The sequence below is a fragment of the Pseudoalteromonas sp. J2K-J599 genome (genome assembly GCF_059295115.2).
Genome location: NZ_CM200271.1, coordinates 230686 through 346028, shown reverse-complemented (window position 1 = coordinate 346028; position 115343 = coordinate 230686). Strand labels below are relative to the sequence as shown.

Genomic DNA, 115343 nt, shown 5'->3' with positions numbered 1-115343 from the left:
CATGGAAAAGCGGTGACATGGACACACTAACCGATTACTACAACATGAGTTTTGATGACAGTAATTACGGTGAAATTAGCGAGCAAGTAATGCTAACTAACCGCAATAATAATTGGGTTAAACAACTCACACCGCGTTTAGCAAACGAGCAGCTATTTATTGCTGTAGGCGCTTTGCATTTACCTGAAAAACACGGGTTACTTAAACAACTTCGAGATAAAGGCTTTAGCGTTACTCGTCTTTAAAATAAAAATGGGTTGAGTGAATTCTCGCTCAACCTTTCTGTGAGTTTTTAATGAAAGTCTTCCATTTTTAAGTAATTCTCTATTCCTTTAATTTTGTCTGCCGCATGATGATTTACATAAATCACAGTACTTGTATTGGCAGCACAAATTTTCTCTATTAGTAGCAGTACACGCTGCCTGTTTGCTTCATCTAAGCCCAAGCAAGGTTCATCTAAAATAAGTAACGTTGGATGTTTTACCATAGCTCGCACAATTAATAACATACGCTGATCGCCGTACGATAGCTGGGTGAATGAGGTATTTTGTTTATCACTTAAACCAATAAATGCCAGCCACTGTTGAGCAATATTAATTTGTGCGTCGCTCGGTTTTTGATATAAACCTATGCTGTCGTAAAATCCTGAAACAACAGTATTTAAAGCCGATATACTTACGCGGTAATCCATATGTAGCGCGTTAGATATAAAACCAATATGCTGTTTTATATCCCAAATACTCTCCCCTGTGCCACGTTTAAAACCGAACACTTCAATGTCATTGTTATAACACTGTGGGTTATCACCTGTTATTAAATTTAATAAGCATGTTTTGCCTGAACCGTTCGCTCCACTAAGCTGCCAATGCTGATGCTTTTTTATAGTCCAATTGAGATTTTTGAATATGCTTACATCACTGTAACTAACTTTAGCATTACTCAATTTAACTAAGGTATTACCGGTGAATGCCTTTTGCTCTTGCTCGGTATCAGGAGATGGCACATCCAATGAAGTATGCTCTAAATGAAGTAATTTTAGTAAGTCACTTAATTGCTCACTACTTGGCTTTGCTAAAGTATGTAACAAGCAGCCTTGGTTTACATAACCATAGTGAGTAATGAATGAAGGGATTTCGTCTAGGCGGTTTAGCACAAAAACAAAAGTAATCGTGTGGCTAAGCTCTATAAGTATTTTATTAAGCTGCTGGCACGATTGTACGTCGAGCCCATCAAAAGGCTCGTCAAGCACGACTAACTCACTATGGGAGCTGAGTGCTTTTATAAGTAGGAGTTTACGAGTTTCACCCGTTGAAAGGTCTCTAAAATGCCTATTTAGTAATGAGCTAAATTTAAATAATTCTATTAGCTGCGCTAATAATTCATCATTATTACTATGCCCTGTAAAAATAAGGTCTTTAACGAGGGTGTGCTTTTCATGCTCTAATTCTTGAGCTAGTAACTGTTTATGTGAATCTGAAGACACGAGCATAAGCTTATTAATACTACTTATACGCTTACCACTTTCGCACTTAGCTTCACCAACTAACGCAGCTGTCAGTGCAGATTTACCGGCTCCATTAGCACCTAGAAGCAGCCAATGTTCTCCTAGATTAACTTGCCAATCTAGGTTGCATATGTCGTAACGACTTTTGCCTTGTCCTTGTAAGTAACCATTAAATTGCTCAAGCGTAATTGACTGCACTAACTTTTCCTAATAAACCTTAAAACAGCAAGTTAACGTATATTAAAAGTGCTTAGCAAGCTTGTTACCTGCAAAATTAATTTATTTCACTAGGGCGTGTTGATCTTTGTGGATTGAAATTTGTTCAATCTAGGGACGATTAAATCGCGGCGCGAGGTTTGTAACCTAGTGGGCTAAGTCAAAACCGAGTAAAGCTTCCGCGTCCTGCTCACGCCCCTTACCTACATCCATGTAGGCAACAAAGAGTTAATCGTCCCTAGAAAGAACCCGATGGGCAGCGCATGTTTGGTATTTATACTGCGTTATCGCCTATTTATGGGGAATAACCACACTACATAGGCTCTGCCTTGCCTAAAAACCAAACATACTGCTGCAAATTCAACTACCAAAGATCAACACGCCCTAGCAACGCTAATACTATTTAATGCGTCTTTAATTGCTTGCTGACTTATTGGTTTATGCATATGAAGGTTAGCCCCGTATTTATAAGCTCGCTCTATATCATTTTGTGAAGTATTTGCTGTTATAACAATAATTGGCATTACTTTATTAAGATCAGAGCGTATTTTTTTAATCGCCTCAAACCCATCCATTACAGGCATATTTAAGTCCATAAAAACAATATCGTACTGATTTTCACTCACCATATCACACGCAACTTTACCATTTTCTGCGCAATCATAGCTTAAACCTAATAGACTAAGTATGCGGGTTAATAACATGGTGTTTAATGGATTATCTTCAACGACTAAACACGTTAGCTTGTCGTTTACTTTAAGAGGTGTTGGGAGGTCTTTACTTATTGTCACTGGTAAACACAAAGACACCAAAGCACCATGAGTTTTATTATTTGTAAAAGTAATTTCACCATGCAGTGCTTTTACAACGTATTGAACCCGGGTTAGGCCTGTTCTTAACCCTTGAAAGTGATTAGTTTGTTTAAAAGAGTCAAATTCAAGACTGGTAATCTTCTTTGAAAAGCCACTGCCAGTGTCACTCACCGTTAAATGAAATTCATCATTTAAAAGCTTAGCTGAAACAGTAATTCCACCTTTTTGTGTAAACTTAATAGCGTTACTAATTAACTCTGTAAGTGTGTGCTGCAAACGTTGATGATCCAATTTACATACACAATTTAACGATTCATCTAAACAACTAACTAGTTTTAGGCCTTTTTGCTTACACGCATGCTTGTAAGCTATTACTACTTTATTACATGACTCTAGAAGGTTTTCATCATTTAAATGCGGTACCCATTTACCTGCACTTAAAGCCTGCAAGTCTTGTAATTCATCTAATATGGCTATTAACCTAAGCGCGCAATAGTTAGCTTGGGTTTTAACGCTTTGCTGTTTATCAGAAACCTCTAGCTCCTCAATAGACGTAATTAGTCCCTGCAAAGGTGTTCTAAATTCGTGACTAGCCCTGGCAATAAAATGTTCTTTATTTTGGCTTGTTTGATGAACAAAATCTTTTTGTTTTTTTAGCTCTAAAAGCGTGTCTGAAACCTCTTTTTCCATTGGCATAAAAACAAATCTTAACTCAACAAGTAATAATGTCATTGCCAATAACCAGCATAGTATCTCTAGGTTGGCGACCCAATTTACTTTTTTAACTGCTTGAGATTCAAACAAGCTCACTGCCTTATCAAGCTTTGTTAATAACGTTTCAACATGCTTAATAGAAAATACTGAGTAGTTTATCTCTCCTTGCTGATACAAAAGCCGCTCTGTTTGTTCTATATAGTCAAATACCGCTTTATCTAGCCCAATCGTTTCACCAAAATATAAGTCTACTAACGCTGGATTTAAGTAAATGTATTCGTCATCAGAGTTTTTAGTTAATAATATTTGATGGGAATTTTTAAATGTATTTAGGGACTGCTCAAGTAACTCAGAATGAGCTGGCGAGTAATTACTGATGTTAAGCATAGCGTTACTGTGCCAAGCAATTTTCTGTGAGAGCATACGCTGGCTACCAGCGATGTTAATAATTTTTGCATCAAACTTTTGAACAGAAAAACTATGCTGCATTAATAAAGCAGAGCCACTTATTAATAGCGCTATTGCAATTAAAGCCCATCGGTAACGTGTTCTCACGCTTTTAATAATATTGAACATGTATAAACCAGTTTTTTATATAAGTGTAGACTAATTATTTAAAACGAAGAATCAGTCAAAATAATTAAGCAAATTATTAATACCCAATAAAAAAGCCCAGCATCAAGCTGGGCCATAGTCGTAAAATTATATTAGCGATTCTCTAATCGATTATAATCGAACATTCCATATTCTATCCCACGATACTTTTTAGCTGTATCGTGCAATATATCGCTATATTGCCAAAACTGTGGATGAGTACGTCGAATGCCGAACTTAGATTTCAGTGCACCATAATCAGCTTCTATTTGCATCATAGGCAATTGCTCGGCAAAAGCATTTACTTGCTGCTCGTTATTTAAATACCAAATAGCTGCTGGATAATCTCCGATAAACCCAGGAACAATAGTCGCGGTATCTTCATCATAAGCACGTTGGCCATCTTCGTTTAATAAACTAGAAATATTGTAGTGCGCATTATGATGAATAATAGTGTAGCCCTTATGGCTATCATCTTTTTGCTTTACAAGTACAAAAGAAAGCTGAGGTAATAAGTTTACCGCTTTTGCTGGCATGTTACTTACAACATTTAACGGCTTTGGCACTTCAGTGTAGTTGTATTTTTCACTTAAAACTGGCGCTAAGGCTTCTTTCATCAAGGTATATAGCTCATGCTGTGGATCATCAGTTTTATAGCTAATACCACTTGGCTGGCTAAATTCTCGGTTATTTTTAAAGAACTTAGATAAATCTGGTGGTGAATTACGATACCACTGCTTTTTGATTTGATTACGTTTAGCCTCAGGTAACAATGCTAAAAAGTTTTGCTCTCCCTCTAAACGTAAAAAATCCATATATAGGCGTGTCACTAATTGATGGCCTATATTTCCGTACACATCAAAGCCTGCTACAAGCAAATAGTGAATACGCTCAAACAAAGCATAATCTAATATCCAGGTGGTTTTAGGCTCTTGACCAATAAAACCTTTAACTACAGTTGCACTATCAAAATGGCGGAAAATAGTTAGTGCCGCATTTTTATTATGCCCATCACCTTTCCAAAGTAAGTCTGTTGTAAGGTGCTCACCACCTTTGAACATTTTGTTAGCCAACTCTACTTTCGCCTGTAAATACTTTTTCTCGCGAACTGAATATTTAACCCAGCTAGAAATGGGTAAGGCATTACTTTCCTCAGCGGCAGGAAGCTCTAATGCCTCTTCATGTTGCATTAGCATTTCCCCTACAGCCGGAGTCGCTACTTTATTAGGATCAGCAAAAGCCACCCAAAAATGATCGTTTATAACATTTAAAGCAATCTGACCACGACAAACAGGCCCTTTTATAAAGCCCATAATAATTAACTCTGCCTCATCAAGCATAAATTGATACTTAGAATTAATTGGAATAACTTCGAAAGTTTTAAAAGGGTTAGATGCTGCCTTAGCCTCATAACTCGGCATTTGCGTAACCGTATAATCTGGTGCAATAAACTGCTCATATAAACGCAGTAATTTAGCTTCATTAAGCTCAAGAGGTAAATGTGTTTTAGAAAGTATGGTTGTACGCTCTTGCATAAAACGATAATAAACACGGCTAACTTTAGGGTCATCGTATGGGCGACGCGTGTTAATTAACTTTATTTCCTCACCAGGAGGCGTACTTGAGCGAACTAGTTTGAAAAAGCTTTGTGGGTTTTCTGAAGTAAAATAAATATGTGCTAAAAACCAATGCTCATAAATATACCGTGCTGATAACTGATACTTTAAGCTATCTTGATTTAAAAATGCTTCCCAGCCCGCTATTTTATTCTGATCATATTTACTCGGTGGCTGAATATGTGACATTTTACCGCCACCTTTAAGCCAGTTCTGTAGGTGATTAAACTCTTCACGCGAAACACCAGGTAAACCATAGGGCATGCCGCCATGAGGTTGATCACTTGCCAATCGGTCAAACTCCCCCATTGTTGCACAGGTTTGCGAACGCGCTAACGAAAAGTCAAACTCATCACCTAACACTTCGTTTACTGGCAATTCATGGCTTTGCTTTAACACTAAGCTATTAAATAACACACTGCCCGCTAAGTTAGCTTCTTCACTTTGTATGCGCTCATTTAGCACTGGCGTAAAGTTTTTTTCTCGCCATTGCTGAGTATTAGTTGCATCAAATAATAAACGGCTTGGGGTCGTTGCCAATAAACGAGTTCCATCGTAAACAAGCTCTTTACTCAACCCCCGGTCAATACCTTCAGGGGATGAGAGCTTCAGTTGACATGGTGCATCGTAACAACCATGACAAACTACGCAGCGGGTATCGAGTACAGGTTTTACATTTTGTAAAAAATCAGCACCAGCACCTGTTGTATGAGGCACCATTCTCTCTTGTGTTTGTTCAGGTCCAAAAAGATCATCGTAGTGAGCATTTCCCAAATATGCACAACCACTTAAAATAATGAGTACTATCGTACTTATTAGTATTTTTCTCATTCGTCGTCCTCATCACCTAAATCAAAGGTGGGCATCATATCCATTTGAGGAGAAACGAATGTATTCTGACCTTCAGTATTCAAAACAATACTTAAAAGAGGGCCATGCGTTAATGTTATCTGCGCATCGTGCTCTTGATCTAATATAGCTAAGTACAGAGGATTAGTTATAAGCAACTCATAACCGCTAACAGTAATAGCGACACTGCTATCTTCACTTGGGTTCTGGCAAATTTGAGCAAGTAACTCATCATCAAGTCCAATTGATATTTCAAAATCAGGCTGCTCTAAGTCTCTATTACTTAATGATTCATCTAATAGAAATAAAGGGAGGGTTAAATTACTATCTTGTTCAAATTCCATTGCGTTCTCTGCACTTTCTGACGATTTAATTGACGAGTATTATATCAAACTAGCGAGCAAATTAACGCTAAAGCTAATGTAACTGTGTTTAAACGTCATCCATAACAGATTCGATCACCGAAAATACAGCACCTTGAGGGTCGCATATAACACTAAAACGACCAACATCTGGGATATCTGTTGCAGGAACACATACTTGTCCACCTAAGCTAGCGGCTTTACTAACAATTACATCGCAACTCTCTACTGCAAAATAAATCATCCAATGAGCAGGGGTATCATCAGGCCATTCACTTGTCATTTCAAGCATACCGGCAATTGGTTGTCCATCGACTAAAAATAAAATGTAGTCCATCCCTTCCATAGGCTTTATTTCGCTTTCCCAGCCTAGTAAAGCACAGTAAAAGTCTCGACTTACTTTACTATCTCTTGTTGCTAACTCATGCCAATAAGGCGTATTTAATTCACCTAAGTGCTTACAACCTTTATGCTCATTTCCCTGCCATAGTGCAACAGTTGCGCCTACTGGATCTTTTAGCATAAGCATGCGACCTGCATTCATAACATCATGAGGGCCGGCAATAACTTCAGCACCCAGTTCTTTTGCTTTTAGCGCACAATCATCAACATTATCGACGGCAATGTAAGCCAACCAATGACTTGGGATACCTGCACTAATTTGCTCTTTAGGCATTTCGTACATTGCAGCGATATCATCACCTTGCTTTTGTAGCATGGTGTAGTATATGTTCTCTCCAATGGGTTGATCGTCATACCCCCAATCAAATAAAGATGTATAAAACGCCTTACCGTCTTTCCAATTGTGCGTACAAAGCTCTGACCAACAAAAAATACCATGCGGATGGTTTTCAACTTTACTCATGATTAAGCCCTTATTATTCTAATTTTACCTAAACGAACTCTGTCACATTTTATAAACGAGATAATGGAACAGACCATAAATTGAGATTAGAGCAATAGCTAAGCGGAGTCGATAAAAGAAGGGCAAAAATTCGTTATTCAGTTGTTTCATATTTGAGGTTTTTAACGCAGTTAGGGTCAGATTTAACCTCTCAAATGGATTAAATATTATTGCTGACTGATATAAATGATTTACTAAGAAGTCCTTCGATCTAGAGGAATCCCTGAATCACTTTTCTGCAGACGTAAAAAAGCCCGACTATTTCTAGTCGGGCTCTCTACAATTTGAAGCCTGGTACTGTCGTAGTGCCCACAGCGGTGGAGAGTCACATAACAAATGCTACACTATCGTTGGTCGGGGCTCGCCTTCGAGCTGTTTTGTTTGACTACCGAGTTCGGCATGCAAGTTCTATATAGCCTATAGGCTTTTTCTAAACCTCAGAAAGCAAAAAACCCGTCACATTGCTGTAACGGGTTTCTTTAATTTGAAGCCTGGTAATGTCCTACTTTCACATAGCAAATGCTACACTATCATCGGCGCTGTTTCGTTTCACTACTGAGTTCGGCATGGGATCAGGTGGGTCCAAAACGCTATTGTCACCAAGCAAATTAGGGCGTTAATCGTATCTCTACGCATTAACTGAATTTGGAAAATATCTGATAATATTTTTTAAGTCTTTCTAAGTAATTTCTACTTTAGTTATATTAACTTCTGTCTAAACTGTCGCATAAAACGCGTTTGGCGTTGTATGGTTAAGCCTCACGGGTAATTAGTACAAGTTAGCTTAATGGCTCACACCACTTCCACATCTTGCCTATCAACGTTGTAGTCTTCAACGGCCCTTCAGAGACTTTAAAAGTCTAGTGAGAACTCATCTCGAGGCCTGCTTCGCGCTTAGATGCTTTCAGCGCTTATCAGTTCCGAACGTAGCTACCGGGCAATGCCATTGGCATGACAACCCGAACACCAGCGGTTCGTTCACTCCGGTCCTCTCGTACTAGGAGCAACCCCTCTCAATTCTCAAACGCCCACGGCAGATAGGGACCGAACTGTCTCACGACGTTCTAAACCCAGCTCGCGTACCACTTTAAATGGCGAACAGCCATACCCTTGGGACCGACTTCAGCCCCAGGATGTGATGAGCCGACATCGAGGTGCCAAACACCGCCGTCGATATGAACTCTTGGGCGGTATCAGCCTGTTATCCCCGGAGTACCTTTTATCCGTTGAGCGATGGCCCTTCCATTCAGAACCACCGGATCACTATGACCTACTTTCGTACCTGCTCGACGTGTCTGTCTCGCAGTTAAGCTGGCTTCTACCATTACACTAACCGTACGATGTCCGACCGTACTTAGCCAACCTTCGTGCTCCTCCGTTACTCTTTAGGAGGAGACCGCCCCAGTCAAACTACCCACCAGGCACTGTCCGTAACCCCGATTCAGGGGCCAACGTTAGAACATCAAAACTACAAGGGTGGTATTTCAAGGACGACTCCACAACAACTAGCGTCGCTGCTTCAAAGTCTCCCACCTATCCTACACATGTAGGTTCAATGTTCAGTGCCAAGCTGTAGTAAAGGTTCACGGGGTCTTTCCGTCTAGCCGCGGGTACACAGCATCTTCACTGCGATTTCAATTTCACTGAGTCTCGGGTGGAGACAGCGTGGCCATGGTTACACCATTCGTGCAGGTCGGAACTTACCCGACAAGGAATTTCGCTACCTTAGGACCGTTATAGTTACGGCCGCCGTTTACCGGGGCTTCGATCAAGAGCTTCTCCCTAAGGATAACCCCATCAATTAACCTTCCGGCACCGGGCAGGTGTCACACCGTATACGTCATCTTGCGATTTTGCACAGTGCTGTGTTTTTAATAAACAGTCCCAGCCACCTGGTCACTGCGGCTCCCGTCCGCTTAGAGAGCAAGTCTCATCACAGATAGGAGCGTACCTTCTCCCGAAGTTACGGTACGATTTTGCCTAGTTCCTTCACCCGAGTTCTCTCAAGCGCCTTAGTATTCTCTACCTGACCACCTGTGTCGGTTTGGGGTACGATTCCATATAATCTGAAGCTTAGAGGCTTTTCCTGGAAGTATGGCATCAACAACTTCATCACCGTAGTGACTCGTCTCGTGTCTCAGTCTTAATAGCAACCCGGATTTACCTAAGTCGCCAACCTACTCACTTTCACATGGACTACCAACGCCATGCTTGTTTAGCCTGCTCCGTCCCCCCATCGCAATTATATCGAGTACAGAAATATTAATCTGTTTCCCATCGACTACGCCTTTCGGCCTCGCCTTAGGGGTCGACTTACCCTACCCTGATTAACATGGGATAGGAACCCTTGGTCTTCCGGCGTGGGAGTTTTTCACTCCCATTATCGTTACTCATGTCAGCATTCGCACTTCTGATACGTCCAGCATACCTCCCGGTACACCTTCAACCGCTTACAGAACGCTCCCCTACCACTCAGAATAAATTCTGAATCCGCAGCTTCGGTGCATAGTTTAGCCCCGTTACATCTTCCGCGCAGACCGACTCGACCAGTGAGCTATTACGCTTTCTTTAAAGGATGGCTGCTTCTAAGCCAACCTCCTGGCTGTCTGGGCCTTTCCACATCGTTTCCCACTTAACTATGACTTTGGGACCTTAGCTGGCGGTCTGGGTTGTTTCCCTCTTCACGACGGACGTTAGCACCCGCCGTGTGTCTCCCGGATATTACTTTACGGTATTCGGAGTTTGCAAAGGGTTGGTAAGTCGGGATGACCCCCTAGCCTTAACAGTGCTCTACCCCCGTAAGTATTCGTCCGAGGCTCTACCTAAATAGATTTCGGGGAGAACCAGCTATCTCCCGGTTTGATTAGCCTTTCACTCCTAGCCACAGGTCATCCCCTAACTTTTCAACGTTAGTGGGTTCGGTCCTCCAGTTGATGTTACTCAACCTTCAACCTGCCCATGGCTAGATCACCGGGTTTCGGGTCTATACCTTGCAACTAGTCGCCCAGTTAAGACTCGGTTTCCCTACGGCTACCCTATTCGGTTAACCTCGCTACAAAATATAAGTCGCTGACCCATTATACAAAAGGTACGCAGTCACCCAACAAGTGGGCTCCTACTGCTTGTACGTACACGGTTTCAGGTTCTATTTCACTCCCCTCACAGGGGTTCTTTTCGCCTTTCCCTCACGGTACTGGTTCACTATCGGTCAGTTGGGAGTATTTAGCCTTAGATGATGGTCCACCTATATTCAGTCAAAGTTTCACGTGCTCCGACCTACTCGATTTCACTTAAAATGTCTTTTCATGTACGGGACTATCACCCTGTATCGTGGCACTTTCCAGAGCCTTCCATTAACACATAATAAGCTTAAGGGCTGTTCCGATTTCGCTCGCCGCTACTTTCGGAATCTCGGTTGATTTCTTTTCCTACGGGTACTTAGATGTTTCAGTTCTCCGCGTTCGCCTCGTTAACCTATGTATTCAGTTAACGATACCTGCAAGCAGGTGGGTTTCCCCATTCGGAAATCCTAGTCTCAAGCGCTTTTTACTAGCTTGACTAGGCTTATCGCAAGTTAATACGTCCTTCATCGCCTCCAACTGCCAAGGCATCCACCGTGTACGCTTAGTCACTTAACCATACAACCCAAACGGGTCTTTGTTTTGTGACAGTTTAACTTCGCCAGAAGTTAATATTGAATACTAAAGTAGATACCAATCAATCAACGTAAAACGTTAATCAAATGGCACTGAATGGTACTGCTACCATTCTTTTTTACTTTTGAAAACTCTTGATAAATACAATGTATCTATCAGAATTTTATTATCAGCTTTTCCAAATTTTTAAAGAGCAAGAGATACAAAAACCTCTCAAAATTAAACACACTCTATTCTCAGGCAGTTAATGGCCCGATAAAGAATATTTATTTTTAAGAAGTAAGAGTGGTGGAGCTAAGCAGGATCGAACTGCTGACCTCCTGCGTGCAAGGCAGGCGCTCTCCCAGCTGAGCTATAGCCCCACATATGCTGGTACTTACTGTTTTAACCATCTTCTTGATTAGACAAGAAGTGGTGGGTCTGAGTAGATTTGAACTACCGACCTCACCCTTATCAGGGGTGCGCTCTAACCAGCTGAGCTACAGACCCAAAACAATAAGTGTTGTTCTCTTTACAATAACAATCATCTGTGTGGACACTACGAACAAATAAGTTCTAAATCGTATAAGGAGGTGATCCAGCCCCAGGTTCCCCTAGGGCTACCTTGTTACGACTTCACCCCAGTCATGAATCACTCCGTGGTAAACGTCCTCCCGAGGGTTAGACTATCTACTTCTGGAGCAACCCACTCCCATGGTGTGACGGGCGGTGTGTACAAGGCCCGGGAACGTATTCACCGCGTCATTCTGATACGCGATTACTAGCGATTCCGACTTCATGGAGTCGAGTTGCAGACTCCAATCCGGACTACGACGCACTTTAAGTGATTCGCTTACTCTCGCGAGTTCGCAGCACTCTGTATGCGCCATTGTAGCACGTGTGTAGCCCTACACGTAAGGGCCATGATGACTTGACGTCGTCCCCACCTTCCTCCGGTTTATCACCGGCAGTCTCCTTAGAGTTCTCAGCATTACCTGCTAGCAACTAAGGATAGGGGTTGCGCTCGTTGCGGGACTTAACCCAACATCTCACAACACGAGCTGACGACAGCCATGCAGCACCTGTAGCAGAGTTCCCGAAGGCACCAAACCATCTCTGGTAAGTTCTCTGTATGTCAAGTGTAGGTAAGGTTCTTCGCGTTGCATCGAATTAAACCACATGCTCCACCGCTTGTGCGGGCCCCCGTCAATTCATTTGAGTTTTAACCTTGCGGCCGTACTCCCCAGGCGGTCTACTTAATGCGTTAGCTTTGAAAAACAGAACCGAGGCTCCGAGCTTCTAGTAGACATCGTTTACGGCGTGGACTACCGGGGTATCTAATCCCGTTTGCTCCCCACGCTTTCGTACATGAGCGTCAGTGTTGACCCAGGTGGCTGCCTTCGCCATCGGTATTCCTTCAGATCTCTACGCATTTCACCGCTACACCTGAAATTCTACCACCCTCTATCACACTCTAGTTTGCCAGTTCGAAATGCAGTTCCCAGGTTGAGCCCGGGGCTTTCACATCTCGCTTAACAAACCGCCTGCGTACGCTTTACGCCCAGTAATTCCGATTAACGCTCGCACCCTCCGTATTACCGCGGCTGCTGGCACGGAGTTAGCCGGTGCTTCTTCTGTCAGTAACGTCACAGCTAGCAGGTATTAACTACTAACCTTTCCTCCTGACTGAAAGTGCTTTACAACCCGAAGGCCTTCTTCACACACGCGGCATGGCTGCATCAGGCTTGCGCCCATTGTGCAATATTCCCCACTGCTGCCTCCCGTAGGAGTCTGGGCCGTGTCTCAGTCCCAGTGTGGCTGATCATCCTCTCAAACCAGCTAGGGATCGTCGCCTTGGTGAGCCATTACCTCACCAACTAGCTAATCCCACTTGGGCCAATCTAAAGGCGAGAGCCGAAGCCCCCTTTGGTCCGTAGACATTATGCGGTATTAGCAGTCGTTTCCAACTGTTGTCCCCCACCTCAAGGCATGTTCCCAAGCATTACTCACCCGTCCGCCGCTCGTCAGCAAAGTAGCAAGCTACTTTCTGTTACCGCTCGACTTGCATGTGTTAGGCCTGCCGCCAGCGTTCAATCTGAGCCATGATCAAACTCTTCAATTAAAAAGTTTTATGTCTTTCGACAGCTCAATGAATTCTGAATTTTTTAATATCTTTCGATATTGAATTGACTGTGCCGAATAATTACCGAAATAACTATTCTGTTGGTCACTCAGTTTTCAATTGAGACTCTAATTTGTTTGCCTCGCTACTTAAGTAGCTTGGCTGTTAGAACTCAATCTGTACGAGTGCCCACACAGATGATTGCTTTATATTGTTAAAGAACGTTTTGAGTCGCTTTAGCGTCTCAAGGGATGCGAATAATACACCCTTTATTTTTCGAGTCAATACTTTGTTTTAAATTTTCTTTTGGAAGATTTAAAACCGAAGTTTTATTTAACTCTCTAAGCAGTTCGTGCCTTGCTATGCTTCGGCGTTTCCCGTCTCAGTGGGGTCGCATTATAGGGAGATCCAAAAACAGATCAACCCTTTTTTTAGATCTTTTTACTGTTCGAACAAAAATAGAACAAAACCACGTAAAACCACATGAAAACCCCTCTAAGATGATGCTTTTTTATGCTCTTATTTATTATTTAATACAAATATCATTGCTATGTTTGATTTAGGCGTTAAGATAGCAAGTTCACAATGTTAAATTAATGTTTATTTCCTGTTTATTGGTAGATCTAAAATGAAATTACCCGATCAAAAATCTTTTATCTTCTCTGTTATTCTTGCTGTAGTTGGTTTTGTTGTTGTTGAGTTTGCTTTAGGCGGCTTAGCTTTAAACCCTGCATTACTATTTGGTGCTGGTTTATTAATAGGTGCGATTGCTATTGCTGCAATATCATCTGATGTGACTGAAGAAGCTGAAGTTAAAACAAAAACGCTTTATGTTGGTAACCTTCCTTATCGTGCAAACGAAGGTGTGGTTCGTGCATTATTTGAAGAACAAGGCAAAGTATTCAATGTTCGTTTATTAAAGGATAAGAATACTGGCAAACGTCGTGGCTTTGGTTTTGTTGAAATGGCGCAAGCTGATGCAGACAATGCAATTGCTAACTTGAACGATAGCGAGTTCCAACAACGTACTTTAAAGGTACGTGAAGCAAAACAAAAACAAGAAGATGATTCTAATGCTCTACGTACTGAGACGGATCAGTCAGTGTAACTAGCTTTACCGCTAGCTTATTGCTAAACACATCAGCCGTTGCATAATATTGCAGCGGCTTTTTTATGTCTGTTTGTTTATCCACACATAAGTTAAGTTGGTTAAGTAGGAAGTTGACTCTATTTGCTATCGCTACACCTGAATCAAGTAATTTTACATTCCCTTCAAAATACTGACTAATCGGCTCTGCTAATATCGGAAAGTGCGTACACCCTAGTACAAGTACATCTATTGTTTTATCTATATGTAGTTCATCAAGTACTTGATACAACTTATTTGTATCTAAAGAGCCTGTAAAAAAGCATTCCTCAGCTAACGTTACTAATTCAACACTGCTATACAGATTAACGATCACATTACGTGCATGTTCAGCAATTAATGTTTTTGTGTATGAACTGGCGACCGTTGCCGGTGTGGCTAACAAGCCAATATGATTTGAGCGTGTTAATTCTGCCGCAGGCTTTATTGCTGGCACAACACCTACAATAGGAATATCCGTAATTTGGCGAACAGCGCTGAGTGCAGATGTAGAAGCTGTATTACACGCTATTACAATTAAATCGACGTTAAGCGTGTTGGCTTTGATGAAATGAATAAGTGAACATAATCGGTTAATTATAGTTTGTTGGGACTGAGCACCATAAGGTAGTAATGCATTATCCATAAAATAGCTGTACTGAGCATTGGGGATACTTTGCTTGATATGTTCAAGTACAGTAGTTCCACCAATACCTGAATCAAAGACCATTATATGCGCTGACAAACTACCGTTCCTACTTTACTTTAAGATCGGCAGTTTGCCATGAGGTTTTTATAAAAGAAAGTAGTTTAACTTTGCGCGGTTTCTAAATCAGTAAGCCTGTCGGCTGCTGAATTTAACTGATTAAGGTTTTCGAACATAGACTTTGTATAATCTACTAACTTATCTATTTGTTCCTGATCTTGATTTAACCATTGGAGAATGCCAGCTAGCTGATTTTGTAATCCAAGCTCACCCGCTTTTTCAAAAGCATTTTTAAGGTCGTCATTAAAAGGGGCTAAACCCTCTGCTACTTGTTTTTCTGGTGCTGGTTTATATTCTTCATAGCTTTTAACTGTTGCTATTGTTTTTGTTTGGCGTAAATCCATAGAAAAAGCCACCAGCTGATCGCTGTCTAAACTCAGCTCTTGCGCTTGTTCAAATGCTTCATCTAAATCACCACCAAAAAAGGTTTTACTTAAATCTTGTAAGTTTTCCATCATCGCATTAATAGCTTCTTGCTCTTGCTCGTTTAAGTCACCATTTACCGACATCGAAAATGATACCTGTCGAGATTGCGATGATGAGCTTGCAAACGACTCACTGTTACTATTTTGCTGATAGCCACTTGCCGATTGAGATTCAAATGCATCAGCAAAGCTAATACTTACCTCATCGCCTTCTGCGGTAGTAAATTTATATTCGGCATTACTCGTCATACTGACGTATTGAGCCTGGCTTATATTTACGCTGGCAGGTTGTGGGTTAAATAACGACTCTTCAAACTTATCCAGCCCATTGTAAATTCCCTCTTTGGACTTATTAATGCCCTCTTCCATGTCATCATTAAATACGCCTGTACCTTTGAGTTCATCAACAGCGTCATCAATCCCTATTTGGACTCCTTTGCGCGCATCGCCTAGCATATCTTTGAGCTTTTCGTCATCAGCGCCGTTAGCTTTTGCTTTATTTACAGCACTACTTACAAAATCGAGTACGTTTTTTACTATTTCATCAAAATCAAATAGTGGTTTATCTGCTTTTTTTTCTGCGATAGGTAATCCAAGCTGCTCAGCCATTTTATCGCCAAGCACCTTTGCGGCCAACTCTCGGCCTCGTTGTTGATAGCTATCTTGAGGAGACGTAATTGTAGGTTGCTGTATATCAGCTTTATTATTGAATTTATTGATGTTGTTGTTTGGCGTAAAGCCATAATTACCTATTTTCATGATTCGTCTCCTAAGCGTGCGTAGTTTATTATCGGCTATAACAACAAAAACTAAAGTACAATGTTCAATAAAACAGCATAAATGCTAGCCAAAACTAGACAAATACGCAGCGCTCCCTACAATAGCGCCGATAAACAGATCTTAGATAAGGTAGTAGCGTTAATGGCAGTTATTAAAATAGATACCACACAGTACCAAGCGCAGTTAAGTGAAAAAGAGCAGCGCATTAGTACGCAGTTTCAACGTTTTGGTGTGGAGCAACTAGAAGTATTTAGCTCAGAGCCAACTAACTACCGCCAACGTGCTGAATTTAGAGTATGGCACGACGGTGACGATCTGTTTCACATTATGTTTGATCAACAAACAAAAGAAAAAATCCGTGTTGATACATTTGACCCAGCAGCGCCTCTAGTAGGTGAAATAATGCAGGTGATGATTGAAAATCTTAAGCCTTGTGAAATATTACGCCGTAAGTTATTTCAAATCGATTACCTATCAACGCTAAGCGGTGAAATTTTAGTAAGCTTGCTTTATCACAAACCACTGGATGATGAATGGTTAAGTGAAATTAAAGCACTGAAAGAAAAGCTTAGCAGTAAATACAAAATTGACTTTATAGGCCGTGCTCGTAAACAAAAAGAAGTACTAGGTGATGACTTTGTAACTGAACGTTTAACAGTTAATGGTCAAGAGCTTATATACCAACAAGTAGAAAATAGCTTTACTCAGCCTAATGCAAAAGTAAATATTCATATGCTGGAGTGGGCACAAGATTTATGTAAACCACTTAAAAATGATTTACTAGAACTGTATTGCGGTAACGGTAACTTTTCAATTGCATTAGCGGGTTCTTTTAATAAAGTATTAGCGACAGAAATATCAAAATCATCTGTTCATTCTGCTCAATACAACATTGCTAAAAACAACGTAGAAAACTTAGATATTATTCGTATGTCGAGTGAAGAGTTTACTCAAGCAATGAATGGCGAGCGTACTTTTTCGCGTTTAGAAGGGATTGATTTAAAAAGCTATGACTGCCAAACCATATTAGTTGATCCACCACGCGCGGGCATGGATGAATTAACGTGTGACTTAGTGACTAATTACGAAAGCATAATTTATATATCGTGCAACCCTGAAACCCTAGAGCGCGACCTTGATCACTTAACACGGACACATAACATTAAGCGCTTTGCTATATTTGATCAGTTCCCTTATACGCATCACATTGAGTCGGGCGTTTTCTTACAGCGCAAATAAATACGCTCAGTAAACGTTAACCATAAAAAAAGCTCCTTAAGGAGCTTTTTTTGTTTTAGCTAAACTTACTTGTTAGCTAAGTAATTTATTAATTTGCTAATGTCTTCAGGTTTAGTAATACCCGACTCACGACCTAGGTTTAATTTGTACTTACCATTTACAATAAAGGTAGGTACGCCACGTAGTGCGCCTTTTTCTTTAAAGTAGTCTTGATCGCGTTTCATTTTAGAGCTCAGCGTACGTACCGAGAAGCTTTTAAACAGCTTATCAAACTTATCACCATCAACGCCCTGCGCTACAAATATATCTTTTACATCTGCAAGCTCATTAAATTTAGCGCGCTTTGTATGGATATGATTAAAGATTGCAGAAATAATCTGATCTTTTTGTGGAAGCACTTCAGCTGTCGCCAGTGCTTGGCTCATCATCTGTTGGTTTTCTGGGTCACGTACACCTACAAAATCAACATGGCTCTTTTTAAATTTAACGTTTTTATCAAGCTTAGGCTTAAACTCACCAATTAGTGCTTCCATGTTATTACATGCAGGGCAGTAAAATGAGAAGAACTCTTTAACCTCTGGCTTTTTAGTTGCACGCTCAGAAACTACGTCGTAATGCACGCCTTCTTCATACGTTGCTGCAAAGCTTGTTGCTGCCATAGGAAGTAATATTGCAAGCAAACCTGCTTTAACTAATTTAATCATTATTATACTCCGAAATTTATAGTGCTAATAAAAACGCTACTAACTCATCAAGTTCTTTTTGATTTTTGATGGTGTTGAGGTTTATTTTATATTTATCGTTAACAATAAAAGTAGGTACACCTGTAAGTGCGCCTAATTTTGAATATTTATTCTGTTTGTTTTGCATTGCTTGCTCAGCTGAAATAACAGGCATGCTTGCAATCTCTTGATCAAACGTTGCGCTATCAATACCATTTACTTCAAGTAATTTTTTAACGTCTTTCATTTCAGTTAATGGTGCACGTTGAACATGGATACTTTTAAAAATTTGATCGCTAATGCTTTGCGCCTGACCATGCTGCTTAGCAATTAAGTAGGCAAAGCTTAAATTACTTTGTGCTTGTGGCGACACGCCACCTAAAAAGTTAACGTGGTTTTTAATAAACTCAGCGCCTTCTGGCAAGCCTTTTTCAATTGCTTTTGCTACTGGTTCAAACTTAAAGCAATGTGGACAGTAAAATGAGAAAAACTCGGTTACTTGCGGTGACTTGCTTTTGTCTACATCTATAACAGTGTATTGATTATCAACTTCAAACTGTGCAGCAAGTGCTGCAAATGGTAAACATAAAAGTAATAAACTCAGTTTTAATTTTTTAAGCATTTGTATCTCGTTGTACTTGTCTTTAAATAAAATATTACGGCAATAACTTTAACGGTGCTTCTTGCAATGCTGCAAGCTGCTCTTTCAGTGCTAAAATTTGTTGCTCCCAGTATTTGTCATCAGCAAACCATGTAAAGTTCCGCACAAAAGCAGGATCACTCCATCGTTTAGCTACCCATCCCATATAATGAATAATACGCATTGCTCGCAGCGGTTCAATTAATTTGAGTTGAGAGTGATCAAAATCACAAAACTCTTCATACGCATTTACAAGGGTGTCTAACTGTAACAGTTGCGTCGCTCTATCGCCACTGAGCATCATCCATAAATCTTGGATTGCAGGACCTTGGCGGCTGTCATCTAAATCAACAAACATTAGCGCATCACCTGCCCATAAAATATTACCAACGTGGCAGTCACCATGTAAGCGAATACTTTGCACATCTTTATACTGTTTTTGCGCCTGCTCTATCACTAAATCTAAAATAGTATAAAAGGCAGTATTTATTCCCATGGGCACTAAGTTACTTTTTTGAAGATGAACTTTGGCTGTATGCAAATACTCCTCGCAGGTAACTGTTGGCCTATAAGTAAAAGGTTTTGTTTTAGCTACTTGGTGCATTCGGCCAATTAATCGCCCCATTACATCAAGCTGATCTAAATTATCAACCTCAAATAAACGCCCGCCTACACTTGGAAACAACACAAACAAATACCCTTCGTGTTCAAACAAGCTTTGCCCATTATATAAAATAGGGGCAACAACGGGTACTTCTGCATCCGCTAGTTCAAATGCAAAGTCATGCTCTTCTTGAATTTGCTCTTTACTCCAGCGCTCTGGGCGATAAAACTTCACTACGTAACGCAGGCCATCATCCGCTTTAAATTGGTACACTCTGTTTTCATAGCTATTGAGCGCTAATAAACCAGATTCGGCGTACACACCTACGCTTTCTATTGCATCGAGTATTAGATCAGGTGTTAAGTCAATAAAACTAAATTTACTCATACTCTTCTTATATAAAATAAAAGCGGGTTATATACCCGCTTTTGTTAATTGCTATATCAACTTACCTAATTAAGGTAAGTTGCGATTATCGCGCTTTAAAAAAGTTACTCGACTGCGATATTGTCTCATCCGGCTCATCTACCGGTGAAAGCACAAAGTTAAACTCAGTCATCGGCGCCTTCAAATCATAAGGGTCCATTACAAGTGACAATGGTACGTTATGAGATTCCCCTGCCTGCACAGTAAATGACTGCTTACCAATATACTTAAAGTTATCTAACCCTTGTACTTTAATATTAAAGGTTTGCTCGTACTGCGCTTTATTAATTACCTTTAATGTATAGGTGTTCTCTACTAAACCATCAAAATCGACACGATATAATTGGTTTCGGTCACGAATAATATCAAAGTCCATTGTTTTACGCAGTGCTATATTAGCGACAAGCGCTCCCGTAAGCACAACAAGTATGACCGTGTAACCAATAATTTTAGCTCGCAGTGGATTTGTTTTATTTTCTGGGGTTTCGAGATTTCGCTCTGTCGTATATGAAATAAGCCCACGCGGGTATTCCATTTTATCCATTACGCCATCACACGCATCAATACATGCACCACAGTTGATACACTCAGCTTGTAGCCCATTTCTAATATCAATACCTGTTGGGCACACTTGAACGCACAAGTTACAGTCTATACAGTCGCCTAGTTCTAAATCTTTATGGTCTACTTTACGTGAACGAGGACCACGGCTTTCACCTCGGCTTTCGTCGTACGTTACGGTGTATGTGTCTTTATCAAACATAGCTGATTGAAAACGAGAGTAAGGACAGATGTGTAAACACATAATTTCTCGCATCCAACCGGCATTACCATAAGTACACGCTGCAAAGAAAATAATACTGACTAGTGCATAACCGCCTACATCAAACGTTACAAAGTCAGGGAGTAACTCCCTTATTGGCGTAAAATAACCCACAAAAGAAATTGCGGTATACAACGAAAACAATACCCAACTAGTATGCTTTGCCGTCTTACGCCAAAACTTATCAAAATTCATGGGTCGTTGATCGAGTTTTTTACGTTGATTAGCCGTGCCTTCAAGCTTTTCTTCGAACCAAATAAAAATAAAAGTCCAAACAGTTTGCGGACATGTATAGCCACACCACACCCGTCCATAGAAGGTGGTCACTAAAAACAACGCAAATGCTGCCAACATAAAGATAAACGCTAATATAGTAAAATCTTGAGGCCATAGCGTTAAACCAAAAATATTGTATTTTTGACCAATTAGATCAAACAGCACAGCTTGCTGGCCATTAAAATTAATCCAAGGTAGTAACATAAACGCAAGCAGGCCTAAAAAGCCAATGCGCTGTCTAAGTAATTGATGTAGGCCTTTTACAGCACGCACATAAATACGATTCCGGGGATTGAACCTATCATCTTGACGGCTTAAATCCGGTTTTTGGATTTTCACCTCTACAGGGATATTCTTTACTTTAATTTGCTTGTCCATCGAAGTTCCTCAACGCCGCTTGGAAATAAAAATCCAGCAATACTCAAGTACTCTATACTTAAAGTTAGCAAGTTACTTGCTAGGCATATTTACTTTAATAAATTGCCTTCTCGAATACTTTCAGATATTTCAGAAATATCTGACTGCTGTTAACCATTATAACAATGTTGGTTAAAATTACTGGCATAGATTGCTAATAATTTATTCATCCCAGTTACTTGCTTTTAAAATGCAGTTTATTACACTGCATGGTAATTCAACCCTACTTAGATCAAGGTTTACGTATCCATGAAAAAATTTATTATTTTGGTAGTTGTGATCCTTGCCTTTTTTACAATCGATCACCCACTTATAAAAGAACCTCGCGAAAGGTTACTAGGTGAAGGCATTGGCTTTTTAAGTGATGCAAGCAAGGTCAACAGAAGCCCCGCTGCAAATATGGCGAAAAATAGGATCAGCAGTCAACTTAAACTATCTGAATCTGAAGGTGAGTATGTAGAAAAAACGTTTACAACAGATGACTCTGTTCAGTTATTTCACCTACGCTATTGTCGTGAGCGTGACTTAAACCTTTATTTTTATGACGACCGTTTAAATACGGTATGTAAAATAGTGACTGAAGCATTAGAACAAAAGCGAGCAAAGTAGTGGATTTTTCAGGATTAAATAAAAAAGCAAGCGACTCATTTCATAAGCAGCGCAATATGCTCAAGCAATTAGCGCAAGGCAAAACATTAAAGTGTGAGAAGTGTAATGGGGTTTTAACACTTGATTTAGCCACCAGCGAGCCTGGTAAAGGCATAGTAAAGTGTAAACAAGGCTGTACGGATATTATATTAGAGCTAGGCACTTAGATTAAACTAAGCGCCTAGTATTAATAATTACTCTTCCCAACTCTCGTCGGTTATCAAGCCGCTATTAATTGCGACCACTTCAATTAGTTCAGCAAAACCTAATGCAAAGTCACCCATAGATTCATACTGATACTGACACAAAGCTTCTATTGTCATGTTATTTTGTTTGGCAATCTGAGCTATTGCTAGCTGGTCGAGTGCAAAAAAGCTTAGTGTGCTTAACGCACTTTCTAGTGCTTGTTTAAAATCAACGTCTAATTGCGGTGCATTTAACAAAGGTTCTGCATAAGCTTTCGTTGCAACCAAGAAGCCTTTACTCCACGACTTACAAAATTCAGCATCAAATGTGTCTGGTAATTTATATCCAGTTTCGAACACCTGCTCACTAATTTTGTGATAAAGCGCCATAAACAAAAAGAGCATTTCTTCATCTAAATCATTAGCTGTGTTTGGCAATATCTGCTCAAGCCACTCATGTACATCTAATGGGTTGGGCGAACAAATTACACCAAATAAATAGCCTTGGCTTTGTACAAGGGTCATTGCTTGAGATTGGGTATTTAAAAATGAGCTGAGCTGCTTTGCGTGCAACTCAGTAAATTGGGGTATTTGCATTAAAACTCTTTATATTAAAACATTAAAAGTTGAGCGGGTAGCGACCTTGGTTATCTGGTCGGCCTAAAAACTTAACCGCATCATGTACATCTTTAGGTAAGCTGGCATCTGGTTTTACATAACCTGCCACTCTAAAGTCGAAATTAGCTTTAAGTGTAGCATCTGCCTCAAGGCCAAGCGTATTATCTGGGTCAATTAATATAGCAACATCACCCGACTTACAGCTTAACTTACCAGCTAGAGGTCCAATATTAAACCATCCATTTAAACCTTGAACATCAATATTAGGGCTCGCTATTTCACCTTTTAGTGAATCACAATAAGGTGCGCCTGAGCTGTATTCATCAAGTTCTAAAATCACACGCCCTTTAGCGGTAACAGGCAGAGGAAGTTGCACACGTTGCATTGCACGCTCTACGGTGGAGCGTACTAGGGCGTCAGTCACTATTACTTTTTTATTAAAAAACCCATAACTTACATCTGCGTAACCCGAAATATCACTGCGTTCTCGTGGATTACCAAATTTTATGTTCGCATTTAGTTTGCCTGTAAATAATTTCCAGCCTGCAATATCCCAACGCACATTATTTAACTGCTCACCATCAAAACGAACTTGCATCATTTGACCTTGCCAAACAGTACCTACAGTTTGCCCAACTTCTAATTGCTTTGGAAAATACGGCTTAGCTATATCAAGCGCGATACTGGCTGGTAATTTAATAATACAAAACACAATAAAACTAATTAAAAAGACAGCCGATAACGTTATTATTTTTTTCATTAATTAATTCTCTAATACTAAACGGCTTACGCGCACATAGCCTGATTTATCATCGCGACTTAAATCTAAATTTTCAATTTTTAAACCATGCTGATTTACTAGCTCATCTAGCCATTCTATTAACTGATTAAACTCTACTGAGTCGAGCGTTAAACGAAGAGAATCACTACTGGGCTGCATTTTACTAATATTGATTTTATAGCGTCCACGAGTAGAGTTTACCACTTGGCTTAAGTTTGTATTGCTAGCAACACTGGTGTTGCCTGCAGCCTTTAGCTTAACAATACTGTCATCAACCCAAGCTAATAGCTCTTGTTGTTTAATTTGAGATTGCTGTGCTTTTTCTATCGCGTTATTTAATGGCCTAAATATTCCCATTACTAAAACAAAAATAATAAACACGCCACCAGCAACCATTACCAATTGTTGTTCTTGCTCTTTAAGCGAACGCCACTGTTTCATTAACTGCTTTTTCATACTGCACCTCGCAGTTTAATTTCGCCTACGACATAATCACCGTCATTATTTAAAGACCCTTGCTCAACAGTTAAACCTTGCTTTTCAAGTATGATTTTTACTTTACCAAAAGTTTGGAAGTCTTTAGCCCGTGCACGAATTCGCAGCTCATTGCGACGTTTATCATAACGAAGTGTTTCAGGTGTAAATTCGCTGACTTGCGAAAACACATCAACCAAATTAGTCGTTAAGTCTAAAAAGCCGGATTCACTTGAGCCTTGTATTTTATCTAACGCGCCTTTGATTTGGCTTTTAATTAGATTAGGGCGAACTTTAGTTCCCGGAAATGCTTTTTGATATCTGTCGACTACTTGAGCTTTAGCTACTTCTACTTGTGTATTAAGTTGGTGTAACTCAATAGCTTTTATTGTAATTGTAGAAACCAATGCAACACTTGCTATAATTGCGGCGCCTTTCCAGTAACCCCACCACAAAGCGCTTTGTTTTTTAAGCTGATACATACCTTGGCGTAAGTTAAAATTAACGCTATCTAACTGTTTTGCAAATAATGCTAGAGGTAAATCGTAATCGCTTGTTTGGGCTTGTAAGTTAACGCTTTCAGGAAACTGATTAGCAGGGCTAAAATGTTTAATGTCGGGGTTACCCATGGCTGATAAATAGCCATTCAACCAACTAGATTCAACCGCACTAATATGCCATTGCCCTTGCTTAAACAACCATTGGTTGTTGAGCTCAATAGCAGTTACGGCACCATCATCTGCAAGCGGTAACAACAAAGCATCGGGTAATATTCTGTATACTGATAGATTATGCTCAGCAAATAATGCGAGCCATTGTTCAAACCATTCACGGTCTGTCATTGCTACACGAATTGCATGTTGCTCACCAAGCATTGTCGGCTGCGCTACAGCTATAAACAGTTCATCTACGTCACATGCTATATCTTCTTCAAGCATGTATGGCAATGCTTGCTCAAGCTTGCGATTCCATTTTGTTGGCAAAGCGACCGTTTTTAATTGCACTTGGTCACTGGGTAATAACACGACAACTTCTCGGGTAAGTGCTTTTTCGCTTAGCTCACTTAAATGCTCTGCATTTGGTAACTCGCCACTGGCTATTATTTCTTGTTCTTGTGGTGAGTAAATTAACCAGTTAAGTAATTCTTGTTCGGTTTGACCCGTGCGGATCAACAGTATTTCTGTCACTGTACGCCTCCAAATTTTCGCGCCAGTATCGTTACGTCGCCGTCTTTAGCGTGCAGTAATGTGGTCATCGAAAAACGCAGGTCGACAAAGTTTGCCTGCGTTTGTAATTTAAAATATTCGCTTTTAATACTAAATAGACTTTTTATTGAGTCAGTATTAGTACCGCCTTGCTGCTTCACCTGTTCAAAAAATTCATCGATGGTGTCAAAGCCAGTTTGCGGTCTTGCGCCTAACACCGCTTCTGCGCCAGATAAGCTTAAGCTTTCTATCAAGGCACTGAGTATGAGCGCTTGCTCTGGCAATAATGTATTTACGTTAATAGATAAAAGCGTACTGCCTGGTATTACACATACATATGGCAATACTTTTTCCATCACTAAAGGGTTAAAGCCCTTAACTAAACGCAGCTCCGATGTTGATGCAAATAAACTATTGGCTGTCATATACGGAAAATCTCGTGATAAGTACTCGTCTTCTTCTGCACCTGAGCGATACGTAATACTGTTCTCATCAAGCCAATCAAATACACTATCTGCCATCGTCTCCTCTGATTCGTCAGCAGGTAAATCTTCAATGTTTTCAAGTAATGCAAAGAGTGCTTTGTGTGCAGGGTTTGTTTTACTTGCGCTATTTTCTTCTGGCGCTATGGCTAAAGCATTTAAATTTAAACATGCTTGTAAATCTGTAATTTTGCCACTTAACGTGCCGTTATCAACAGGGTATGAAGCATCTCCTTGAGTTGCCCACACTTGATCGAGTGTTGTTTTATCTGCATCATCTTTTTTACTTTGTATTAGCCCTTTAATAGCAAGCTCTTCTGCACCGTAGGCGTACCATTTAGCTTGTTGGTGACCTTGCAAGTTTGTACTTTTTTGCACTTGAACCATTAAATTAGCACTCATTTCTACTGCTAAAATAGCCGCTAATGCCACAATAAACAAAACAATAACAAGTGCTGCGCCGCGCGATGATTGCTGCTTAATCATTATTCACATCCGTAGTTTGTGTAGCAACAACTTTGCCTTGCCCAGGAACTAAAAATACACGACGAATTGGCTCTGCTTCTATTTGTTGCAACGTAACAGCAACCGCTTTAGGGAGGGCTTTAATTTCCCACTGTTCTTGCCATTCGTTTTTATCATCTAAAAACTCAAACTTAAGTTCTTCAACATTCTCTAGCACACGTTGAACTCGCGGTTCCATATTATCAAGCTGATCAACATAAACCCGATAAACACGCTCAAGGTTATCGTCAATCACTCTATAACCAACAGCTTGTAGTTCTGAACGTGGCAATAAGTTAATTGGATTTATCCAGCCATCTCGTACAAACGCGATACCATCGTATTGGCTTTCTAAAACGTAACGACCAGCAAGTAAATATTGCTGCTGAACATCACCCGACTCATTGCGAACTGCGCGTTTGGTCATTTGGCTAAAATCTTGATCCATTAATCTAAATGTTGTTTGCAATCCATTTAGCTCAGCAATCTTTTCATCGGAGGCATCTTTTGCTCTTGTTGTCGTCTCGAGTATTTGATGCGTAGCAATAATAACAAAAGCTAAAATACCCAGTGCAACCATAACTTCAAGTAATGTAAACCCGCGCTGCTTCACTTACTTTTTGCCTTTATTTAAATACGTTGATAACTCATATGCTGAATGCTCATATTTTTCATCCGTAAAAACATTTATGGTTAGTTTTACAAAGCTTTTGTCAGCAGTCGCTGTAACTTCTTGCTGCCAAAACCATTCAACACCGCCCATTACTTCGCTGCCTTTAAGGTTATTTTTACCTTGCCATTGTTCGCCTTTAGTACGCTGTTCAATAATAACGTTTTCGGCGACCCAAGATGCATAGGTTTGCTCTTCAATAGTCGTTAAATGGTGTATATGCTCGCTTGTTGCTTGCATTGCAGCTATACCCGCCATGGCACAAATACTTAATGCCACTAACACCTCTAATAAGGTAAACCCTTTAGTGCGCTTCATTATTCTGGCTCTCGGCGAAAGTTTACTGGTGCAGTAAATTCACCTTCAATGTAATACACAGGCTCGCTTTGCTCTTTTAACTCTAATATAAGTTGAAACGCGCTTACCTCACCTGATGACAAAATAAGTACTTGTGGGATTTTTAACTTTTTTAGCTCAAGCAAGCTGTCTTCATCGCCGCCACTCATAAGCTCGCGCCAGTTAGATTGCTCTAAGAGGTTATCTTGCGCCCACGCTAAATCTTCTAAGTTAAGAGTGAGCTTTAATCTTTCATCTAATTCTATTGGTTTAAAAAGATCTTCACGGTCAAAAGTAATCCACTTTTCACCATCGAAAACTAAATACTCTAATGTATTTTCTTCTACTAATAAGCCCAATTCAACTTGGTTTAAAATGGCAAATTCCGATGCCATATTAATGGTGGTATGCAGCCTTAGTGCTTGAGTATCTAACTCCTCCTCAGCACCGCCTTCTAAGCTATATACCACCATTTTGGTGGCAAAAGCGATGATCACTAATACCACTAAAATTTCTATTAAACTAAAGCCTCTGCTTTTTGCATGGCGCTGCTTAAGGCTTGCTTTCATAGCAAGCCTCTAGCATTAACATGTTCATACAGAACGGTGTACTTAGGCATTATTGTTTTTCTTCGTCCCAGTTACCGATATCGTCATCAGTACCTGCTTCACCGTCTGGGCCCATAGAAAAAATATCAAACTTGCCAATTTCACCTGGGCTAATTAACTGATAAGTATTACCCCAAGGATCTTCTGGTAATTCATTAATAAAGCCACCATCAGGGAAACGTTTTGGAACCGGTTCAATGCTTGTTTGGGTAACTAGCGCTTCAAGACCTTGCTCTGTGCTTGGGTAGCTCTTATTTTTAAGCTTGTATAAGCTCATTGCATCTTCTAATTGCTGGATATCTAGATGTGCTTTATCAATAGCAGCCTCTTCTTGCTGACCCATAATGTTAGGTGCAACAATTGACATAATCATCCCGATGATAACCAGTACCACCATCACTTCTAGTAAAGAAAAACCTGATTGTTTATTCACGTAATTACCTCATTATTCTAAAAACATTAAGTAAAAATGGTTTAGGTAAAACCACTAATATATTTAAAAATTTATTCTAACTTAAAGTCCAACAGCTTTATTCATCGCCATTATTGGCTGCAATATTGCCATTACTATAAATAATACAATAACCGCCATTGAGGCGATCATCGCAGGCTCTAGTAGTTTAAGCGATACATTAACCATGCTCTCAAATTCGCGATCTTGGTTATTTGCAGCACGCTCTAACATTTGCTCTAGTTCACCTGATTTTTCACCACTTGCTATCATATGCAGCATCATTGGTGGAAACAACTTAGTTTGCTGAAGTGCAGCTCTTAAGCTTGCACCCTCACTCACTCTATCGGATGCATCTGCAACCGCTTTTTTAATTTTTTCGTTAATTAATACGCCACCAGAGATACGCATTCCCTCAAGTAATGGTACCGAGCTTGACGATAAAATACTTAAAGTACGCGCAAAACGTGCGGTGTTAATACCACGAGCCACTTTACCTATACCTGGCATATGTAGCACTCGGTCATCCCACCAAAAACGTATTTTAGGCTGCTTAAGTGCATGCTTAATACCAATGGCTATAGCTGTAATAGCTATTAAACTAATAAACCAATAATTTTGCACAAAATGGCTGCCTGCCATAACCCATTCGGTTGTCCAAGGAAGTACTTGTTTCGTTTTTTCAAACGTTTTTAATATTTTTGGTACTACGGTGCCCAGTAATACCGACACAATACCAATTGCAAATACCACTAATATAATAGGGTAAACCATAGCCTGAGTTATTTGGCTACGCATATGTTGGCGCTGCTCGGTATAGTCGGCTAAACGATTAAGTACTTGGTCAAGGTGACCCGACTTTTCGCCTGCGGCTACCATTGCACGATATAAATCGTCAAAAACATGAGGAAACTCACTAAGACCATCGGCAAGGGTGTAACCTTCAACTACTTTTGAGCGTACCGACATAAGCATCCGCTTTAAACGCGGCTTTTCGCATTGCTCAGCAACCGCCATAACAGCGCCTTCAACAGGAAGTGCCGATTGAATAAGTGTTGCTAATTGCCTTGTAATTAATGCTAGGTCTGAGGTTGAAATTGTCGGCTTAAAAAAGCCACCGAGTAAAGGGGCTTTTTCGCCTTTGACCTGTTTATCACTTTGCGCCGCAGGAACAACTTCAAGCGGCGTTAGTTTTTGATCACGTAAAGTTTGGCGGATTTGTTTAGCTGTATCGGCTTCTAAAATGCCTTTTTTTTCTTTACCTCGGCCATCTAAGGCACGATATTCAAACGCCGCCATAGTTAACCTTCCTCACGGGTAACACGCAATACTTCTTCAAGCGTTGTTTTGCCTGCCAGTACACGGCTACACCCATCTTGGCGAATACTTGGGCTGCGCTTACGAATGTATTTTTCTACGCTTTGCTCGCCTTTACCGTTGTGAATCATTTCGCGTATGGTTTCATCAACTACAAGTAACTCATGAATACCTGTACGACCACGGTAACCATTAAAGTTACACTCTTCACACCCCACCGCTCGATAGATTGTCGGTTGGCTTTCAAAAGGAACCCCTAACAGCTGGCATTCATGCTCATCAGCCGTGTGACCTTCTTTACAGGTATTACATAACGTACGTACTAAGCGTTGCGATAACACACCGAGTAACGACGATGAAAGTAAAAAGGGTTCAACACCCATATCTTCCATACGTGTAATTGCACCCGATGCGGTATTTGTATGCAAAGTAGACATAACAAGGTGACCGGTAAGTGACGCTTGAACACCAATTTGCGCAGTTTCAAGGTCGCGTATTTCACCCACCATTACTACATCAGGATCTTGACGTAATATTGCACGTAAACCACGTGCAAATGTCATATCAACTTTTGCATTAACTTGTGTTTGCCCAATGCCTGGAATTTCGTACTCTATCGGATCTTCAACGGTAAGAATATTACGATCGCGTGAGTTAATTTGGCTCATACCAGCGTATAAAGTGGTACTTTTACCAGAACCCGTTGGCCCTGTTACCAAAATAATGCCGTGGGGTTTACTAATTAAATCTGAAAACAAAGCGCGATTTTCTGCGGTCATACCTAAATCTTCAAGGTTTAAGCGCGCGTTATTTTTGTCAAGTAAACGCAGTACTACGCGCTCACCAAAGCTCGATGGCATTGTAGATACACGCACATCAACTGCACGCCCTGCAATACGTAAGCTAATACGACCATCTTGTGGAATACGTTTTTCAGCTATATCAAGCTTAGCCATTACTTTAATTCGAGATACAAGTAACGATGCAAGTTTACGATTAGGCTTAAGTACTTCTTTAAGCACGCCATCGACCCTAAAGCGAATAACAAGCTCTTGCTCGAAGGTTTCGATATGAATATCAGAAGCCCCTTCTTTAATCGCTTCACTTAGCATGGCATTAATAAGCTTGATGATTGGCGCATCATCGTCACCAGCAAGTAAATCTTCAGTTTGCGGGAGCTCATCAGCAAGTGAGAATAAATCAACCTCGTTGCCAATATCTTCCATCATTTGTTGCGTTTCAGAGCTATCACGTTGGTATGACGCTTCAAGCAATAGCTCAAATTTATCATCATCCAATTGCTCAAGTGTAAAACCATGGCCTGCGATACGGCGTACTTCTAATAGTACTTCCACATCTAGCTCACCACGGTAGTAAACTATACGATGATCTTTGTTTTTACCCAGTAACACACCTGCGCGTCTTGCATAGGAAAACGGCAAACGCTTTGCTGGTAACTCAACTAACACATCACTGGTTAATAGCTCATCCTGATTATGCGTTTGAGGATGAACCACATCTTGGTTTATCTCTTGAATCGCATTAGTCATCTTTACGCTCTTGTGCATTTTGTTTACGTAGAGACTCTTCATACGTAGGTGGAAGTACTAGTTCGTCATTCCACTCAGGTAAAATAGGCGTATCCGTCATTGGCATTAACTCAATACCATCTTCTTTTTGTTTAAACTGCTCACCGCGAATAAAGTTATATTTATTAAAGCTTAACTTATTCATGCTTACACCATCACGAATAATGGTTGGGCGAATAAATACAATAAGATTACGCTTACGGCGCGTTGTATTTGTTGATCTAAACAGGTGGCCTAAAATAGGGATATCGCCTAATAACGGTACCTTAGAAACACTTTCTTGTACGTCTTCGTCAATTAAACCACCAAGTACAACCATACCGCCATCATCGGCCATAACCGTTGTTTTAATTGCACGTTTATTAACTGAAATATCAACAGCAGTTGCACCACTTACGCTCGATACTTCTTGCTCAATAGTAAGTTGTACTGCAGAGCCATCGTTAATCTGTGGCGTAACTATCAGTTTAATACCGACTTCTTGACGCTCAACTGTTTGAAATGGGTTAGCATTATTACTGCCCGTTTGTGAGCCTGTAATTATAGGCACTTCTTGACCGACTAAAATAGAAGCTTCTTCGTTATCCATTGTAGTAATAGAAGGGGTAGCCAAAATATTTGAATTTGTATCAGTGGCAACAGCCTGAATAATTGCGCCCCAGTCATTTTTAACAACGCCCAGCGCTAAACCATTAATGCCACTTAGCAATGAAGCAAGCGCATCATAGTCACCCTCAGTCGTTTCGTCATAACTAGTAACGGTTCCAGTTTCTGTACCAATGATAGTTTTAGTTACGGTTGTATCTTGTGCTTGCTCTGCAGCAACAGCTAATGAACCCACGGGAACCGTAGTGCCGTTGTTAAACTGCAGCATACCGCCCTGCTCAGAAATCCACTGCAGGCCTAAGTTAACCCCGTCGCCTTCCATTACTTCAATAATAATGGCTTCAACTAGTACTTGGGCACGGCGAATATCAAGACGTTCAATTACAGATTCAAGTGATCGCATTGTGTCTGGCTGTGCGGTAATAATTAATGAGTTTGAGTCAGGGTGAGACTCTATACTGCTTTCATTATTGCTTCTGCTACGAGTTTTAGTAGTACCGCCTTGTGCATCTTCAACAAGGGACTTACTAACACCCTGTAATACTTTGACTAAATCTTCAGCTTTAGCATAATTTAAGTAAAACACCTTGGTGTTACCTTGGCTTTCTAGCTCACCATCTAAGCGCTTAATGAGCTCAATAGCACGTGTACGTGCTTGGCCTTCACCACTTACAATAACGCTATTAGTTCGGCCATCAGCCACAACTTTTGGAATTAAGAATTCAGGTACACTGCCTTTACCGCTGTCTTTATAAATATTATCTACCACAGAGACAACATCATCTGCCGTCGCATATTTAAGCTTAACGATGTCTACACGCTTGTCACCCGCCTGATCAACAGAGCGAATGATCTCAACTAAGCGATTAACCGATGCTGCATGACCCGTTAGCATCATAACGTTAGCCGCATTAAAGTTGGCAACGTGACCACCATCTTTTTGATCGCTAAATTGACGAACCAAAGGGCCAAGCTCTTGTACACTTACATTTTTAACACGTACAACACGTGTAATCATCATGTCGCCGCTAGCTTCACTACCTTCGTCAATAAGTGGTACATTTGATTTTTTGGCGTCTGAACTTTTTTCTATCTTAATTATGCCATTGTCCATTTCAACAGCTGAGTAGCCATAAACTTCCAATACATTCAAGAAGAACTGATAATAAAGTGCTTCGTCCATTAACTCATAGCTGCGAACATTTACTTTGCCGCGCACGTTAGGGTCAATAATCACTGTTTTATTAAGGTTTTTACCAACAATATTAATAAACTCGTTGATATCAGTTCCTTTAAAGTTAGCAGCATATTCAACAGCAGAAACAGACAAAGAAATACTTGCCGCCAAAAAAAGTGCTGCGTACTTAGCTAACCCTTTTTTAATTTTTTTGAGGTGTAGCACCTGAACCATTATATTAAAACTCCAAAGCTAAATTATTGCAGACTAAATTGCACATCGATTTGTTCACCATCACGTTCTATAGTGATATTGGCATCTGTACTATTACGCAGCTCGTTGATAGCTGACATAGCCTGTTTTAAATCTGTTAATTGATAGCCATTTATAGAAATAGCCAAATCGTTATTTTTTAATCCCATTTGTTTAAACAGTTCAGGCTCTTTACCTGGACTTAAACGATATCCGATTAGTTCGCCATCATTCATGGCTTGTGAAACACGTATATAGTCAAATAATTTGCCTGGCTCTTCGAGCAGTTCTTCACGTGTTTCTATAATTGCTTCTTTAACGTCTGGATCTGCAGTAGCATCTATTTGTAGTTCACTTAGCTCTAATTTTTGCGGACCCATTTCAGCATCATCACGGGCAGCGAGTACTGGCATAGATACCGTTTTATTAAAATCGAGTCCATCAAGCATCAAAGTCTCAAAACGCCCATTAACATTCAAAATAACACGATCAGGTAATATTTGTGCTACTTCAGCGCGCGTGCCTAATACAACTTCTTCAACAAGATAGCTTACTTGCTTACCTTGTGATTCAATAATTGCGATACCTGCTTTATCATCGTTATTAACCGCTACAATACCGGTTAAATTTATACTTAAGCGTGTTTCTGGCGCATTGTTTATAACCTGCGATTGCTTTGCAGTATTATTGTTGTTTGTTACAGTTTTTTTACCAAATAAGAATTGCTCAACAATATGCTGCGCAGAGTTATTACTTGCACCAGATGACTGATTAGCATGATGGCTAGGGGTAAGCAGAGTTATTGGTGGTTTTGGCCACAAAAGCCAAACAAGTTTTGATAATAAAAATGCAAGATAAACAACAACTAAGAGTGTCACTAATGCACTTAACTTAGCATGCGGTAAACGAGTTAAAAATTGTTTTAGTTGTTGGATTTGCTGTTCCATAAATAGTGTTCTTATTTTAATTTACTGCGTTAGCGCGTACCCATAGTACCCTTTCATTTTTCTTTCAACAAGCACACTAATATTAAACTTTGTAAACAGATTCAATTAACTTTACATAACCGTATAAAAAATAAACGGCTGTTGTAATACCTTCATCCTACGATGATTTCATGATAAATTTTAAGCTATAAAAACGTGGGGAAATGCCTTATGAGTAAAAAAAGTAATGCTAATACCAGCTCAGACCCTGTAGATGGGTTAAAAGTTCGATTAGATAAATGGTTATGGGCTGCGCGATTTTATAAAACTCGTGCTATTGCACGTGAAATGGTACAAGGCGGCAAAGTACATTATAATGGCCAACGTACAAAAGCGAGTAAAATAGTAGACGTTGGCGCAAAAGTAAAACTGGCTCAGGGCGTAGATGAAAAGCTGATAACCATTCTCTCAGTGCTTGAAAAACGCCAAAGCGCCCCCATTGCACAGACCATGTATCAAGAATCTGATGCCAGTATTGCTAAACGCGAAGAGAACAGCATCGCACGCAAAAATAACAGCTTTTTTGCCCCCCATCCGGATAAAAAACCGGATAAAAAGCAAAGACGCGAACTTTTAAAAATGAAATCAAGTTAGGTATAGCCGCTCATGCAACAAGATTTACTTCACCGTTATTTATTCAACGAACTAGATGTTCGTGGCGAACTCGTACAAATCGAGAGTGCTTATAATGAAATGATTGCCGACCATAATTACCCAGACCCTGTTAAAGCATTACTTGGTGAGTTACTCGTTGCAACCTGTTTACTTACTGCCACCTTAAAGTTTGAAGGTGAAATTGCTGTACAGCTTCAAGGTGATGGCCCAGTTAAATATGCTGTTATAAATGGTGATGACAAACAAAATATGCGTGGCATTGCACGCCTGCAAAGCGAAATTACGGGCACAACTGTAAAAGAGCTTATTGGCCAAGGCTATATGGTAATCACTATTACCCCTGAAAAAGGTGAGCGCTACCAGGGTATAGTGCCGCTAGAGCATGATACTCTTAGTGAATGTATCGAAAGTTACTTTGAGCAATCTGAGCAGCTAAAAACACGCCTTTGGTTTGCAACTGACACTACTGAAGGTAGCGCAAAAGCATGTGGTCTATTTTTACAAGTGCTCCCAGTTGATAAACAAAAATCAATTGAAGACTTTGCACACCTAGAAGCATTAAGTAATACAATTAAAGATGAAGAACTATTACACCTTGATGCTAATACTGTCCTTACACGCCTTTATCACGAAGATAATCCTCGCGTATTTGAACCTCAAGCTATTAAATTCAAATGTGGTTGTAGTCGTGATAAGACAATAACTGCGCTTGTTAATATTGGACAAGAAGAACTACTTAAAGACGTAGCTGAGAAAGGGTCTGTTAATATTAACTGTCATTACTGTTTAAAAGAGTATGTTTTTAACGAACAAGATATAAAAAGCATTTTCAACTAAATGTTCAGCTTCATCTATATATAGTAATTAAAGCCGCAAAATATGCGGTTTTATATTATAAAAAGATGATACCGGTGTCATGAATTTTGTTAATTTACTGACACCGGTATCATTGAAATTATTCATGTTTTTTAGCAAATATATGTGTTTTTAGAGGCTTTACGGGCTCGAATATCTCAAAACCTTCTGTTACTATAATTTCAGCTTAAGGGCACTGATAACCCCAGAGCTATCCCGTTCAAACTCTCACACATTATAGTTAGGTATAAACATGACTACAGGCGCTACACGTTTTGTCGATTTAACCGCAGCTGAACTTGTCGAGCATGCGATCCGCCGTGGCGAAGGTACTTTAGCCGCAAATGGTGCTTTTGTTGCAATTACAGGAAAACGAACTGGCCGTTCACCAAAAGATCGTTTTATTGTTCAAGAAGCGACAACTCAAGATGACATTCAATGGGGCAACGTTAACCGCCCATTTGATGCAGAAAAATTTGACGCATTATGGGCTCGCGTAGAAGCACATGTTCAAAGTAATGACCACTTCACCTCTCACCTAGAAGTTGGCGCTGACCCTGAGCATTATCTACCTGTAGTCGTAACTACAGAAACAGCGTGGCACCATATTTTTGCCAAAAACATGTTTATCGAACCACAAAACTATAACGCCTCAAACTTACCACAATGGCAAGTAATGAACGTTCCTTCGTTTGTATGCGAGCCGGAACGTGATGGCACAAATAGCGATGGCACCGTTATTATTAACTTTGCACAGCGTAAAGTATTACTAGCAGGTATGCGCTACGCCGGTGAAATGAAAAAATCGATGTTTTCTGTACAAAACTTCCTACTACCAGCAAAAGGTGTATTACCAATGCACTGTTCTGCTAACGTTGGTGAAGCAGGCGATACAGCATTATTCTTCGGTTTATCTGGTACGGGCAAAACAACTCTTTCAGCAGATCCTACTCGCTTTTTAATTGGTGATGACGAACACGGCTGGGCACCTGGAAGCGTGTTTAATATTGAAGGCGGTTGTTATGCAAAATGTATCGACCTGTCACAAAAGAATGAACCTGTAATTTGGAATGCTATCCGCTTTGGCACTATTTTAGAAAATGTAGTGTTAGATGAAAAAGGCGTTCCAGATTTTAACGACACTAGCCTGACTCAAAATAGCCGTGCAGCATATCCACTTGAACATGTTGAAAAACGTAAAGTTGAAAATCGCGCAGGCGAACCAAAAGCTGTTGTATTTTTAACTTGTGATGTAAGCGGTGTATTACCACCGGTATCTGTTCTTAGCGAAGAAGCTGCTGCTTTTCACTTTTTAAGTGGATACACAGCAAAAGTTGGTTCTACTGAGATTGGTTCAACTAGCGATATTGAATCAACATTTTCGACATGTTTTGGCGCACCATTCTTCCCACGCCCTGCTGGTGTTTACGCTGAGCTTCTTATGAAGCGTGTACGCGAGTTTGGCGCTAAGGTGTACCTTGTGAATACAGGTTGGACTGGCGGCCCTTACGGCACAGGTAAACGTTTTGATATTCCGACTACTCGTGCAGTAATTGATGCAATCGTATCGGGTAAATTAGCGGGTGTTGAAACTCAGCACATTGATGTTTTAAACCTAGATGTACCGGTAGCAGTTCCAGGTGTAGATACTAACTTACTTAATCCTATTAACACGTGGGAAGATAAAGCTAAGTACAATGAATATGCAGCAAAACTTGCCGCAGACTTCACTGAAAACTTTGCTAAGTATGACGTATCAGACGATATAAAAAATGCAGGACCTAAAGCTTAAATAAGCTTCAAGCTTGTATTTTAACGCCAGCCAAGGGCTGGCGTTTTACTTTCTAAATACCTAATTTAATAAGTGCGACAAAATGCCGCACAACTCATATCAAAAACCATATAATATACCGCGTAATTAATCATTCCTTAATGCCCAATAAACCTGCATTACTCATTACGGCTATTTAATTAATGACACTAAAGCTTTCATGGCGAAAAACATTCAGGCGGTTACATTTATACTTAGGCCTATCAGTAGGTGTTTTACTTACTATTATTAGCCTTTCTGGCTCCGTATTAGTTTACTATCCGCAAATAGACTTACTGCTAAATCCAACAAATGACGCTACTACAAACATAAAAACGCCTAATTGGGAGCAAGCGTATAATACGCTAAGAGCCAATTTCCCTTCAAAGCAAGGGCCATGGCGATTAGAAAACACAGGTATAAACTCAGTAATTCCCGCGCGATACTACAATCCAATAGAAACAAAAGAGCAAGGCTTTGCCCCATTAATGGTATGGCTATCTAGCAGTAGTGATAAAGTAATACGTAAAAACTATTGGGGAAAATACTTAGTAACTTGGATGTACAACTTACATTTTTCATTACTAACAGGAGCAACGGGCACTCTCGTTGTTGGCTATATAGGCATAGCCTCAATAGTTCTTCTTATCTCTGGATTCTTTGCTTGGTTTCCAAAGCCTGGGCAGTGGGTAAAGGCACTAAAATTTAAATCTCGTAGCTCTAAAATAGGTTTGCTATACGACTGGCATAAACTAATTGGTTTAACCTTCTGCATACCGCTACTAGCTTTAACTGTTACAGGTGTTATGCTCGCTATTCCAAAACAAACAGATCCTATATTAACCGCTCTAGTTAGCGATATAAACTCCCCACCAAAAACACAAATTCAACCGAGCAAACAAACCGATATTCCTTTATCACAAGCGGTATTAATAGCTGAAAAAGCATTACCGAATGCGCGTTTAGCTTGGATTGAAACACCATCAAACTTAAATGCTATTTACAGATTAAGATTTCAAACTGTAAACGATCCTTCATATCGCTTTCCACATAGCTATATAGAGGTTAATGCACTTACAGGAAAGTTAGAGAGCGTGTTTAATATAGATAAGCAAAGTACGGCTAGTAAAATAAAAAACTGGATGCACCCTCTACATGACGGCAGTATTGGCGGTAACATTTTAAAAGTCATTTGGGTGTTAAGTGGCTTCGGATCTGCTGCATTGTTCTTTATTGGCGTATATAGGTGGTTAGTTAGAACCAAGAGAATACAAAATAAACTTTAGTTGAAGGAGTACATGAATTGCTTTTCAGTAAGTCTTGTCGATAGTTTTCTAATATAAAGTATATGGCCTCCGTTAATCTTAGGATTAAAAATTAATAACGCTCAGTACATATGAAATTAAAGCAGCCCCTAACCGCTTATCTGGCTATAAAACAATTAATGAAGGGTAGTTAATACTGCAAGTTTAGATAGGCACTCCATGAACACAATTATTTAAAAACCTCATGCCCATTAGATTTAAGTTCTATGCGTAAACCTCTGTATCAACCTCTGCCTAACTATTTTTACTCTCTTCAGTAACCTACCCAAAGCGTATATAAAGGCTTAAAGGTCATGTTCAATACTTACCACAAGACCAGATAATTAACGCTTTATATTAGGTCAGATGTTAAACCAATTGGTATTATTTACCCACAGTACAAATGCTACCACTCATTGTCGAGCGAAGGTTTTTAATGCTTTTGACGTCGGGAGTCGCTACGCTCGCCCGACCTACGTGATGAAGCTGCTATGAGTGTGTTAATTGCGCACATTTTACTTTTCTGCAGACGTAAAAAAGCCGACTATTTCTAGTCGGGCTCTCTACAATTTGAAGCCTTGTGATGTCGTAGTGCCCACAGCGGTAGAAAGTCACATAGCAAATGCTACACTATCGTTGGCCGGAGCTCGCCTTCGAGCTGTTTTGTTTCACTACTTAGTTCGGCATGGGCTATTTACTAAATCCCAGACAGCAAAAAACCCGTCACATTGCTGTAACGGGTTTCTTTAATTTGAAGCCTGGTAATGTCCTACTTTCACATAGCAAATGCTACACTATCATCGGCGCTGTTTCGTTTCACTACTGAGTTCGGCATGGAGTCAGGTGGGTCCAAAACGCTATTGTCACCAAGCAAATTTGGGCGTTAATTCGTATCGCTACGCACTAACTGAATTTGGAAAATATCTGATAATATTTTTTAAGTCTTTCTAAGTAATATCTACTTTAGTTATATTAACTTCTTCGCTTGTTTCACTATCACATAAAACGCGTTTGGCGTTGTATGGTTAAGCCTCACGGGTAATTAGTACAAGTTAGCTTAATGGCTCACACCACTTCCACATCTTGCCTATCAACGTTGTAGTCTTCAACGGCCCTTCAGAGACTTTAAAAGTCTAGTGAGAACTCATCTCGAGGCCTGCTTCGCGCTTAGATGCTTTCAGCGCTTATCAGTTCCGAACGTAGCTACCGGGCAATGCCATTGGCATGACAACCCGAACACCAGCGGTTCGTTCACTCCGGTCCTCTCGTACTAGGAGCAACCCCTCTCAATTCTCAAACGCCCACGGCAGATAGGGACCGAACTGTCTCACGACGTTCTAAACCCAGCTCGCGTACCACTTTAAATGGCGAACAGCCATACCCTTGGGACCGACTTCAGCCCCAGGATGTGATGAGCCGACATCGAGGTGCCAAACACCGCCGTCGATATGAACTCTTGGGCGGTATCAGCCTGTTATCCCCGGAGTACCTTTTATCCGTTGAGCGATGGCCCTTCCATTCAGAACCACCGGATCACTATGACCTACTTTCGTACCTGCTCGACGTGTCTGTCTCGCAGTTAAGCTGGCTTCTACCATTACACTAACCGTACGATGTCCGACCGTACTTAGCCAACCTTCGTGCTCCTCCGTTACTCTTTAGGAGGAGACCGCCCCAGTCAAACTACCCACCAGGCACTGTCCGTAACCCCGATTCAGGGGCCAACGTTAGAACATCAAAACTACAAGGGTGGTATTTCAAGGACGACTCCACAACAACTAGCGTCGCTGCTTCAAAGTCTCCCACCTATCCTACACATGTAGGTTCAATGTTCAGTGCCAAGCTGTAGTAAAGGTTCACGGGGTCTTTCCGTCTAGCCGCGGGTACACAGCATCTTCACTGCGATTTCAATTTCACTGAGTCTCGGGTGGAGACAGCGTGGCCATGGTTACACCATTCGTGCAGGTCGGAACTTACCCGACAAGGAATTTCGCTACCTTAGGACCGTTATAGTTACGGCCGCCGTTTACCGGGGCTTCGATCAAGAGCTTCTCCCTAAGGATAACCCCATCAATTAACCTTCCGGCACCGGGCAGGTGTCACACCGTATACGTCATCTTGCGATTTTGCACAGTGCTGTGTTTTTAATAAACAGTCCCAGCCACCTGGTCACTGCGGCTCCCGTCCGCTTAGAGAGCAAGTCTCATCACAGATAGGAGCGTACCTTCTCCCGAAGTTACGGTACGATTTTGCCTAGTTCCTTCACCCGAGTTCTCTCAAGCGCCTTAGTATTCTCTACCTGACCACCTGTGTCGGTTTGGGGTACGATTCCATATAATCTGAAGCTTAGAGGCTTTTCCTGGAAGTATGGCATCAACAACTTCATCACCGTAGTGACTCGTCTCGTGTCTCAGTCTTAACAGCAACCCGGATTTACCTAAGTCACCAACCTACTCACTTTCACATGGACTACCAACGCCATGCTTGTTTAGCCTGCTCCGTCCCCCCATCGCAATTATATCGAGTACAGAAATATTAATCTGTTTCCCATCGACTACGCCTTTCGGCCTCGCCTTAGGGGTCGACTTACCCTACCCTGATTAACATGGGATAGGAACCCTTGGTCTTCCGGCGTGGGAGTTTTTCACTCCCATTATCGTTACTCATGTCAGCATTCGCACTTCTGATACGTCCAGCATACCTCCCGGTACACCTTCAACCGCTTACAGAACGCTCCCCTACCACTCAGAATAAATTCTGAATCCGCAGCTTCGGTGCATAGTTTAGCCCCGTTACATCTTCCGCGCAGACCGACTCGACCAGTGAGCTATTACGCTTTCTTTAAAGGATGGCTGCTTCTAAGCCAACCTCCTGGCTGTCTGGGCCTTTCCACATCGTTTCCCACTTAACTATGACTTTGGGACCTTAGCTGGCGGTCTGGGTTGTTTCCCTCTTCACGACGGACGTTAGCACCCGCCGTGTGTCTCCCGGATATTACTTTACGGTATTCGGAGTTTGCAAAGGGTTGGTAAGTCGGGATGACCCCCTAGCCTTAACAGTGCTCTACCCCCGTAAGTATTCGTCCGAGGCTCTACCTAAATAGATTTCGGGGAGAACCAGCTATCTCCCGGTTTGATTAGCCTTTCACTCCTAGCCACAGGTCATCCCCTAACTTTTCAACGTTAGTGGGTTCGGTCCTCCAGTTGATGTTACTCAACCTTCAACCTGCCCATGGCTAGATCACCGGGTTTCGGGTCTATACCTTGCAACTAGTCGCCCAGTTAAGACTCGGTTTCCCTACGGCTACCCTATTCGGTTAACCTCGCTACAAAATATAAGTCGCTGACCCATTATACAAAAGGTACGCAGTCACCCAACAAGTGGGCTCCTACTGCTTGTACGTACACGGTTTCAGGTTCTATTTCACTCCCCTCACAGGGGTTCTTTTCGCCTTTCCCTCACGGTACTGGTTCACTATCGGTCAGTTGGGAGTATTTAGCCTTAGATGATGGTCCACCTATATTCAGTCAAAGTTTCACGTGCTCCGACCTACTCGATTTCACTTAAAATGTCTTTTCATGTACGGGACTATCACCCTGTATCGTGGCACTTTCCAGAGCCTTCCATTAACACATAATAAGCTTAAGGGCTGTTCCGATTTCGCTCGCCGCTACTTTCGGAATCTCGGTTGATTTCTTTTCCTACGGGTACTTAGATGTTTCAGTTCTCCGCGTTCGCCTCGTTAACCTATGTATTCAGTTAACGATACCTGCAAGCAGGTGGGTTTCCCCATTCGGAAATCCTAGTCTCAAGCGCTTTTTACTAGCTTGACTAGGCTTATCGCAAGTTAATACGTCCTTCATCGCCTCCAACTGCCAAGGCATCCACCGTGTACGCTTAGTCACTTAACCATACAACCCAAACGGGTCTTTGTTTTGTGACAGTTTAACTTCGCCAGAAGTTAATATTGAATACTAAAGTAGATACCAATCAATCAACGTAAAACGTTAATCAAATGGCACTGAATGGTACTGCTACCATTCTTTTTTACTTTTGAAAACTCTTGATAAATACAATGTATCTATCAGAATTTTATTATCAGCTTTTCCAAATTTTTAAAGAGCATATTAATTAGTTATCCCAAAGGGACAAGCACTAATTAACAATCATCTGTGTGGACACTACGAACAAATAAGTTCTAAATCGTATAAGGAGGTGATCCAGCCCCAGGTTCCCCTAGGGCTACCTTGTTACGACTTCACCCCAGTCATGAATCACTCCGTGGTAAACGTCCTCCCGAGGGTTAGACTATCTACTTCTGGAGCAACCCACTCCCATGGTGTGACGGGCGGTGTGTACAAGGCCCGGGAACGTATTCACCGCGTCATTCTGATACGCGATTACTAGCGATTCCGACTTCATGGAGTCGAGTTGCAGACTCCAATCCGGACTACGACGCACTTTAAGTGATTCGCTTACTCTCGCGAGTTCGCAGCACTCTGTATGCGCCATTGTAGCACGTGTGTAGCCCTACACGTAAGGGCCATGATGACTTGACGTCGTCCCCACCTTCCTCCGGTTTATCACCGGCAGTCTCCTTAGAGTTCTCAGCATTACCTGCTAGCAACTAAGGATAGGGGTTGCGCTCGTTGCGGGACTTAACCCAACATCTCACAACACGAGCTGACGACAGCCATGCAGCACCTGTATCAGAGTTCCCGAAGGCACCAAACCATCTCTGGTAAGTTCTCTGTATGTCAAGTGTAGGTAAGGTTCTTCGCGTTGCATCGAATTAAACCACATGCTCCACCGCTTGTGCGGGCCCCCGTCAATTCATTTGAGTTTTAACCTTGCGGCCGTACTCCCCAGGCGGTCTACTTAATGCGTTAGCTTTGAAAAACAGAACCGAGGCTCCGAGCTTCTAGTAGACATCGTTTACGGCGTGGACTACCGGGGTATCTAATCCCGTTTGCTCCCCACGCTTTCGTACATGAGCGTCAGTGTTGACCCAGGTGGCTGCCTTCGCCATCGGTATTCCTTCAGATCTCTACGCATTTCACCGCTACACCTGAAATTCTACCACCCTCTATCACACTCTAGTTTGCCAGTTCGAAATGCAGTTCCCAGGTTGAGCCCGGGGCTTTCACATCTCGCTTAACAAACCGCCTGCGTACGCTTTACGCCCAGTAATTCCGATTAACGCTCGCACCCTCCGTATTACCGCGGCTGCTGGCACGGAGTTAGCCGGTGCTTCTTCTGTCAGTAACGTCACAGCTAGCAGGTATTAACTACTAACCTTTCCTCCTGACTGAAAGTGCTTTACAACCCGAAGGCCTTCTTCACACACGCGGCATGGCTGCATCAGGCTTGCGCCCATTGTGCAATATTCCCCACTGCTGCCTCCCGTAGGAGTCTGGGCCGTGTCTCAGTCCCAGTGTGGCTGATCATCCTCTCAAACCAGCTAGGGATCGTCGCCTTGGTGAGCCATTACCTCACCAACTAGCTAATCCCACTTGGGCCAATCTAAAGGCGAGAGCCGAAGCCCCCTTTGGTCCGTAGACATTATGCGGTATTAGCAGTCGTTTCCAACTGTTGTCCCCCACCTCAAGGCATGTTCCCAAGCATTACTCACCCGTCCGCCGCTCGTCAGCAAAGTAGCAAGCTACTCTCTGTTACCGCTCGACTTGCATGTGTTAGGCCTGCCGCCAGCGTTCAATCTGAGCCATGATCAAACTCTTCAATTAAAAAGTTTTATGTCTTTCGACAGCTCAATGAATTCTGAATTTTTTAATATCTTTCGATATTGAATTGACTGTGCCGAAGCAACTTATAAATAAGTTACTTCTGTTGGTCACTCAGTTTTCAATTGAGACTCTAATTTGTTTGCCTCGTTACTTGCTCAATAAAGAACGAAGTAGCTTGGCTGTTAGAACTCAATCTGTACGAGTGCCCACACAGATGATTGCTTTATATTGTTAAAGAACGTTGCGATTATAAAGTTGAACTTTATCTCGCTAGGGCTGCGCATATTACGCTTTCCTATTTTTTTGTCAATACTTAAATTTAAACTTTCTAAAAAGATTCAATCTAAGTTTTACTTAACACCCTGAGTTGTTCGTGCCTCGCTATGCGTTGCTGTTTCCCGTCTCAGTGGGGTCGCATTATAGGGAGATCCGAAAACAGATCAACCCTTTTTTGAGGAAAACTTGAAATAATGTGCTGTTCGCTGAGAATTTGAGCTAAACACGTTAAAAATACAACATAACCATCAAATTATTAACAACTAACGGGGTTCAAACCTATTTTATATTAGAAGTAGAGTTAAACGATCTTCATATAGAGGCTTACACCCCAGATGATCAATACGATCGTTAATGAAAGTGTTACGGCTGCAGATCCCATATCTTTGGCCCTACCTGACAATACATGTAACTCTGTACTTACTCGATCTGTTAATGCTTCAATGGCGGAGTTTAGTAATTCAACTATTAATATAATAAGCAGTGAGCTAATTAGTATTGCCCAGTGTAATAGTGATGAAGCAAGCCAAAATGAAATAGGAAATAATATAAGGCTTAATAGTAGCTCTTGCCTAAATGCTGCTTCTTCTTTAAATGCTGCTTTAAAGCCAAGGTAAGAGCAATAGGTTGCTTTGAAAACACGCTTGAGGCCTAAGCCATTCGGTTTTAATACATCTTTCATTAATAAACTCTATGAATGAAGGTCAAAATAAAGCCCCGCACTGCGAGGCTTTTTATTTATGCTACGCCGTATTGATCACGGTAAGCTTTAACTGAGGCTAAATGCTCATCCATTGTGCCTTGGCTTTCAAGGTAACTGATAAGATCAGCTAATTTTACAATTGAAATCACTTTGGTATTAAAGTCACGCTCAACCTCTTGAATAGCTGATAATTCAGCTTTACCCTTTTCTTGGCGATCTAACGCAATTAAAACACCACTAAGGTCAGCACCATTTTGTGCAATGATTTCCATCGACTCACGAATCGCAGTACCTGCAGTAATTACATCGTCAACTAGCATAATTTTGCCATTGAGTTCTGAGCCTACTAATGTGCCGCCTTCACCGTGTGCTTTTTTCTCTTTACGATTAAAACAGTAAGGTACATCTTTATCATGATGATCCGCTAAGGCAACCGCTGTTGTTGTCGCTATTGGAATACCTTTGTACGCAGGACCAAATAATACATCGTACTCTATAGCAGAATCTTCGAGTGCCGATGCATAAAAGCGACCTAAACGCGCTAAGTCTCGACCAGTATTAAACAAACCAGCATTAAAAAAGTAAGGACTTGTGCGTCCAGACTTTAATGTAAACTCACCAAATTTTAACACCTGCTTCTCTAGAGCAAATTCTATAAACTCTTTTTGATAATCTTTCATATCTTGTGGCCTACCTATTTATGCTAATGCTTGCTTTTGTACGTCAATAATTTCGCGAATAGAATGTTTAGCTAAAGTAAGTAACTCATCTAGCTCATCAAACGAGAAAGGTTCGCCTTCAGCTGTACCTTGAATTTCAATAATTTTACCTGTTTCAGTTAAAATTACGTTCATATCAGTCTCTGCTGCTGAATCTTCAATGTATTCTAAATCGCTAATTGCTTGGCCTTTGTAAATACCAACTGAAATAGCTGCAATCATATGTTTAAGTGGGTTTGAATTAATCATACCTTTTGCACGCATATGCGTTAGTGCATCAACAAGTGCAACACATGCACCACTTATAGAAGCAGTACGTGTACCGCCATCAGCTTGAATAACGTCACAGTCAATGGTAATTGTGTTTTCGCCAAGTGCTTTTAAGTCAACAGCAGCACGAAGTGCACGTGCAATTAAGCGTTGAATTTCCATAGTACGACCGCCCTGCTTACCACGTGCAGCTTCTCGAGCATTACGCGTATGCGTTGCTCGCGGTAACATACCGTATTCAGCATTGATCCAACCTTTACCCTGACCTTTCATGAAACGAGGAACGCCCGATTCAACAGTAGCTGTACAAAGTACTTTGGTGTTACCAAACTCAACAAGTACTGAGCCTTCAGCATGCAAAGTATAATTACGTGTAAATGTAACAGGTCTAATTTGGTTAGGTGTTCTTTCGCTTGGACGCATTGACGATCCCCTTAATTCAGAATTTGCGACATTATAAGTGTATGTTGGTATAGATACCATGTTGATTTAAATAAATAGCTGTATGCAAAATATTCAGTGTATTAAATTTTCCCTAGAGCTTAAGCAGTGTTACGGTATAATCATCATAATATTGTATTTATAAATTTAGGAAAATATCCATGATCCACAGTATGACAGCTTATGCGCGTCGCGAAATAAAAGGCGATTGGGGTACTGGCACTTGGGAAGTTCGCTCAGTAAACCAGCGTTACCTTGAAACATTTATACGCGCACCAGAGCAATTTCGTGGCATGGAGCCAGTTATCCGTGAGCGTTTACGCAAACACTTACAACGCGGTAAAGTTGAGGTCTTTTTAAAGTTTGTGGCAAATCCTGCCCACGTTGGCGAGCTATCAATTAACCAAGCACTTGCTGAACAACTAATAAATAGCGCTAAATGGGTTCAACAACAAAGTAATGGTGATATTAACCCTGTTGATATATTACGTTGGCCTGGCGTTATGGAAGCAGAAGAGCTTGATATGGATAGCGTTAATACAGCATTAATAGCTGGTCTTGATCAAGTAATCGAAGATTTTAAATCTGCACGTGGCGATGAAGGTGCAAACCTTGAAGAAATGATAGCAATACGCCTTGATGCAATTCTAGAGCAAGTAGAAATTGTAGAAACGCATATGCCTGAGATTGCTAAATGGCAGCGTGAAAAACTTGCTCAAAAGCTAGAAGACTTAGCAGCAAACATTGACGAGTCACGCCTTGAACAAGAACTTATTTATCTTGCTCAAAAACAAGATGTAGCTGAAGAACTAGATCGCTTAAAGTCTCACGTTAAAGAAACTAAAAAAATCCTTAAAAAAGGAGGCGCATGTGGCCGCCGCTTAGATTTTATGATGCAAGAATTTAATCGTGAAGCTAACACGCTAGCGTCTAAGTCTATCAATAGTGACATCACTACTGCAGCCGTAGAGCTAAAAGTACTAATTGAACAAATGAGAGAACAAATTCAAAATATTGAATAGTTTTCAGCTAAGTATGACACATTTATAACTTATCAAAACCCGAGCTTAGCTTAGGTTTTTAGTAATACCACTAATGATACTTTGAGTATTGTTACCAAGTATCTTCACCTAAGGTTAAAGCGGCATCTTATACCAATCTGTAATAATACTTAATCATTTTGCGGGGCTAAACGTGTCGCTACCTGTGTTAAAAAATTCTCAATTAAAACAACTAAATAGCGAATTTTTTGCCTAGCTATCCACACGTTTTTCCATCCTCAAAATAGATCACTTAATTAAGCGTATTGGTATTAAATCGTACTTTATTTTAGACATTAAAAAGCCCGAGACTAAGCTCGGGCTTTTTGGTAATAATTAGCTAGGCTAATAATTACGCTTTGAACGTTTCTACAACGCACCTACGCCTAAAGTAAGAACACCACCTTCATATGACACTTTATTTTAGACATTAAAAAACCCGAGACTAAGCTCGGGCTTTTTGGTAATAATTAGCTAGGCTAATAATTACGCTACGATAGTTGCTACAACACCAGCACCTACAGTACGACCACCTTCACGGATAGCAAAACGAAGACCTTCATCCATCGCGATTGGTGCGATTAGAGTTACTGTCATCTTGATGTTATCACCAGGCATTACCATTTCTACGCCTTCTGGTAACTGTACGTCACCAGTTACGTCAGTTGTACGGAAGTAGAACTGTGGACGGTAACCTTTGAAGAATGGAGTATGACGACCACCTTCATCTTTAGAAAGTACGTATACTTCTGAAGTGAATGTAGTATGTGGGTTGATTGAACCAGGCTTAGCTAGTACTTGACCACGTTCAACGTCTTCACGCTTAGTACCACGTAGAAGTGCACCAATGTTCTCACCAGCACGACCTTCGTCAAGAAGCTTACGGAACATTTCAACACCAGTACAAGTAGAACGAGTTGTATCATTGATACCAACAATTTCTACTTCGTCATTGATGCGGATGATACCAGCTTCAACACGACCAGTTACAACAGTACCACGACCCTGGATTGAGAAAACGTCTTCGATAGGCATGATGAATGGCTTATCGATGTCACGCTCTGGCTCTGGGATGTAAGAGTCAAGTGCGTTTGCAAGCTCAACAATCTTATCTTCCCACTCTTTCTCGCCTTCTAACGCTTTAAGCGCAGAACCAGCGATTAGAGGTAAGTCATCACCTGGGAAATCGTATTCAGAAAGAAGTTCACGAACTTCCATTTCTACTAGTTCAAGTAGCTCTTCGTCATCAACCATGTCACATTTGTTCATGAATACGATGATGTAAGGAACGCCAACCTGACGAGAAAGAAGGATGTGCTCACGCGTTTGTGGCATAGGGCCATCTGTCGCAGCAACTACTAAGATCGCGCCGTCCATTTGAGCAGCACCAGTGATCATGTTTTTAACATAATCGGCGTGACCAGGACAATCTACGTGTGCGTAGTGACGTGTAGGTGTATCGTATTCAACGTGAGACGTTGAAATAGTGATACCACGTTCGCGCTCTTCTGGAGCGTTATCGATTGATGCGAAATCTTTAGCAACACCGCCGTATACTTTTGCAAGTACGTTAGTGATTGCTGCAGTTAGTGTAGTTTTACCGTGGTCAACGTGGCCGATTGTACCAACGTTTACGTGCGGTTTTACGCGTTCAAACTTTTCTTTTGCCATCTTAAAAAATTCCTAATAAAGAAATTAAAGCCTGACTCACTATTGAGCCAGACAAGCTAAAATTATATAACAGCGCGAGCTGAAATTATTGTATCTGCGACATTTTTAGAGGCTTCAGCGTACTTCACAAACTCCATAGAGTATGAGGCACGGCCCTGTGTTGCAGATCGTAAAGCAGTTGCATAACCAAACATTTCAGAAAGAGGAACTTGCGCATTAATTTGCTTAAGTCCACCTAGTGCATCTTCCATGCCTTCGATTATGCCGCGGCGACGGTTTAAGTCGCCAACTACATCACCCATATTTGAATCAGGAGTGAGTACTTCAACCTTCATTACTGGCTCTAAAAGTACAGGGTTAGCTTCAAGCGCCCCGTTTTTCATTGCCAGTGAACCTGCTATTTTAAATGCCATTTCATTCGAATCTACATCATGGAATGAACCATCATATAAAGTCGCTTTAACGCCAAGTAATGGGTAGCCTGCCAGTACACCTTGAGACATTTGCTCTTGGATACCTTTGTCTACCGCAGGAACGAATTCTTTAGGAACTGAACCACCTACGGTTTCGTTAACGAACTCGTAAATTGGTGACTCATCATCCGTAATATCCATCGGTTCAAGTTTAATCCAAACGTGTCCATATTGGCCACGACCACCTGACTGACGTATAAACTTCCCTTCAACCTTAACAGTTGAACGAATAGCTTCTCGGTATGAGACCTGCGGCTTACCAACGTTACATTCAACACTGAATTCACGTTTCATACGGTCGACGATGATATCTAGGTGAAGTTCACCCATGCCAGAGATTATAACCTGGCCTGATTCTTCGTCAGTTTGTACGCGAAAAGAAGGATCTTCAGCAGCTAGTTTACCTAGTGCGATACCCATCTTATCTTGGTCAGCTATAGTGCGGGGCTCAACCGCAATAGAGATTACTGGTTCTGGGAATTCCATACGCTCAAGCGTAATAATAGAATTCGGATCACACAGTGTTTCACCTGTTGTTACGTCTTTAAGACCAATAGCTGCCGCGATGTCGCCTGCGAAAACTTCTTTGATCTCTTCACGAGAGTTTGAATGCATCTGTACGATACGGCCAAGTCGCTCACGCTTACTTTTTACTGGATTATATACCGTGTCACCCTGTTTAACAGTACCAGAGTAAACACGGAAAAAGGTCAAGGTTCCAACGAACGGGTCTGTTGCAATCTTAAATGCGAGTGCAGCAAACGGCGCTTTATCATTAGCTGGACGTTCTTCCTCAGTACCATTTTCTAAGATACCTTGGATTTGTTTCACTTGCTCTGGTGACGGCATATATTCAACAACGCCATCAAGCACAGCTTGAACGCCTTTGTTTTTAAATGCGCTACCACAAGTAACTGGAACAATCTCATTTGCTAATGTTCGTTGGCGTAAAGCATTTTTAATTTCTGCTTCACTTAACTCTTCACCTTCTAAGTATTTATCCATTAGTTCTTCTGTTGCTTCAGCAGCGCTTTCAACTAAATGAGCGCGCCATTCTTCAGCTAATTCCAGAAGTTCTGCCGGTATTGCCTCATAAGAGAAAGTCATACCCTGGTCCGCTTCGTTCCAGTTAATCACTTTCATTTTTATAAGGTCAATAACACCTTTAAAGTCGTCCTCAGCGCCTACAGGCAACTGAATTGGAACAGGCGTTGCTCCAAGACGAGATTTCACCTGGCAGACCACTGCTAAGAAGTCTGCGCCCGTGCGATCCATTTTATTTACGAAGATCATTCTCGGAACTTCGTATTTGTTCGCTTGACGCCAAACTGTCTCAGTTTGTGGCTGTACACCAGATGAAGCACAAAGAACAACTACCGCACCATCAAGTACGCGTAAAGAACGCTCTACTTCGATAGTGAAATCTACGTGTCCTGGAGTATCAATAATATTGATACGATGGGCGTCAAATTGAGCGTCCATCCCTTTCCAAAAACACGTTGTTGCAGCAGAAGTGATTGTGATACCACGCTCTTGTTCCTGCTCCATCCAATCCATAGTTGCAGCGCCATCATGTACTTCACCGATCTTATGAGAAAGACCTGTGTAGAACAGAACACGTTCTGTTGTGGTGGTTTTGCCTGCATCTACGTGAGCAACAATACCTATATTACGATAGCGCTCAAGTGGAGTTGTACGTGCCATATGATCCTCTTAAAGGTTAAAGACAGATTACCAACGGTAATGAGCGAATGCTTTATTCGCTTCAGCCATACGGTGAACGTCTTCACGTTTCTTAACCGCAGTGCCTTTATTATCAGAAGCGTCAACGATTTCTTGAGCTAAACGTAAGCCCATAGATTTTTCGCCACGCTTACGTGCAGCGTCTACTAACCAACGCATACCTAATGCGTTACGACGAACTGGACGTACTTCAACTGGTACTTGATAAGTTGAACCACCAACACGGCGAGATTTAACCTCTACCTGTGGACGGATGTTATCAAGTGCAGTTTCAAAGATTTCTAGGTGCGACTTGCCTGATTTCTCAGCAGCCACGTCTAGCGCACCATAAACTATTTTTTCAGCAGTAGATTTCTTGCCGTCTAACATCACGATGTTAACGAATTTAGCAAGAAGTTCCGATCCGAACTTAGGATCTGGAAGAATTTTACGTTGACCGATTACGCGTCTTCTAGGCATTTTGTATCTCCGGTTTATTCAGGTTTGCTCTTTCGAGTCAATCACCCAAAACAATAATTATAAATATTTAGTGCTTGGCCTTACTAACGGAATACAATTACCCTTTAGGGCGTTTTGCACCGTATTTAGAACGAGCTTGACGACGATCGCTAACGCCTGCACAGTCAAGTGCACCACGAACAGTGTGAAAACGCACACCTGGTAAATCTTTAACACGACCACCACGGATTAGGATTACACTATGCTCTTGAAGGTTATGACCTTCACCGCCAATGTATGAAGTTACTTCGAAACCGTTAGTTAAACGTACACGTGCTACTTTACGTAACGCCGAGTTTGGTTTCTTAGGTGTAGTTGTATATACGCGAGTACATACACCGCGCTTTTGCGGACACGCTTTTAGTGCAGCTGAGTTACTTTTCGTAACCTTGCTACGGCGTGGCTTACGCACTAGCTGGTTAATAGTTGCCATTTAAATAGCTCCTGAAATTAAAATTACTACTGAAAAAAATAAAAAAATCCGCCCTTTATTTACGAGCCTGCATTAAGCACACAAGTAAATGGGTGGCGGAATTTTAATGAGCAAAGTTTAACCTGTCAACCTAAACTAATCGTAAGACAGCATATAACTGCCTTACGATCACTTAATCTATTGATTAAGAACAGTTTATTGATTTCCAGACAAATCAGCATTTAGAGCGTCTGTAAGTGCTTGAGTCGCCTCTTCTGCACTTACTGTTTGCTCTTCTACTACAACTTTGCTTTGTTTACGGCGAGCCATACGGTCTTGATGATACGCAAAACCGGTACCGGCTGGGATCAAACGACCCACAATTACGTTTTCTTTAAGACCGCGAAGCTCATCGCTCTTACCATTCACTGCCGCATCTGTAAGAACACGTGTTGTCTCTTGGAAAGACGCTGCAGAGATGAAAGATTCTGTTGCTAGTGATGCTTTTGTGATACCCATTAACTGGATTTCAAACTTAGCTGGTATCTTACCTTGTTTTTCAAGGTCACGGTTTGCGATATTAACGCGCGCCACTTCGATTTGTTCACCGGCTAAGAAGTCAGTATCACCGCCGTGTATGATGGTACATTTACGAATCATCTGACGGATAATTGTTTCAATGTGCTTGTCATTGATCTTAACGCCTTGCAAACGGTAAACCTCTTGCACTTCGTTAACGATGTAGTTAGCAACATGAGTCACACCACGTAGGCGTAAGATGTCATGCGGCGATTCAGGACCATCGGCGATAACTTCACCTTTAGACACTTGCTCACCTTCAAACACGTTAAGTTGACGCCACTTAGGAATCATTTCTTCGTAATGATCGCCTTCTGCTGGAGTAATAACTAAACGTTTCTTACCTTTAGTCTCTTTACCGAAGCTAATAGTACCTGTGATCTCAGCTAAGATAGCTGGCTCTTTAGGTTTACGCGCTTCAAATAAGTCGGCTACGCGTGGTAGACCACCCGTGATATCACGAGTTTTCGAACCTTCTTGTGGTATACGTGCTAACACGTCACCTGGGTTTGCTGTAACGCCGTCAATAACTTCAATCGTAGTGAATGAAGGAAGACGTGTTTCTTGCAGACCGCGCTCTTCACTTTCAATGATAAGCTTAGGTTCTTTAGTATTTACTTTAGCAAGATCTTTAACAACTACACGGGTTAAACCTGTTAGTTCATCAGTCTGTGCTTCAGTATTTGAGTCATCTATGTCGCTAAACGATACTTTTGACTTATGCTCAAGAACGATTGGGTGACTATGCGGGTCCCAAGTAGCAACGATGTCGTTACCTTGAACTTCAGCATTGTCTTGCACTGTTAATACCGCACCGTAAGGTACTTTATAACGCTCTTTTTCACGACCATAGCTATCAATGATAGTGATCTCAGTAGAACGTGAGGTAATAACAATCTTACCATCTGTATTTAATACATATTTTGCGTTGTGCAGTTTTAATGTACCGTTAGTTTTAACTTGTACATTATTTTCTGCTGACGCTCTTGATGCTGCACCACCGATGTGGAATGTACGCATCGTAAGCTGTGTACCCGGCTCACCGATTGACTGCGCCGCGATAACACCGACTGATTCACCCGCGTTGATGATATGACCACGTGCAAGGTCACGACCATAACACTTAGCACATACACCAAAGTCGTTATCACATGTGATAACAGAACGTACGCGAACTTCATCCACTGAGTGCTCTTCTAAAAGGTCACACAGTTTTTCATCAAGCATGATATTACGTTCAACAAGTACAGTATTAGTACCTGGAATTACAATATCTTCAGCAACAACACGACCAAGAACACGTTCGCGAAGTGCTTCTACAACATCACCACCTTCAATAAGCGGTTTCATTGTTAAGCCATCTTCTGTGCCACAGTCATCTTCATTGATTACCAAATCTTGTGCTACGTCTACTAGACGACGCGTTAGGTAACCCGAGTTAGCTGTTTTAAGTGCTGTATCGGCAAGACCTTTACGCGCACCATGCGTTGAGATGAAGTACTGAAGTACGTTTAGACCTTCACGGAAGTTAGCTGTGATTGGCGTCTCGATGATTGAACCATCTGGACGTGCCATTAGACCACGCATACCCGCCAACTGACGAATCTGTGCAGCACTACCACGAGCACCTGAGTCGGCCATCATAAACACTGAGTTAAATGACGGTTGCTCTACTTCTTCACCTTTAGCATTAATAACTGTATCTTTTGACAAGTTAGACATCATTTCACGTGATAAGTTTTCGTTTACACGTGACCAGATATCGATAACTTTATTGTACTTTTCACCAGCCGTTACAAGACCTGATTGGAATTGTTGGTTGATTTCAGTAACTTCAGCTTCAGCTGATTCAATTATTTGTGCTTTAACCGGTGGGATAACTAAGTCATCAATACCGATAGAAACACCTGACTTCATTGCATAATGGAAACCGGTGTACATAACTTGGTCAGCAAACACAACAGTGTCTTTAAGACCTAGACGACGGTAACACTCATTCAATAAGCTAGAAATCTGCTTTTTACCTAGTGGCTGGTTGATTGACGCAAACGGCATACCAGTTGGTAAAATTAGAGATAGAATTGCACGACCTACAGTTGTATCGATTACAGTAATAGTATCTTCTACTACACCATCTTCGTTTTTAACTGATTGGCTAATACGTACTTTCACGATTGCGTGAAGGTCAGCATTGCCGCTGCGGTATGCTTTTTCTGCTTCTTTTGGATCTTTAAATATCGCGCCTTCGCCTTTAGCGTTAATGCGGTCACGAGTCATGTAATAAAGACCCAATACAACATCCTGTGAAGGAACGATGATTGGCTCACCATTCGCAGGAGATAGAATGTTGTTTGTTGACATCATTAATGCACGAGCTTCAAGCTGCGCTTCGATTGTTAACGGTACGTGTACCGCCATTTGGTCACCATCGAAATCGGCGTTGTAAGCCGCACATACTAATGGATGCAAATGAATCGCTTTACCTTCGATAAGCACAGGCTCAAACGCTTGGATACCCAAACGGTGAAGTGTTGGTGCACGGTTAAGTAATACTGGATGTTCACGAATTACTTCGTCAAGTACATCCCATACTTCCGGAACTTCACGTTCAACCATCTTCTTAGCAGCCTTGATTGTCGTAGCCATGCCGCGACGTTCTAATTTGCCATAGATGAATGGTTTGAATAGCTCTAGTGCCATCTTCTTAGGAAGACCACATTGGTGAAGCTTAAGTGTAGGACCAACTGTGATTACAGAACGGCCTGAATAATCTACACGCTTACCAAGTAAGTTCTGACGGAAACGACCTTGCTTACCCTTGATCATATCAGCAAGAGATTTAAGAGGACGTTTGTTAGAACCTGTAATTGCACGACCACGACGACCGTTATCAAGTAGCGCATCTACCGCTTCTTGTAACATACGTTTTTCGTTACGTACAATAATGTCTGGTGCTGCTAAATCTAGTAGACGCTTAAGACGGTTATTACGGTTAATAACACGACGGTAAAGGTCATTTAGATCAGATGTCGCAAAACGACCACCGTCTAATGGCACTAATGGGCGTAGATCAGGTGGCAATACTGGAAGTACTGTCATGATCATCCACTCAGGGTTATTACCTGATTGGTGGAACGATTCCATTAACTTAAGACGTTTAGTGATTTTTTTACGCTTAGTTTCAGAGTTAATTGTTGGTAACTCTTCACGCATCTCAGCAATTAATTGAGCAAGATCAAGTTCACGAAGCAAGTCTAAAACTGCTTCAGCACCCATCTTAGCTTCAAACTCATCACCGTGCTCTTCTAGTGAATCTAAGTATTCTTCTTCACCTAATAGCTGACCACGCTCAAGCGTTGTCATACCAGGTTCAGTTACTACGAATGATTCGAAGTAAAGAACACGTTCAATATCACGAAGCGTCATATCTAGCATTAAGCCAATACGTGACGGTAATGATTTTAAAAACCATATATGTGCAACTGGGCTCGCAAGGTCGATATGACCCATACGATCGCGTCGCACTTTAGTGAGTGTTACTTCAACGCCACACTTTTCACAGATCACACCACGGTGTTTAAGGCGTTTATATTTACCACATAAACACTCATAATCTTTCACTGGGCCGAAAATACGGGCACAGAATAAGCCATCGCGCTCAGGCTTGAAAGTACGGTAGTTAATAGTCTCAGGTTTCTTTACTTCACCGTATGACCATGAACGAACCATGTCTGGTGAAGCAAGACCAATGCGAATTGCATCGAATTCTTCGGTCTTATTTTGTTGCTTCAGAAACTTAAGTAAGTCTTTCACCTTAGCTCTCCTGTCGGAGTTAATCTTGAGGACGGATAATCTCGTCCCTACATTCTATTCAGCCGTAACAGATGCTGCAGCGTTAACTGCAGCATCTAATTGGCTTAATTTTCTTCCAACTCGATGTTGATACCCAGTGAGCGGATTTCTTTCAACAATACGTTGAACGATTCTGGCATACCTGGTTCCATTTTATGGTTACCATCAACGATGTTTTTATACATCTTAGTACGACCGTTCACGTCATCCGATTTCACTGTTAGCATTTCTTGTAGAGTGTAAGCAGCACCGTAAGCTTCAAGTGCCCATACTTCCATCTCACCAAAACGCTGGCCACCGAACTGTGCTTTACCACCCAGCGGCTGCTGAGTAACAAGGCTATAAGAACCAGTAGAACGTGCGTGCATCTTATCGTCAACCAAGTGGTTAAGTTTAAGCATGTACATGTAACCAACAGTTACTTGACGTTCAAACTGATCGCCAGTACGGCCATCATAAAGTGTAACCTGACCACTTCGAGGATATCCACCAAGCTCAAGCATGTCTTTGATTTCGTTTTCTTTCGCGCCATCAAATGCAGGAGTAGCTATTGGTAAACCACCTTTTAAGTTTTCAGCTAGACGACGAATTTCGTCATCAGTGAAGCTAGCAATGTCTACAACTTGGCGAGATTCACCAATTTCGTAAGCTTGCTTGATGAATTCACGTAGCTCATGAAGCTCACGTTGTTCTTTCATCATCTCTTCAATACGTTCACCGATACCACGTGCAGCAAGACCCATATGTGTTTCAAGGATCTGACCGATGTTCATACGCGATGGTACACCTAGTGGATTCAATACGATATCTACCGTACGACCTTTGTCATCGTAAGGCATATCTTCTACTGGTACGATAGTCGAGATAACACCTTTGTTACCGTGACGACCCGCCATTTTATCACCCGGTTGGATACGACGTTTAACAGCTAGGTATACTTTAACAATCTTAAGTACGCCTGGTGCTAAATCATCACCCTGAGTAATTTTACGACGTTTGTTTTCAAACTTTTTATCGTATTCAGCTTTAAGCTCATCGTACTGTGCAGCTAGTTGCTCAAGCTCAGCTTGCTTGTCTTCTTCAGCAAGGCTTTGCGTAAGTACTTTTTCAGCATTAAGAGATGAAAGTTTATCTTCATCAAAACCAGCAGCTACAAGTAGCTTGCGTGCACGGTCTAAAACGCCTGCTTCTAAAATACGGAACTCTTCGTTGAAGTCTTTCTTCGCTTCGCGAAGCTGCATGTCTTCAACTTCTAACGCACGCTTATCTTTTTCAACACCATCACGGGTGAAAACTTGCACGTCAATTACAGTACCAGTTACAGAGTTTGGTACACGTAAAGAGCTGTCTTTAACGTCAGACGCTTTTTCGCCGAAGATAGCACGTAGTAGCTTCTCTTCAGGTGTAAGCTGTGTCTCGCCTTTAGGAGTCACTTTACCTACTAGGATATCGCCGCCTTTAACTTCAGCACCAATATATACAACGCCTGATTCATCAAGCTTGCCTAGCGCAGACTCACCCACATTCGGGATATCTGCAGTGATCTCTTCAGGACCTAATTTAGTATCACGGGCAACACACTGTAGTTCTTGAATATGGATAGTCGTTAGACGATCTTCTTCAACTACGCGCTCTGATAACAAGATTGAATCTTCGAAGTTGTAACCGTTCCATGGCATGAATGCCACGCGAAGGTTTTGACCAAGGGCTAAGTCACCTAAGTCAGTCGAAGGACCATCTGCTAACACGTCACCACGAGTAACCGGTTCGCCAACCATACAAGTTGGTTTTTGGTTAATACATGTATTTTGGTTAGAACGTGTGTATTTGGTTAAGTTGTAGATGTCGATGCCCGCTTCACCAGGGATGCGTTCTTCTTCATGTACATTTACAACGATGCGACTTGCGTCAGCATACATTACTTCACCACCACGTTTAGCAACGATAGTTACACCAGAGTCTTTCGCTAGTGTTAACTCAATACCAGTACCTACTAACGGTTTATCCGCTTTCAATGTTGGTACTGCTTGACGTTGCATGTTTGAACCCATCAATGCACGGTTAGCATCATCGTGTTCTAGGAACGGGATAAGTGCTGCCGCTACAGAGATCACCTGTTGTGGTGATACATCCATATACTGCTGGTCCATGCGACCCATAAAGGTAGATTCACCTTTGTGACGACATGGAATAAGTTCATCAACAAACTCATTGGTTTCAGTTAAGTTTGAGTTCGCCTGTGCGATAACAAACTGACCTTCTTCAATGGCTGATAAGTAATCAACTTCATCAGTTACAACACCATCTACCACTTTGCGGTAAGGTGTTTCTAAGAAACCGTAGTCATTTGTACGTGCGTACGTAGACAACGAGTTAATTAGACCAATGTTTGGACCCTCAGGAGTCTCGATTGGACATACGCGACCATAGTGAGTTACGTGAACGTCACGTACTTCAAAGCCTGCGCGTTCACGAGTTAGACCGCCCGGACCTAATGCAGAGATACGACGTTTATGCGTAACTTCTGATAGCGGGTTATTTTGGTCCATAAACTGTGATAACTGAGACGAGCCGAAGAACTCTTTAACCGCTGCCGAAATAGGCTTAGCGTTAATAAGATCTTGTGGCATTATCGCGTCAAGGTCACCTAAGCTTAAACGCTCACGTACAGCACGTTCAACACGTACTAGACCAACACGGAATTGGTTCTCAGCCATTTCGCCAACACTACGTATACGACGGTTGCCTAAGTGATCGATATCATCAACATCGCCTTGACCGTTACGAATAGCAATTAATACTTTCATAACAGACACGATGTCTTCTTTGCTTAATGTGCCTGGGCCTGTGTCTGTATCGTAACCAACACGGCTATTGAACTTCATACGACCTACAGTAGATAAGTCATAACGTTCTTCAGAGAAGAACAAGTTCTGGAATAAGGCTTCAGCCGCGTCTTTCGTCGGTGGCTCGCCTGGGCGCATCATGCGGTAAATTTCTACTAGTGCTTCTAAACGGCTGCTTGAAGAGTCAATGTTCAATGTATTTGACATGTAAGCACCGCTGTCCACTTCATTGATATATAACGTATCAATTTTAGTGTGACCGGCTTTAACCAATTCAGCCATTAGCTCTAGAGTTAGCTCGTCATTTGCATTTGCAATAACTTCACCAGTTGACTCATCAACATAGTTTTTAGCTACAATACGGCCAATGATGTACTCATGTGGTACTTCTAATTGCTTAATGCCTTTCTTCTCGATGCTCTTGATGTGGCGAGCCGTAACACGACGACCGCTTTCAACAAATACTTCACCGTCTTCGCTCTTGATATCAAAAGCGGCAGTTTCACCACGTAAACGCGAAGGTACAAGTTCCATAAGAACTTTACCATTCGTTACTTCAAACGTAGTGTTATCGAAGAACATATCTAGGATTTCTTCGCTAGAATACTCTAGTGCACGTAGGATGATAGACGCCGGTAATTTACGACGGCGGTCAATACGTACATATAAGTTATCTTTTGCATCAAATTCGAAGTCTAACCATGAACCACGGTAAGGTATAACGCGTGCGTTATATAATACTTTACCCGATGAATGGGTTTTACCGCGGTCGTTATCAAAGAATACACCAGGGCTACGGTGTAGCTGAGAAACGATAACACGCTCTGTACCATTGATTACAAAAGTACCGGTATCTGTCATGAGCGGAATTTCGCCCATGTAAACTTCTTGCTCTTTAATGTCTTTAACTGTGCCTGGTGCTTCTTTGTCCATAACAACAAGACGCAGTTTCACGCGAAGTGGAGCAGAATAAGTCACACCGCGAATTTGACATTCTTTTACATCGAAAACTGGCTCACCAATACGGTAACTTACGTATTGAAGCTCAGAATTTCCCGAGTAGCTTTTAATAGGGAACACAGAACGGAAGGCAGCTTCCAAACCATGATCGCCATCAGCGTCCGGCACTAAGAATTTTTTAAACGATTCTAACTGTGTAGACAGTAAAAAAGGTATATCCAAAACTTGTGGACGTTTACCAAAATCCTTACGGATACGTTTCTTTTCAGAATAAGAGTAAGCCATGGGGTTCCTCAGCTTGCTGATCTTTGACCCGACCTGTTCTTGTAAGAACAGACTTAACTGGCAGCTATGCCAAGATTTTACAACATTTAACTGTTGTTCTAATTAGATCCCACTTTAACACTAGCAAACTATAAAGCGTTGAAAGTAAAGAAAAAATCAGATTTTATTTGAACTAAAAGAGTGCATCACTCTATAGCGCAAAAAGGCCGGTGATTAAATAATCACCAGCCCTTGCCTGATTTCTCAGGCAGCGAACTTAGCAAAAGCTAAATTACTTAACCTCAACTTCAGCACCAGCTTCAGTAAGATCTTTTGCAAGTGCTTCAGCTTCTTCTTTAGATACACCTTCTTTAACAGGTGTAGGAGCAGCTTCAACAAGAGCTTTCGCTTCTTTAAGGCCAAGGCCAGTTGCGCTACGAACAGCTTTGATTGCAGAAACCTTGTTAGCGCCAGCGCCAGTAAGGATTACGTCAAATTCTGTTTTCTCTTCAGCAGCTTCAGCAGCTGGACCAGCTACCATTGCAGCTGCAGCAGTTACGCCGAATTTTTCTTCCATTGCTTCGATAAGAGCAACAACGTCCATTACTGACATTTCAGCAATTGCGTCAAGGATTTGGTCTTTAGATACAGACATTACAAATTTCCTAATAATTAACGGACATTAAGTCCAAATAAATTTTACACCGAAAGTGAGATTAAACAGCTTAAAATTAAGCAGCTTGCTCTTCTTTCTGTACACGTACTGCTTCAATTGTTTTACACAATTTGCCAGCAGACGCTTCTTTCATAGCACTCATTAAGCGTGCAACAGCTTCATCGTATGTAGGTAATGTAGCAAGCATTGCTGCATCAACAACATTTCCTTCAAAAGCGGCCGTTTTAAGCTCGAATTTCTCATTCTTTTTCGCGAAATCTGAAAAGATACGCGCAGCAGCACCTGGGTGCTCTGATGAGAAAGCGATTAAGCTTGGACCAACAAATGAATCAGAAAGACACTCAAAATCTGTTCCTTCAAGAGCACGTTTTGCTAAAGTGTTACGGACAACTTTCATCCAAACACCATTTGCACGAGCTTCTTTACGAAGGGCAGTGATTGCGCCAACTGTTACACCACGAGAATCTGCAACAACTGCAGATAGAGCACCATTGGCTGCTTCGTTGACTTCAGCAACTATTGCTTTTTTGCCTTGAAGATTTAAAGCCATGGGTGTTACTCCTGGTTTAATGGGGGTACCGATTATCGGATTCCCCTGTTCTACTCTTCCCTACCAAACAAGGTAGAGATGCTTTTTACGGCGAGAGCCAGAAGGATTAGGAAAAATCTATCTGGGGTCTACACCGTCTACGTAGGTGAATATTAAGGCCGAAGCCACCTACGGTCTTGGACGGAAGCCCAATTTATCGTTAACCCCAAAGGCTTAACGAAATTATGGACTTCAACCCGAATTCTTTACTTTGCAAATTAATAAATTAATCAACAAAATGGCGCGAAATTATAGTACAAATTTCACGCCATGTAAACACTCAATTAAGCAACAATAGTGCTTAAAGTGTTTTGGTCAACAGAAACACCTGCGCCCATTGTTGTAGAGATAGTTACTTTCTTCAAGTAAACACCTTTAGCTTGAGAAGGTTTAGCCTTCTTAAGCGCAACAATTAGAGCTTCAAGGTTTTGTTGTAACTGCTCTGCAGTGAAATCAACCTTACCAATAGTAGTATGGATGATGCCATTTTTGTCATTACGGTAACGTACTTGACCTGCTTTAGCATTTTTAACTGCTTCTGCAACGTTAGGCGTTACAGTACCAGTTTTAGGGTTTGGCATTAGACCACGTGGGCCTAAGATTTGACCTAGTTGACCAACAACACGCATAGCGTCTGGTGATGCAACAACAACGTCAAAGTTCATCTCGCCTTTTTTAACTAGTTCAGCAAGATCTTCCATACCTACTAATTCAGCACCGGCTTCTTTTGCAGCTTCTGCATTAGCGCCTTGTGTGAATACAGCAACACGAACGTCACGACCAGTACCGTTAGGTAGTACAGTAGCACCACGAACGTTTTGATCAGATTTACGAGCATCGATACCAAGGTTAACGGCAACGTCAACACTTTCTACGAATTTAGCTGTCGCTAACTCTTTTAAAAGAGCAACTGCTTCATTGATTTCGTAATCTTTAGTTACTTCCACTTTTTCGCGGATAGTACGCATACGTTTAGTTAATTTAGCCATTTCTTAGTCCTCTACGTTCAAGCCCATCGCACGCGCAGAACCTGCGATAGTGCGAACCGCTGCGTCCATATCGGCAGCTGTAAGGTCAGTTCGTTTTGTCTCAACAATTTCTTCAAGTTGAGCACGAGTTACTGTGCCTACTTTATCAGTGTTAGGACGGCCTGAGCCTGACTTGATACCAGCAGCTTTCTTAAGTAAGTAAGCAGCAGGTGGCGTTTTCATGTCGAACGTAAATGAACGGTCACCGTAAACAGAGATCACTACAGGAACTGGAGCGCCTTTTTCGATAGACTCTGTACGTGCGTTAAACGCTTTACAGAATTCCATGATGTTTACACCGTGTTGACCTAGTGCAGGACCTACTGGAGGACTAGGATTAGCCATACCAGCGGCAACTTGTAGCTTGATTAGAGCTTCAACTTTTTTAGCCATTATAAATACCTCATTTGGTGGGTCTCAGCCTTGTGCGCGCGAGGACGCGTACTCTAACGGCTTCCCAGTTTAAAAATTGGTTTCGTACTTTTTGTACAGTAAAAAATAAATTTTACCTTAATACAAAAAGGCCGCTGATTATAAGTTAATCAGCGGCCTTTTTCAAGCTTCATGCCAAAATTTAAATAAAAATTAGCGAAGCTTTTTTAATCAATTACTTATCTTGCTCAACTTGACCGAATTCAAGCTCAACTGGCGTAGAACGACCAAAAATAAGTACAGATACTTTTACGCGGCTCTTTTCGTAGTCAACTTCTTCAACTACACCACTGAAATCTGCAAATGGACCATCTGTAACGCGTACAACTTCACCTGGTTCAAATAATGTAGCAGGTTTAGGTGCTTCAGCATTTTCTTGTAGGCGATTAAGAATGCGCTCAGCTTCTTTAGGGCTGATAGGAGCAGGACGATCAGACGTACCACCAATAAAGCCCATAACGCGTTCTGTGCTGTTCACTAAGTGCCAGCTTGCGTCATTCATATCCATTTGTACTAATACATAACCTGGGAAGAATTTACGCTCAGATTTACGCTTTTGGCCAGCGCGCATCTCAACAACTTCTTCAGTTGGTACTAATATCTCACCAAAGCTCGATTCTAGACCTTCGATTTTAATATGTTCAATTAACGTTTGAGCTACACGCTTTTCGTAACCAGAAAAGGCCTGTACTACATACCAACGTAACTTAATTTCTTTGTTCTCGTTCTCATCCGACATGGGATCAGATCTCCAATCCAGTTAAAAAGCCTACAGCGCGGAATAAAATGCCATCTAATCCCCAAAGGATAAGTGCCATAATCACTGTTGCAACCATTACAATTAATGTCGTGTGGGTAGTTTCTTGGCGCGTTGGCCAAATAACTTTGCGTACTTCAATTCGAGCTTCTTTAGCGAAAGCAAGAAAGTTACGTCCCTTAAATGTTTGCGAGGCAATTGCTAATCCGGCCGCTATTGCAACAACAACGCCAATAGCACGTAGTAATACAGATTGATCTGCATACATGTGATTACCAACAACTGCGCCTGCAAGTAGCGCGATTGCTACTAACCACTTTACTGACTCCATCGCACTTGATGGTGTTTCTACATTCGTGCTCATAATATTATTACCTTAACTACAGACACAACAACCCTACACTACGGCAGGGTTAATCCATTAAAATCTAAACTTAAAAACAGACTTAACTTAAACCGGTTTTTAATCTCAGACTACTCAAACAACAAGTAAAACTGGCAGGGGCGGAGAGATTCGAACTCCCAACCATCGGTTTTGGAGACCGCTGTTCTACCAATTGGAACTACGCCCCTGCAAAGTGGATGCCTATTATACTTACGCAGTTCATTAACACAAGCCTAAAAGATACCCACATTGGAAAATCTAATTAATTAATTACATTATTGTTTAAACTGCTAATAATTTAATCGGTTAGATAAACCTACAATCCAAAGATATTGATTATTTCCCTATGGTTTTATAAACGTCACTTAACAAGCTTGAAGCGCCAAACCTAAATGTATGTGCTTGCAAATAATCATCACCCATTATTGCGCGTGTAAGTGCTAAATAATCACTGGCATCAGCTATTGTTTTAACACCGCCGGCCGCTTTAAAGCCCACACGTTTATTGGAATTTTTAATGGCTGTTAGCATAATTTTTGTTGATTCAAGGGTCGCATTAATGGCCACTTTACCCGTACTGGTTTTTACAAAATCAGCACCGCCTTCAATTGCAAGCTCCGTGGCTTGAGTAATAAGCGCGTCGGTTTTTAGCTCGCCGCTTTCTATTATTACTTTTAGCTGGGCGCGCGACCCACACGCTTTTTTACTTTCGCTTACATAACTAAGTACAGTTTGAGCATCGCCTGCTATGAGTTTTTTATAAGGAATAACCAAATCAATTTCGTCTGCGCCGCGCTCTATAGCAATGAGTGTTTCGTTAATTACATCACTCAGTGGAGCATCACCCGTTGGAAAGTTAGTGACTGTTGCGACTTTTACGTGGTTAAGCTCACGCGCTGCGAGTGCTATTTTTGCATCATCAACAAAATTGCTATAAACACATACTGCGGCAGGCGTACCTAAGGTAGGATTTATGCTATCAACAAGTGCTTGAATGCTTTTGGTGGTATCGCTGGTGTTTAAGCTTGTTAAATCCATCAGTGCGACTGCTAATGCGGCATCTTTTTGGTGTTGTGTCATTAGAGCTCCGTTGCTTATGTAATACCAATTTTATTAAAAACATGATCATTTTAGCGTATTAAATAACGCACTAACTACGTTAAAAACTATTTATATAGAACAACTATGTATCATAATTTTAGCCTTGTTATTGAGCTATTTTCTCGTCGCTATAATAGATCACTAATTTAATGCAATTGGTATAAGTACAAAATTTGATATGCCTCCATATTAACAAATTAAACCAAACTCGCTATAGCTCATAACCAAACACTATAAGCTGGTTATTTTACTTGTAACTCGGCGCAATCCCTTGTTAACTAGCTCTTAGGCCTAAAAAGCCCACCTATTATAACTTTTGGTTATATCTACTTGGTTTTAATTATTTTTTACTTATTGATAGCCGCTATATTCTGCTTATCAGAATAAAGCGTTTTCTTATATTTGAATTTGTTTAGGGGTCTTATTAACGTGCAGTATTTACCTATCTTTACCAAACTCGACAACAAACCAGTATTGGTTGTTGGCGGTGGAGAGGTCGCATTACGCAAATGTCGCGCGTTTTTAAAAGCGAGAGCAAGCGTTACTTTAGTAGCACCTTGGTTTTGCGACGAACTAAAAGAGCATGCACATAATAATGAAGTAACGCTTATTGATGCTTATTTTGATGAATCGCACCTTGATGGCAAAATGCTCGTTATTGCAGCAACCGACCGCGATGAAGTAAACAACAACGTATTTGAACTTGCCAATGCCCGCAATGTGTTTGTAAACGTGGTTGATGACCAACCTAAATGTACGTTTATATTCCCATCCATTGTTGACCGTGACCCAATTACGATTGCTATATCAAGTGCTGGCACAGCGCCCGTACTTGCACGTCGCTTACGCGAAAAGCTCGAAACTCTTATTCCACATCATATTGGCCCACTTGCAACACTTGTCGGTGGCTTTAGAGACAAAGTAAAAAAACGCTTTAAGCATTTTTCAGACCGCCGCCAATTTTGGGAAGGCGTGTTCGACTCATCTGTCGTGAGTAAAGTACAAACCGGCGATACCCAAGCCGCACAGCAGCAACTAGAGCAAATGCTAGATGCAAAAGCAGAACCTGAAGGCGAAGTATACGTAGTAGGTGCAGGCCCTGGCGATCCAGAGCTTTTAACACTTAAAGCACTGCAACTTATGCAACAAGCCGACGTCGTCGTTTACGACTTTTTAGTCTCTGACGAGATTATGGAACTAGTGCGCCGCGATGCTGACCTTATTTGTGTAGGTAAACGCTTAGGCGATCATAGTGTTGTTCAAGAAGATACCAACCAAATGCTGGTCGACCTTGCTAAACAAGGCAAAAAAGTGTGCCGCATTAAAGGTGGTGACCCGTTTATTTATGGCCGTGGTGGCGAAGAAGTACAAGTACTGGCTGCTAACAACGTAAATTATCAAATTGTACCGGGTATTACAGCCGCTGCAGGTTGTAGTGCTTACGCGGGTATTCCGCTAACGCATCGTGACCATGCACAAGCCATTCAATTTGTAACTGGCCACTGTAAAAAAGACGGTCAAGAACTTGATTGGCAATCGCTGGCAAAAGCAAATCAAACGCTGGCTATTTACATGGGCGTAATTAAATCGCCGCACATACAAAGCGAGCTTTTAAAACATGGCCGCAAAGCCGACACCCCTGTTGCCATTATCGAAAACGGTACACGTAAAAATCAGCGTGTAGTAACAGGCCAATTAGGCGAACTTGCCGACATAATTGAACGCAACAGCATTATATCGCCTGCGCTACTCATTATTGGTGAAGTAGCCGCCCTGCACTCGCAACTAGCGTGGTTTGGGAAAAACGAGCAAACAAGCAGCTTTGCACAGCCGCTAACAGATGTATCAAATACATAACCGAATTTTAAATTTGTAACTTTTAATCATTTTAGTAGGACGACTAACAATGGCTTTAACTCACCTTCAGCAACTTGAAGCTGAAAGTATCAAAATCATGCGCGAAGTCGCCGCTGAGTTTGAGAACCCAGTAATGCTTTACTCTATTGGTAAAGATTCGTCGGTACTTTTGCACTTAGCGCGTAAAGCATTTTACCCTGCAAAAATTCCGTTTCCGTTATTACACGTAGACACCAACTGGAAGTTTCGTGAAATGATTGAGTTTCGCGACCGTATAGCTAAAGAATACGGCTTTGATCTACTGGTACACAAAAATCCAGAAGGCATTGAAATGGGCGTAGGACCGTTTACGCATGGCTCGGGTAAACATACCGACATAATGAAAACCCAAGGCTTAAAACAAGCGCTAGATAAATACGGCTTTGATGCTGCATTTGGTGGCGCACGCCGCGACGAAGAAAAGTCACGCGCAAAAGAGCGTGTTTATTCGTTCCGCGACAAACACCACCGTTGGGACCCTAAAAACCAACGCCCAGAGCTTTGGAATACCTACAACAGCCAAGTTAATCCGGGTGAGAGCATTCGTGTTTTCCCATTATCTAACTGGACCGAGCTTGATATTTGGCAATACATTTACCAAGAAAACATCGAAATGGTGCCATTGTACCTAGCTAAAGATCGCCCAGTAGTTGAGCGCGACGGTACTTTAATTATGGTTGACGATGAACGTATGCCTCTTAATGAAGGTGAAGTACCGCAAATGAAATCTGTACGTTTTCGTACATTAGGCTGCTACCCACTTACCGGTGCAGTTGAATCAACAGCCAGTACTTTAACCGAAATCATCGAAGAAATGCTGCTATCTACGTCATCTGAACGTGAAGGTCGTGTTATTGACCATGATTCAGCCGGCTCAATGGAGAAGAAAAAACGTGAGGGGTATTTTTAATGTCTAGCCAAAATAACGATACATTTAACGAAGTAAAAGAAATAGGCATAGACGCCTACCTAGCACGCCAACAAGACAAAAGCTTATTACGCATGCTTACTTGTGGCAGCGTAGATGACGGTAAATCAACATTGATTGGCCGCCTACTGCACGACAGCCACCAAATTTATGAAGATCAGCTAGCAGCCCTTCATAAAGATAACGAAAAAGTAGGTAACGCAGGTGAAGATCTTGACCTTGCATTATTAGTTGATGGCCTACAAGCTGAGCGTGAGCAAGGTATTACCATTGACGTAGCGTACCGTTACTTTTCAACGGCTAAGCGTAAATTTATTATTGCCGACACACCTGGGCACGAGCAATACACCCGCAACATGGTAACGGGTGCATCAACAAGCGATGTCGCCATTATTTTGGTTGATGCGCGTTACGGCGTACAAGTACAAACTAAGCGCCATAGCTTTATTTGTGACTCGCTGGGCATTAAGCAGTTTGTTGTTGCCGTTAATAAAATGGATATCGTTGATTTTGACGAAACCGTGTATGAAAAAATTAAGGCCGATTACCTTAAATTTGCTGAGCAACTTAACGTATCAAACATTAAGTTTGTGCCTATGTCGGCGCTTAAAGGCGACAACGTAGTAACACGCTCTGCACATACACCGTATTACACCGACAAGCCGCTACTAGAATTACTAGAAGATTCGCCAGCAGCCGAAACAGATACAGGCTTTGAAGCGCGCCTACCGGTGCAATATGTCGTGCGTCCTAACTTAAACTTCCGTGGTTTTCAGGGCACACTGACATCGGGCAAGATGCACGTAGGCGATGCTATAAAAGTATTACCGTCGGGTAAAACATCAAGCATTAAAGAAATTGTTACCTTTGATGGCAACCTAGACAGCGCAGAAGCAGGCCAAGCAATTACCGTTACCCTAAATAACGAGATTGATATTAGCCGAGGGGATGTAATCGTACCTGCAAATTCAACGGCCGCTGTTACTAACCAGCTGCAAGCTAAAATTGTGTGGATGCATGAATCGCCATTAGTGTTAGGTAAAAGCTATAACCTAAAACTAGGTAGCAAAAACACCTCAGCTATTGTTAAAAAGATTGACTACACAATTGATGTAAACACGCTTGAGCACGGCACTAGCGACACACTGCAGCTAAACGAAATTGCGATTGTAACGCTTGAACTAACCGAAACTATTTTGGCAGACGAGTACCACAGCAATCACGAAACAGGCTCGTTTATCCTAATCGATCGCTTATCAAACCTAACTGTTGCTGCCGGTATGATTGAGCAAGTACTACAAAGCCAAGCACAGCAAAGTAACTTTAGCGAATTTGAAGTTGAATTTAACAGCTTAGTACGCAAGCACTTCCCGCATTGGCAAGCGCTTGATATCTCTAAGTTATAAGTTAACTTTAGCCTGTTAGGAATTTAAAAGCATGGTAGAACAGCTCGTTTTAACAGGCATTATGCTTACCTTAGTCGGGTGCCTTTTTGGCACCCGTATTAATCCAGCATGGTTATTTGTAAGCGCTATTGGCACCAGCTACTTAGCAGGGCTAATCGATCTTGAAAGTATGTTAGTTAACTACGCTAACCCGTCGCTTATCACTTTAGTACTATTGGTGTTAGTGTCGACCGCAATAGAAAAAACCACCCTAATTCAAAAGTTAGCGCAATCGCTATCTAAAGGTAGTTTAGTAAAATCGGTAACAAAATTGGGGTTATCAACCGCCTTTTTATCGTCATTCACTAACAATACCGCCGTTGTTGCATCGCTTATTACCGCGATAAAAGACAACCCTAATCACTCCCCTTCAAAGCTATTATTACCGCTATCGTACACTGCTATTTTGGGCGGCACTATTACGCTTATTGGTACATCAACCAACTTAATCGTCAATGGCTTTGCAGTAGATGCGGGCATGGAACCGCTGGGCTTTTTTGACTTTACCTTAGTAGGTCTAGGTGCGCTAAGCGTAGGCCTAATTACTATTTTAGTAATGCTTAAATACTTACCCGACAACGGTAAAAGCGACCAAGAAGTCGTGCCTTTTTACCTAGAAGGTAAAGTACAAGCAAACTCAAAATTAATAGGCCAAACCGTAGAAGAAAACGGCCTGCGTGATTTAAAAGACTTATTCCTTGCTGAAATTATTCGCGACGGGAGCCGCATTTGCGCAGTCACTCCACAGCAAATTATTCAAAAAGACGACGTGCTGCTGTTTGTAGGTGACATAAAATCGGTGCCATTACTTACCCGTTTCGACGGCCTAAAAGTAGTGCACGAGAATCATCAAAAAGACATAGAACACTTAGTAGAAGTAGTCGTAAGTCAATCTTCAAAATTTATTGGCAAAACAGTAAAAGAAGCCCGCTTTAGAGAGCAATTTCATGCTGCTGTTATTGCCATTCGCCGTGGACACGACCGCTTACAGGGCGGCCTTGGGCAAGTGCAATTACAAGCTGGCGACTCACTTATACTCGCACCAGGCAAAAACTTTTACACTTTGCCTAATTTAAAGCGAGAATTTGTGTATATTTCAGGGTTTGACTTACAAGCCCACCTTGCACCTAAGCAATCAAATATTGTGCTACTAAGCTTTGCCGCAGTACTGGGTTTAAGCATTATTGGCATAGTGCCGCTGGTTAAAGGCTTATTAGTATTACTGATTGGCTTAATGCTCAGCGGCACCATAAAACTTAACGAAGTAAAACGCCGTTTTCCTATCGAGTTACTCGTAGTTGTAGGTAGCGCCATTGGTCTTGCTAAATTAATGATAGGCACCGGACTTGCCGGGCAAATATCCGACGCCCTATTTATGGTGCTTGGGGATTTTGGCCCGTACGGCGCGTTTATAGCTATATTTTTAATGACCGTATTATTTACCGAGCTTATAACTAACAACGCAGCTGCTGCCTTATCGTTCCCTGTTGCTTACTCGCTCGCGGTTGGTTTTAATGTCGACCCACTACCGTTTATTATGGCGGTTGCCTTTGGCGCATCAGCCAGCTTTATATCGCCATTTGGGTATCAAACTAACCTAATGGTTTATAGCGCGGGTAACTATCGCTTAAAAGATTACATAGTGATGGGCTTACCCCTTTCTATTATTTATTCAATCACGGTATTAACCTTGATCCCGCTGGTATTTCCATTTTAATACCTGCGCTCACAGCATAAGAGACTCTCACTATGGATGAAAATATAGTTTGGCATAACTACGCAACTACAAAAGCACAGCGTAGTGAGCAAAAAAAACATAAGCCCGCTATTTTATGGTTTACCGGCTTTTCAGGCTCTGGAAAAAGTACTGTAGCAAACGCACTAGAAGCGGCGCTTAATCAGCAAGGTACGCACACTTACCTGCTAGATGGCGACAACGTACGCCACGGTTTATGTAAAGATCTAGGCTTTAGCGACGAAGACCGCATTGAAAACATACGCCGCGTAGGCGAAACCGCAAAACTAATGACCGACGCTGGCTTGTTAGTACTTACTGCGTTTATATCGCCTTTTAGAGCAGAACGTGACATGGTGCGTAACCTAGTAGATGACGGCGAATTTATTGAAGTCTTTATCGATACCCCACTGGATGTATGCGAAAGCCGCGATCCAAAAGGCTTATACAAAAAAGCCCGCGCAGGGGAGATAAAACACTTCACCGGTATCGATTCAAGCTACGAAGTGCCCAACAATCCAGAAATAATTTTAGATACAAGTAAAAACACCCTAGACCAATCGGTTACACAACTGATAACGTATCTAAAACAAAAGCACATAATATAGGTTAACCCCATGAATCAAACCGAACTGCTAGAAGAAACCCTAATCCTTGCCCGCAAAGCAGGCCAAGCGATAATGGGAATTTACGAAAAGGATTTTAACGTTGAGTACAAAGCCGATGAAAGCCCCGTAACCGACGCCGATTTAGCAGCCCATAAACTGATTGTGGCAGGGCTTCAACAGCTCACACCTGACATTCCAATACTTAGTGAAGAAAACGCTGACATAAGCTGGGATGTACGCCAAACGTGGAAAAGCTACTGGTTAGTTGACCCAATCGACGGCACTAAAGAATTTATTAAAAAGAACGGTGAATTTACCGTAAACATCGCCCTAATCAAAAACGGCATTCCTATTTTAGCCGTAGTAGATGCACCTGCCCTTGGCGTATCCTACTTAGCCGCCGAAGCCATTGGCGCATTTAAAGATAAAGGCGATGAGCGAATTGAGCTTAAGGTAACTACCAAACCTAACAAAGGGTTAATTCGAGTTGTAGGCAGCCGCTCGCACCCATCACCCGATTTAGCCGAATTTGTAAAACGCTTTGACGACGTTGAAATGGTGTCTAAAGGCAGCTCACTAAAGTTGTGTTTAGTCGCTGAGGGCAGCGCCGATATTTACCCGCGCTTAGGTCCAACTTGTGAATGGGATACTGGCGCAGGCCATGCAATCGCACAAATAGCCGGTGCAAAAGTAACTAAGCTAGATGGCAGCCCGCTTATTTATAACACCAAAGATGAATACTTAAATCCGTATTTTATTGTGAGTGCGATAGAAGAGTAAGCGCAGTTTTGAGTGGTTAGCTATCGGTTGTCAGCAAGATAAGTGATAGCTTAACTACAGTAGTAATTTATTTTAACTATTAAATTTGAAGCTTTCTAGCATTTCTATCCTCTGCTTTAAGCTCTCTAAATTAATTGAATTACGAAACCCGTCAAAACTTTTTGTTAATTGTATTACATCATTCGAATAGCCTTGTTCTTCTGTACTAGAACTTTCATCAGAAATCATATCCTCATGGTGCTTTAGTGCGTCTCCAATATTACCATGGTATCTGTCGTTTTTTGCACCAATTAAAGAACTTTCAATTACTGCGCACGCTCTAGAATCTATTGATTTCAAACTAGGGGTTATTGAATGAAGAACTTGAATCAGCTTTTCTGGTGTATCTCCTCCATTAATATACCCATTATAGCTTCCGTAATAGTACTCTTTAGCTACAATCAAGAATGCTAGTAAGTCAGGATGTAGACACACATTTTCCGCTGTAGATTTAACTACTAAATTTACTTTCGAAAATAACTGCTCTACTTCCCTTAAAGACAGTTTTTTAGCTTTTGCCAATAGTTTAAAGGTATTCTTTAAGTGATCTTTTTCGTATCTAAATGCTTGGTATTGAGTTCTTTTCTGAAAAAAAATATCAAACTCAAATATTATATAAAGCTGTTCTATAAATGCGTCTAAATCACTCTCAGGTAAAATATACTCAATATCAATAAACCGCCTAAGATAACCCATTGCTTCAAACCCTGCACCATAGACCCCTTTAACACTATGAGACAGCTGAAGTTTGTCCATTGCAATTACAAATACAAGACCTTCAATATCTAAAAGATGTTTTATTCTCTCTAGTAACTCAATTGCGTAAGTAGGTCTGCACCGATCCAATTCATCAATAATAATAAATAATTGGCTTGTAGCTCCATCTTCATTTTTTAAAGCTTTTGATACATTCTCTTTAAAAGAAGTAATAGCCTCTTTACTCTTTGTATAATCATCCAAAAAATCTTTAGATAATCCCTCCGTGAATTTGGCTGCTTCAGCTTCAATTATTTTTTCAGCGTCAATTATTCCAGCAGTAGCAAGCTTTACTAACACGGGTAAACCTTTTTTTAAAATTTGTGCACCTGCACTCTTTGCATTAACCCATGCTTTACTTTTCTCTTTATCTCCCTCAACAAGAGACTCTATTTTTTTATTAACCTCGCCCAGAAATGCTTGCAGTGGATCATTAACGAAATCAGTTTCCCAGGCACTAAAGTAAATTGCCGAACAATCATTTATTTGTAGGTTAGCTTTTAACATCTCCAAAAATGTAGTTTTACCTTGCCCCCAAGGAGCATTCACGGATAAAACAATCGGTGAGCTAATGTTTTTGAGGAGTGTAGTAAAGTTTTCGATATGAGGTTTTCGTCCAAGCTTGTCATTCTCAAAAGGGTCGTTTGGATCAATAATTATTTTATGTGATTTAAATTCCATTTATGTATTCTTCTCCGATTCCAGCATTGAAAGGTCAACTCAAAAAACTAATCTTATATTCACATCAGAAAGCTCTAATGTAAACATTGCTTCTCAATAGTAATGTGCAAGCAAGAAAGCATGCGTTTTTTTTACCTTCTCGATTACTACATACCACGCTCAGAATAATCCCTTTAGATCAGGTCTTATTTTTAGTTTAGGAGGAAAGTCAAAAAGATGGAGCAGGCTATTCCTTCTACAACCCTAACGATTTTGCTGGGCGATAAAAGCAAGCGAGTGCTGATTGAATAAGTCAGGGCGTTCCACATTACAGACATGGCCGCAATGGTGAATAGTTTGCAGTACGCTATTTTTATGACGCTTAACCATTTCTTTAACAGGGCCAAGGAACATATGATCTTCCTTACCCATAATGTACAGAATGGGAATATCAATGTCTTTTTCTTTGAAGTATTGCATTAAAGGGTTTACGTCCATGGCTAATTTAAACCATTTTATAAACTCTTTTTGGCACAAGCGCTTTGCTTCACGAACAAACAAAAGTCGAGATTCTTTATGACGCTTTTTCGGCATCATAATAAAAGCAAATAAACGATACAGCCACATATAAGGCAAGAAGTGTTTAAAAGTATTACCTAAATAAACCAATGTATTACTGCGCGTATTAAAACGAGTAACCGCTCCACCTAGCACCATGCTAGAAACATATTGCGGCGCAATTTCAGCAATATTTCGAATGAGTATTGTGCCCAATGAAATACCAACAAAATGTGCGCTGGAGATATTGTTATGATCTAACACATCAATGATGTCTTTAGAGACATTATTAAATGAATAATTATTATCAACAAAGTTTTGTACTAAGTTATTCGATTTACCGTGACCACGAAGATCTAGCAACAACACATTATATTCTTTTTTATAGGCTTTAAGCTGACGAAACCAAATTGCCGAGCTACCACCTGCTCCATGGACAAATACAACCCATGTTTTACTGGTTTCGTGCGCAAAAGTAGTATGGAAGAGAATCTCTTTGCTCATTGCAGTTAGTGGCCTATTTACTTCGTTTGGCATATTCAATTACAGGAAGTATAACGGAGTTTAATAAAAATCTCTTATGAAGTTCAGATCAATGGCATCTACTTAACAGCTTTTCGGGGCAGATTCTGATTTTTAAATGAAAACCAATAAAAATGACCAGTCCCTATTTTTACGTTATGAGAACCGCCTATCTCGGCTTTGTTGCTCGCGTGACACTATAGCGTGCTGGGTTTCGCTGCGCTCTAACCAACCTACTTAAAATTATAATATGGTGCTGCCGCTTAGGGTTTGCTCACTTTTACACCGCTGTTTCGTATTCATGACACTTACCCTTCAATTTGGTCTAATTAATTAGTCTACAAATCCTCTCAAAACATGAAATTTTTAGCTAAAAACTATATTCTTGCGCGCGATTATTATTTAAATAATGGATAAACACACACATGACAACATCTCAAGATGCAACGCTTTCAAATGCATCAACAACAGGTGCACACACACCTTCAAACACACCCACTTCTAAATGGAACCTGCACGATACGCAGTGGACTTTAAGCCTTTTTGGTACCGCCGTTGGTGCGGGTATTTTATTTTTACCTATTAATATTGGCATTGGCGGTTTTTGGCCGTTAATTATTTTGGCATGCTTAGCATTTCCAATGACCTTTTGTGCACACCGTGGATTAGCGCGTTTTGTACTTTCATCAAAAAATAAAGATGCCGATTTTACCGATGTAGTTGAAGAACACTTTGGTGTGACTGCGGGGCGGTTAATTTCTTTATTATACTTTTTATCTATATTCCCAATTTTGCTTATTTACGGTGTGGGCTTAACTAATACCGTTGATAGCTTTATGGTTAATCAAATGGGGATGGAATCACCTTCTCGCGTGTTGCTTTCGGGTGTATTAGTTGCAGGTATGATTAGCTTAATGATGGGCGGCGAGCGCTTAATGCTGCGTGCCTTTGCTATTTTAGTTTACCCGCTTGTGGGTATATTGTTCTTTTTATCACTTTATTTAATCCCAAGCTGGCAAATGCCAGATATGACACTGCCTGAAATGGGCAGCTTTGGTAAAACGTTGTGGTTATCGATTCCTATTATTGTGTTTTCGTTTAGCCACGCAGCGGCTATCTCAAGCTTTGTAAACGTGCAACGCGGTCACTACGGTGAACAAGCTACACATAAGTCTGAGGCGATTTTAAAGCGCACTAGCTTACTACTTATTACCTTTGTACTGTTATTTGTGTTCTCTTGCGTGCTGTCGCTTACAGGCGAGCAAATGGCCGCAGCTAAAGCAGCTAACGTATCGGTTTTATCCTACCTTGCTAATATTACTGATAACTCGTTTATTGCCACACTTGGGCCGCTTGTTGCCTTTATTGCTATTACATCGTCGTTTTTGGGTCACTTTTTAGGGGCACGTGAGAGCTTTACGGGTTTAGTAACTAAACAAACAAGCTTAAGCGCAAAAGCGGCCGATAAAATTGGTGTGCTAATTATGTTTTTAGCTATTTGGTTTTGCGCTGTTAAAAACCCAAGTATTTTAGACATGATGGATCAGTTATCGGGCCCTATCATCGCGATGATTTTATTCATCATGCCAATGATTGCAGTTTATAAAGTGCCTGCACTTCATAAATACCGCAACCGTTTAAGCACGCTATTTATATTAGCGGTTGGCTCACTTGCTGTATTTGCACTTATTTACAGCATGATTAATTAATACGCTATATATTCAAAAGCCCAGCTAAGTTAATTAGCTGGGCTTTTTTAGGCATAAAAAAATGGCGCTCACTGAGCGCCATTTTTAATTTAATTCGTTGCTATTATTCTGTATCTGGCAGGTTACGGCCATAGAATATTTCTTGCATTTCGCGAGTCAGCTTAGAGCGAATTTCGTCTTCTTCTTCATCCGATAACTCATCAGTAGAAAGGCCGAATAAATAGGTATTTAAGTCGGTTTCTTTTAACATCATTTTAGTATGGAACAGGTTTTCTTGATACACGTTTACGTCCATCATTTGGTACGCTTCTTTTGTATCTTCTGTCATGAAGTTTTGAATCGAGCTAATAGCATGATCAATGTAGTGCTTAACACCGTTTATGTCGCGGGTAAAACCACGAACGCGGTAGTCTATTGTTACTACGTCTGACTCAAGGCTATGAATTAAGAAGTTTAACGCTTTAAGTGGCGAAATAATGCCACAGGTAGATACTTCAATATCAGCACGGAATGTACAAATACCATCATCAGGGTGAGCTTCTGGGTATGTGTGTACACAAATATGGCTTTTATCTAGGTGTGCAACAACTGAATCAGGTAATGGGCCTGGTGCTTCGTCAGCATCGTAATTTTGCTGCTCTTCTACTGGTTCTTCTGAAACCAAAATAGTTACACTTGCGCCTTGCGGTTCATAATCTTGGCGCGCTACATTTAAAATGTTAGCACCAATAATATCAACAACTTCACCTAAAATATCGGTTAGTCTATCTGCACTGTACTGCTCATCGATATATTCAATATATTCTTTACGTTGTTGCTCGGTCTTTGCGTAACAAATATCATAAATACTAAAGCTTAAACTTTTGGTTAAATTGTTAAAGCCATGAAGTTTAAGTTTATCGAAGGGTTTGTTCATAATAAACCAACCTATAAATTAGTGGGTTCTGCACCTGCAGAATGAAAAGTTCGCGGATTTTATACGAATTTTCCTCGTGGAAAAAGCGTTATTTTGCTTGATCTTGCACAACTTCGTGGCTATGCGTAATTTCTACTGTTTTATCAAGCATTAATGCAACCGAGCAATACTTTTCAGCAGAGAGTGAAACTGCACGTGCAAGGTGCTTTTCAGACACATTATTACCTTTAACAACAAAGTGTAAGTTGATTTTGGTAAACACGCGCGGTGCTGTTTCGGCGCGTTCTGCACTGAGTTGTACTTGTACGTCTGAAAAATCTTGTTTAGCTTTTTTTAAAATACCAACCACATCAACTGATGAGCAACAGCCAACTGACATTAAAACCATTTCCATTGGGCTTGGTGCTGCACTATCGCTGCCGCCATCAAACACAACATTGTGGTTAGAATTAGAACGGCCAATAAACGTATCGCCTTCAACCCATTTTACATTTGCTTGCATTGTTATATCTCAAAAAAATATTTTCTTGATTGTAAGCAACTTAGCCGTAGTTGCAAATGAAAATGCAACGCAGGGCTATAAAATGGCTAAGATTGTTGTGCTAATGCACTATCAAAGAGGTTTTTTACTAAACCTGCAAATTCATCTATAAAGGCATGCTGTTCAACCGTGACAGGCTGTGAGGTGATGCTGCTGAGGACTTCTTCTAAATCGTAAACTATGCCATCAACTTCACGTACAATTTGACTACGCTGCTCTGTGTTGAGGTCTGTGTGCTGCTCGCAAATAAGCATCACATTTTGTGCAATAACGTCTTCGATTAATTCCATTACTGTTGGAGCGCCTGGTTTTATTTCGCCTGGCTTCTCAAACAATGCTAAATTTTGAGTTAGATACATGATCAAATCATCGTACCCTTGCCTATCTAAAACCATTATGCGAACCACCTAAATATATTTAATTATGCTGATTTAAGCAGAAAGAGTCGATAATTACTAGCCTTGTACGATAGCAATACAAAAAAAGCAGCCGAAGCTGCTTTTATAATAATTAAGTAGTATTACTACTTAATCTATTTTTAAGCCTGGGCTTAGTGTTGCTGGCATCGCTACTTTTTCAAGCTCTACTGAAGCAACTGGGTATGCACAGTAATCAGCTGCGTAATACGCGCTTGCTCTGTGATTGCCCGATGCGCCAATACCACCAAATGGTGCTGCGCTTGACGCGCCAGTAATTGGGCGGTTCCAGTTAACAATACCAGCGCGAATACGACGTAAAAAATGGTCGTAATCTGCTGCACTATCACTTAATAAACCAGCCGATAAACCAAAGGTTGTATCGTTTGCTTTATCAATGGCTTGGTCAAAGTCGTCAAAGCGGAATACTTTTAAAAGTGGTCCAAAATGCTCTTCATCTGGGAAGTCACTAATATTTGTACACTCAATAATACCTGGTGTTACAAAGCCAGTATTAACTGTGTGCTCAAGCTCTACTAATACTTGAGCGCCAAGCTCAACAAGCTCGTTTTGCGCTTTAACCATGCCTGCTGCTGCTGATGATGAGATCATAGAGCCCATAAATGGCTGGTCTGCATCATCGTAGTTGCCTACTTTAATCGCTTTAGTTGCAGTGATAAGGCGCTCTAAAATTACATCGCCTTTGCTACCTTTAGGTAAAAACAATTTACGTGCACATGTACAACGCTGGCCGCTTGAGATAAACGCTGATTGAATAATATCGTGAACAACCGCTTTAGTGTCTTCAACGTCAGTAATAATAAGTGGATTATTACCACCCATTTCTAGCGCTAAAATTTTACCCGGTTGACCCGCAAACTGTTCATGTAAAATATGACCAGTACGCGAAGAACCCGTAAAGAACAAGCCATCAATCCCTTTGTGAGCAGCAAGGGCTTTACCCGTTTCTACTTCACCTTGAACTAGGTTAATTACACCAGCTGGTAAGCCTGCTTTTTCCCACAGTTTAAGCGTAAGCTCGGCAACTTTAGGAGTCAGTTCAGACGGTTTAAATACAACCGTGTTACCTGCTAAAAGCGCTGGCACAATGTGGCCATTAGGTAAGTGACCCGGAAAGTTATACGGACCAAATACGGCTACAACCCCATGTGGCTTATGACGGATCATTGCACGGCCAAGTGGCATTGCGTTTTCTACGTCGCCAGTGCGCTCTAAAAATGCTTTTTCAGAAATGGTAATTTTACCAACCATAGCACCCGCTTCTGTGCGAGTTTCCCACAGTGGCTTACCTGTTTCTTGTGCGATAGTAATAGCGAGCTCTTCGCTGTTTTCTTTTAATTGCGCTGCGAATGCTTTAATTATTTCTAAACGCTCAGTAAAGCTTTTATCAGCCCATACATAAAACGCTTCGCGCGCTGCATTTACTGCGGTGTCTACTTGCGCCGCAGTTGCTGATGATGCCTGCCAAATAACGTCGTTATTTGCAGGATTTACTGAATTAAATTCTGTGCCTTGGCCTTGTGACCATTGACCATTAATAAATTGTGCAGGATGAGTCATATACTTTCTCCTAAATTAAATCGTGGTTGCACTAACAATATCGCCAGTTTGCAAATGCAATGCATCTGCTACTTCTTGCGATAAAATAAGGCTTTTTGCGCGCTCGTCAAATGTCATTGGTGCAACGGTTGCTCTAAAATCTTCAAGCTTTTCGTTAGCTAGTAACACCATGGTGTCGCCAGTCATTTCGCCAATTTCAACGTTAAAGTTATTTGCATTACGAATCGTCGCAATGTTATCTACTTTTGCTTCAACCGTTGGGCCGCCGTCAAAAATGTCTACGTAGCCATTAAACGTAAAGCCTTCGCTTTTTAATAACTCGATTGCTGGGCGAGTGTTGTCGTGTACTTTACCTATTACGGCTTGCGCATCTTTACTTAGCAAGTTTACGTAAATTGGGTATTTAGGCATTAGTTCAGCAATGAAAACTTTTTGGCCAATACCTGTTAGGTAATCGGCTGTTGGAAAATCCATTGAGAAAAAGTGCTCTTCAAGCCACTGCCAAAAAGGGCTGCTGCCGTTTTCGTCAGACACACCGCGCATTTCTGCGATTACTGTTTGCGCAAAACGCTCTTGGTGCTGTTTTATAAACATAAAGCGCGCTTTTGAAAGTAGCTTACCGTTACAATTTTTACGATAACCATCTTTTAAAAACAATGTGCAAAGCTCTGTAGCGCCTGTGTAGTCGTTACATAGCGTTAAAATATCAACCGCTTTGTATACGTCTAATGTGCGCGAAGAGTGAATCACTTTACTTAAGTGATAATGATAAAATGCATCATCAAGCCCTACCGCAGCTTCAATTGCAGATGTTCCTACAACGTCACCGGTTTCGCTATCTTCAAGAACAAACAGGTAGCCTTCGTCACCGGGTTGTGACGTTTGTTTAGCAAAAGAGCTTACTGAATGGTCTATTTTCTTTTGCAATAGTTCTTCGTTTAATGGCAAAGACGTAAAACCATGCCCTGATTCATGGGCAATTTTCAGTAATGCTGAGTAATCATTTTGCTGGATTGGGCGAAGGATCATCATGAGTCCGCTTGCTCCCTTATAAATAACGGTAAATAGGAATTGCAGGGCAAGCGGTGCTTGCCCTTAATTGGTTGGCTTAAGTCGCTTATGCGTTTACTACGCTTGCTACTGCTTTTTCAAAGCGTGCCATACCTTCGCGAATGTCCGCTTCAGGAATTACTAAAGATGGAGTGAAACGTACTACGTCTGCACCGGCAACTAATGACATAAGGCCTTGCTCAGTGCCTGCCACTAAAAACTCTTTTGCACGACCTTTGTATTGCTCGTTCACTACTGCACCAATTAATAAACCTTGGCCACGGATTTCGCTAAATACGTTGTATTTTTCGTTAACCGCGCTAAGTAGTTCATTAAATAATGCTGCTTTTTCTTTTACGCCAGCCAGTACTTCTGGGGTATTTACTGTATCAAATGCAGCTTCTGCAACAGCACACGCAAGCGGGTTACCGCCATAAGTAGAACCATGTGTGCCTACTTTAAGGTGCTGCGCAATTTCAGTTGTTGTGATCATAGCGCCAATAGGAAAACCGCCGCCAAGTGCTTTAGCCGAAGTTAAAATATCAGGTACTACGTTTAAGCCTTGGTATGCGTATAAATCGCCAGTACGGCCAACACCTGTTTGAACTTCATCAAAAATAAGCAGTGCGTTATGTTTAGTACATAAATCGCGAACACCTTGAGCAAACTCATCAGTTGGTGAAACAATACCGCCTTCACCCTGTAGAGGTTCCATCATTACGGCACATGTTTTGTCGCTAATAAGTGCTTCAAATGCAGCAAGGTCATTGTAATCGCAATGTACAATGTCGCCAGGCTTAGGACCAAAACCATCTGAATATGCAGCTTGGCCGCCAACAGTTACGGTAAAGAATGTACGACCGTGGAAACCTTTGTTGAACGCGATGATTTGTGATTTTTCTGCGCCAAATTTATCAAGTGCAAAACGACGCGCTAATTTAAGTGCTGCTTCGTTTGCTTCTGCGCCAGAGTTGGCAAAGTAAACTTTTTCAGCAAATGTCGCATCAACCATTTTTTTAGCTAGGCGAAGTGCCGGCTCATTGGTCATTACGTTAGATAGATGCCAGATTTTTTCGCCTTGCTCTTTTAATGCGCCTACTAATGCAGGGTGGCAATGGCCAAGACAGTTAACTGCAATACCACCAGCAAAGTCGATAAACTCTCGACCTTGTTGATCCCATACGCGAGAGCCTTCGCCTCGAACAGGAATTACGCTTGAAGGTGCGTAGTTAGGAACCATTACGTGATCAAATAATTCGCGATTGACTGTCATTTTATTTCCTCTTAATTGTGAGCAACACAAAACATCAAAATAGGTGTTTGGTTAATATTTGTAACCAACTTTATAGGCAAGATCAGTAACCTGATAATTGCGCAAAATTGCTTTGTGGTTCAATTTTCAGACGCACATTATTTCAGAATTACTGATATCTGTCTCGTTAAAAACTTTCATGTATCCCTTGAAAATAAAGGGCTAAAGATATTATTTCATAGATAGTGAATAACTATTTGCATAGCTATTTATGCTTATTTTTAGGCAACTAACCGCATGAGTACAGAGGCGCACACGCTTTAATCGGCAAATATGTAATATAACAATCAGATGAAAATGAATGGTTAGTCGCAAAAAAATTAACAAAAAATTCAGATTTTTAGTCAATTTGAATAGCTAAATTGGTAAAATTACTCGATTGGAGGGTTTTTAGTTCCGTTTTAGTGAACTTAAAGTGCGAAAACCAGCTTAGAGCTTCATCAGGTTCAATAAGTTGATGTTCTTTTAAATTAAGATATTGAGAATAGCACCGTGCCTTTAGCATTACTTCTGTTAATGGCAGTAATGTATCGCCCTTATCTACCCCATTTACTAGCTGCTGCATTACCCCTTTAAACGGTAAATATTTAAAAGCCATTTTGTCTATTACCTTAGCGCTTACTTCTATCGATTTATTGCTAAGTAGAGTAGTTAAAAATAGCGGGTCGGGCTGAAGCTCTAATAATGCGGTGTGTAAATCTTTTTGGTTTTCATTTCGGGCTAGCTGTACTTTACGTTGCCATATTTGCTCAAACGTTTTTAAGTACAAGCGCACTAATGCAATTCGCCCTACATCTAAAAGCATCCCAAGGGTAAATGCATGAACGTCATTTACATTATTAATTTGTGCAATTTTTTGCGCAGCAATGGCGTTTGCCATGGCACTGTCACGTAAACGACGTTTTAATAACGAAAATGGTTCGGTGCTATGTGGCATCCAATGGCGGGCAGCAAATGTAGGAATAACTAGCTGTAAGTTATCAAGGCCAATATAACGAAGGGCGAGCGATGGCTTATCTACTTTTACAGACGTGTTTTTACTACGTTGATTACGATAGTAAGGTAAATTAACGAGCGTTACTAACTCCCTACCCAACCAGCTTATATCATTAACCAGTGGCTCTAAACGCCCTACCGACGCTGACTTTACAGCTAATATATCGAGTATATTGGCAATGCCATCTTCAATACCTATGGTGCTATGAATTACGCCATCTATATCTTCGAGCTGCTTATATATAGCTGTTTCAATTGTTTTGTGCAGCTGTTCACTCGCTTGAGCGCGGTACTTATGATGTGCAGTACTACTTTGCTGGCGTTTATTCTGTGCGGCCACTTCAACCTGAAGCAAGGTACGCTGCTTCATGGGTTCGCCGTAATCTATATCTAATGTATGAATGAAACCAATTTGCTGATGCGCAAAGCTGTGCCCAAGCAATAAGTCATGAGCTCGTTGGCTTAGTATTTTGGCAGTACGCTGCTGGGCTACAAGTTCAGTCATGACATCCATTAATAAAGTATAAAATGCTATGTGTATTATAACATTAGAAGCGAGTTAAAAAGTTATCAAGCAGTTCTAAGCCTTGAGCAGTTAAAATAGCTTCGGGATGAAACTGCACACCTTCGATAGCAAGTTCATTGTGTAACAACCCCATAATTTCGTCAAACTCGCCTTGCTCCGTTTGAGTCCATGCGGTTACTTCAAGCTCTTTAGGCAGAGTTTGTGCTTTAACCACTAAAGAATGATAACGACACACTGTTAACGGATTGGCTAAACCTTTAAACACACCTTTGTTAGTGTGAACTATGGGTGATGTTTTACCGTGCATTACTTTTTTAGCACGAATAACATCTCCCCCTAAGGCTTGTGCGATAGTTTGATGCCCCAAGCAAATTCCTAAAATAGGATATTGCCCTTTTAGTTGCTCAACAACATTTAGTGAAATACCCGCTTCATTAGGGGTGCATGGCCCAGGCGATAACACGATGTGCTTCGGGTTCAACTGTTTTATTTGTGCAATGCTTAGCTCGTCATTACGTTTCACTAAAACGTCTTGATCTAAACGCTGAAAATATTGCACTAAGTTGTAAGTAAACGAATCGTAGTTATCGATCATTAACAGCATTACACAACAGACCTTATAAATTATTGACCACTACTTCACACAAGTGGCACTAAGCGCTGCATTCTACCACTATTAATTAACCAATATAAATTAGCAAAAAGCGTTAAAAACTTGCTCTTTTAACTAAAATAGCAGCTCAAGATAGATTTATTGCCCAGAGTTCAGGTTACTTAAGTTTAATTCCACTCATAGTCGCTTAACTTCTGTGGTTATTCTACTTTCTCGCATCTTGAGCAATAATATCGAGCCCTAAGCTTTTCACGAGTAGTTAATACGACTATTTCAGCTGTATACCCCAGCCATAAATTATTGACCGCTAAAGTACGTGCGTTTATTGATCACTTTATTGAGTACTTTGGTGAAACCCCTTATTGGGAAAAAAAAACAACTGCTAAAAAGTAAAAGCGGTTGTTTGAGTTATATCAAATTAAGTTGGCAATGGTTGATTTATGATTGTTTGAACCCCAGTGTATTATATGAAGGCAGTAATTCACTTAAACAACTCATTTATATCCTATTAAGGAGCGAATATGTTAGGCGAAGACCACTCATTAACTAATGACTTTCCAGAGTACTTAAAGACCATTGCCGAATTAAATGAAAGCGACACTGAATTTGCAAAAAAAGCAGATAAGTACGACAAGCTAGATAAAGAGATTAGAGTGTTAGAGCTCAAAGATGCGCCCATAAGCGATGAACAAATGCATCTATTAAAACACGAACGTACAGAACTAAAAGATTGGCTATACGAACGCTTGCAGCAAGAGCAGTAGTGCAACTAAAAAAAGAGCTCACTGATGAGGTGAGCTCTTTAGATCAACAATGGGTATTTTCTCTAAAACTTTACAAAGCCACCCACAGGTTTCATAAATACACTGCTTGGGCCTGCAAAGGCTTGTGCAAACTCTTCTGATAATTGAGTAAATACCGTTACTTTATCCATATCAACTACGCTTAAAAATAGTGGGCCACTTTCGCCCCAACCAGCAAGATGCGCTTTAGCAGCATCTTCATCTTGGTAACGCTCGTAAATATATACATTGCGCTTGTCTTCACTTACTGTCCACTCATACATTAAAGTGCCCGCTTCACTTTTAGCCAAAGTAACTAATCGTGCCATTACCAGTAAAAACTCATCGTATTTACCTTCTTTAATTTGGCCTTGTACTGTCCAGGTAACATGATTTTTCATTATGCTTTACCTAATTTAAGCTGTGCTAAAATACTGTCTAACGTATCTACTAGTTGTTGATTTTTAGCATTATTAAGTGCATCAACATGAGGAGGCGCGAAGTGTCCTGTATCGTTATCAAAATACAGGCCTGCGGCATCTTTAAATTCATCACTAAGCGCTGCGCGACAAAAAATATCTGCGCCAATTTTTAAATCCCCACCATCTATACCGTAAGCGTCTTTTACCATTTTGCTTCCCAGTAACGATTTAGGGTTTACCGATACAACTAATGGCCCAGTATCTTTAAGCTCAAGCCCTAAATGACGCGACCACATAGTAATAGCCAATTTACTTTGTGCATAAGCCGCACTATCAGAAAGTTCAGTGTTACCTATAAGTGCATTTAAGTTAACGCTTGATTGCGCAGCTGATGATACATTAACCACTCGCGAATCATGACCAAGGACAGGTAACAATAGTTTTGTAAGAAGATATGGCGCAATCGTGTTTACAACAAAGCGAGCATCAAGGCCGTCAATTGTTGTAGCATCAACTAATTGATAAACGCCTGCATTATTAATAAGTACGTCAAGCTGGTTATTATTTTCGGCCAAATCGGCTAATACATTTTTTACCAAAGTTTGAACTTGGCTCATATCGCTTAAATCAGCAATATAAGTATGTGTACTTGCATTTGGGTATTGCTCGGTTAAAGCTACTTGTAGCGCATCGAGCTTTGCTTGGCTGCGGCCATGTAATAATACGGTGTGACCTTGTGCTAATAACATCTTTGCAGTTTCTAGCCCAATGCCATCGGTAGCACCGGTAAGTAAAATTGTTTTGTTCATGTTGATCTCTCCTTACTTTATTTTCGCTATATTAGCACCCCGACTTACTACTGATAATTAGGCCAATAGTTGAATCAGTTTATAGAATTAATTGATAAAGCTAAGCCTATGTTAGTTAATATAAAAGCATTCCTTTAAAAGGCAGGTGAGTGTTTAAGCTGAATATTTTTTATGCTTTTATTTGAATTACTCAGCAATCATAACTATTGTTTTTAAACCACCTTAATAGTAGTATTTATCATATAAATACACTTTTCGAGAAATAACATGAAAGTTTTAGTTACTGGCGGCATGGGTTACATAGGTAGCCACACATGTATTGCATTGCATGAAGCAGGTATTACACCTGTTATTTATGATAACTTGTCTAATGCAAGTGCGCGGGTACTTGACCAACTCGAAAAGATTACGGGTACTCGGTTTGAGTTTATTTTGGGGGACATACAAGACGAGCAACAGTTTAAGCTCGCTCTAAAACACACTAAAGCCGAAGCTGTCTTTCACTTTGCAGCTTTAAAAGCCGTTGGCGAATCTACCGAGCAACCGCTGCGTTATTATCAAAATAACGTGTCGGGAACATTAAGCATGCTACAAAACATGCAAGATGAAGGCGTTAACCATATTATATTTAGCTCATCGGCTACTGTGTACGGCGAGCCAGACTACCTCCCTATTGACGAAAAGCATCCTATACGCGCAACTAATCCTTATGGTTGGACTAAAGTCATGGTTGAACAAGCCATGCAAGACGTATGTAATGCCAACAGTCAATTTATGGGTATTGCGCTTCGTTACTTTAACCCAGTAGGTGCACACCCAAGTGGTTTATTAGGTGAAAGCCCTAATGGTATTCCTAATAACTTAATGCCCTTTATTGCTCAAACTGCAGTAGGTAAACGTGACGTGGTCAATATTTTTGGTGATGACTACGACACCGAAGATGGCACAGGCGTGCGCGACTATATTCATGTTTTAGATTTAGCTAAAGGTCATGTTGCGGCATTTATGCAGCATAAAACAGATACCGCCTTTCATGCTTACAACTTAGGCACAGGGCAAGGTTATTCTGTGCTTGATATGATCAACGCATTTAGCGCATCAGCCAATAAAGATATTCCGTATAAGATTGCACCGCGCCGAGCAGGTGATATTGCCTGTAACTACGCCGATGCTACAAAAGCGCAAAACACACTTAACTGGTACGCAGAACTAACACTTAGCGACATGACAAATGACACATGGCGCTGGCAAACTAATTACCCAAGTGGGTTGGAGAGTTAACATGGCTTTATTAGAAAGTACTCACAGACGTAAAAATCCGCTAACGGGTCGTTGGGTATTAGTGTCACCACATCGTAATAACCGTCCATGGTTAGGCGCAACAGAAGCCGTTAACGAAAACGTACTACCAAAACACGATGAAAACTGCCCACTTTGCCCAAGTAATACCCGTGCAAATGGCGACAGTAACCCTGATTATAAATACACACACGTATTTAGAAATGACTTTGGTGCATTAACGCCTAATGCCAGCGAGCAATTACAAAGCTTAGAATCAGACAGCGATTTATTTATTGCCGACGAAGCCAGTGGCGAATGCCGCGTAATTTGTTTTTCTCCAGAGCATAATAAAACACTACCAGAGCTTAGCCAAAACGCATTGCACGAAGTAGTGAAAACCTGGAAACAAAATTACACAGAGCTTGCACAGCAGTACGAATGCGTACAAGTTTTTGAAAATAAAGGCGAGATAATGGGTTGTTCGCAACCTCATCCTCACGGCCAAGTATGGGCCCACTCGCATTTATCAACCGAAATAGAAGCCGAAGATACCCAGCAGCTTGCTTATTATAAAAAGCATGGTACAGCTATGCTTGCCGATTACGCACAAAAAGAGCAAGCAGATCAAACACGTGTTGTATTTGAAAACGAACATTGGCTTGTTGTTGTGCCATTTTGGGCTGCGTGGCCGTTTGAAACAATGCTAGTAACTAAAGATAATATTCAAAACTTTAGCCAGCTAAACGATGTCCAAACCGACTCTTTGGCACAGGCACTTAAAGTATTAACCACTAAGTACGACAACGTATTTAATTGCAGCTTCCCATACTCAATGGGATGGCACAATGCACCGGCTAACAGAGGCTCTGATGAGCAACATTGGCGTTTGCATGCCCATTTTTATCCGCCGCTACTTCGCTCTGCTACTGTTAAAAAACACATGGTAGGCTACGAAATGCTAGGCGAAAGCCAACGCGATTTAAGCGCAGAAACCGCTGCTTCTATTTTAAAAGCAGCCAGTACAACACACTATAAAGATACAGCAGGACACACAGATGAAGCTTAACGAATTCCAACAACAATTTTTGTCACTGTATGGTGCGCCTGCTCAAGGTATTGCAGCAGCACCGGGGCGTGTAAACCTTATTGGCGAATTTACCGACTACAACGACGGTTTTGTTTTACCCTGTTCGTTAGAGTTTCGTACCCAAGTGATGTTTAAAGAGCGCGACGACAATATTATTACTGTGCATTCTTTAAATTACCCAGGCGAAAAAGACAGCTTTAGTGTTGATGAAGAAATCACTGAAGGCCAGTCGCAATGGGGTAACTACATTCGTGCTGTTACTTATGTTCTTAAAAGAGCGGGCTACACACTGCGTGGTGCCGACCTACTAATTGACAGCAACTTACCGCAAGGTAGTGGCTTGTCGTCATCGGCCGCACTAGAAGTTGCTGTAGGCGGTATGTTTAACCATATTGCACAGCTTGGTTTACCGCCAGAGCAAATTGCGCTATTTGGCCAAGAAGCCGAAAACGACTTTATGCATTGCCAATGCGGCATTATGGATCAGCTTATTTCAGCTAAAGGCGAGAACGGTCATGCACTATTAATCGACTGTGAAAACCTCGCAACCAAATCAGTTAAAGTTCCTGATGATTTAAATATTGTTATTGTTAATTCAAACTACCCGCGTAAGTTGGTTGATAGCGAATACAACCAGCGCCGCATTGACTGCGAACAAGCTGCTGTAAAAATGGGTGTAGAAACACTTCGCCAAGCCACCATGGCTGGCCTGCAAGCAGTAAAAGCGACATTAAGCGAAAACGAATATAAACGTGCACACCACGTAATTAGCGAAAACGACCGTGTAATTGCAGCAACTACTGCACTACAAAATAACGATATGGATGCACTTCGTACGCTAATGGCTGCATCGCATCAATCTCTTAAACACGACTTTGAAGTAACCGTACCTGCAACCGATGGCCTAGTAGAAATTTGTAAAGAAGCGATGGGCGATCGCGGCGCAGTACGTATGACGGGTGGCGGCTTTGGTGGCGCAATTGTATGTTTGTGTCGCGATGCGGAAGTACCACTAATTAAAGCAGCGGTAGAAAAGCATTACTTTGAGCGTTTTAGCCTAAATGCTGATATTTACGTATGTTCAGCGGGTTCAGGATTACAAATAACGTCTTTTTAAATAAACTTAAGGAATAAGCATGGCAAAGGTTAATTGGGGAATTATTGGGTGTGGCAATATAGCTCACACCTTTGCTAAAAGCATTGCGCATTGCAGTGATGCACAGCTTATTGGCGCTGCATCAACGAGTGAGCAGCGCGCTAAAGAATTTGCCACACCGTACAATATTCAAGGCTATGAGAGCTATCAAGCTCTTATGCAATGCCCAAATATAGATGCTATTTATATTGCCAATACGCACGATCAACACTTTAAAACTATCGCCCAATGCTTAAAACACAATAAGCACGTGCTAAGCGAAAAACCAATTACCGTTAATGCTAAGCAGTTGCAAAGTCTCACTGAGCTTGCAAAACAACAAAACTGCTTTTTAATGGAAGGCGTTTGGATGCGGTTTTTACCAGCCATAGTAAAATTACAACAGCTCCTAAGTGAAGGTGTTATTGGTAATGTGCACAGTGTTAATGCCAACTTTAGTTTACCTGGCAGCTTTGCCGACACTCACCGATTAATGAACCCTGTAACAGCGGGTGGCGCCCTGCTCGATTTAGGTATTTATCCTATTTCGATTGCTGATGTGGTATTTAATAAAGCCCCTGAACACATCAACTCCTTTGTACATAAAAGCACAACCGGCGTTGATGAGCGAAGCACTGCTATAGTTGATTACGGTAACGGGCAATTTGCATCTCTTGCCAGCGCACTGCAGCAAAATGGCCCAACAGAAGCATGTATTAATGGTGAGCTTGGCTATATTCGAATACCTCAGTTTGTAGGTGCACAAACGCTAGAGCTACACATAAAAGACCAAGACCCTCAGTACTTTGAATACAACTTTAGTGACGATGAAAACTTTAAGTTTGAAATTGCACATGTAACGCAGTGTATATTACAAAAACAAACCCAAAGCAGCGTGTTGCCCCTCAGTACTAGCTTACGAGTTATGAACATAATGGATACCTTGCGAGCACAGTGGCTGCTGCAATATAGCAATGTCGTCGAGTCGGCTGAACTGACAAATTAAAAAATAAAAATACACAACAAGGACACACAATGACACACACACTCAAGGCGCTTTCAAAAGCCATATTACTTGCAACGTGCAGTTTATCTGCCAGTGTAGCTGTTGCTGAATCTAATAAACCAGAGCAGCTATACCCGCCAATCACTAGCGAAGTACTGCCAGAGCTTGCAGCTAAAGGTAGCTACAATGTAGGTGTGCAAACACTTGATTTAGTTAACCCTGCGCAATTTGACCCCGCTATACAAGGTCAAAAAGACCGTCCTTTAAAAGTAGAGGTGTGGTATCCGGCTGCAAATACAGCAAAAGCGCCACTTAGCAGCTACACAGATGAAACTCGCTCAGGTAAAGAGTTTACTTTGCAAGCCGATGCAATGCGTGATGTCGCCATTAATAATAAAGAGCACTACCCTGTCATTGTGCTTTCACACGGTTATACCGGTTACCGTACAATTATGTACTACCTTGGCGAGCATTTAGCGTCGCACGGTTACATTGTGGTAGCTATTGACCATACTGACTCAACCAATGCCGATGTTGATTTTGAAAACGCACCGTTTTCTGGCTTTTTTAGCACGCTTATAAATCGCTCACGCGATCAGCAGTTTGTAATTAATTACTTTAATGAGCAAAACAACTTTGCCAGCAAGCAAGTAGATAACAAAAGCGCAGGTGTAATTGGTTACTCAATGGGTGGCTATGGCGCGGTAAATACAATAGGTGGTTGTTTCGCTTTCAATGAGCAAACTACGGCTATGTTTACGGGTATGAAAGACCCAGCTCAAATTAAACAAGTACAGCAATTACTAAACAGCTGCGCTGGTGGACAATACCAAAATCCTAAAGTAGACCCTCGTATAAAAGCCATGGTGGCCTTTGCACCGTGGGGCGGACAGCACGCTATATTTGATGCCAAAGCAATGGAAAATATTAAAGTACCTTCGCTTTATGTAGCCGGTAACTTAGATGACATTTCAGGCTATGAAGGCATTAAAAGTCTTTATGAACAAACAGGCAGCAAATATAAGTACATGCTTACTTACAAAAATGCACGCCATAATATTGCACCACACCCAGCCCCTGCTATTGCACAAAGCAGCAGTGAGCTAGATATCGGCCATTACTACGAGCCTTCGTGGTCTATGCGCACACTAAACGAGACCAACAAACACTTTGTACTTGCCATGATGGATTGCCACGTAAAAGGCATAGACCGCGAGTGTAAATACTTAGATTTACCACAAAACGGCGACCAAGCTGTTGTTGATGGTAAGCCGCTGCCACAGTGGCGCGGGTTTGATAATCGCTTTTCTACCGGTATGGATTGGCAACAAGCTAAACCTCACACCAAGTAATAATAAGCTTTAAGCGGTTGTTTTAATCAATAGCCGCATACGCCCTTAAAATAATGCAAAAATAAAACGCCTTTTATATAAAAGAGTTACCAGCAAATATTGGCGTGTTTATTTTTTAATCTGCTATTTTAAGAAAAAACCATTGCCATTAACTTCGGTTAAAGGCAATCTAGTCATATATAAGATAAGATAAATAACACAAATATCATGTCCAAATACATACTCTCAATTGATCAAGGAACCACAAGCTCTCGGGCCATCTTGTTTACAAAAGATGCAGACGTTTTTGGTACAGCACAACAAGAATTTTCGCAGCATTTTCCACAAAATGGTTGGGTAGAACACGACCCTAACGATATTTGGCAAACAGTGCTTAGCACTAGTCGCGAAGTGTTAACTAAAAACGATGTAAAGCCTGAAGAAATTATTGCCATTGGTATCACCAATCAGCGCGAAACCACTTTGGTATGGAACAAAAAAACAGGCAAAACAATTTATAACGCTATTGTATGGCAAGACCGTCGCACCAGTGACTATTGCGAAAGCCTAACAACTGATGAGCTTTGCCAAACTATAAGCGATAAAACAGGCTTACTGCTCGACCCTTATTTTTCGGCCACTAAAATTCGTTGGATTTTAGATAACGTTGAAGGCGCACGCGAACAGGCCCTTGCAGGTGAGCTCGCCTTCGGTACGGTTGACACTTACCTACTTTGGCAGCTAACAGGCGGCAAAGAGCACCGCACCGATGCAACCAATGCATCGCGCACCATGTTATTTAATATTCACACCCAGCAGTGGGATCAAGAGCTTCTAGAGTTATTCGATATCCCAGAATCTATGCTGCCAGAAGTAATGGATTCTGCTGACGAGTTTGGTTCAACCAGCGCTGATATTTTTGGTGCGCCAATTCGTGTTTGTGGTATTGCAGGCGATCAACAAGCTGCGCTTGTAGGACACGCATGTTTTGAACAAGGCATGGCTAAAAGTACTTACGGTACTGGCTGTTTTTTAATGCTTAACACTGGCGAAAAAGCACTGACCTCAGAAAACCGCTTACTGACCACTGTTGCTTATAGATTAAACGGCAAGCCAACTTACGCCATTGAAGGCAGTATATTTATGGCTGGCGCAACTATGCAGTGGATTGTTGAAGGCTTAAAACTACTTAGCCATGCTGGCGAAAGTGAGTCGATGGTTAAAGATGTACCGCTCGATCATGGTGTTTTTTTAGTGCCTTCGTTTACTGGTTTAGGCGCTCCTTACTGGGACCCTAATGCACGCGGCGCTATTTTAGGGCTAACACGCGACTCTGGTATTAGCACTATTGTTGCTGCAGCGCTGCAATCAGTTGGTTACCAGACCAAAGATTTACAAAAAGCGATGGAGCGTGATGGCCTTCGCCCAAGTGTGCTTCGTGTAGATGGCGGTATGGTAAAAAATAATTGGGTTATGACCTTTTTATCAAACATTTTAGGTGCAACAGTTGAGCGCCCAACAGTGACCGAAACCACTTCTTTAGGGGTCGCTTATTTAGCAGGCTTGCAAGCAGGTGTGTACGAGTCAACTGAACAGTTATCTAAAATGTGGACATGCGACCGTCGCTTTGAGCCCACCATGAGTGCCGACGAGCGTAACGATCTATACGCAAAATGGCAGCACTGCGTAGCTCAAGTCTGCTTAACGAATAAAAACTGCCCGCAGTAAATACCAAGTGGCTAAGGCCAGTACTTTAGCCACTTTGCTTTTTAACTTAGCTAAATGCTAGATTTAAAAGGCATGCTTTACTGCTTAAAATTGAAAATGGATTGGCGTCAAAATTAACGAATAAAAAACTGGGTTTTCTATTGTCAAATGAAAACAGCAGCTTTATGATGATTATGTCTTATTTATATTACAAATAAAAAGGTTAGCTCGGTGGAATTAGCAGATAACGAATATGACTTACTAGTCATCGGTGGCGGTGTAAACGGCACTGGAATAGCAGCTGATGCAGCTGGCAGAGGGTTAAAAGTTCTATTGTGCGAACAATCAGACCTTGCCTGTGCAACATCTTCAAACAGTTCTAAGCTGATCCACGGCGGTCTGCGCTACCTTGAGCATTACGAATTTAGATTAGTAAAAGAAGCGCTAGCAGAGCGTGAAGTGCTACTTAAAAACGCACCTCATATTATGTGGCCGCTAACCTTTAGATTGCCGCATCAAAAACACCTGCGCCCTGCGTGGATGATTCGCATTGGCTTGTTTATGTATGACAACCTAGCAAAACGCGAAACACTTGCGGGTTCTCGAAGCATTAAATTTGGTGAAAATAGCGTTTTAGAACCCTCTATTACTAAAGGTTTTGAATACTCAGATGGCTGGGTTGATGACTCTCGGCTAGTCGTTTTAAACGCCCTAGCAGCGCAACAAAAAGGTGCTGTTATTACCACGCAAACTAAGTGTGTAAATGCTAAACGAGAGCAAGGTAAATGGCAGGTAACCCTTGAGCAGCAAAAGAGTAAAGCTAAATACACCATTTCTGCCAAAGGCATTGTTAATGCTGCGGGTCCTTGGGTTGCTAAATTATTTGACGAAGCACTAACAGAAAAATCACCACAAAATATTCGCCTTGTAAAAGGTAGCCACATTGTAGTGCCTCGTATTCACGATGAAAAACAAGCTTATATTTTACAAAATAAAGATCAGCGTATTGTGTTTGTTATTCCGTTTGAAGATGACTTCTCACTTATTGGCACAACCGATGTAGAACACAAAGGTGAAGCACAAGACGTTAAAATTAGTGATGAAGAAATTGATTACTTAATTGATATTACTAATACCTACTTTAAACAACCGATTAAACGCGAAGACATAGTACATACCTTTTCTGGTGTACGCCCATTACTTGATGACGAATCAGTTAATGCACAAGCCGTTACTCGCGATTATAAATTAGAGCTTTCGAGTGATGCTAAACAAACACCTCTACTGAGTGTGTTTGGCGGAAAAATTACAACTTATCGCAAACTTGCCGAAGCTGCGGTTAATAAGCTTGAAGATTTTTATCCGCAAATGAGCAATGCGTGGACCAAACATAGTCCGCTCCCTGGTGGTGATTTTAGCTCTGTAGAAGCACTTAAATCAGAGCTAAAAGCAAAATACGAATGGCTACCTGAAATAACACTTAAACGCTTTGTACGCACTTATGGTACTCGTGCTAAACATATTTTAGGTAGTGCAACTGGGTTGAGTGATTTAGGCCAAGATTTTGGCCATGGTTTATTTGCAGCAGAAGTAGATTACTTGCTAAATGAAGAGTGGGCAGAAAACGCATACAATATTTTATGGCGTCGCAGCAAATTAGGGCTACGCTTTAATGATGCGCAAGTTGCTGCGCTTAATGATTATATTGAGCATAACCAAGCAGCTAAAAGCGCTTAACTATCAAGTTATAATAGCTTCCTGTTAACCCCTTCATAATTTAACCGTTATAAAGGGGTTTATTTTTTTGACTCTAAATTAAATAAATAATTAAAGCCACTAAGCGTCGCTGTTTTAATATCAAACTCAACACACTTCACACCTATTTGGTTAAGCGCCGTAGTAAAACACTTATTCAGCTGTTTTGTGCCAATCACCACAACTTGTGTATCACTTAATAATTGCCATTCGCTAGCGTGGCGAGCTGCTCGTACATCGCTGCCAATTAATACACCCGATAAATAGGCTTTGGCTTGTACTGGCGTTAACTCCTTTGAAAGCTGGCGGGTACGCACACTAAAAATACCATGTGCCAAGTTACCGCTATCACTACCTAAAGTTAGCTCACAGCCTTGCTCAAATGCTTTAAAGTCAAACTCACCTTCTGCGCAGTCGTTAGGAATTAAAACACTTTGATGACATAACAAATCATATAACTCACCGGTCATGGCTGTTTTAAAGCAAATGATTTCGCCGTTGTTTATAAGCACCCATTTGGTATGTGTGCCAGGCAAACATAATAATATTTTACCTTGTTGATACTCTGGATTTTGTTTTAAAAACCCTAAAATTTGCAGCTCTTCGCCGCGCATTACATCAAATAAGCTATTTTGCAGCGTACACTTTGTGCCGGGTAACGCTTTAATAGTATGCCCATTGCAATCAAAACTAACCGCAGCATTAAGTAACCCCTCAGGATTAATTGGGCACTCTAAATAAGGCGTTTCGTGCCAGCCAATACTTGAGGTAATTTGCCCGGCAATATAAACGGGTAAACTACCATATTCTTGCTTCCACACCGCAATGGTGTCAATTAAGGTTTGCTCAAAATTTTGATTCGCCTTAACAACTCCTGGGCCATCACGCTGTGCTAGTAACTTAAGTGTTGATTGCGCATGTACTTCGCACAAATAAGCGCGTAAATGGCTCGTGCCCCAGTCAACAGCAATAAAAAGAGATGAAGTAGCCAAGCTTTAAAGCCTCCCACCGTCAATTTTAATACTTTGCCCGGTGATCATACTGCTTTCATCGGCGGCTAAAAAGAGTGCCAAATTAGCAACATCTTCAGGAGTTACTAATTTTTTAAGCGCCATGGCTTCCATCCACTTAACTTGCTCTTCTTCGGTAAACCAGCTTGCTAGTTGACGGTCGGTAGCCACCCACCCTGGTAAAATAGCGTTAACACGAATTCCAAACTCGCCATAATCGCGAGCCAGTGCCTTAGTCATACCAATAAGGCCTGCTTTTGCGGTTACATAGCCTGCCATTTGAGGTTGCCCCATAATAGCGTTAATAGAACTAAAGTTAATGATACTGCCCGCTCCATCGCTCTTCATAAAAGACATAGCAACTTGAGAGGCAAAAAATGCAGGGTTTAAGTTTATTTGTAAGCATTGATCCCAGTCTTGCACTGTAACGTCTTCGCTCGCTTGGCGGCGGTCGTTCGCTACATTATTAACTAGTACATTAATGGCACCAAAAGCGGCGCATGCATCCACAAGTGATTGCTGAAGTGCATGAGAGTCAGTTACATCAACTTGCCTATACCATAGTTTTGCATTGGGTAAATCACGAATAAGCGATTGCGCTGCCTTATCATCAATATCTATAAATGCTACTTTTGCATTTTGGTTTACAAAGGACTTAACCATTGCTCTACCAATGCCTGATGCACCGCCTGTAATAAAAATAACTTTACCAGAAAGACTATGATATTGAGCTAGGGTGTTCAAATTCAACTCTCCATACAGCGCATTTTCAATTTTAATTCAACCCTTTATAAACTTACATTTACAGTATAAAGAGCCAAACTAAGTTGTTATTGCTGTGCTAAAATATTTAACTAATTAAAAGTTTATATCATATCCTTAAGTACATTAATATGATATATGATATATAATAAAGCAATATATCAACTCGGAATCCTGCGCAATGAAAAGCCAACCCCGTCAAAATTTAACACAACAATTAACCCACGATTTGGGTTTTGCTATTGTGCGTGGTGTTTACCCTGTAAGCGAAGGCCTGCCTTCTGAAGCCGATTTATGTATAAAGTATGATGTAAGTCGCAGCGCTACCCGCGAAGCGGTAAAAATGCTCTCTGCTAAAGGGTTAATTTCATCGCGTCCTAAGCAAGGTATTCGTGTATTACCTGAAAGTAGCTGGAACATGTTTGATACCGACGTACTACGTTGGATTTTAAGCAGCAAGCCATCACTGTCGTTATTAAAAGAGTTTACTCAAGTACGCGTAGCCCTTGAACCACAAGCAGCCGCTCTTGCAGCACTAAATGCAACTGCTGAACAACTCGCTGATATAGATAGTGCCTTAGCCCGTATGGCTGAAGCAGACGAAGGTTTAGACGACCCATTAGAAGCCGACATTGCTTTTCATACCAGCATATTAGTGGCCAGTAACAATCGCTTTTTTGTGCAGTTAACTGAGTTTATTAGTACAGCCCTTAGAGTAAGTATTCGTTATACAAACCACATTAAAGGTGTACCGGGCGCAGATGTTGCTAAGCACGCTGATATTTTAGAGACCATAAAGTCACGCGACCCTGAGCGCGCTAAAAAAGCAGTAGAAACAATTTTAGAAGAAGCACTACAGTTAATTGAATCTAAATTAGTGTAATGTTAGTTCAACATATTATATAAATATTGAGTCCATAGAATTTACTCTTTGCAGTATATTTTATGGACTTTTTTATTGCCTATAAAACTTAAATTACAAGCATTAAAAAATCCGATATCAGTCTCCTGATATCGGATTTTTAATTATTTAAATCAGCTTAATAACTCGGGTTATTAACTAAGATAAAACGCCTTTTTACAGGCTAGAATTACAATCCTAATTTCTTCTCAAGATAGTGGATGTTAGTACCACCATTTTGGAAGTTTTCATCTGCAAGAATTCTCTTATGCAAAGGAGTATTAGTTTTAATTCCGTCAATTACTAGCTCGTTAAGTGCATTGCGCGCGCGGGCAATAGCTACGTCACGATTTTCACCGTAAGTGATTAACTTACCAATCATTGAATCGTAATGTGGTGGAACCGTATAGTCAGCGTAAATATGGCTGTCCCAACGAATACCTAAGCCACCAGCAGGATGGAAACGTGTAATTTTACCCGGTGAAGGGATAAACGTTTCAGGGTCTTCAGCATTAATACGACACTCAATAGCATGACCACGAATAACAACGTCGTCTTGCGTGAATGATAATGGTTGACCGGCAGCAATTTTTAACTGCTCTTTGATTAAATCAATACCAGTAACCATTTCAGTTACAGGGTGTTCAACCTGAATACGTGTATTCATTTCGATGAAGTAAAACTCGCCGTTTTCGTATAAAAACTCAAACGTACCTGCACCGCGGTATCCAATTTCGATACATGCACGTGTACAGCGTTCACCAATAAATTTACGTGTTTCTGCAGTAATACCTGGCGCTGGTGCTTCTTCAACTACTTTTTGGTGACGACGTTGCATAGAACAATCACGTTCACCTAAATGTACTGCATTACCTTGGCCATCTGCTAATACTTGAACTTCGATATGGCGTGGGTTTTCAAGGAATTTCTCCATGTAAACCATGCTATTACCAAAGAACTGCTTAGCTTCTTGCTGTGTTAATGCAATTGAATCAATAAGTTCAGCTTCGCTACGAACAACACGCATACCACGACCACCACCGCCACCAGCGGCTTTGATGATTACCGGGTAACCGATTCGTTTGGCGATTTGCATGTTACGTTCTTTATCATCTGATACCGGACCATCAGACCCTGGTACACATGGAACGCCTGCTTTACGCATTGCTGAAATAGCAGAAACTTTATCACCCATAAGGCGAATAGTGTCACCTTTTGGACCAATAAATACAAAACCACTTTGCTCAACTTGGTCGGCAAAATCAGCGTTTTCTGCAAGGAAACCGTAACCTGGATGAATCGCTACAGCGTCAGTTATTTCAGCCGCAGCAATAATGCGCGGGATATCTAAATAACTTTCAGTTGCTGATGGTCTACCAATACAGATGGTTTCATCTGCAAGCAATACATGCTTAAGATCGCGATCCGCCGTTGAATGCACAGCAACCGTTTTGATCCCAAGCTCTTTGCAGGCGCGCAATATACGAAGTGCAATTTCACCTCGGTTTGCAATGACTACTTTATCTAACATTAGAGTTGGCCTTTTAGGTTACGCTATTATTCAATGATGAATAGAGGTTGATCAAATTCTATTGGCTCGCCATTTTCAGCTAAGATAGCTCTTACTGTACCGGCTTTATCTGACTCAATTTGGTTCATCATTTTCATAGCTTCGATAATACAAAGCGTATCGCCAACTTTAACTTGCTGACCAACTTCTACATACGCTGGAGCTTCAGGAGACGCTGCTGCATAGAAAGATCCAACCATTGGTGATTTAACTTGATGGCCAGTAGGTTCTGCTGGAGCTGCTGCTTCAACTGCTACAGGAGCTGCTGCAACTGGAGCTGGGGCTGCTGGCGCCGGTGCATATTGCTGTGGAGCAAATTGCGGGTAACCAGGGCCTGCGCTCATGTTGTTACGGTTAATACGTACTGATTCTTCACCTTCAGTGATTTCTAGCTCAGCAATACCTGATTCTTCTACTAATTCGATAAGCTTCTTTATCTTGCGAATATCCATTACACGACCCGCCTGTTTGTTTGTGTGTTAATTTAAAATTAAATCGAGTTTTTCAACCGGCTCACAGCGGCATTTAATGCTGCGTGGTAACCCATTGCACCTAATCCACATATCACGCCTTGTGCCACATCAGAAAAATACGAATGATGACGAAAGGCTTCACGTGCGTGCACATTACTTAAGTGCACTTCAAAAAACGGAATATCAACACTTAGCAATGCATCACGTAATGCAACGCTTGTATGCGTAAATGCAGCAGGGTTAATTATTATGTAATCAACCGCTTGCCAAGCACTGTGTATTCGCTCAATGAGGGCTTGCTCACTATTACTTTGAAAATGTGCTAACTCAACATCTAGACTATCAGCGGCACTGGTTAGTTCGCTCATAATTTCACTTAGCGTTTGAAAACCGTATTTATCCGGTTCACGTTTGCCAAGCATGTTCAAATTTGGACCATTTATAACTAAAAGGTTAAATTTTGCAGCCATAATACGCGATATATCCTATAAGTAATGAGTTAAGCGGTTGCTAAGTAGTTTTTCGCTTTTAAGTAAGCAGAAAAAAGTAATGTAGCAACAAATTCTCACGTTAACCAACTATTATAGTGATTTCGATGTAAATAGCAGCAAAATACTGGTCCAATCTCTGTTTTGGGAACGGATAACTAGGAGGGAGTCGTAAGCCACTTGGTATATCCAAGTGGCTCTATTGCACTATTATTGTGCGCTGGCGCGCACTGTAGCAAGGTGTTTAGCAAAATCTTCTGCGTTTAAAAAGCCGGTTACACGTTGTGTAGTTAGCTCTTTACCTTGGGTGTTAAAAAACAAAATACTAGGTAAACCAAACACGGTGTACTCTTCCATTAACTCAATTGTTTTATTGTCACTGTTAGTTAAATCAACTTGAATTAGCTGATAATGGCTAAATTCACTTTGCACTTTGGCATCTGGAAACGTGTAATGCTCAAACTCTTTACACGCCACACACCAGTCGGCATATAAGTCGACCATAACCATTCGACCTTCATTACTCGCTTGCGCTACGGCTTCTTTTAGCTCAGCTAAATCCGCCACCTTTTTAAACTCATTACTTTGCGAGCTTACTTGCATAGCTTGTACTGGCCAAAAGTAGTTTTTAGTTAACGTAAACCCTGTCATAACTAATAGCGTTGCAGCAAACCATAATGCAGTTTTTAACTTGCTTTGTGTTTGGCTACTTTGCCAGTGATGTAGATAAAGTGCCGTTGCTAATGCAAGCACACCTGCCATTAATAATATAATGTCGGCGCTGATTAGGCGCTCAAGTAATATAAGCGGCACAACAAGCATTACAAAGCCAAACAAGGTTTTAACTTGCTCCATCCAACCACCTGCTTTAGGAAGCAACTTACCGCCAGATGTACCAAGTAATAAAAGTGGTAACCCCATACCTAAACTAAGCACGTATAGTGTTAAACCACCTACTAAGTAATCACCACTTTGCGCAACAAATAAGAGCGCCGCCGACAGTGGCGCAGTAGTACACGGTGATGCAATTAGCCCCGACAGTACGCCCATTAAAAATACGCCAACGTAGTTGCCGCCTTTTTGATTGTTACTTACTTGGGTTAGCTTGCTCATCATACTGCTTGGCAATTTAATTTCGTACCAACCAAACATCGACATAGCCAATAATACAAATAGTAAACTAAAGCTAACTAATACAAATGGATGCTGTAAATACCCCTGCACTTGCCCACCAAGCGCCGCAACAACTAAGCCTAGTGCTGCATAGGTAACTGCCATGCCTTGTATATATACAAACGATAGTGCAAACGCTTTTTTAGTTGAAAGGTTTTGCTGACCCGCAATTAAGCTCGACAAAATAGGAAACATTGGAAATACGCAAGGCGTAAAAGCAAGGCCTACACCAACAACAAAAAATATAAGTAAATTAGTTATTAAGCCCTGACTTGCTAATTGCTCAGTAAAGGTGAGTTCTTTTTCGGCATCATCCGAATTTGTTGTAGGTTCAGTAGCTGGCTCGTTGAGTGCTGCAAATGTACTTTGCGCTGTTGCCGCTTTATCGGTAGCGCTATTTTGATCTACATTTTTAATCTGTTCGCCACTAATTACACTTAGCGGAATACTGATAACTTCTGGCGGATAACAAAGCCCTGCTTTTGCACAGCCTTGGTAACGAACTTTAACCACGGCGTCTTCGGTTACATTGCCTAGCTTACTAATAATACTCGCAGAATTAAAAAACACCTCTGTTTTGCCAAAAAATTCATCTTCAATAATTTCGCCACTGCCGGAGTCGCCTACTTGAATGTTTGCACCTTTGGCGATAATTTCTATTTTCTTTTTATATAAATAATAGTCTGGCGCTATATCCCAACCTACAAACAAGGTACTGCCTTGTTGGTCAAAATCAAAAACAAACGCTTGGTCTACAGGTAAAAAAGTCTGTTGCGGAGGCCCAAGTAGATCACCAAGCACATTATTAGTCGCAGCCTTTACGGGTACGGTTAATAATGTAACCAACAATAAAAAGAAAAAACGCATTAATTCAGTACCTCGTCCATCCAATTAAAATACGCCAAATTACCTGTTGAAACTTCTACAACCTGAATCTCCGGCACTTCGTAGCTATGTAGTGCTTTTATTGTTAAAAACACATCGTTCATTTTATCTGCTTTTGTTTTTATAAGTAGCTTGGCTTCAGTTGCTTCTGCTACTTCGCCCTCCCACATATAAATAGAGCCCATGTTAGGTAAAATATTTACACAAGCTGCTAGCTTTTTTTCTACCAACGCCCTTGCTAGGCTACGTGCTTCTGCTTCATCTTTGCAGGTCGTAAAAATCATTTTAAAATGCGTAGTCATTATGAACCTATTCTTATTGGACAGTGTCTAGCTTCATAGTATCTGATAGCCGATACAATGTGTAGACGCTTAAATATCAGTAAAATGACTATACCTATGCCCTAACCTTGAAAAGAGACCTAGTCACCCTCATTTATATTTCATCAACTCTTTTGAGTGTCATTATTTAGAGAGCGCTATGTTTAGATTTTTATTTGTGTTGTTTATCATCATCCCTATTATCGAAATCGCCTTACTGATTCAAGTAAGCGATGTGATTGGCGGATTTGCAACAATTGCACTTGTTGTTATTACCGCGATTTTAGGTGCCAAAATGGTTAAAACACAAGGTATGGGTGCGCTGCAAAACGTACAAGCGCAAATGGCGCAAGGGCAAATGCCAGCCAAAGAATTATTTACCGGAATATGCGTTGTAATTGCAGGGGTATTATTACTTACTCCTGGCATTATGACCGACGTGTTTGGGTTACTATTATTAACGCCTGCAATTCGTAACAAACTGGCCGCAGGCCTTGCTAGCCAAGCAACTGTTAGAATGAGCGCAGGTAGGCAACAAGGGCCATCGCCGTTTGCTGGGCAGCAACATGCTGAACGAGAGCAAGGGCAAATGGAACGACCAACGACTATTGATGGCGAATATGAGCGAAAAGATTAAAAATTTATCATTTTTTCTCTTGGAATTTTACACTCTACCCCCATTAATGAATGCAAATTAGAAAAGCTTTTTTCTGTACTGTTCAGAAACTGTTAGGAGAACTAAAAAACATGAACATTCGTCCTTTACAAGATCGCGTAATCGTTAAACGTCTAGAAGAAGAAACAAAATCTGCTGGCGGTATTGTATTAACTGGCTCTGCAGCTGAAAAATCAACTCGCGGAGAAGTTGTAGCCGTAGGTAATGGTCGCGTTTTAGATAACGGTGACGTGAGAGCGTTAGAAGTTAAAGCCGGTGACACTGTGTTATTTGGCTCATATGTTGAAAAAGTTGAAAAGATCGAAGGTCAAGAGTACCTGATCATGCGTGAAGATAATATTTTAGGCATTGTAGGCTAAACCTACTTTTCGTTTATAAACATTTAAGAATTTAGAGGAATTTAAAACATGGCAGCAAAAGAAGTACTTTTTGCAGGTGACGCACGCGCTAAAATGCTAACTGGCGTAAACATCCTGGCAAATGCAGTAAAAGTTACATTAGGTCCTAAAGGCCGTAACGTTGTACTAGACAAATCATTTGGATCTCCAGTTATCACTAAAGATGGTGTATCTGTAGCAAAAGAAATCGAACTTGAAGACAAGTTTGAGAACATGGGCGCACAAATGGTTAAAGAAGTTGCATCTAAAGCAAATGATGCAGCCGGCGATGGTACAACTACCGCTACAGTACTTGCACAGTCTATTGTTAATGAAGGCCTTAAAGCTGTTGCAGCAGGCATGAATCCGATGGATCTTAAGCGCGGCATCGACAAAGCAGTTATTGCTGCTGTTGCAGAGCTTAAAGCGTTATCTGTTCCTTGTTCTGATACTAAAGCAATTGCACAAGTAGGTACTATTTCAGCTAACTCTGATCAAGAGATTGGTAATATCATTGCTCAAGCAATGGAAAAAGTAGGCCGCAACAGTGGTGTTATTACTGTAGAAGAAGGTCAATCACTTGAAAACGAACTAGATGTTGTTGAAGGCATGCAGTTTGACCGTGGTTACTTATCTCCTTACTTTATCAACAGCCCAGAAAAAGGCACTGTTGAACTAGATAACCCATTTATTCTACTTGTAGATAAAAAAATATCTAACATCCGCGAATTATTACCAACATTAGAAGCGGTTGCTAAAGCAAGTAAACCACTACTAATCATTGCAGAAGACCTTGAAGGCGAAGCACTAGCTACATTAGTAGTTAATAACATGCGCGGTATTGTTAAAGTATCAGCTGTTAAAGCACCTGGATTTGGCGATCGTCGTAAAGCAATGCTACAAGATATCGCTGTATTAACTGGCGGTACTGTTATTTCTGAAGAAATCGGCTTAGAGCTTGAAAAAGCAACAGTTGAAGACCTAGGTACAGCTAAACGCGTAATTATCACTAAAGATGATACAACTATCATTGATGGTGCTGGTGAAGAAGCTGGTATTACTGGTCGTGTTTCTCAAATTAAAGCACAAATTGAAGAAGCTACATCAGACTACGATAAAGAAAAACTTCAAGAGCGCATGGCTAAACTAGCTGGCGGTGTTGCAGTAATCAAAGTAGGTGCTGCTACTGAAATCGAAATGAAAGAGAAAAAAGACCGCGTTGAAGATGCATTAAATGCAACTCGTGCAGCGGTTGAAGAAGGCGTAGTACCTGGCGGCGGTGTTGCACTTGTACGTGCTGCTAGCAAGCTAGCTGATTTAGTTGGCGACAACGAAGATCAAAACCACGGTATTAAAGTTGCACTTCGTGCGATGGAAGCACCACTTCGTCAAATCGTAACTAACGCAGGCGACGAAGCATCAGTTGTAATTAACGCAGTTAAAGGCGGCGATGGTAACTACGGTTACAACGCAGCAACTGGCGAATACAACGACATGATTGAAATGGGTATCCTAGATCCAACTAAAGTAACACGCTCTGCGCTACAGTTTGCAGGGTCTATTGCGGGTCTAATGATCACTACTGAAGCAATGGTAGCTGAAATCCCTAAAGACGAATCTGCTGGTGCACCTGATATGGGCGGCATGGGCGGAATGGGTGGTATGGGCGGCATGATGTAATCATCCCCTAAACACCTAGCTCAAATAAAAACCCAGCTTCGGCTGGGTTTTTAGCTATTGGGCACAAATAAAGTAAAAGCCACAGGTGTGGCTAATTAATAAAATGACTTCGCGTATCCCTTTGCTTCTTAAATGCATGCCAAGCCATACTCAGAGTTAATTTTATTTATTAAAAATTATTAAGGATATTAAGATGAATAAAAAACCTGAACTAATCATCTCATCACTCGATACAGATAGATTGTATGACTTAATGGAATCATTGCCTGCAGGTAGCTTTGCTAATAAAGAAGAATTGGAAGCTGAACTGGCACGAGCGACAATAGTCGAACCTAAAGATATGCCATCGTCAGTTGTAACAATGAACTCAACTGTAAACTTTATTGTTGAGTCTTCTAAAGAAGAATTTACGTTAACCTTAGTGTACCCAAAAAACAGTGACTCTAGCGGCGATAAAATATCGATATTATCCCCCGTTGGTAGCGCATTACTTGGACTAAACCAAGGCGACGAAATTGAGTGGCCTAAACCGAGTGGCGGCTTAATAAAGGTAAAAATAAAAGAAGTAACCTATCAACCAGAACGTGCTGGTGAATTACACAGATAAACACTTTATGCACTTAGTACTAAAAATCGATTTAAAGTAAACCCAGCCTCGGCTGGGTTTTGCTTTTTATTATAAAGCAGATTGATACTGTTTAATTTATACCTATAACTAAGTTGCATACTGCGGGCATATACCCTGCGTAATCGTTTACTAAATATGATAAAAAGCACATTTATTTAATAGTACGGAGTGAGCTAAACATGGCTAACGTTCAACAGCATATCGGCAGCATTGCATTAGTTGTTAAGGACTACGACGATGCCATTGAGTTTTATACTCAAAAGCTCAACTTTAAGTTAGTCGAGGATACTAACTTAGGAGAGGGTAAACGCTGGGTATTAATTTCACCTCCAAATTCAAACGGGGCTTGTTCAAACAGAGCTAATTCGAGCAGGACTAATCTACTGCTTGCTAAAGCCACAACGCCCGAACAAATTAGCGCTATTGGTAATCAAACGGGTGGTCGCGTGTTTTTATTTTTGCATACTAATGATTTCTGGCGAGATTATAATTTAATGCTTTCTAAAGGCGTTACATTTAACGAAGAGCCTAGAGTAGAACCCTATGGCACCGTAGTGGTTTTTGAAGACCTATATGGTACAAAATGGGATTTATTACAGCTTAATAATTAGTTATGTAAAGTGACGCTTAAACTCACGTCACTTTATTAACTAACTCTCTTACAATTGGGAATAGATCACTGGGTAGCATTCCCCTTTGCCCGTCTCGCTCACTTGCGATATCACCGGCTTTAGCGTGCAGTGTTACGCCATAGCGTGCTGCTTCATCAATATTTAAACCTTGAGCAAGTAATGCCCCAATAATACCAGTGAGTACGTCGCCACTGCCGCCAACTGCCAGTGCTGGGTTGCCATCTTCACATACCCACGTGTGCTGGGCATTATCAATTAATGTTCCAGCGCCTTTTAATACACAAGTCGCGTTATAGCGCTTGGCGCAAAGGCGGGCATAATTAAAACGGTCTGATTCTATGTCGCTAGTACTAACACTTAGCAGACGCGAAGCTTCGCCTGGATGTGGCGTAAGTACGCATTGCGCTAACATATACGATGAAGCTTGCTTAGCGAGTAAATTAAGGGCGTCTGCATCTATAACCAATGGCATTTTATTGTTTTGGCAATATTGCATTACTTCATCGAATGTTTGTTGTGCCCACTCGTCTTGCCCAAGCCCTGGGCCAATAACAACGCAGCTTGCCCACTCTAGCGCTTGATGTAAGTTATTACTGCTTACCATAAGTTCTGGTCTGCCAATACTAATAGGTGTTATTGAGCTTTCGTGTGTATACACTCTTACCATACCAGCACCCGTTCTAAGAGCTGCTTCACTACTTAACCTAATTGCACCTGCAGTACCTTGATTGCCACCAACACATAAAAGCTTGCCATGGCTGCCTTTGTGACTATTGATTGCCCGCGTGGCAATTCCTTTAAAGCTATTAATATTTATCAAGGTACCTGATGATTGAGCTATACAAGTAAACGCATCGCCAATTGCTAAATCATCAAAAACTAACTTACCGCTATGTTGTTTACCTGCCGTCGTTGTGAGCCCTTGCTTTATACCTACAAAAGTAACGGTTGAAGTAGCTTGTACTGCGCACCCTAAAGGCTGTCCTGTATTTGCTTCAATGCCTGATGGAATATCAATGCTTATTACGGGCTTACCACTGTTATTTACAGCGTTAATTATATTCGCAAAATTATCGCGCACGGCGCTATTAAGCCCAGTACCAAGGAGCGCATCAATAACGATATCGCACTCATTAAGAGCATCTTTTGTAAAATGAGAAACCACCCCACCCGCTTCTATCCATAGCTGCTGCGCTTTTGCAGTATCACCTTTTAATGTTTTTTCGGGTTCAGCAGCGCATACTGTTACCTTTTTACCTGATTGCATAATAAGCCTAGCTACAACGTAACCGTCTCCAGCATTGTTACCATGGCCAACAATGACTAATGTATGCTGCGCATCAAATAACTGCCATTGCTTATATACAGCCTCTCCTGCCCGCTGCATTAGGGTAAATAAATCGCAATGACTATTTTTAGCCGCTAAAGCTTCATTATCTCTTACTTGTTGTGCGGTAAATAAGGTTTTATTAAGCATAAAGGCTCCTTTAATAGGTGATAGTTCACCTTATCAAATACTTATATCTAGCGGCTAGTTCTGTTGGCAATTTTAAATTGCAATTTTATTTAAAGTCTAACACTGCCACTTCAATTTAAGCATGGCTCACTTGAGCACGTCTAACTTGAGCAAGGTGAGCTAATTAAAGTACAATGCAGTTAATTAAAGGCTTGGTTTACTTGTAATCCAAGCCTGTTTATTTTTAGGTAGAGAAAAGCATGGCACAAACTCGCGGTAACTTATTTATTTTATCAGCCCCTTCAGGTGCTGGTAAATCAAGCTTAATCAATGCGTTATTAAAAAAACACGCTGATATGAAAGTATCTGTATCACATACAACTCGCGCCCCTCGCCCAGGCGAAGAAAATGGTGTGCATTATCACTTTGCATCTACAGATGAGTTTAAAGCGCTTATTGCCAAAGATGACTTTTTTGAATGGGCCCAAGTGTTTGACAATTACTACGGCACATCAAAGCAGGCTATTGAGTCGCAACTTGATGCGGGTATTGATGTGTTTTTAGATATTGATTGGCAAGGCGCGCAACAAGTGCGCGAAATAATGCCAAGCGTGAAAACTATTTTTATACTACCTCCTTCAAAAGAAGAGTTAGAGCAACGCTTAAATAATCGTGGCCAAGATTCGGCTGAGGTTATTGCCTCTCGTATGGCAAAAGCACAATCTGAAACATCACATTATAACGAATACGACTATGTAATTGTTAATGATGACTTTGAGAGCGCGCTTGGCGACATAGAAATGATTGTAATGGCTCAGCGCTTAACCCTAAAAGCGCAAGAAGAACGCCATCAAGTTTTACTAAATAGCCTGCTTAAATAATTTAAGTCTATTTAAATCAGGCTTAGACAAGTAAAACTGATAAAAATTGAACACTGGCTATTGGCGAAAGTGGCTGCTTGCAGTAAACTACGTCTTTGATTTAAATTATTTTTGGAGTGCTGTGATGGCCCGCGTAACAGTTGAAGATGCAGTAGATGCAGTTGGTAATCGTTTTGACTTAATTTTAGTTGCGGCTCGTCGTGCCCGCCAAATTGCTGTTGGTGGTAAAACTCCACTAGTAGACCCTGAAAACGATAAGCCAACGGTAGTTGCTTTACGTGAAATTGAACTAGGTTTAGTTGATAGCTCTTCAATGGACTTAATTGACCGTGAAGAACAACAACACCAAGAAGCAGCTGAATTAGCTGCTGTTGCTGCTATTGTTGGTGGCAACCAATAATCGACCTCCCGGTCTGATTTAGCCAACGGCGCAGTATTTCTACTATAGCCGTTGGCAATCCTCTCTTTTCATCGTATATTCGTAACTTACCTAATTTGCTTCACTAGGGCTGTTTATCTTTCGAGGTTAAATTTGCAGTAGTATGTTTGGTATTTAGGCAAGGCAGAGCCTATGTAGTGTGGTTATTCCCCATAAATAGGCGATAACGCAGCATAAATGCAAAACATGCGCTGCCTAAAGGGTTCTGCCTAGGGGCACTTTACTCTTTGTTGCTCGGTTTTGCTTAGCCCGCTAAGCTAAAAACCTCGCGCCGCGATTAAATCGCCCCTAGATTGAACAAATTTTAATCCTGAAAGGTCAACAGGCCCTAGAACATTGGAGTGTGAATGTATCTTTTTGAAGGTCTTAAAAAGAAAATCTCAGAATACTTGCCCGCTGCTGATGTAGAGCTGGTTCAAAAATCTTACGTGGTAGCCCGAGAGGCCCATGAAGGACAAACTCGCTCGAGTGGCGAACCTTACATAACGCACCCAGTAGAAGTAACCCAAATTCTTGCAGGCATGCATCTTGACCATGAAACACTCATGGCCGCGCTAATGCATGATGTAATTGAAGATACTGATTTTAGTCAACAAGATTTAGCCGAGATATTTGGCGAAACTGTTGCAGAGCTAGTTGAAGGTGTGAGTAAGCTCGATAAGCTTAGCTTTAAAGATAAAAAAGAATTCCAAGCTGAAAACTACCGCAAAATGATTATGGCAATGACTCAGGATATTCGAGTCATTTTAATCAAGCTTGCTGATAGAACACACAATATGCGTACTTTAGGCGCATTGCGCCCAGATAAGCGCCGCAGAATAGCGCGTGAAACACTAGAAATTTACGCACCAATTGCAAACCGCTTAGGTATTCACGATATTAAAAATGAACTTGAAGACTTAGGTTTTCAAGCTTTATATCCTATGCGTCATCGCGCACTTAAATCGGAAGTTGCTAAAGCACGCGGTAATCGCAAAGAAGTTATTACTAATATCCAACATGAAATAGAAGCACGTCTTGAAGAATCAGGCATTAAAGCAACTGTGTCAGGCCGTGAAAAACATTTATATAGTATTTATAAAAAAATGCTTAATAAAGAACTGCTATTTAACGAAGTTATGGATATTTACGCGTTTAGAATTGCAGTTGACTCTATGGATACGTGTTATCGTGTATTAGGTGTAGCTCATAGTCTTTATAAACCTATTGAAACACGCTTTAAAGATTATATTGCAGTACCAAAAACAAACGGTTACCAATCGCTTCATACTTCATTAGTTGGTCCACACGGTATACCTGTTGAAATTCAAATTCGTACTCACGATATGGATCATATGGCCGACAAAGGTGTAGCGGCTCATTGGATGTATAAAAAAGCAGGTGATGGTGCAGGTAATACTTCGCAGCAACGTGCTCGCCAGTGGATGCAGAGCTTATTAGAGCTTCAGCAAAGTGCGGGTTCATCATTTGAATTTATTGAAAATGTAAAAACTGAGCTATTCCCAGAAGAAATTTACGTATTTACACCAGATGGGCGTATTGTTGAGCTACCGATGGGTGCTACCGCAGTCGATTTTGCTTATGCCGTGCATACAGATGTAGGCAACACCTGCGTAGGCGCGCGCGTTAATCGCAAGCCGCACCCTTTAAGTAGGCCCTTAGATACAGGGCAAACTATAGAGATAATAACAAGCTCAGGTGCCCACCCTAATGCAACATGGCTGAACTTTATTGTTACTGGTAAAGCGCGTTTGGGCGTTCGTAATTACCTTAGAAGCCAGCATCATGAAGAAGCCATGCTTTTAGGGCGCCGCTTACTTGATTCAGCATTAGGTGAAAACAAACTAGATAGCATTGCTGATGAAAATATAGCAAGAGTACTTGAGGAGCACGAACTAACAACGCTTCTTGAATTACTTGTAGAAATTGGCTCTGGTAACCTAATGAGCATGTTAATTGCCAAACGCCTATTACAAAATGACAGTGACGACTTAACTGATATTACCAGCCAAGCCAAAGCGACCATTATTGGTACTGAGGGCATGCTAGTTAATTACTCTAAGTGTTGCCGACCTGTACCTGGCGATGCTATTACAGCTCATGTAAGCCAAGGTAAGGGCCTGACCGTTCACCGCCAAGAATGTAAAAACATCCGTGGCTGGGAAAATGAGCGCTCTAAATACTTAGTTGTAAAATGGGACGATAACCCAGAGAAAGAATATATTGCAGCTCTGAGAGTTGAAATTATTAATCATCAGGGGGCTCTGGCTAAATTAACCAATGTTGTTACTACAACCCAAGCCAATATTGTAGAAATTACCACCGATGAAAAAGAAAGTAATTTATACGTGATAGATTTAGGGGTTACCGTTAAAAACCGTATCCACGTTGCTAACATTATGCGCCGCATTCGCGTTATGCCTGATGTACAAAAAGTCTATCGTAAAAAGTAAAATAGGAAACACATGAATAAAGCATTTATCTCTACCGACAAAGCACCTGCTGCCATTGGCACTTACAGCCAAGCAGTTAAAGTAGGCACCGCTGTTTATTTATCTGGTCAAATTCCATTAGTGCCAGAAACGATGGAAATGATTTCAGAAGACTTTAGTGAGCAAACGCATCAGGTATTTAAAAATATCACTGCGGTATGTGAAGAAGCTGGCGGGCAAATTCAAGATTTAGTGAAAATAAATATTTATCTAACTGATTTATCTAACTTCGCCACTGTAAATGAAGTTATGAGCCAATACTTTAAGCAACCTTACCCAGCGAGAGCTGCATTAGGTGTTCGTGCACTTCCAAAAGGTGCACAAGTTGAAATAGATGGAATAATGGAACTTCCTTCTACCAATTAAGTATTACAGGCTATAGAGCCTCTCTATAGCCTTTCTTTCCCTCTTAGCACTTCGTTCTCTGTGACTTCTTGACTCAAATGTAAATTTCTAGCAATCTGTAGTTGTGTTTTAAAAAACAAACTTAACTTAAGTAGTAAAAAAGGATTAACTCGTGTTTAAGCTTGCCAACAATGGAAATGTTTTACTTGATGTAAAAGAACATATTCCTCCCAGCGCTGCATTTATTTTAGAGGCTCTCGAAAAGTCAGCTTTTTGCGACTGCAAAATAGATCATGACGCTATTAATGATTTTTTTAAAAACGAAAACACACAACACACTCTGGTTGTAGCAACAAAACACAATGCCACTTTAAATGTAACAATTAGCGACGATAAAATGCTGGCCATTGGCGAGCTAACCCTTGCCCAAGGCGGAAAATTATTAAGTTTAGAAGATGCAAAAAAACAACTCGTTAAAGCAGGAATTGTGCGTGGCTATAAGCAAGCATTTTTAGAGTTGCTACTGCAAAAACAGTTTGAGCATACAGCGGGTTCTGTCGTTAAGGGAGTATTAGCTAAAGGCAGACTACCAAGTGATGGTTTGGCCACTAAACTAATAACAACCGTAGAGACTTTAAAAGACCGTTTAAAAACCCCCAAGCTCAAAGAAGATGGCAGCGTAGATATGCGCGACTTTGGCAAGCTTGCAAGCGTAGAGCCAGGCTCTGTGCTTATTCGCCAACAACCAG

General features: G+C 41.1%; 96 protein-coding genes, 3 tRNA genes and 6 rRNA genes (2 of these 105 only partly in view). 36 read left to right on the top strand and 69 right to left on the bottom strand.

Annotated elements, in window-relative coordinates; genetic code table 11:
- A protein-coding gene (locus AC5NT5_RS01565; protein WP_494513242.1) for a TraB/GumN family protein crosses the window boundary here: on the top strand, window positions 1-245 show its 3' end. 634 nt of this gene lie to the left of the window's left edge; only the last 245 of its 879 coding nucleotides appear in the window; its start codon lies beyond the left edge, outside the window; its stop codon occupies window positions 243-245.
- Between the two features lie 47 nt (window positions 246-292).
- Here the strand turns inward: AC5NT5_RS01565 and AC5NT5_RS01560 are convergent, their stop codons facing one another.
- The 10 genes from AC5NT5_RS01560 to AC5NT5_RS01515 all read right to left on the bottom strand — a co-directional run bounded on the left by AC5NT5_RS01560 (window position 293) and on the right by AC5NT5_RS01515 (window position 13328).
- Window positions 293-1702 (bottom strand): ATP-binding cassette domain-containing protein, encoded by a 1410-nt coding sequence (locus tag AC5NT5_RS01560; protein ID WP_494513241.1) that lies wholly within the window; start codon window positions 1700-1702, stop codon window positions 293-295.
- Window positions 1703-2094: 392 nt separating this feature from the next.
- Window positions 2095-3822, bottom strand: coding sequence for a response regulator (locus AC5NT5_RS01555; RefSeq protein ID WP_494513240.1), 1728 nt, complete (start codon window positions 3820-3822; stop codon window positions 2095-2097).
- 131 nt (window positions 3823-3953) lie between these two features.
- Window positions 3954-6287, bottom strand: coding sequence for a fatty acid cis/trans isomerase (locus AC5NT5_RS01550; protein ID WP_494513239.1), 2334 nt, complete (start codon window positions 6285-6287; stop codon window positions 3954-3956).
- Window positions 6284-6649, bottom strand: a complete 366-nt coding sequence (locus AC5NT5_RS01545; protein WP_002959878.1) for a hypothetical protein — start codon at window positions 6647-6649, stop codon at window positions 6284-6286. Before AC5NT5_RS01545 ends, AC5NT5_RS01550 begins: the two co-directional genes overlap by 4 nt.
- Window positions 6650-6737: 88 nt before the next feature.
- Window positions 6738-7532: a VOC family protein gene (locus tag AC5NT5_RS01540; RefSeq protein WP_182672741.1), complete on the bottom strand. Its 795-nt coding sequence runs from the start codon at window positions 7530-7532 to the stop codon at window positions 6738-6740.
- Window positions 7533-8060: 528 nt separating this feature from the next.
- Window positions 8061-8175, bottom strand: a 5S ribosomal RNA gene (gene rrf, locus AC5NT5_RS01535).
- Between the two features lie 144 nt (window positions 8176-8319).
- Window positions 8320-11209 (bottom strand): 23S ribosomal RNA (locus AC5NT5_RS01530).
- A gap of 304 nt (window positions 11210-11513) precedes the next feature.
- A tRNA-Ala gene (locus tag AC5NT5_RS01525) sits at window positions 11514-11589 on the bottom strand.
- Window positions 11590-11639: 50 nt separating this feature from the next.
- Window positions 11640-11716: transfer RNA gene (locus AC5NT5_RS01520), tRNA-Ile, on the bottom strand.
- 76 nt (window positions 11717-11792) lie between these two features.
- A 16S ribosomal RNA gene (locus tag AC5NT5_RS01515) occupies window positions 11793-13328 on the bottom strand.
- Together the 16S, 23S and 5S rRNA genes with 2 tRNA genes alongside form the textbook arrangement of a ribosomal RNA operon.
- A gap of 628 nt (window positions 13329-13956) precedes the next feature.
- Here AC5NT5_RS01515 and AC5NT5_RS01510 point away from each other — a divergent pair.
- A complete protein-coding gene (locus tag AC5NT5_RS01510; protein ID WP_024596401.1) occupies window positions 13957-14436 on the top strand; it encodes an RNA recognition motif domain-containing protein in 480 nt (159 codons plus the stop codon).
- Here AC5NT5_RS01510 and murI read toward each other — a convergent pair.
- The gene (murI, locus tag AC5NT5_RS01505; protein WP_024596400.1) at window positions 14399-15199 is read right to left on the bottom strand and encodes a glutamate racemase; all 801 of its coding nucleotides are present in this window, start codon (window positions 15197-15199) and stop codon (window positions 14399-14401) included. The genes AC5NT5_RS01510 and murI overlap by 38 nt on opposite strands.
- Before the next feature lie 65 nt (window positions 15200-15264).
- A complete protein-coding gene (locus AC5NT5_RS01500; protein WP_494513238.1) occupies window positions 15265-16404 on the bottom strand; it encodes a DUF5610 domain-containing protein in 1140 nt (379 codons plus the stop codon).
- Window positions 16405-16566: 162 nt separating this feature from the next.
- Here AC5NT5_RS01500 and trmA point away from each other — a divergent pair, with 162 nt between their 5' ends.
- Entirely contained in the window at window positions 16567-17664 is a 1098-nt protein-coding gene (trmA, locus tag AC5NT5_RS01495) for a tRNA (uridine(54)-C5)-methyltransferase TrmA (RefSeq protein ID WP_494513237.1), read from the top strand.
- A gap of 65 nt (window positions 17665-17729) precedes the next feature.
- Here the strand turns inward: trmA and AC5NT5_RS01490 are convergent, their stop codons facing one another.
- The 4 genes from AC5NT5_RS01490 to ccoG all read right to left on the bottom strand — a co-directional run bounded on the left by AC5NT5_RS01490 (window position 17730) and on the right by ccoG (window position 21533).
- Window positions 17730-18368, bottom strand: coding sequence for a thiol:disulfide interchange protein DsbA/DsbL (locus AC5NT5_RS01490; protein WP_002962055.1), 639 nt, complete (start codon window positions 18366-18368; stop codon window positions 17730-17732).
- Window positions 18369-18384: 16 nt separating this feature from the next.
- Entirely contained in the window at window positions 18385-19008 is a 624-nt protein-coding gene (locus tag AC5NT5_RS01485) for a thiol:disulfide interchange protein DsbA/DsbL (RefSeq protein WP_002962054.1), read from the bottom strand.
- A gap of 34 nt (window positions 19009-19042) precedes the next feature.
- Window positions 19043-20017 (bottom strand): serine/threonine protein kinase, encoded by a 975-nt coding sequence (locus AC5NT5_RS01480; RefSeq protein WP_024596396.1) that lies wholly within the window; start codon window positions 20015-20017, stop codon window positions 19043-19045.
- An 85-nt stretch (window positions 20018-20102) separates the two neighbouring features.
- The gene (gene ccoG, locus AC5NT5_RS01475) at window positions 20103-21533 is read right to left on the bottom strand and encodes a cytochrome c oxidase accessory protein CcoG (protein WP_002962052.1); all 1431 of its coding nucleotides are present in this window, start codon (window positions 21531-21533) and stop codon (window positions 20103-20105) included.
- Window positions 21534-21821: 288 nt separating this feature from the next.
- On the opposite strand from ccoG, the gene AC5NT5_RS01470 reads away from it, so the two are divergent.
- Together AC5NT5_RS01470 and AC5NT5_RS01465 are read left to right on the top strand one after the other, a co-directional pair.
- On the top strand, window positions 21822-22181 hold the full coding sequence (locus AC5NT5_RS01470) for a hypothetical protein (protein ID WP_002962051.1): 360 nt from the start codon (window positions 21822-21824) through the stop codon (window positions 22179-22181).
- Complete coding sequence (locus AC5NT5_RS01465) at window positions 22181-22387, top strand: hypothetical protein (protein ID WP_002962050.1); 207 nt, start codon at window positions 22181-22183, stop codon at window positions 22385-22387. Before AC5NT5_RS01470 ends, AC5NT5_RS01465 begins: the two co-directional genes overlap by 1 nt.
- A gap of 27 nt (window positions 22388-22414) precedes the next feature.
- Here the strand turns inward: AC5NT5_RS01465 and AC5NT5_RS01460 are convergent, their stop codons facing one another.
- The 13 genes from AC5NT5_RS01460 to gspC all read right to left on the bottom strand — a co-directional run bounded on the left by AC5NT5_RS01460 (window position 22415) and on the right by gspC (window position 34422).
- A complete protein-coding gene (locus tag AC5NT5_RS01460) occupies window positions 22415-23002 on the bottom strand; it encodes a UPF0149 family protein (RefSeq protein ID WP_024596395.1) in 588 nt (195 codons plus the stop codon).
- Between the two features lie 22 nt (window positions 23003-23024).
- Window positions 23025-23783 (bottom strand): type II secretion system protein N, encoded by a 759-nt coding sequence (locus AC5NT5_RS01455; protein WP_182683009.1) that lies wholly within the window; start codon window positions 23781-23783, stop codon window positions 23025-23027.
- Between the two features lie 3 nt (window positions 23784-23786).
- Complete coding sequence (locus AC5NT5_RS01450) at window positions 23787-24260, bottom strand: type II secretion system protein M (protein WP_024596393.1); 474 nt, start codon at window positions 24258-24260, stop codon at window positions 23787-23789.
- The gene (gene gspL, locus AC5NT5_RS01445) at window positions 24257-25465 is read right to left on the bottom strand and encodes a type II secretion system protein GspL (protein ID WP_154904188.1); all 1209 of its coding nucleotides are present in this window, start codon (window positions 25463-25465) and stop codon (window positions 24257-24259) included. Before gspL ends, AC5NT5_RS01450 begins: the two co-directional genes overlap by 4 nt.
- Window positions 25462-26451: a type II secretion system minor pseudopilin GspK gene (gene gspK / locus AC5NT5_RS01440; protein ID WP_494513236.1), complete on the bottom strand. Its 990-nt coding sequence runs from the start codon at window positions 26449-26451 to the stop codon at window positions 25462-25464. Before gspK ends, gspL begins: the two co-directional genes overlap by 4 nt.
- Complete coding sequence (gspJ, locus tag AC5NT5_RS01435; RefSeq protein WP_494513235.1) at window positions 26444-27082, bottom strand: type II secretion system minor pseudopilin GspJ; 639 nt, start codon at window positions 27080-27082, stop codon at window positions 26444-26446. Before gspJ ends, gspK begins: the two co-directional genes overlap by 8 nt.
- Window positions 27083-27457, bottom strand: coding sequence for a type II secretion system minor pseudopilin GspI (gene gspI / locus AC5NT5_RS01430; RefSeq protein WP_002962039.1), 375 nt, complete (start codon window positions 27455-27457; stop codon window positions 27083-27085).
- Window positions 27457-28044 (bottom strand): pilus assembly FimT family protein, encoded by a 588-nt coding sequence (locus AC5NT5_RS01425; RefSeq protein WP_039488557.1) that lies wholly within the window; start codon window positions 28042-28044, stop codon window positions 27457-27459. The genes gspI and AC5NT5_RS01425 overlap by 1 nt, the downstream gene beginning before the upstream one ends.
- Before the next feature lie 49 nt (window positions 28045-28093).
- Window positions 28094-28516, bottom strand: a complete 423-nt coding sequence (gene gspG / locus AC5NT5_RS01420) for a type II secretion system major pseudopilin GspG (protein WP_002962036.1) — start codon at window positions 28514-28516, stop codon at window positions 28094-28096.
- Between the two features lie 81 nt (window positions 28517-28597).
- Window positions 28598-29833 (bottom strand): type II secretion system inner membrane protein GspF, encoded by a 1236-nt coding sequence (gene gspF, locus AC5NT5_RS01415; RefSeq protein WP_002962033.1) that lies wholly within the window; start codon window positions 29831-29833, stop codon window positions 28598-28600.
- 2 nt (window positions 29834-29835) lie between these two features.
- Complete coding sequence (gspE, locus tag AC5NT5_RS01410; protein WP_002962032.1) at window positions 29836-31401, bottom strand: type II secretion system ATPase GspE; 1566 nt, start codon at window positions 31399-31401, stop codon at window positions 29836-29838.
- On the bottom strand, window positions 31394-33457 hold the full coding sequence (gene gspD / locus AC5NT5_RS01405; protein WP_039488559.1) for a type II secretion system secretin GspD: 2064 nt from the start codon (window positions 33455-33457) through the stop codon (window positions 31394-31396). The genes gspE and gspD overlap by 8 nt, the downstream gene beginning before the upstream one ends.
- A gap of 23 nt (window positions 33458-33480) precedes the next feature.
- Window positions 33481-34422 carry a type II secretion system protein GspC gene (gene gspC, locus AC5NT5_RS01400; RefSeq protein ID WP_165724350.1) on the bottom strand — a complete coding sequence of 314 codons (942 nt, stop codon included), beginning with the start codon at window positions 34420-34422 and terminating at the stop codon, window positions 33481-33483.
- A gap of 210 nt (window positions 34423-34632) precedes the next feature.
- Between gspC and hslR the strand changes: the two genes are divergently transcribed.
- The 4 genes from hslR (at window position 34633) to AC5NT5_RS01380 (ending at window position 39027) form a co-directional block, all read left to right on the top strand.
- Window positions 34633-35055, top strand: a complete 423-nt coding sequence (gene hslR, locus AC5NT5_RS01395; RefSeq protein ID WP_494513234.1) for a ribosome-associated heat shock protein Hsp15 — start codon at window positions 34633-34635, stop codon at window positions 35053-35055.
- A 12-nt stretch (window positions 35056-35067) separates the two neighbouring features.
- Entirely contained in the window at window positions 35068-35913 is an 846-nt protein-coding gene (hslO, locus tag AC5NT5_RS01390; protein WP_494513233.1) for an Hsp33 family molecular chaperone HslO, read from the top strand.
- 271 nt (window positions 35914-36184) lie between these two features.
- Window positions 36185-37723 carry a phosphoenolpyruvate carboxykinase gene (locus tag AC5NT5_RS01385; protein WP_494513232.1) on the top strand — a complete coding sequence of 513 codons (1539 nt, stop codon included), beginning with the start codon at window positions 36185-36187 and terminating at the stop codon, window positions 37721-37723.
- A 182-nt stretch (window positions 37724-37905) separates the two neighbouring features.
- Entirely contained in the window at window positions 37906-39027 is a 1122-nt protein-coding gene (locus tag AC5NT5_RS01380; RefSeq protein ID WP_494513231.1) for a PepSY-associated TM helix domain-containing protein, read from the top strand.
- Between the two features lie 774 nt (window positions 39028-39801).
- Here the strand turns inward: AC5NT5_RS01380 and rrf (AC5NT5_RS01375) are convergent.
- The 6 genes from rrf (AC5NT5_RS01375) to rph all read right to left on the bottom strand — a co-directional run bounded on the left by rrf (AC5NT5_RS01375) (window position 39802) and on the right by rph (window position 47180).
- Window positions 39802-39916, bottom strand: a 5S ribosomal RNA gene (gene rrf, locus AC5NT5_RS01375).
- A gap of 150 nt (window positions 39917-40066) precedes the next feature.
- Window positions 40067-42956, bottom strand: a 23S ribosomal RNA gene (locus tag AC5NT5_RS01370).
- Between the two features lie 297 nt (window positions 42957-43253).
- Window positions 43254-44789, bottom strand: a 16S ribosomal RNA gene (locus AC5NT5_RS01365).
- A gap of 577 nt (window positions 44790-45366) precedes the next feature.
- A complete protein-coding gene (locus AC5NT5_RS01360; protein WP_002958892.1) occupies window positions 45367-45747 on the bottom strand; it encodes a diacylglycerol kinase in 381 nt (126 codons plus the stop codon).
- Between the two features lie 56 nt (window positions 45748-45803).
- Complete coding sequence (pyrE, locus tag AC5NT5_RS01355) at window positions 45804-46448, bottom strand: orotate phosphoribosyltransferase (protein ID WP_002958891.1); 645 nt, start codon at window positions 46446-46448, stop codon at window positions 45804-45806.
- A gap of 18 nt (window positions 46449-46466) precedes the next feature.
- Window positions 46467-47180: a ribonuclease PH gene (gene rph / locus AC5NT5_RS01350; protein WP_002958890.1), complete on the bottom strand. Its 714-nt coding sequence runs from the start codon at window positions 47178-47180 to the stop codon at window positions 46467-46469.
- 179 nt (window positions 47181-47359) lie between these two features.
- Between rph and AC5NT5_RS01345 the strand changes: the two genes are divergently transcribed.
- Window positions 47360-48220: a YicC/YloC family endoribonuclease gene (locus AC5NT5_RS01345; protein ID WP_138488390.1), complete on the top strand. Its 861-nt coding sequence runs from the start codon at window positions 47360-47362 to the stop codon at window positions 48218-48220.
- 504 nt (window positions 48221-48724) lie between these two features.
- Here AC5NT5_RS01345 and tuf read toward each other — a convergent pair.
- The 14 genes from tuf to deoC form a co-directional block, all read right to left on the bottom strand.
- Window positions 48725-49909, bottom strand: a complete 1185-nt coding sequence (tuf, locus tag AC5NT5_RS01340) for an elongation factor Tu (RefSeq protein ID WP_024596766.1) — start codon at window positions 49907-49909, stop codon at window positions 48725-48727.
- A gap of 62 nt (window positions 49910-49971) precedes the next feature.
- On the bottom strand, window positions 49972-52086 hold the full coding sequence (gene fusA / locus AC5NT5_RS01335) for an elongation factor G (RefSeq protein ID WP_494514106.1): 2115 nt from the start codon (window positions 52084-52086) through the stop codon (window positions 49972-49974).
- A 27-nt stretch (window positions 52087-52113) separates the two neighbouring features.
- Window positions 52114-52584, bottom strand: coding sequence for a 30S ribosomal protein S7 (rpsG, locus tag AC5NT5_RS01330; protein WP_010555004.1), 471 nt, complete (start codon window positions 52582-52584; stop codon window positions 52114-52116).
- Window positions 52585-52681: 97 nt separating this feature from the next.
- The gene (gene rpsL / locus AC5NT5_RS01325; protein WP_002958885.1) at window positions 52682-53056 is read right to left on the bottom strand and encodes a 30S ribosomal protein S12; all 375 of its coding nucleotides are present in this window, start codon (window positions 53054-53056) and stop codon (window positions 52682-52684) included.
- Window positions 53057-53251: 195 nt separating this feature from the next.
- Entirely contained in the window at window positions 53252-57427 is a 4176-nt protein-coding gene (gene rpoC, locus AC5NT5_RS01320; RefSeq protein WP_182671904.1) for a DNA-directed RNA polymerase subunit beta', read from the bottom strand.
- Window positions 57428-57531: 104 nt separating this feature from the next.
- Window positions 57532-61557: a DNA-directed RNA polymerase subunit beta gene (gene rpoB, locus AC5NT5_RS01315; RefSeq protein WP_494514107.1), complete on the bottom strand. Its 4026-nt coding sequence runs from the start codon at window positions 61555-61557 to the stop codon at window positions 57532-57534.
- 271 nt (window positions 61558-61828) lie between these two features.
- A complete protein-coding gene (rplL, locus tag AC5NT5_RS01310; RefSeq protein ID WP_002958882.1) occupies window positions 61829-62191 on the bottom strand; it encodes a 50S ribosomal protein L7/L12 in 363 nt (120 codons plus the stop codon).
- 76 nt (window positions 62192-62267) lie between these two features.
- Complete coding sequence (gene rplJ, locus AC5NT5_RS01305) at window positions 62268-62762, bottom strand: 50S ribosomal protein L10 (RefSeq protein WP_002958881.1); 495 nt, start codon at window positions 62760-62762, stop codon at window positions 62268-62270.
- Between the two features lie 323 nt (window positions 62763-63085).
- On the bottom strand, window positions 63086-63790 hold the full coding sequence (rplA, locus tag AC5NT5_RS01300) for a 50S ribosomal protein L1 (RefSeq protein ID WP_002958880.1): 705 nt from the start codon (window positions 63788-63790) through the stop codon (window positions 63086-63088).
- A gap of 3 nt (window positions 63791-63793) precedes the next feature.
- Window positions 63794-64222, bottom strand: coding sequence for a 50S ribosomal protein L11 (gene rplK / locus AC5NT5_RS01295; RefSeq protein WP_002958879.1), 429 nt, complete (start codon window positions 64220-64222; stop codon window positions 63794-63796).
- Window positions 64223-64436: 214 nt separating this feature from the next.
- Window positions 64437-65000 (bottom strand): transcription termination/antitermination protein NusG, encoded by a 564-nt coding sequence (gene nusG / locus AC5NT5_RS01290; protein WP_002958878.1) that lies wholly within the window; start codon window positions 64998-65000, stop codon window positions 64437-64439.
- A 4-nt stretch (window positions 65001-65004) separates the two neighbouring features.
- Window positions 65005-65382 carry a preprotein translocase subunit SecE gene (gene secE / locus AC5NT5_RS01285; protein ID WP_002958877.1) on the bottom strand — a complete coding sequence of 126 codons (378 nt, stop codon included), beginning with the start codon at window positions 65380-65382 and terminating at the stop codon, window positions 65005-65007.
- 132 nt (window positions 65383-65514) lie between these two features.
- Window positions 65515-65591, bottom strand: a tRNA-Trp gene (locus tag AC5NT5_RS01280).
- 148 nt (window positions 65592-65739) lie between these two features.
- Window positions 65740-66483, bottom strand: coding sequence for a deoxyribose-phosphate aldolase (gene deoC, locus AC5NT5_RS01275; RefSeq protein WP_494514108.1), 744 nt, complete (start codon window positions 66481-66483; stop codon window positions 65740-65742).
- Between the two features lie 450 nt (window positions 66484-66933).
- On the opposite strand from deoC, the gene cysG reads away from it, so the two are divergent.
- From cysG to cysQ, 6 genes are read left to right on the top strand one after another with little or no spacing between them, the layout of a single operon-like run.
- Window positions 66934-68361, top strand: a complete 1428-nt coding sequence (gene cysG, locus AC5NT5_RS01270) for a siroheme synthase CysG (protein ID WP_494514109.1) — start codon at window positions 66934-66936, stop codon at window positions 68359-68361.
- A gap of 49 nt (window positions 68362-68410) precedes the next feature.
- A complete protein-coding gene (cysD, locus tag AC5NT5_RS01265; RefSeq protein WP_002958873.1) occupies window positions 68411-69310 on the top strand; it encodes a sulfate adenylyltransferase subunit CysD in 900 nt (299 codons plus the stop codon).
- The gene (gene cysN / locus AC5NT5_RS01260) at window positions 69310-70734 is read left to right on the top strand and encodes a sulfate adenylyltransferase subunit CysN (RefSeq protein ID WP_494514110.1); all 1425 of its coding nucleotides are present in this window, start codon (window positions 69310-69312) and stop codon (window positions 70732-70734) included. Before cysD ends, cysN begins: the two co-directional genes overlap by 1 nt.
- A gap of 31 nt (window positions 70735-70765) precedes the next feature.
- Window positions 70766-72490 carry an SLC13 family permease gene (locus AC5NT5_RS01255; RefSeq protein WP_494514111.1) on the top strand — a complete coding sequence of 575 codons (1725 nt, stop codon included), beginning with the start codon at window positions 70766-70768 and terminating at the stop codon, window positions 72488-72490.
- 32 nt (window positions 72491-72522) lie between these two features.
- Complete coding sequence (gene cysC / locus AC5NT5_RS01250; protein ID WP_149605738.1) at window positions 72523-73116, top strand: adenylyl-sulfate kinase; 594 nt, start codon at window positions 72523-72525, stop codon at window positions 73114-73116.
- 9 nt (window positions 73117-73125) lie between these two features.
- Window positions 73126-73896, top strand: a complete 771-nt coding sequence (gene cysQ, locus AC5NT5_RS01245; RefSeq protein WP_494514112.1) for a 3'(2'),5'-bisphosphate nucleotidase CysQ — start codon at window positions 73126-73128, stop codon at window positions 73894-73896.
- Between the two features lie 72 nt (window positions 73897-73968).
- Here the strand turns inward: cysQ and AC5NT5_RS01240 are convergent, their stop codons facing one another.
- Together AC5NT5_RS01240 and AC5NT5_RS01235 are read right to left on the bottom strand one after the other, a co-directional pair.
- Window positions 73969-75372, bottom strand: coding sequence for a KAP family P-loop NTPase fold protein (locus tag AC5NT5_RS01240; RefSeq protein ID WP_494514113.1), 1404 nt, complete (start codon window positions 75370-75372; stop codon window positions 73969-73971).
- A gap of 243 nt (window positions 75373-75615) precedes the next feature.
- Window positions 75616-76413 carry an alpha/beta fold hydrolase gene (locus AC5NT5_RS01235; protein ID WP_165723694.1) on the bottom strand — a complete coding sequence of 266 codons (798 nt, stop codon included), beginning with the start codon at window positions 76411-76413 and terminating at the stop codon, window positions 75616-75618.
- A 443-nt stretch (window positions 76414-76856) separates the two neighbouring features.
- Between AC5NT5_RS01235 and AC5NT5_RS01230 the strand changes: the two genes are divergently transcribed.
- Window positions 76857-78140: an aromatic amino acid transport family protein gene (locus AC5NT5_RS01230; protein ID WP_024603811.1), complete on the top strand. Its 1284-nt coding sequence runs from the start codon at window positions 76857-76859 to the stop codon at window positions 78138-78140.
- Between the two features lie 103 nt (window positions 78141-78243).
- Here the strand turns inward: AC5NT5_RS01230 and speD are convergent, their stop codons facing one another.
- From speD to AC5NT5_RS01190, 8 genes are all read right to left on the bottom strand, one after another.
- Window positions 78244-79056: an adenosylmethionine decarboxylase gene (speD, locus tag AC5NT5_RS01225; protein ID WP_024597058.1), complete on the bottom strand. Its 813-nt coding sequence runs from the start codon at window positions 79054-79056 to the stop codon at window positions 78244-78246.
- Window positions 79057-79144: 88 nt separating this feature from the next.
- The gene (locus tag AC5NT5_RS01220; RefSeq protein ID WP_494514114.1) at window positions 79145-79558 is read right to left on the bottom strand and encodes an OsmC family protein; all 414 of its coding nucleotides are present in this window, start codon (window positions 79556-79558) and stop codon (window positions 79145-79147) included.
- 86 nt (window positions 79559-79644) lie between these two features.
- The gene (locus AC5NT5_RS01215) at window positions 79645-79992 is read right to left on the bottom strand and encodes a DUF3802 family protein (protein WP_002958862.1); all 348 of its coding nucleotides are present in this window, start codon (window positions 79990-79992) and stop codon (window positions 79645-79647) included.
- A 132-nt stretch (window positions 79993-80124) separates the two neighbouring features.
- Window positions 80125-81594 (bottom strand): succinylglutamate-semialdehyde dehydrogenase, encoded by a 1470-nt coding sequence (gene astD / locus AC5NT5_RS01210; RefSeq protein WP_494514115.1) that lies wholly within the window; start codon window positions 81592-81594, stop codon window positions 80125-80127.
- Between the two features lie 15 nt (window positions 81595-81609).
- On the bottom strand, window positions 81610-82626 hold the full coding sequence (gene astA, locus AC5NT5_RS01205) for an arginine N-succinyltransferase (RefSeq protein ID WP_002958860.1): 1017 nt from the start codon (window positions 82624-82626) through the stop codon (window positions 81610-81612).
- 85 nt (window positions 82627-82711) lie between these two features.
- The gene (locus tag AC5NT5_RS01200) at window positions 82712-83917 is read right to left on the bottom strand and encodes an aspartate aminotransferase family protein (RefSeq protein WP_002958859.1); all 1206 of its coding nucleotides are present in this window, start codon (window positions 83915-83917) and stop codon (window positions 82712-82714) included.
- Window positions 83918-84296: 379 nt separating this feature from the next.
- The gene (locus AC5NT5_RS01195; RefSeq protein ID WP_002958858.1) at window positions 84297-85457 is read right to left on the bottom strand and encodes an HDOD domain-containing protein; all 1161 of its coding nucleotides are present in this window, start codon (window positions 85455-85457) and stop codon (window positions 84297-84299) included.
- A gap of 43 nt (window positions 85458-85500) precedes the next feature.
- A complete protein-coding gene (locus tag AC5NT5_RS01190) occupies window positions 85501-86082 on the bottom strand; it encodes an anthranilate synthase component II (RefSeq protein WP_149594491.1) in 582 nt (193 codons plus the stop codon).
- A gap of 530 nt (window positions 86083-86612) precedes the next feature.
- Here AC5NT5_RS01190 and AC5NT5_RS01185 point away from each other — a divergent pair.
- On the top strand, window positions 86613-86855 hold the full coding sequence (locus AC5NT5_RS01185; RefSeq protein WP_002958856.1) for an HP1242/YdcH family protein: 243 nt from the start codon (window positions 86613-86615) through the stop codon (window positions 86853-86855).
- 62 nt (window positions 86856-86917) lie between these two features.
- Here AC5NT5_RS01185 and AC5NT5_RS01180 read toward each other — a convergent pair whose 3' ends face one another.
- The gene (locus tag AC5NT5_RS01180) at window positions 86918-87274 is read right to left on the bottom strand and encodes a putative quinol monooxygenase (protein ID WP_494514116.1); all 357 of its coding nucleotides are present in this window, start codon (window positions 87272-87274) and stop codon (window positions 86918-86920) included.
- Entirely contained in the window at window positions 87274-88104 is an 831-nt protein-coding gene (locus AC5NT5_RS01175; protein ID WP_494514117.1) for an SDR family NAD(P)-dependent oxidoreductase, read from the bottom strand. Before AC5NT5_RS01175 ends, AC5NT5_RS01180 begins: the two co-directional genes overlap by 1 nt.
- A 267-nt stretch (window positions 88105-88371) precedes the next feature.
- Between AC5NT5_RS01175 and galE the strand changes: the two genes are divergently transcribed.
- The 7 genes from galE to glpD all read left to right on the top strand — a co-directional run bounded on the left by galE (window position 88372) and on the right by glpD (window position 97388).
- Window positions 88372-89385 carry a UDP-glucose 4-epimerase GalE gene (galE, locus tag AC5NT5_RS01170; RefSeq protein ID WP_149601995.1) on the top strand — a complete coding sequence of 338 codons (1014 nt, stop codon included), beginning with the start codon at window positions 88372-88374 and terminating at the stop codon, window positions 89383-89385.
- 1 nt (window position 89386) lies between these two features.
- The gene (locus AC5NT5_RS01165) at window positions 89387-90451 is read left to right on the top strand and encodes a UDP-glucose--hexose-1-phosphate uridylyltransferase (protein WP_494514118.1); all 1065 of its coding nucleotides are present in this window, start codon (window positions 89387-89389) and stop codon (window positions 90449-90451) included.
- Entirely contained in the window at window positions 90441-91589 is a 1149-nt protein-coding gene (gene galK / locus AC5NT5_RS01160; RefSeq protein WP_200219755.1) for a galactokinase, read from the top strand. Before AC5NT5_RS01165 ends, galK begins: the two co-directional genes overlap by 11 nt.
- Window positions 91590-91608: 19 nt before the next feature.
- Complete coding sequence (locus AC5NT5_RS01155) at window positions 91609-92613, top strand: Gfo/Idh/MocA family protein (protein WP_494514119.1); 1005 nt, start codon at window positions 91609-91611, stop codon at window positions 92611-92613.
- A gap of 29 nt (window positions 92614-92642) precedes the next feature.
- Window positions 92643-93965, top strand: coding sequence for an alpha/beta hydrolase family protein (locus tag AC5NT5_RS01150; RefSeq protein WP_494514120.1), 1323 nt, complete (start codon window positions 92643-92645; stop codon window positions 93963-93965).
- 207 nt (window positions 93966-94172) lie between these two features.
- Window positions 94173-95672 carry a glycerol kinase GlpK gene (glpK, locus tag AC5NT5_RS01145; RefSeq protein WP_182754998.1) on the top strand — a complete coding sequence of 500 codons (1500 nt, stop codon included), beginning with the start codon at window positions 94173-94175 and terminating at the stop codon, window positions 95670-95672.
- Between the two features lie 210 nt (window positions 95673-95882).
- Window positions 95883-97388, top strand: a complete 1506-nt coding sequence (gene glpD / locus AC5NT5_RS01140; protein WP_494514121.1) for a glycerol-3-phosphate dehydrogenase — start codon at window positions 95883-95885, stop codon at window positions 97386-97388.
- A 59-nt stretch (window positions 97389-97447) separates the two neighbouring features.
- Here glpD and AC5NT5_RS01135 read toward each other — a convergent pair whose 3' ends face one another.
- A complete protein-coding gene (locus AC5NT5_RS01135; protein ID WP_494514122.1) occupies window positions 97448-98398 on the bottom strand; it encodes a 2-dehydro-3-deoxygalactonokinase in 951 nt (316 codons plus the stop codon).
- A 3-nt stretch (window positions 98399-98401) separates the two neighbouring features.
- A complete protein-coding gene (locus tag AC5NT5_RS01130) occupies window positions 98402-99160 on the bottom strand; it encodes an SDR family NAD(P)-dependent oxidoreductase (protein ID WP_149601989.1) in 759 nt (252 codons plus the stop codon).
- Window positions 99161-99359: 199 nt separating this feature from the next.
- Here AC5NT5_RS01130 and AC5NT5_RS01125 point away from each other — a divergent pair, with 199 nt between their 5' ends.
- Window positions 99360-100061 (top strand): FadR/GntR family transcriptional regulator, encoded by a 702-nt coding sequence (locus tag AC5NT5_RS01125; protein ID WP_024596672.1) that lies wholly within the window; start codon window positions 99360-99362, stop codon window positions 100059-100061.
- 208 nt (window positions 100062-100269) lie between these two features.
- On the opposite strand, the gene accC is transcribed toward AC5NT5_RS01125, so the two are convergent.
- The 5 genes from accC to cutA all read right to left on the bottom strand — a co-directional run bounded on the left by accC (window position 100270) and on the right by cutA (window position 104970).
- Window positions 100270-101610: an acetyl-CoA carboxylase biotin carboxylase subunit gene (accC, locus tag AC5NT5_RS01120; RefSeq protein WP_474688709.1), complete on the bottom strand. Its 1341-nt coding sequence runs from the start codon at window positions 101608-101610 to the stop codon at window positions 100270-100272.
- Between the two features lie 26 nt (window positions 101611-101636).
- A complete protein-coding gene (accB, locus tag AC5NT5_RS01115) occupies window positions 101637-102101 on the bottom strand; it encodes an acetyl-CoA carboxylase biotin carboxyl carrier protein (protein ID WP_002958842.1) in 465 nt (154 codons plus the stop codon).
- Window positions 102102-102139: 38 nt separating this feature from the next.
- On the bottom strand, window positions 102140-102592 hold the full coding sequence (gene aroQ / locus AC5NT5_RS01110; protein WP_002958841.1) for a type II 3-dehydroquinate dehydratase: 453 nt from the start codon (window positions 102590-102592) through the stop codon (window positions 102140-102142).
- A 228-nt stretch (window positions 102593-102820) separates the two neighbouring features.
- Complete coding sequence (locus AC5NT5_RS01105; protein ID WP_494514123.1) at window positions 102821-104650, bottom strand: protein-disulfide reductase DsbD; 1830 nt, start codon at window positions 104648-104650, stop codon at window positions 102821-102823.
- On the bottom strand, window positions 104650-104970 hold the full coding sequence (gene cutA, locus AC5NT5_RS01100; RefSeq protein ID WP_494514124.1) for a divalent-cation tolerance protein CutA: 321 nt from the start codon (window positions 104968-104970) through the stop codon (window positions 104650-104652). The genes AC5NT5_RS01105 and cutA overlap by 1 nt, the downstream gene beginning before the upstream one ends.
- A 178-nt stretch (window positions 104971-105148) precedes the next feature.
- Here cutA and AC5NT5_RS01095 point away from each other — a divergent pair, with 178 nt between their 5' ends.
- The 5 genes from AC5NT5_RS01095 to AC5NT5_RS01075 all read left to right on the top strand — a co-directional run bounded on the left by AC5NT5_RS01095 (window position 105149) and on the right by AC5NT5_RS01075 (window position 108960).
- On the top strand, window positions 105149-105625 hold the full coding sequence (locus tag AC5NT5_RS01095; protein WP_002958838.1) for an FxsA family protein: 477 nt from the start codon (window positions 105149-105151) through the stop codon (window positions 105623-105625).
- A 110-nt stretch (window positions 105626-105735) separates the two neighbouring features.
- On the top strand, window positions 105736-106023 hold the full coding sequence (locus AC5NT5_RS01090; protein ID WP_002958836.1) for a co-chaperone GroES: 288 nt from the start codon (window positions 105736-105738) through the stop codon (window positions 106021-106023).
- Window positions 106024-106071: 48 nt separating this feature from the next.
- Entirely contained in the window at window positions 106072-107721 is a 1650-nt protein-coding gene (groL, locus tag AC5NT5_RS01085; RefSeq protein ID WP_182674086.1) for a chaperonin GroEL, read from the top strand.
- Between the two features lie 193 nt (window positions 107722-107914).
- On the top strand, window positions 107915-108328 hold the full coding sequence (gene rnk, locus AC5NT5_RS01080; RefSeq protein WP_494514125.1) for a nucleoside diphosphate kinase regulator: 414 nt from the start codon (window positions 107915-107917) through the stop codon (window positions 108326-108328).
- A gap of 200 nt (window positions 108329-108528) precedes the next feature.
- Window positions 108529-108960 carry a VOC family protein gene (locus tag AC5NT5_RS01075; RefSeq protein ID WP_494514126.1) on the top strand — a complete coding sequence of 144 codons (432 nt, stop codon included), beginning with the start codon at window positions 108529-108531 and terminating at the stop codon, window positions 108958-108960.
- A gap of 22 nt (window positions 108961-108982) precedes the next feature.
- On the opposite strand, the gene AC5NT5_RS01070 is transcribed toward AC5NT5_RS01075, so the two are convergent.
- The gene (locus AC5NT5_RS01070) at window positions 108983-110458 is read right to left on the bottom strand and encodes an NAD(P)H-hydrate dehydratase (protein WP_494514127.1); all 1476 of its coding nucleotides are present in this window, start codon (window positions 110456-110458) and stop codon (window positions 108983-108985) included.
- A gap of 239 nt (window positions 110459-110697) precedes the next feature.
- Between AC5NT5_RS01070 and gmk the strand changes: the two genes are divergently transcribed.
- From gmk to AC5NT5_RS01045, 5 genes are all read left to right on the top strand, one after another.
- Window positions 110698-111318 (top strand): guanylate kinase, encoded by a 621-nt coding sequence (gene gmk / locus AC5NT5_RS01065; protein ID WP_024596677.1) that lies wholly within the window; start codon window positions 110698-110700, stop codon window positions 111316-111318.
- Between the two features lie 124 nt (window positions 111319-111442).
- Entirely contained in the window at window positions 111443-111718 is a 276-nt protein-coding gene (gene rpoZ / locus AC5NT5_RS01060) for a DNA-directed RNA polymerase subunit omega (protein WP_002958829.1), read from the top strand.
- A gap of 386 nt (window positions 111719-112104) precedes the next feature.
- Window positions 112105-114210: a bifunctional GTP diphosphokinase/guanosine-3',5'-bis pyrophosphate 3'-pyrophosphohydrolase gene (spoT, locus tag AC5NT5_RS01055; protein ID WP_002958827.1), complete on the top strand. Its 2106-nt coding sequence runs from the start codon at window positions 112105-112107 to the stop codon at window positions 114208-114210.
- 12 nt (window positions 114211-114222) lie between these two features.
- Complete coding sequence (gene ridA, locus AC5NT5_RS01050; protein WP_002958826.1) at window positions 114223-114615, top strand: deaminase RidA; 393 nt, start codon at window positions 114223-114225, stop codon at window positions 114613-114615.
- A 151-nt stretch (window positions 114616-114766) separates the two neighbouring features.
- On the top strand, window positions 114767-115343 hold the 5' portion of the coding sequence (locus AC5NT5_RS01045) for a flagellar assembly protein A (RefSeq protein ID WP_182692454.1). It continues 1031 nt past the right edge of the window; only the first 577 of its 1608 coding nucleotides appear in the window; the start codon lies at window positions 114767-114769; its stop codon lies beyond the right edge, outside the window.

Coding starts and splice junctions, on each gene's coding strand:
- deoC (WP_494514108.1), bottom strand. CDS start 66,483: ATGACACAACACCAAAAAGATGCCGCATTAGCAGTCGCACTGATGGAT.
- AC5NT5_RS01490 (WP_002962055.1), bottom strand. CDS start 18,368: ATGATTAAATTAGTTAAAGCAGGTTTGCTTGCAATATTACTTCCTATG.
- AC5NT5_RS01545 (WP_002959878.1), bottom strand. CDS start 6,649: ATGGAATTTGAACAAGATAGTAATTTAACCCTCCCTTTATTTCTATTA.
- AC5NT5_RS01385 (WP_494513232.1), top strand. CDS start 36,185: ATGACTACAGGCGCTACACGTTTTGTCGATTTAACCGCAGCTGAACTT.
- gspE (WP_002962032.1), bottom strand. CDS start 31,401: ATGACTAATGCGATTCAAGAGATAAACCAAGATGTGGTTCATCCTCAA.
- AC5NT5_RS01150 (WP_494514120.1), top strand. CDS start 92,643: ATGACACACACACTCAAGGCGCTTTCAAAAGCCATATTACTTGCAACG.
- fusA (WP_494514106.1), bottom strand. CDS start 52,086: ATGGCACGTACAACTCCACTTGAGCGCTATCGTAATATAGGTATTGTT.
- gspD (WP_039488559.1), bottom strand. CDS start 33,457: ATGGTTCAGGTGCTACACCTCAAAAAAATTAAAAAAGGGTTAGCTAAG.
- AC5NT5_RS01175 (WP_494514117.1), bottom strand. CDS start 88,104: ATGAACAAAACAATTTTACTTACCGGTGCTACCGATGGCATTGGGCTA.
- AC5NT5_RS01070 (WP_494514127.1), bottom strand. CDS start 110,458: ATGCTTAATAAAACCTTATTTACCGCACAACAAGTAAGAGATAATGAA.
- galE (WP_149601995.1), top strand. CDS start 88,372: ATGAAAGTTTTAGTTACTGGCGGCATGGGTTACATAGGTAGCCACACA.
- rplL (WP_002958882.1), bottom strand. CDS start 62,191: ATGTCTGTATCTAAAGACCAAATCCTTGACGCAATTGCTGAAATGTCA.
- tuf (WP_024596766.1), bottom strand. CDS start 49,909: ATGGCAAAAGAAAAGTTTGAACGCGTAAAACCGCACGTAAACGTTGGT.
- spoT (WP_002958827.1), top strand. CDS start 112,105: ATGTATCTTTTTGAAGGTCTTAAAAAGAAAATCTCAGAATACTTGCCC.
- AC5NT5_RS01240 (WP_494514113.1), bottom strand. CDS start 75,372: ATGGAATTTAAATCACATAAAATAATTATTGATCCAAACGACCCTTTT.
- AC5NT5_RS01090 (WP_002958836.1), top strand. CDS start 105,736: ATGAACATTCGTCCTTTACAAGATCGCGTAATCGTTAAACGTCTAGAA.
- AC5NT5_RS01555 (WP_494513240.1), bottom strand. CDS start 3,822: ATGTTCAATATTATTAAAAGCGTGAGAACACGTTACCGATGGGCTTTA.
- AC5NT5_RS01485 (WP_002962054.1), bottom strand. CDS start 19,008: ATGCTTAAAAAATTAAAACTGAGTTTATTACTTTTATGTTTACCATTT.
- hslR (WP_494513234.1), top strand. CDS start 34,633: ATGAGTAAAAAAAGTAATGCTAATACCAGCTCAGACCCTGTAGATGGG.
- AC5NT5_RS01200 (WP_002958859.1), bottom strand. CDS start 83,917: ATGACAGTCAATCGCGAATTATTTGATCACGTAATGGTTCCTAACTAC.
- aroQ (WP_002958841.1), bottom strand. CDS start 102,592: ATGGCTGCAAAATTTAACCTTTTAGTTATAAATGGTCCAAATTTGAAC.
- rplA (WP_002958880.1), bottom strand. CDS start 63,790: ATGGCTAAATTAACTAAACGTATGCGTACTATCCGCGAAAAAGTGGAA.
- AC5NT5_RS01195 (WP_002958858.1), bottom strand. CDS start 85,457: ATGACTGAACTTGTAGCCCAGCAGCGTACTGCCAAAATACTAAGCCAA.
- AC5NT5_RS01230 (WP_024603811.1), top strand. CDS start 76,857: ATGACAACATCTCAAGATGCAACGCTTTCAAATGCATCAACAACAGGT.
- rplK (WP_002958879.1), bottom strand. CDS start 64,222: ATGGCTAAAAAAGTTGAAGCTCTAATCAAGCTACAAGTTGCCGCTGGT.
- gspC (WP_165724350.1), bottom strand. CDS start 34,422: ATGGAACAGCAAATCCAACAACTAAAACAATTTTTAACTCGTTTACCG.
- hslO (WP_494513233.1), top strand. CDS start 35,068: ATGCAACAAGATTTACTTCACCGTTATTTATTCAACGAACTAGATGTT.
- AC5NT5_RS01095 (WP_002958838.1), top strand. CDS start 105,149: ATGTTTAGATTTTTATTTGTGTTGTTTATCATCATCCCTATTATCGAA.
- gspK (WP_494513236.1), bottom strand. CDS start 26,451: ATGATTAAGCAGCAATCATCGCGCGGCGCAGCACTTGTTATTGTTTTG.
- rplJ (WP_002958881.1), bottom strand. CDS start 62,762: ATGGCTTTAAATCTTCAAGGCAAAAAAGCAATAGTTGCTGAAGTCAAC.
- rpsG (WP_010555004.1), bottom strand. CDS start 52,584: ATGCCTAGAAGACGCGTAATCGGTCAACGTAAAATTCTTCCAGATCCT.
- AC5NT5_RS01500 (WP_494513238.1), bottom strand. CDS start 16,404: ATGAAAATAGGTAATTATGGCTTTACGCCAAACAACAACATCAATAAA.
- nusG (WP_002958878.1), bottom strand. CDS start 65,000: ATGTCGGATGAGAACGAGAACAAAGAAATTAAGTTACGTTGGTATGTA.
- rnk (WP_494514125.1), top strand. CDS start 107,915: ATGAATAAAAAACCTGAACTAATCATCTCATCACTCGATACAGATAGA.
- ccoG (WP_002962052.1), bottom strand. CDS start 21,533: ATGGACAAGCAAATTAAAGTAAAGAATATCCCTGTAGAGGTGAAAATC.
- gspF (WP_002962033.1), bottom strand. CDS start 29,833: ATGGCGGCGTTTGAATATCGTGCCTTAGATGGCCGAGGTAAAGAAAAA.
- AC5NT5_RS01450 (WP_024596393.1), bottom strand. CDS start 24,260: ATGAAAAAGCAGTTAATGAAACAGTGGCGTTCGCTTAAAGAGCAAGAA.
- rph (WP_002958890.1), bottom strand. CDS start 47,180: ATGCGTCCAAGCGAAAGAACACCTAACCAAATTAGACCTGTTACATTT.
- cutA (WP_494514124.1), bottom strand. CDS start 104,970: ATGACTACGCATTTTAAAATGATTTTTACGACCTGCAAAGATGAAGCA.
- astD (WP_494514115.1), bottom strand. CDS start 81,594: ATGACTCATCCTGCACAATTTATTAATGGTCAATGGTCACAAGGCCAA.
- gspI (WP_002962039.1), bottom strand. CDS start 27,457: ATGAAGCGCACTAAAGGGTTTACCTTATTAGAGGTGTTAGTGGCATTA.
- AC5NT5_RS01540 (WP_182672741.1), bottom strand. CDS start 7,532: ATGAGTAAAGTTGAAAACCATCCGCATGGTATTTTTTGTTGGTCAGAG.
- gmk (WP_024596677.1), top strand. CDS start 110,698: ATGGCACAAACTCGCGGTAACTTATTTATTTTATCAGCCCCTTCAGGT.
- AC5NT5_RS01470 (WP_002962051.1), top strand. CDS start 21,822: ATGAAAAAATTTATTATTTTGGTAGTTGTGATCCTTGCCTTTTTTACA.
- AC5NT5_RS01185 (WP_002958856.1), top strand. CDS start 86,613: ATGTTAGGCGAAGACCACTCATTAACTAATGACTTTCCAGAGTACTTA.
- AC5NT5_RS01380 (WP_494513231.1), top strand. CDS start 37,906: ATGACACTAAAGCTTTCATGGCGAAAAACATTCAGGCGGTTACATTTA.
- astA (WP_002958860.1), bottom strand. CDS start 82,626: ATGATGATCCTTCGCCCAATCCAGCAAAATGATTACTCAGCATTACTG.
- AC5NT5_RS01165 (WP_494514118.1), top strand. CDS start 89,387: ATGGCTTTATTAGAAAGTACTCACAGACGTAAAAATCCGCTAACGGGT.
- cysC (WP_149605738.1), top strand. CDS start 72,523: ATGGATGAAAATATAGTTTGGCATAACTACGCAACTACAAAAGCACAG.
- speD (WP_024597058.1), bottom strand. CDS start 79,056: ATGAACAAACCCTTCGATAAACTTAAACTTCATGGCTTTAACAATTTA.
- accB (WP_002958842.1), bottom strand. CDS start 102,101: ATGGATATTCGCAAGATAAAGAAGCTTATCGAATTAGTAGAAGAATCA.
- pyrE (WP_002958891.1), bottom strand. CDS start 46,448: ATGAAAGATTATCAAAAAGAGTTTATAGAATTTGCTCTAGAGAAGCAG.
- groL (WP_182674086.1), top strand. CDS start 106,072: ATGGCAGCAAAAGAAGTACTTTTTGCAGGTGACGCACGCGCTAAAATG.
- AC5NT5_RS01425 (WP_039488557.1), bottom strand. CDS start 28,044: ATGAAAGCAAGCCTTAAGCAGCGCCATGCAAAAAGCAGAGGCTTTAGT.
- AC5NT5_RS01460 (WP_024596395.1), bottom strand. CDS start 23,002: ATGCAAATACCCCAATTTACTGAGTTGCACGCAAAGCAGCTCAGCTCA.
- AC5NT5_RS01220 (WP_494514114.1), bottom strand. CDS start 79,558: ATGCAAGCAAATGTAAAATGGGTTGAAGGCGATACGTTTATTGGCCGT.
- AC5NT5_RS01155 (WP_494514119.1), top strand. CDS start 91,609: ATGGCAAAGGTTAATTGGGGAATTATTGGGTGTGGCAATATAGCTCAC.
- AC5NT5_RS01190 (WP_149594491.1), bottom strand. CDS start 86,082: ATGCTGTTAATGATCGATAACTACGATTCGTTTACTTACAACTTAGTG.
- AC5NT5_RS01125 (WP_024596672.1), top strand. CDS start 99,360: ATGAAAAGCCAACCCCGTCAAAATTTAACACAACAATTAACCCACGAT.
- rpsL (WP_002958885.1), bottom strand. CDS start 53,056: ATGGCAACTATTAACCAGCTAGTGCGTAAGCCACGCCGTAGCAAGGTT.
- AC5NT5_RS01215 (WP_002958862.1), bottom strand. CDS start 79,992: ATGGTTTTAGATAGGCAAGGGTACGATGATTTGATCATGTATCTAACT.
- AC5NT5_RS01255 (WP_494514111.1), top strand. CDS start 70,766: ATGGTAGAACAGCTCGTTTTAACAGGCATTATGCTTACCTTAGTCGGG.
- cysQ (WP_494514112.1), top strand. CDS start 73,126: ATGAATCAAACCGAACTGCTAGAAGAAACCCTAATCCTTGCCCGCAAA.
- rpoB (WP_494514107.1), bottom strand. CDS start 61,557: ATGGCTTACTCTTATTCTGAAAAGAAACGTATCCGTAAGGATTTTGGT.
- AC5NT5_RS01360 (WP_002958892.1), bottom strand. CDS start 45,747: ATGAAAGATGTATTAAAACCGAATGGCTTAGGCCTCAAGCGTGTTTTC.
- AC5NT5_RS01075 (WP_494514126.1), top strand. CDS start 108,529: ATGGCTAACGTTCAACAGCATATCGGCAGCATTGCATTAGTTGTTAAG.
- trmA (WP_494513237.1), top strand. CDS start 16,567: ATGGCAGTTATTAAAATAGATACCACACAGTACCAAGCGCAGTTAAGT.
- AC5NT5_RS01510 (WP_024596401.1), top strand. CDS start 13,957: ATGAAATTACCCGATCAAAAATCTTTTATCTTCTCTGTTATTCTTGCT.
- cysN (WP_494514110.1), top strand. CDS start 69,310: ATGTCTAGCCAAAATAACGATACATTTAACGAAGTAAAAGAAATAGGC.
- AC5NT5_RS01235 (WP_165723694.1), bottom strand. CDS start 76,413: ATGAGCAAAGAGATTCTCTTCCATACTACTTTTGCGCACGAAACCAGT.
- rpoZ (WP_002958829.1), top strand. CDS start 111,443: ATGGCCCGCGTAACAGTTGAAGATGCAGTAGATGCAGTTGGTAATCGT.
- AC5NT5_RS01550 (WP_494513239.1), bottom strand. CDS start 6,287: ATGAGAAAAATACTAATAAGTACGATAGTACTCATTATTTTAAGTGGT.
- secE (WP_002958877.1), bottom strand. CDS start 65,382: ATGAGCACGAATGTAGAAACACCATCAAGTGCGATGGAGTCAGTAAAG.
- AC5NT5_RS01455 (WP_182683009.1), bottom strand. CDS start 23,783: ATGAAAAAAATAATAACGTTATCGGCTGTCTTTTTAATTAGTTTTATT.
- accC (WP_474688709.1), bottom strand. CDS start 101,610: ATGTTAGATAAAGTAGTCATTGCAAACCGAGGTGAAATTGCACTTCGT.
- AC5NT5_RS01345 (WP_138488390.1), top strand. CDS start 47,360: ATGATCCACAGTATGACAGCTTATGCGCGTCGCGAAATAAAAGGCGAT.
- galK (WP_200219755.1), top strand. CDS start 90,441: ATGAAGCTTAACGAATTCCAACAACAATTTTTGTCACTGTATGGTGCG.
- AC5NT5_RS01180 (WP_494514116.1), bottom strand. CDS start 87,274: ATGAAAAATCATGTTACCTGGACAGTACAAGGCCAAATTAAAGAAGGT.
- AC5NT5_RS01105 (WP_494514123.1), bottom strand. CDS start 104,650: ATGCGTTTTTTCTTTTTATTGTTGGTTACATTATTAACCGTACCCGTA.
- ridA (WP_002958826.1), top strand. CDS start 114,223: ATGAATAAAGCATTTATCTCTACCGACAAAGCACCTGCTGCCATTGGC.
- cysD (WP_002958873.1), top strand. CDS start 68,411: ATGGCTTTAACTCACCTTCAGCAACTTGAAGCTGAAAGTATCAAAATC.
- AC5NT5_RS01480 (WP_024596396.1), bottom strand. CDS start 20,017: ATGAGTAAATTTAGTTTTATTGACTTAACACCTGATCTAATACTCGAT.
- glpK (WP_182754998.1), top strand. CDS start 94,173: ATGTCCAAATACATACTCTCAATTGATCAAGGAACCACAAGCTCTCGG.